110 protein-coding genes, 1 riboswitch and 1 other annotated feature are annotated in these 115,343 nt (G+C 29.2%); of the genes, 8 read left to right on the top strand and 102 right to left on the bottom strand.

Annotation, left to right across the window (positions count from 1 at the left end; genetic code table 11):
* Positions 1-672 precede the first annotated feature (672 nt).
* Together LLF98_RS03995 and pta are read right to left on the bottom strand one after the other, a co-directional pair.
* On the bottom strand, positions 673-1,878 hold the full coding sequence (locus LLF98_RS03995) for an acetate kinase (RefSeq protein WP_291701080.1): 1,206 nt from the start codon (positions 1,876-1,878) through the stop codon (positions 673-675).
* Positions 1,879-1,963: 85 nt separating this feature from the next.
* On the bottom strand, positions 1,964-2,965 hold the full coding sequence (pta, locus tag LLF98_RS03990) for a phosphate acetyltransferase (RefSeq protein ID WP_291701079.1): 1,002 nt from the start codon (positions 2,963-2,965) through the stop codon (positions 1,964-1,966).
* A 610-nt stretch (positions 2,966-3,575) separates the two neighbouring features.
* Between pta and LLF98_RS03985 the strand changes: the two genes are divergently transcribed.
* Both LLF98_RS03985 and ylbJ read left to right on the top strand, forming a co-directional pair.
* Positions 3,576-4,781, top strand: a complete 1,206-nt coding sequence (locus LLF98_RS03985; RefSeq protein WP_291701075.1) for a nucleotidyltransferase — start codon at positions 3,576-3,578, stop codon at positions 4,779-4,781.
* Between the two features lie 203 nt (positions 4,782-4,984).
* A complete protein-coding gene (ylbJ, locus tag LLF98_RS03980; protein WP_291701073.1) occupies positions 4,985-6,166 on the top strand; it encodes a sporulation integral membrane protein YlbJ in 1,182 nt (393 codons plus the stop codon).
* Here the strand turns inward: ylbJ and LLF98_RS03975 are convergent.
* From LLF98_RS03975 to LLF98_RS03950, 6 genes are all read right to left on the bottom strand, one after another.
* Complete coding sequence (locus LLF98_RS03975; RefSeq protein WP_291701072.1) at positions 6,146-6,688, bottom strand: ATPase; 543 nt, start codon at positions 6,686-6,688, stop codon at positions 6,146-6,148. The genes ylbJ and LLF98_RS03975 overlap by 21 nt on opposite strands.
* Positions 6,689-6,699: 11 nt before the next feature.
* Positions 6,700-7,179, bottom strand: coding sequence for a pantetheine-phosphate adenylyltransferase (coaD, locus tag LLF98_RS03970; protein WP_291701070.1), 480 nt, complete (start codon positions 7,177-7,179; stop codon positions 6,700-6,702).
* Positions 7,180-7,182: 3 nt separating this feature from the next.
* A complete protein-coding gene (gene rsmD, locus LLF98_RS03965; RefSeq protein WP_291701068.1) occupies positions 7,183-7,740 on the bottom strand; it encodes a 16S rRNA (guanine(966)-N(2))-methyltransferase RsmD in 558 nt (185 codons plus the stop codon).
* Positions 7,741-7,804: 64 nt separating this feature from the next.
* A complete protein-coding gene (gene recG, locus LLF98_RS03960; RefSeq protein WP_291701067.1) occupies positions 7,805-9,838 on the bottom strand; it encodes an ATP-dependent DNA helicase RecG in 2,034 nt (677 codons plus the stop codon).
* A gap of 61 nt (positions 9,839-9,899) precedes the next feature.
* The gene (locus LLF98_RS03955; protein WP_291701065.1) at positions 9,900-11,570 is read right to left on the bottom strand and encodes a DAK2 domain-containing protein; all 1,671 of its coding nucleotides are present in this window, start codon (positions 11,568-11,570) and stop codon (positions 9,900-9,902) included.
* A 13-nt stretch (positions 11,571-11,583) separates the two neighbouring features.
* Positions 11,584-11,934 (bottom strand): Asp23/Gls24 family envelope stress response protein, encoded by a 351-nt coding sequence (locus tag LLF98_RS03950; protein WP_291701063.1) that lies wholly within the window; start codon positions 11,932-11,934, stop codon positions 11,584-11,586.
* A 418-nt stretch (positions 11,935-12,352) separates the two neighbouring features.
* On the opposite strand from LLF98_RS03950, the gene rpmB reads away from it, so the two are divergent.
* Complete coding sequence (gene rpmB / locus LLF98_RS03945; protein WP_002579588.1) at positions 12,353-12,544, top strand: 50S ribosomal protein L28; 192 nt, start codon at positions 12,353-12,355, stop codon at positions 12,542-12,544.
* 104 nt (positions 12,545-12,648) lie between these two features.
* Here rpmB and spoVM read toward each other — a convergent pair whose 3' ends face one another.
* The 74 genes from spoVM to LLF98_RS03580 all read right to left on the bottom strand — a co-directional run bounded on the left by spoVM (position 12,649) and on the right by LLF98_RS03580 (position 85,741).
* Positions 12,649-12,720, bottom strand: coding sequence for a stage V sporulation protein SpoVM (gene spoVM, locus LLF98_RS15395; protein WP_158519915.1), 72 nt, complete (start codon positions 12,718-12,720; stop codon positions 12,649-12,651).
* Positions 12,721-13,072: 352 nt separating this feature from the next.
* Positions 13,073-13,708 carry a thiamine diphosphokinase gene (locus tag LLF98_RS03940; protein WP_291701024.1) on the bottom strand — a complete coding sequence of 212 codons (636 nt, stop codon included), beginning with the start codon at positions 13,706-13,708 and terminating at the stop codon, positions 13,073-13,075.
* Between the two features lie 4 nt (positions 13,709-13,712).
* Entirely contained in the window at positions 13,713-14,357 is a 645-nt protein-coding gene (rpe, locus tag LLF98_RS03935; protein ID WP_291701022.1) for a ribulose-phosphate 3-epimerase, read from the bottom strand.
* Positions 14,351-15,223, bottom strand: a complete 873-nt coding sequence (gene rsgA, locus LLF98_RS03930; RefSeq protein WP_291701020.1) for a ribosome small subunit-dependent GTPase A — start codon at positions 15,221-15,223, stop codon at positions 14,351-14,353. Before rsgA ends, rpe begins: the two co-directional genes overlap by 7 nt.
* Before the next feature lie 277 nt (positions 15,224-15,500).
* Entirely contained in the window at positions 15,501-17,405 is a 1,905-nt protein-coding gene (gene pknB, locus LLF98_RS03925; RefSeq protein ID WP_366512069.1) for a Stk1 family PASTA domain-containing Ser/Thr kinase, read from the bottom strand.
* A gap of 1 nt (position 17,406) precedes the next feature.
* Positions 17,407-18,126: a Stp1/IreP family PP2C-type Ser/Thr phosphatase gene (locus tag LLF98_RS03920; RefSeq protein WP_291701018.1), complete on the bottom strand. Its 720-nt coding sequence runs from the start codon at positions 18,124-18,126 to the stop codon at positions 17,407-17,409.
* Positions 18,120-19,172: a 23S rRNA (adenine(2503)-C(2))-methyltransferase RlmN gene (gene rlmN / locus LLF98_RS03915; RefSeq protein ID WP_291701016.1), complete on the bottom strand. Its 1,053-nt coding sequence runs from the start codon at positions 19,170-19,172 to the stop codon at positions 18,120-18,122. The genes LLF98_RS03920 and rlmN overlap by 7 nt, the downstream gene beginning before the upstream one ends.
* A 14-nt stretch (positions 19,173-19,186) precedes the next feature.
* A complete protein-coding gene (gene rsmB / locus LLF98_RS03910; RefSeq protein ID WP_291701014.1) occupies positions 19,187-20,503 on the bottom strand; it encodes a 16S rRNA (cytosine(967)-C(5))-methyltransferase RsmB in 1,317 nt (438 codons plus the stop codon).
* Positions 20,504-20,517: 14 nt separating this feature from the next.
* Positions 20,518-21,207 (bottom strand): zinc metallopeptidase, encoded by a 690-nt coding sequence (locus LLF98_RS03905; RefSeq protein WP_291701012.1) that lies wholly within the window; start codon positions 21,205-21,207, stop codon positions 20,518-20,520.
* A gap of 15 nt (positions 21,208-21,222) precedes the next feature.
* Positions 21,223-22,149, bottom strand: a complete 927-nt coding sequence (fmt, locus tag LLF98_RS03900; RefSeq protein WP_291701010.1) for a methionyl-tRNA formyltransferase — start codon at positions 22,147-22,149, stop codon at positions 21,223-21,225.
* 23 nt (positions 22,150-22,172) lie between these two features.
* On the bottom strand, positions 22,173-22,613 hold the full coding sequence (gene def, locus LLF98_RS03895; RefSeq protein ID WP_291701008.1) for a peptide deformylase: 441 nt from the start codon (positions 22,611-22,613) through the stop codon (positions 22,173-22,175).
* A 13-nt stretch (positions 22,614-22,626) separates the two neighbouring features.
* Positions 22,627-24,822, bottom strand: a complete 2,196-nt coding sequence (priA, locus tag LLF98_RS03890; RefSeq protein WP_291701006.1) for a primosomal protein N' — start codon at positions 24,820-24,822, stop codon at positions 22,627-22,629.
* 84 nt (positions 24,823-24,906) lie between these two features.
* The gene (coaBC, locus tag LLF98_RS03885; protein WP_291701004.1) at positions 24,907-26,091 is read right to left on the bottom strand and encodes a bifunctional phosphopantothenoylcysteine decarboxylase/phosphopantothenate--cysteine ligase CoaBC; all 1,185 of its coding nucleotides are present in this window, start codon (positions 26,089-26,091) and stop codon (positions 24,907-24,909) included.
* Position 26,092: 1 nt separating this feature from the next.
* A complete protein-coding gene (rpoZ, locus tag LLF98_RS03880; protein WP_291701002.1) occupies positions 26,093-26,311 on the bottom strand; it encodes a DNA-directed RNA polymerase subunit omega in 219 nt (72 codons plus the stop codon).
* On the bottom strand, positions 26,292-26,930 hold the full coding sequence (gene gmk / locus LLF98_RS03875; RefSeq protein ID WP_291701000.1) for a guanylate kinase: 639 nt from the start codon (positions 26,928-26,930) through the stop codon (positions 26,292-26,294). The genes rpoZ and gmk overlap by 20 nt, the downstream gene beginning before the upstream one ends.
* Positions 26,930-27,202 carry an extracellular matrix/biofilm regulator RemA gene (remA, locus tag LLF98_RS03870; RefSeq protein WP_158518170.1) on the bottom strand — a complete coding sequence of 91 codons (273 nt, stop codon included), beginning with the start codon at positions 27,200-27,202 and terminating at the stop codon, positions 26,930-26,932. Before remA ends, gmk begins: the two co-directional genes overlap by 1 nt.
* Before the next feature lie 14 nt (positions 27,203-27,216).
* On the bottom strand, positions 27,217-28,098 hold the full coding sequence (locus LLF98_RS03865) for a YicC/YloC family endoribonuclease (RefSeq protein ID WP_291700994.1): 882 nt from the start codon (positions 28,096-28,098) through the stop codon (positions 27,217-27,219).
* Positions 28,099-28,489: 391 nt separating this feature from the next.
* Complete coding sequence (locus LLF98_RS03860) at positions 28,490-28,915, bottom strand: PBECR2 nuclease fold domain-containing protein (RefSeq protein WP_291700992.1); 426 nt, start codon at positions 28,913-28,915, stop codon at positions 28,490-28,492.
* Between the two features lie 216 nt (positions 28,916-29,131).
* Positions 29,132-30,610, bottom strand: coding sequence for a stage IV sporulation protein A (gene spoIVA / locus LLF98_RS03855; RefSeq protein ID WP_291700990.1), 1,479 nt, complete (start codon positions 30,608-30,610; stop codon positions 29,132-29,134).
* A gap of 335 nt (positions 30,611-30,945) precedes the next feature.
* Positions 30,946-31,938 carry an NAD(P)H-dependent glycerol-3-phosphate dehydrogenase gene (locus LLF98_RS03850; protein WP_291700988.1) on the bottom strand — a complete coding sequence of 331 codons (993 nt, stop codon included), beginning with the start codon at positions 31,936-31,938 and terminating at the stop codon, positions 30,946-30,948.
* A 2-nt stretch (positions 31,939-31,940) separates the two neighbouring features.
* Positions 31,941-33,257 (bottom strand): ribosome biogenesis GTPase Der, encoded by a 1,317-nt coding sequence (der, locus tag LLF98_RS03845; RefSeq protein ID WP_291700986.1) that lies wholly within the window; start codon positions 33,255-33,257, stop codon positions 31,941-31,943.
* A 13-nt stretch (positions 33,258-33,270) separates the two neighbouring features.
* Positions 33,271-34,596, bottom strand: a complete 1,326-nt coding sequence (locus LLF98_RS03840; RefSeq protein ID WP_291700984.1) for a DUF512 domain-containing protein — start codon at positions 34,594-34,596, stop codon at positions 33,271-33,273.
* A 247-nt stretch (positions 34,597-34,843) separates the two neighbouring features.
* Positions 34,844-35,506 carry a phosphate signaling complex protein PhoU gene (gene phoU / locus LLF98_RS03835; RefSeq protein WP_291700983.1) on the bottom strand — a complete coding sequence of 221 codons (663 nt, stop codon included), beginning with the start codon at positions 35,504-35,506 and terminating at the stop codon, positions 34,844-34,846.
* Positions 35,507-35,701: 195 nt separating this feature from the next.
* Complete coding sequence (gene phoU / locus LLF98_RS03830) at positions 35,702-36,364, bottom strand: phosphate signaling complex protein PhoU (protein ID WP_291700981.1); 663 nt, start codon at positions 36,362-36,364, stop codon at positions 35,702-35,704.
* Positions 36,365-36,382: 18 nt separating this feature from the next.
* On the bottom strand, positions 36,383-37,132 hold the full coding sequence (pstB, locus tag LLF98_RS03825; protein WP_291701228.1) for a phosphate ABC transporter ATP-binding protein PstB: 750 nt from the start codon (positions 37,130-37,132) through the stop codon (positions 36,383-36,385).
* Positions 37,133-37,141: 9 nt separating this feature from the next.
* Entirely contained in the window at positions 37,142-38,026 is an 885-nt protein-coding gene (pstA, locus tag LLF98_RS03820; RefSeq protein ID WP_291700979.1) for a phosphate ABC transporter permease PstA, read from the bottom strand.
* Complete coding sequence (gene pstC, locus LLF98_RS03815; RefSeq protein ID WP_291700977.1) at positions 38,026-38,919, bottom strand: phosphate ABC transporter permease subunit PstC; 894 nt, start codon at positions 38,917-38,919, stop codon at positions 38,026-38,028. Before pstC ends, pstA begins: the two co-directional genes overlap by 1 nt.
* A gap of 22 nt (positions 38,920-38,941) precedes the next feature.
* The gene (locus LLF98_RS03810) at positions 38,942-39,850 is read right to left on the bottom strand and encodes a phosphate ABC transporter substrate-binding protein (protein WP_291700975.1); all 909 of its coding nucleotides are present in this window, start codon (positions 39,848-39,850) and stop codon (positions 38,942-38,944) included.
* A gap of 193 nt (positions 39,851-40,043) precedes the next feature.
* Entirely contained in the window at positions 40,044-41,753 is a 1,710-nt protein-coding gene (locus tag LLF98_RS03805; RefSeq protein WP_291700973.1) for a sensor histidine kinase, read from the bottom strand.
* 2 nt (positions 41,754-41,755) lie between these two features.
* Positions 41,756-42,457 carry a response regulator transcription factor gene (locus LLF98_RS03800; protein ID WP_291700971.1) on the bottom strand — a complete coding sequence of 234 codons (702 nt, stop codon included), beginning with the start codon at positions 42,455-42,457 and terminating at the stop codon, positions 41,756-41,758.
* 14 nt (positions 42,458-42,471) lie between these two features.
* Entirely contained in the window at positions 42,472-43,212 is a 741-nt protein-coding gene (pgeF, locus tag LLF98_RS03795; protein ID WP_291700968.1) for a peptidoglycan editing factor PgeF, read from the bottom strand.
* Positions 43,213-43,551: 339 nt separating this feature from the next.
* Entirely contained in the window at positions 43,552-44,001 is a 450-nt protein-coding gene (gene nrdR / locus LLF98_RS03790) for a transcriptional regulator NrdR (RefSeq protein WP_291700966.1), read from the bottom strand.
* Positions 44,002-44,072: 71 nt separating this feature from the next.
* The gene (locus tag LLF98_RS03785) at positions 44,073-44,336 is read right to left on the bottom strand and encodes a YlmC/YmxH family sporulation protein (protein ID WP_291700964.1); all 264 of its coding nucleotides are present in this window, start codon (positions 44,334-44,336) and stop codon (positions 44,073-44,075) included.
* Between the two features lie 40 nt (positions 44,337-44,376).
* Entirely contained in the window at positions 44,377-45,150 is a 774-nt protein-coding gene (sigG, locus tag LLF98_RS03780; protein WP_291700963.1) for an RNA polymerase sporulation sigma factor SigG, read from the bottom strand.
* Positions 45,151-45,232: 82 nt separating this feature from the next.
* A complete protein-coding gene (gene sigE / locus LLF98_RS03775; RefSeq protein WP_291700961.1) occupies positions 45,233-45,940 on the bottom strand; it encodes an RNA polymerase sporulation sigma factor SigE in 708 nt (235 codons plus the stop codon).
* Entirely contained in the window at positions 45,915-46,757 is an 843-nt protein-coding gene (locus tag LLF98_RS03770) for a sigma-E processing peptidase SpoIIGA (protein WP_291700959.1), read from the bottom strand. Before LLF98_RS03770 ends, sigE begins: the two co-directional genes overlap by 26 nt.
* Before the next feature lie 322 nt (positions 46,758-47,079).
* A complete protein-coding gene (gene ftsZ, locus LLF98_RS03765) occupies positions 47,080-48,216 on the bottom strand; it encodes a cell division protein FtsZ (protein WP_291700958.1) in 1,137 nt (378 codons plus the stop codon).
* Between the two features lie 14 nt (positions 48,217-48,230).
* Positions 48,231-49,487 carry a cell division FtsA domain-containing protein gene (locus LLF98_RS03760; protein ID WP_291700956.1) on the bottom strand — a complete coding sequence of 419 codons (1,257 nt, stop codon included), beginning with the start codon at positions 49,485-49,487 and terminating at the stop codon, positions 48,231-48,233.
* Positions 49,488-49,588: 101 nt separating this feature from the next.
* Complete coding sequence (locus LLF98_RS03755; protein WP_291700954.1) at positions 49,589-50,620, bottom strand: PilT/PilU family type 4a pilus ATPase; 1,032 nt, start codon at positions 50,618-50,620, stop codon at positions 49,589-49,591.
* A gap of 256 nt (positions 50,621-50,876) precedes the next feature.
* Complete coding sequence (sigK, locus tag LLF98_RS03750; protein ID WP_291700952.1) at positions 50,877-51,575, bottom strand: RNA polymerase sporulation sigma factor SigK; 699 nt, start codon at positions 51,573-51,575, stop codon at positions 50,877-50,879.
* Between the two features lie 196 nt (positions 51,576-51,771).
* Complete coding sequence (locus LLF98_RS03745; RefSeq protein ID WP_291700950.1) at positions 51,772-53,391, bottom strand: penicillin-binding transpeptidase domain-containing protein; 1,620 nt, start codon at positions 53,389-53,391, stop codon at positions 51,772-51,774.
* Positions 53,392-53,510: 119 nt separating this feature from the next.
* Entirely contained in the window at positions 53,511-54,731 is a 1,221-nt protein-coding gene (locus LLF98_RS03740) for a U32 family peptidase (protein WP_291700948.1), read from the bottom strand.
* A 7-nt stretch (positions 54,732-54,738) separates the two neighbouring features.
* Positions 54,739-55,383 (bottom strand): O-methyltransferase, encoded by a 645-nt coding sequence (locus LLF98_RS03735; RefSeq protein ID WP_291700947.1) that lies wholly within the window; start codon positions 55,381-55,383, stop codon positions 54,739-54,741.
* 97 nt (positions 55,384-55,480) lie between these two features.
* Positions 55,481-56,506: an endolytic transglycosylase MltG gene (gene mltG, locus LLF98_RS03730; protein ID WP_291700945.1), complete on the bottom strand. Its 1,026-nt coding sequence runs from the start codon at positions 56,504-56,506 to the stop codon at positions 55,481-55,483.
* 94 nt (positions 56,507-56,600) lie between these two features.
* Positions 56,601-58,427 (bottom strand): translational GTPase TypA, encoded by a 1,827-nt coding sequence (typA, locus tag LLF98_RS03725; protein WP_291700943.1) that lies wholly within the window; start codon positions 58,425-58,427, stop codon positions 56,601-56,603.
* 377 nt (positions 58,428-58,804) lie between these two features.
* Positions 58,805-60,472 carry a ribonuclease J gene (locus LLF98_RS03720; protein ID WP_291700941.1) on the bottom strand — a complete coding sequence of 556 codons (1,668 nt, stop codon included), beginning with the start codon at positions 60,470-60,472 and terminating at the stop codon, positions 58,805-58,807.
* 63 nt (positions 60,473-60,535) lie between these two features.
* Complete coding sequence (locus LLF98_RS03715) at positions 60,536-61,000, bottom strand: Fur family transcriptional regulator (RefSeq protein ID WP_291700939.1); 465 nt, start codon at positions 60,998-61,000, stop codon at positions 60,536-60,538.
* Positions 61,001-61,094: 94 nt separating this feature from the next.
* A complete protein-coding gene (locus LLF98_RS03710) occupies positions 61,095-61,373 on the bottom strand; it encodes a DUF1292 domain-containing protein (protein ID WP_291700937.1) in 279 nt (92 codons plus the stop codon).
* A gap of 119 nt (positions 61,374-61,492) precedes the next feature.
* The gene (ruvX, locus tag LLF98_RS03705) at positions 61,493-61,906 is read right to left on the bottom strand and encodes a Holliday junction resolvase RuvX (protein WP_291700934.1); all 414 of its coding nucleotides are present in this window, start codon (positions 61,904-61,906) and stop codon (positions 61,493-61,495) included.
* A 48-nt stretch (positions 61,907-61,954) separates the two neighbouring features.
* Entirely contained in the window at positions 61,955-62,212 is a 258-nt protein-coding gene (locus LLF98_RS03700) for an IreB family regulatory phosphoprotein (protein ID WP_291700932.1), read from the bottom strand.
* A 137-nt stretch (positions 62,213-62,349) separates the two neighbouring features.
* Positions 62,350-64,989, bottom strand: coding sequence for an alanine--tRNA ligase (gene alaS / locus LLF98_RS03695; protein ID WP_291700929.1), 2,640 nt, complete (start codon positions 64,987-64,989; stop codon positions 62,350-62,352).
* A gap of 98 nt (positions 64,990-65,087) precedes the next feature.
* Positions 65,088-65,264, bottom strand: a binding site (T-box leader).
* 165 nt (positions 65,265-65,429) lie between these two features.
* Positions 65,430-66,458 (bottom strand): AI-2E family transporter, encoded by a 1,029-nt coding sequence (locus LLF98_RS03690; RefSeq protein WP_291700927.1) that lies wholly within the window; start codon positions 66,456-66,458, stop codon positions 65,430-65,432.
* The gene (locus LLF98_RS03685; protein ID WP_291700926.1) at positions 66,439-66,939 is read right to left on the bottom strand and encodes a PRC-barrel domain-containing protein; all 501 of its coding nucleotides are present in this window, start codon (positions 66,937-66,939) and stop codon (positions 66,439-66,441) included. The genes LLF98_RS03690 and LLF98_RS03685 overlap by 20 nt, the downstream gene beginning before the upstream one ends.
* A gap of 278 nt (positions 66,940-67,217) precedes the next feature.
* On the bottom strand, positions 67,218-68,294 hold the full coding sequence (mnmA, locus tag LLF98_RS03680; protein ID WP_291700925.1) for a tRNA 2-thiouridine(34) synthase MnmA: 1,077 nt from the start codon (positions 68,292-68,294) through the stop codon (positions 67,218-67,220).
* An 8-nt stretch (positions 68,295-68,302) separates the two neighbouring features.
* Complete coding sequence (gene nifU / locus LLF98_RS03675; RefSeq protein WP_291700924.1) at positions 68,303-68,740, bottom strand: Fe-S cluster assembly scaffold protein NifU; 438 nt, start codon at positions 68,738-68,740, stop codon at positions 68,303-68,305.
* Between the two features lies 1 nt (position 68,741).
* Entirely contained in the window at positions 68,742-69,923 is a 1,182-nt protein-coding gene (gene nifS, locus LLF98_RS03670; RefSeq protein ID WP_291700923.1) for a cysteine desulfurase NifS, read from the bottom strand.
* 2 nt (positions 69,924-69,925) lie between these two features.
* Positions 69,926-70,378, bottom strand: coding sequence for an Rrf2 family transcriptional regulator (locus LLF98_RS03665; protein WP_291700922.1), 453 nt, complete (start codon positions 70,376-70,378; stop codon positions 69,926-69,928).
* A 129-nt stretch (positions 70,379-70,507) separates the two neighbouring features.
* Positions 70,508-71,752 (bottom strand): replication-associated recombination protein A, encoded by a 1,245-nt coding sequence (locus tag LLF98_RS03660; RefSeq protein ID WP_291700919.1) that lies wholly within the window; start codon positions 71,750-71,752, stop codon positions 70,508-70,510.
* 358 nt (positions 71,753-72,110) lie between these two features.
* Positions 72,111-72,905, bottom strand: a complete 795-nt coding sequence (locus LLF98_RS03655; protein ID WP_291700917.1) for an ATP-binding cassette domain-containing protein — start codon at positions 72,903-72,905, stop codon at positions 72,111-72,113.
* A complete protein-coding gene (locus tag LLF98_RS03650) occupies positions 72,871-73,773 on the bottom strand; it encodes an ABC transporter permease (protein ID WP_291700915.1) in 903 nt (300 codons plus the stop codon). The genes LLF98_RS03655 and LLF98_RS03650 overlap by 35 nt, the downstream gene beginning before the upstream one ends.
* Entirely contained in the window at positions 73,773-74,789 is a 1,017-nt protein-coding gene (locus LLF98_RS03645) for an ABC transporter substrate-binding protein (protein ID WP_291700913.1), read from the bottom strand. Before LLF98_RS03645 ends, LLF98_RS03650 begins: the two co-directional genes overlap by 1 nt.
* A gap of 229 nt (positions 74,790-75,018) precedes the next feature.
* Entirely contained in the window at positions 75,019-75,432 is a 414-nt protein-coding gene (locus LLF98_RS03640) for a HutP family protein (protein WP_291700911.1), read from the bottom strand.
* A gap of 228 nt (positions 75,433-75,660) precedes the next feature.
* Positions 75,661-76,479: an acetyl-CoA carboxylase carboxyltransferase subunit alpha gene (locus LLF98_RS03635; RefSeq protein WP_291700909.1), complete on the bottom strand. Its 819-nt coding sequence runs from the start codon at positions 76,477-76,479 to the stop codon at positions 75,661-75,663.
* Positions 76,472-77,347 (bottom strand): acetyl-CoA carboxylase, carboxyltransferase subunit beta, encoded by an 876-nt coding sequence (accD, locus tag LLF98_RS03630; protein WP_291700907.1) that lies wholly within the window; start codon positions 77,345-77,347, stop codon positions 76,472-76,474. The genes LLF98_RS03635 and accD overlap by 8 nt, the downstream gene beginning before the upstream one ends.
* Complete coding sequence (locus LLF98_RS03625) at positions 77,340-78,692, bottom strand: acetyl-CoA carboxylase biotin carboxylase subunit (protein WP_291701225.1); 1,353 nt, start codon at positions 78,690-78,692, stop codon at positions 77,340-77,342. Before LLF98_RS03625 ends, accD begins: the two co-directional genes overlap by 8 nt.
* A gap of 9 nt (positions 78,693-78,701) precedes the next feature.
* A complete protein-coding gene (gene fabZ / locus LLF98_RS03620) occupies positions 78,702-79,130 on the bottom strand; it encodes a 3-hydroxyacyl-ACP dehydratase FabZ (protein WP_291700905.1) in 429 nt (142 codons plus the stop codon).
* A gap of 3 nt (positions 79,131-79,133) precedes the next feature.
* The gene (accB, locus tag LLF98_RS03615; protein WP_291700903.1) at positions 79,134-79,661 is read right to left on the bottom strand and encodes an acetyl-CoA carboxylase biotin carboxyl carrier protein; all 528 of its coding nucleotides are present in this window, start codon (positions 79,659-79,661) and stop codon (positions 79,134-79,136) included.
* A gap of 107 nt (positions 79,662-79,768) precedes the next feature.
* Entirely contained in the window at positions 79,769-81,004 is a 1,236-nt protein-coding gene (gene fabF / locus LLF98_RS03610; protein ID WP_291700901.1) for a beta-ketoacyl-ACP synthase II, read from the bottom strand.
* An 18-nt stretch (positions 81,005-81,022) separates the two neighbouring features.
* Positions 81,023-81,763 carry a 3-oxoacyl-[acyl-carrier-protein] reductase gene (gene fabG / locus LLF98_RS03605; RefSeq protein ID WP_291700899.1) on the bottom strand — a complete coding sequence of 247 codons (741 nt, stop codon included), beginning with the start codon at positions 81,761-81,763 and terminating at the stop codon, positions 81,023-81,025.
* Between the two features lie 15 nt (positions 81,764-81,778).
* Positions 81,779-82,711 (bottom strand): ACP S-malonyltransferase, encoded by a 933-nt coding sequence (gene fabD, locus LLF98_RS03600; RefSeq protein ID WP_291700897.1) that lies wholly within the window; start codon positions 82,709-82,711, stop codon positions 81,779-81,781.
* Positions 82,704-83,645: an enoyl-[acyl-carrier-protein] reductase FabK gene (fabK, locus tag LLF98_RS03595; protein WP_291700895.1), complete on the bottom strand. Its 942-nt coding sequence runs from the start codon at positions 83,643-83,645 to the stop codon at positions 82,704-82,706. Before fabK ends, fabD begins: the two co-directional genes overlap by 8 nt.
* 219 nt (positions 83,646-83,864) lie before the next feature.
* Positions 83,865-84,083, bottom strand: a complete 219-nt coding sequence (locus LLF98_RS03590; protein WP_291700893.1) for an acyl carrier protein — start codon at positions 84,081-84,083, stop codon at positions 83,865-83,867.
* Positions 84,084-84,299: 216 nt separating this feature from the next.
* Positions 84,300-85,277, bottom strand: a complete 978-nt coding sequence (locus tag LLF98_RS03585; protein ID WP_291700891.1) for a beta-ketoacyl-ACP synthase III — start codon at positions 85,275-85,277, stop codon at positions 84,300-84,302.
* An 11-nt stretch (positions 85,278-85,288) separates the two neighbouring features.
* Positions 85,289-85,741 (bottom strand): MarR family transcriptional regulator, encoded by a 453-nt coding sequence (locus LLF98_RS03580; RefSeq protein ID WP_291700889.1) that lies wholly within the window; start codon positions 85,739-85,741, stop codon positions 85,289-85,291.
* Between the two features lie 1,252 nt (positions 85,742-86,993).
* Between LLF98_RS03580 and LLF98_RS03575 the strand changes: the two genes are divergently transcribed.
* On the top strand, positions 86,994-87,602 hold the full coding sequence (locus LLF98_RS03575; protein ID WP_291700887.1) for a hypothetical protein: 609 nt from the start codon (positions 86,994-86,996) through the stop codon (positions 87,600-87,602).
* Positions 87,603-87,871: 269 nt separating this feature from the next.
* Positions 87,872-87,954, bottom strand: a riboswitch (cyclic di-GMP riboswitch).
* Between the two features lie 84 nt (positions 87,955-88,038).
* On the opposite strand, the gene purD is transcribed toward LLF98_RS03575, so the two are convergent.
* The 15 genes from purD to LLF98_RS03500 all read right to left on the bottom strand — a co-directional run bounded on the left by purD (position 88,039) and on the right by LLF98_RS03500 (position 105,466).
* A complete protein-coding gene (gene purD, locus LLF98_RS03570) occupies positions 88,039-89,289 on the bottom strand; it encodes a phosphoribosylamine--glycine ligase (RefSeq protein ID WP_291700885.1) in 1,251 nt (416 codons plus the stop codon).
* A 159-nt stretch (positions 89,290-89,448) separates the two neighbouring features.
* Complete coding sequence (purH, locus tag LLF98_RS03565) at positions 89,449-90,957, bottom strand: bifunctional phosphoribosylaminoimidazolecarboxamide formyltransferase/IMP cyclohydrolase (RefSeq protein ID WP_291700882.1); 1,509 nt, start codon at positions 90,955-90,957, stop codon at positions 89,449-89,451.
* A gap of 13 nt (positions 90,958-90,970) precedes the next feature.
* Entirely contained in the window at positions 90,971-91,582 is a 612-nt protein-coding gene (purN, locus tag LLF98_RS03560) for a phosphoribosylglycinamide formyltransferase (RefSeq protein ID WP_291700880.1), read from the bottom strand.
* Positions 91,570-92,571, bottom strand: coding sequence for a phosphoribosylformylglycinamidine cyclo-ligase (gene purM, locus LLF98_RS03555; RefSeq protein ID WP_291700879.1), 1,002 nt, complete (start codon positions 92,569-92,571; stop codon positions 91,570-91,572). The genes purN and purM overlap by 13 nt, the downstream gene beginning before the upstream one ends.
* Before the next feature lie 37 nt (positions 92,572-92,608).
* Positions 92,609-94,024 carry an amidophosphoribosyltransferase gene (gene purF / locus LLF98_RS03550; protein ID WP_291700876.1) on the bottom strand — a complete coding sequence of 472 codons (1,416 nt, stop codon included), beginning with the start codon at positions 94,022-94,024 and terminating at the stop codon, positions 92,609-92,611.
* A 255-nt stretch (positions 94,025-94,279) separates the two neighbouring features.
* Positions 94,280-94,987, bottom strand: coding sequence for a phosphoribosylaminoimidazolesuccinocarboxamide synthase (gene purC / locus LLF98_RS03545; RefSeq protein WP_291700875.1), 708 nt, complete (start codon positions 94,985-94,987; stop codon positions 94,280-94,282).
* The gene (purE, locus tag LLF98_RS03540; protein ID WP_291700873.1) at positions 94,987-95,466 is read right to left on the bottom strand and encodes a 5-(carboxyamino)imidazole ribonucleotide mutase; all 480 of its coding nucleotides are present in this window, start codon (positions 95,464-95,466) and stop codon (positions 94,987-94,989) included. Before purE ends, purC begins: the two co-directional genes overlap by 1 nt.
* Positions 95,467-95,629: 163 nt before the next feature.
* On the bottom strand, positions 95,630-99,376 hold the full coding sequence (locus LLF98_RS03535; RefSeq protein ID WP_291700871.1) for a phosphoribosylformylglycinamidine synthase: 3,747 nt from the start codon (positions 99,374-99,376) through the stop codon (positions 95,630-95,632).
* A gap of 610 nt (positions 99,377-99,986) precedes the next feature.
* A complete protein-coding gene (locus LLF98_RS03530) occupies positions 99,987-100,142 on the bottom strand; it encodes a zinc-ribbon domain-containing protein (RefSeq protein WP_291700869.1) in 156 nt (51 codons plus the stop codon).
* A gap of 263 nt (positions 100,143-100,405) precedes the next feature.
* Positions 100,406-101,089, bottom strand: a complete 684-nt coding sequence (locus LLF98_RS03525) for an amino acid ABC transporter ATP-binding protein (RefSeq protein WP_291700867.1) — start codon at positions 101,087-101,089, stop codon at positions 100,406-100,408.
* Between the two features lie 56 nt (positions 101,090-101,145).
* Entirely contained in the window at positions 101,146-101,787 is a 642-nt protein-coding gene (locus LLF98_RS03520; protein ID WP_291700866.1) for an amino acid ABC transporter permease, read from the bottom strand.
* A gap of 91 nt (positions 101,788-101,878) precedes the next feature.
* Positions 101,879-102,715 (bottom strand): amino acid ABC transporter substrate-binding protein, encoded by an 837-nt coding sequence (locus tag LLF98_RS03515; RefSeq protein ID WP_291700864.1) that lies wholly within the window; start codon positions 102,713-102,715, stop codon positions 101,879-101,881.
* 243 nt (positions 102,716-102,958) lie between these two features.
* Entirely contained in the window at positions 102,959-103,765 is an 807-nt protein-coding gene (locus LLF98_RS03510) for an EcsC family protein (RefSeq protein WP_291700862.1), read from the bottom strand.
* A 325-nt stretch (positions 103,766-104,090) separates the two neighbouring features.
* Entirely contained in the window at positions 104,091-105,032 is a 942-nt protein-coding gene (locus tag LLF98_RS03505; RefSeq protein ID WP_291700860.1) for an SPFH domain-containing protein, read from the bottom strand.
* Between the two features lie 11 nt (positions 105,033-105,043).
* The gene (locus LLF98_RS03500; protein ID WP_291700858.1) at positions 105,044-105,466 is read right to left on the bottom strand and encodes an NfeD family protein; all 423 of its coding nucleotides are present in this window, start codon (positions 105,464-105,466) and stop codon (positions 105,044-105,046) included.
* A gap of 415 nt (positions 105,467-105,881) precedes the next feature.
* Here LLF98_RS03500 and LLF98_RS03495 point away from each other — a divergent pair, with 415 nt between their 5' ends.
* The 3 genes from LLF98_RS03495 (at position 105,882) to LLF98_RS03485 (ending at position 109,798) form a co-directional block, all read left to right on the top strand.
* A complete protein-coding gene (locus LLF98_RS03495) occupies positions 105,882-107,780 on the top strand; it encodes an NAD(+) synthase (protein ID WP_291700857.1) in 1,899 nt (632 codons plus the stop codon).
* 255 nt (positions 107,781-108,035) lie between these two features.
* Positions 108,036-109,064 carry a branched-chain amino acid aminotransferase gene (locus LLF98_RS03490; RefSeq protein WP_291700855.1) on the top strand — a complete coding sequence of 343 codons (1,029 nt, stop codon included), beginning with the start codon at positions 108,036-108,038 and terminating at the stop codon, positions 109,062-109,064.
* A gap of 299 nt (positions 109,065-109,363) precedes the next feature.
* Positions 109,364-109,798 (top strand): hypothetical protein, encoded by a 435-nt coding sequence (locus LLF98_RS03485; protein WP_291700853.1) that lies wholly within the window; start codon positions 109,364-109,366, stop codon positions 109,796-109,798.
* Between the two features lie 74 nt (positions 109,799-109,872).
* Here LLF98_RS03485 and LLF98_RS03480 read toward each other — a convergent pair whose 3' ends face one another.
* Positions 109,873-111,579, bottom strand: a complete 1,707-nt coding sequence (locus tag LLF98_RS03480) for an ABC transporter ATP-binding protein (protein WP_291700851.1) — start codon at positions 111,577-111,579, stop codon at positions 109,873-109,875.
* Positions 111,580-111,854: 275 nt separating this feature from the next.
* Here LLF98_RS03480 and LLF98_RS03475 point away from each other — a divergent pair, with 275 nt between their 5' ends.
* A complete protein-coding gene (locus LLF98_RS03475; protein ID WP_291700849.1) occupies positions 111,855-112,106 on the top strand; it encodes a hypothetical protein in 252 nt (83 codons plus the stop codon).
* A gap of 196 nt (positions 112,107-112,302) precedes the next feature.
* Here LLF98_RS03475 and LLF98_RS03470 read toward each other — a convergent pair whose 3' ends face one another.
* Genes LLF98_RS03470 through LLF98_RS03455 form a run of 4 tightly spaced genes read right to left on the bottom strand, consistent with a single transcriptional unit; the run spans position 112,303 to position 115,138 of the window.
* A complete protein-coding gene (locus LLF98_RS03470) occupies positions 112,303-112,971 on the bottom strand; it encodes an ABC transporter ATP-binding protein (RefSeq protein WP_291700847.1) in 669 nt (222 codons plus the stop codon).
* On the bottom strand, positions 112,968-113,723 hold the full coding sequence (locus LLF98_RS03465) for an ABC transporter permease subunit (protein ID WP_291700845.1): 756 nt from the start codon (positions 113,721-113,723) through the stop codon (positions 112,968-112,970). Before LLF98_RS03465 ends, LLF98_RS03470 begins: the two co-directional genes overlap by 4 nt.
* Positions 113,698-114,699: an ABC transporter substrate-binding protein gene (locus tag LLF98_RS03460; RefSeq protein WP_291700843.1), complete on the bottom strand. Its 1,002-nt coding sequence runs from the start codon at positions 114,697-114,699 to the stop codon at positions 113,698-113,700. The genes LLF98_RS03465 and LLF98_RS03460 overlap by 26 nt, the downstream gene beginning before the upstream one ends.
* A gap of 19 nt (positions 114,700-114,718) precedes the next feature.
* Positions 114,719-115,138 carry a YaaR family protein gene (locus LLF98_RS03455; protein ID WP_291700841.1) on the bottom strand — a complete coding sequence of 140 codons (420 nt, stop codon included), beginning with the start codon at positions 115,136-115,138 and terminating at the stop codon, positions 114,719-114,721.
* Positions 115,139-115,343: the final 205 nt, after the last annotated feature.

The following is a 115,343-nucleotide window of genomic DNA, read 5'->3' as shown; positions in this document are numbered from 1 at the left end:
CTTATTTAAAATTATACAATAGTCTCCCCTTTTCACTCCTTAGCGCATATATTTACAAAACAAACACAATTAATTATATAAATTGAGTACTAAAAAGTCAAGATATTTATTACAAATTACTTTTTAGTTCTGATTCATTTATGATAATGTCTTAGTATATTACATTGGATTATGTATGTAACCAGCTTGGAATTGAGATTAAAACCAGCAGTATAGCTCAAGCTAAAGGGCGTGTCGAGAGGATGTTCCAGACTCTCCAATCACGGCTTCCTATCGAAATGAAACTAGCTGGTGTTAGCACAATTACTGAAGCAAATGAATTCTTAAACAACTACTTAATTTAATGGGGTGTTGCAAAATGATTTTTCAAATCATTTTGAGCAACATCCTCTTTTTATGTATTTTTGAATAAACAGAGTAAAAATCTATGATAAAAATGAGTACATTTTGAGATAAATATTTGTATTATTGTTATAATTCTTTTGTATTAATTTGTTATTTAACATGAATAAATTATACAACAAAGAGCGGATTTTTAGGAGTCTGCTCTTAACTTTTTTGTAAAAAAGTGAGCTGTGTAAAATAGAAATTATATTTCTATTTTGCAACAGCCCCTTATGTTTAAACTATTTTAGGACATTTTCAAAAATGGTTGATAGGTATTTAGTATAATTACTTTTTAACTAGTTCTAAAGTTTCCTTAGCAATCATTAATTCTTCATTTGTAGGAATTACAACTACTTTTACTTTTGAAGTTTCTTTAGAAATTTCCATACCATCACCAACATTATTACTTTCATTCTTTTCTAAGTCTACTTCTATTCCTAAAAATTCCATGTTAGTCAAAGCTTTTCCTCTTATTTTTGAATCATGCTCTCCAACTCCTGCAGTAAGTACAATTGCATCTACACCACCCATTGCAGCAACATAAGCACCAATTTGCTTTTTAATTTGATATCCTAATATATCCATAGCAAGTAATGCTCTAGAATTATTATCATTTTCTACAGCACTTTCGATATCTCTTAAGTCTGTTCCTATTCCTGATACTCCTAAAAGCCCTGACTTCTTATTTAAGATGTCGTTTACTTCATCTATAGAATATTCTTTTTCCTTTATCAAATAAGTTACTATAGCTGGATCTATGCTTCCAGATCTTGATCCCATTACAATACCATCTAATGGAGTGAATCCCATTGTAGTATCTACAGATTTTCCTCCGTCTACAGCTGTAATACTTACCCCATTACCTACATGACAAGTGATAATTTTTAAATCAGCAATTTCTTTATTCATCCTTTTTGCCATTTCTCCGGCTACATACTTATGAGATGTTCCGTGGAATCCATATCTTCTTATATGATCTTCCTTATATAATTCGTATGGAAGTGGATACATAAATGCTTTTTCTGGCATAGTTTGATGGAATGCAGTATCAAATACAGCTACCATTGGAGTTTTTGGCATAAGAGCTTTGCACGCATTTATTCCAATTAAATTTGGTGGATTATGAAGTGGTGCTAATTTTGTAAATTCATCAAGATTTTTTATTACTTCTTCATTAAGTATTACTGAAGTTGCATACTTTTCTCCACCATGAACAACTCTATGTCCAACAGCAGATATTTCATCCATTGATTTTATTACGCCATAATTTTCATCTACTAAACTTCTTAATACAAGTTCAATTGCATCTTTATGATCTTCAAGTGGCGTTTCAACCACATATTTATCTTTTCCTTCAACTTTTTGAGTTAATATTGAACCATTAATTCCTATTCTTTCAACAAGTCCTTGAACTAAAGCTTCTTCATTACTCATATCAATAAGTTGATATTTTAATGAAGAGCTACCACAATTTATAACTAATACTTTCATAAATTCTTCTCCTTATAACATTCTCTATTTTTTTAATTTAGATTGTTTCCTTAAAATTTCTTAGATTATTTTTCTAATCCATATGTTACTTATTAGTTTGTGCTTGAACTGCTGTTAATGCAACAACATTTACGATATCATCTGAGCTACATCCTCTTGATAAATCATTGATTGGTTTTGCAAAACCTTGACAAATTGGTCCAATCGCCTCTGCATTAGCAAATCTTTGAACTAGTTTATATCCTATATTTCCAGATTGTAAATCTGGGAATACTAAAACATTAGCTTTTCCAGCAACTTTACTATTTGGTGCTTTTTGATCTGCTACTTTTTTAACTATAGCTGCATCTAATTGAAGCTCACCGTCAATATCTAAATCCGGTCTCATTTCTTGAGCCTTTCTTGTTGCATTTCTAACCTTATCAACTAATTCATTATCTGCACTTCCCATAGTAGAGAATGATAACATTGCAACTTTAGGATCCATATCGCATAAGTTTTTAGCTGTTTCCGCTGTTGCTATTGCAATCGCTGCTAATTCATCTTGATTAGGGTTAGGATTAACTGCACAGTCAGAGAATATAAGTGTTCCTTTATCACCGTAAGTTGATCCTGGAACTTGCATTATGAAGAAACTTGAAACAACCGATACCCCTGGTGCTGTCTTTATTATTTGTAATCCCGGTCTTAATAAATCTCCTGTAGTATGAATAGCTCCTGATACCATTCCATCTGCGTCATCTAATTTTACCATCATTGTAGCAAAATATAGAGAATCTCTTACTATCTTATCTGCTTTTTCCATTGTTACGCCTTTTGTCTTTCTAAGTTCATAAAAAGCTGCAATGTATTTGTTTAAGTTTTCTGATTCATCTGGATCTATCAATTGAATTCCTGACAAATCTATATCTAGTTCCTTTGCCTTGTTATTTATTTCTTCCTTTTTACCAATTAAAATTGGATATGCTAATCCCAATTTGTGTATTTTTTCTGCCGCTGCTATATTTCTTTCTTCATTGCCTTCTGGAAGAACAATTTTCTTTTTATCAGATTGCGCGGCAGTCCATATTTTTTTCATAAGGTCCATATTTATTAATCTCCTCTCTATATTCTATTTCTAATACTAATATACTCCTTTAGTAGTGCTTTTTTCAACACAAATTCGCTATAAAATAGAAGTCTTTAGATTTGAAATAATCTAAATTGTTTGACAATAACACTGTAAAAGACTAATATAGCAAAAGTATTTTTTTTAACAATTAAATTTTCTATAAAATTACTTTATAATTCATTATTAAATTTCCTTAAATATCTTAACTTTAGTACTCTATACATAAGTAATTATTATATTTTAATCTATATTTTAAGTTCTAAATTAGTAAAAACATAAAATAAAAATTTGAATATCATTATATTCTCCTACTTTTTTTATTTATAATAGAATTAACATAAAATTCACATTTCAACAATATTCTGATTATTATTTAAATTACCATTTAGTATAGCAAAATCATAAAAGTATATTATTTAACAATGATTTTTTTATATTTTTTAATATCATAATAGACAAAATATATCATATATTCCATTGTTAATAATTGATACTGTCAGACTTAATATATGTTATACTATCATTATCTTTATTATTAAATAGCCATATATATAAATATAATTTAACTCAATTTTTTTAAGAGGAGATGATTAAAATAATTACAGGAATAATTACTGAATATAATCCATTTCACAAAGGTCATGAATATCATCTTCACAAAGCAAAATCTGATACAAATGCAGATGGTATAGTTTGTGTAATGAGTGGTAATTTCATGCAAAGAGGAATACCTTCAATTATAGATAAATGGAAAAGAGCTGAAATGGCTATTAGAAATGGAGTTGATTTGGTTTTAGAATTACCTCTAGTTTATTCAATATCTTCGGCTGAACATTTTGCCTTCGGTAGTGTTTCTCTTCTCAATTCTTTAGGTATAGTAGATTATTTATATTTCGGAAGTGAAGAAGGAAGTATAGATACATTGGAGGACATAGCAACAACTTTAGTTACTGAGCCTTATGAATATAAAAATCTTTTGAAAAACAATTTAAAATTAGGTTTACCTTTTCATTTAAGCCGAGCAAATGCTCTTAATAATTATTTAAATTCAAGTGATGTTTTAAATGTATTATCTAGTTCTAATAACATTTTAGGTATTGAATATATAAAAGCTTTAATAGAATTAAACAGTTCAATAACACCTAAAACATTAAAACGAGAAGGTGCATCTTATAATGATAATAATTTAAGTTCTTCTTTTTCTTCAGCCACGTCTATAAGAAAACATCTTAGAGAAAATTCATTAAGTGAATTAATTGACATCCTTCCAAAAGCTAGTTATGATATTTTATGTGATTTATCATCTTCAGATTATCCTTTTATTTTTGAAGATGATATGTTTAAATATATTAAATATAAATTATTTACAAACGAAAATTCTCTTTTAAACTTACCTGATATTTCAGAAGGCTTAGAAAATAAAATATTAAAGGAAGTTCTAAATGCTAATTCCTTAAATGAGTTAATACTTAATTCTAAAAGTAAAAGATACACTTATACTAGGATTAATAGAATCCTTACACAAAGCTTTTTAAATCTTGAAGACTTTCACTTGTTTAATTTATCTAAATCACCTGCACCTTACGCAAGAGTTCTGGGCTTTAATTCTATTGGACGCAATATACTAAAGAATATAAAATCAAAAGGAAATATTAATATAATAACAAAAATCAAAAAAAACAATTTAGATGATCATATGAAAATTGACATTTTAGGCACAAAGGCATATTCTCTTTTAAATTCAAAAATAAGTCCCATAGAAGATTATTTAAAAGGTCCCATTATTATGTAGTAATATTTTACACAACCACAGGAATATATATAATTAGATATCTGAAAGAAGGCATATGAAAGAAAATAATAAATCGATGATGCGATGTCTATTTTTAGTCAGACTCAGCGAGTGTATACGAGTCAAACTTCCTCATGACTCAAAATAGACTAGCATACCGACTTATTATTTTCTAGAATACGCCTAAAGATTGGAGTGATTTCATGATATATATTATTATCTTGTGGGTTTTAATTATGAGCTTAATTATTATTTTAATTAAGCAACTTAATATAAAAAAAAATATTATTATTTGCATATTTATTTCTATATTAATAATTCTTTTTATATTAAATATAAACCAATGCATTTCTGCAGCTATTGATGGATGCAAATTATGGTATAAATCTATATTACCAACAACCTTTCCCTTTATAGTTATCTGTAACTTACTAATATACTATGATGGGATAAGCCTTTATTCTAAGTTTCTTGGTCCTTTAATTTGCAAACCCCTAGGACTTTCTAAGAATTGCTCCTTCCCTATTGTAGCTAGTATTCTTTGTGGTTATCCATTAGGTGCAAAGTATTGTGTTGATTTATACTCTATGGAGTATATAAAAAAAGATGAGTATGAGAGACTTTTGAATATAGCTTCTAATGTTGGTCCGCTATTTTTAATTGGTTCTGTTGCTGGCACTTTACTTGGAAATGTCTCTTTAGGATATATTTTGCTTGTTGGAAATTACTTATCAAGTATCTTAATAGGACTTATAACAAAAAAAAAGCGAAACCCAATGAAATTAAGTTCTCTATCTTGTCCAAAATATGAAATGATAAATTTTGGTTCCGCAATAAAAAATGCAATTCAAAATGCAATAAATACCACATTATCTATTGGCGGATTTATCATAATTTTTTCTGTTGTAATATCTCTTATTAAAAATAATGTTTATTTTTATATTATATTTAAACAGTTAGAGACTTTTTTAAGCTTACCTGTTGGAACCTTATATTGTTTGTTTTTAGGAAGCATAGAAATGACAAATGGTTGTAGCATTATATCTACACTTTCTATTTCACTATCTCTAAAATTAAGTATAATAAGCTTCTTATGCTCATTTTCAGGTCTAGCTGTAATTGCTCAAGTCAGTTCTTTTGTAAGTGAGACTAAAATTCGTTATAGTAAATATATATTTTTTAAGATAATCCAAGGAATCTTTAGTTTTATTATAACTTATATATTATTAAAAGTATTACCTACAAGCATATATACATCTAAACTTAGAATAAATTCTTTTGTAAGTGTATATACATATTTTTATCCAATATTAGTCTTAATTTTATTAACACTCTTATTAATTATACTTAATAAGGCTTGTAAATTATTTTTTCATGCTACGTAATTCTTTAACATTATCTCTTATAACATTACATGCAGCAGCTAAACTTGTATCAATATCCTTAGCAACTGATTCAAAGCTATCTTGGAGACCTTTTATTAACTTTATCTTTTGATCTTCTATTTCTTTATCCAATTGAGTTAATATTTCATCAGAATAGTCTCTAGACCCTAGTCTTATAGCCTTAGCATCTCGTTGTGCTGAGGCTATAATTTCTTGAGCCCTCACCTTTGCTTCTTTTACAATATCATGATTTTCAACATTTTGCCTCATCATAGTCATTGTTTCTTTTCTAACAGAGTCATATTCCTTCTTAGCTTCATTTAATATACGCTCTCTTTCACTCATAACCCATTCAGCTTTTTTAAATTGATCTGGCATATAATTAATTATTTGATCAATAACTTCATTAATTTCTCTTTTATCAATCATAACCTTACCACTCATAGGTACCTTTGATGAGTTTTCCACCAAATCTTGTAAATACTCTAATAACTCTATAATATTCACATCTATTTTTTCCATAAAAACACTCCTTAGATATTTATTCTAGATATTATATCTGAGACAATTTCAGTCGGAACAAGTGCTTCAATATTCCCTCCAAATTTCGCCACTTGTTTAACATGAGAAGAACTTATATGTAGGTTTTTAGAAGATGACATCATACATACAGTTTCAATATTTGAATCTAATTCATTATTCATAAACGCCATTTGAGACTCATATTCAAAATCCGAATTTGTTCTTAATCCCTTTAAAATTATATTAGTATTACATTCTTTTAGGAAATTTACTACAAGTCCATTAAAACTTCTAACTTCAACATTTTCTATATTCCTTGTCACTTTTTTTATTAATTCAACTCTTTTATCAATTTCAAAAAGAGACTTTTTATCCACATTAACTAATACTGATACTATGATTTTATCAAACACCTTTGATCCTCGCTTTATAATATCAAGATGTCCGTTAGTTATAGGATCAAAGCTTCCTGGATATACTGCAATTTTCATTAATTATTTCTCCTCATACTTATAATAGCATACTGTTGTATTTCCATATTTCTTACTCTTATTTAATTTAATATCTTTATAGCCATCATAAACTTCTTCAATAGTATCTATTTTAGTAACTATTATTCCATCTTCCTTTAACAAATCATGTTCCTTAACAATTTTCATAGCTTCTGGAATCATTTCTTTACAATAAGGTGGATCAATAAATATTATATCAAATTTTTTTCCCTTACTTGCTAATTGTCTAAGTCCTGCATAAGCATCAGTATTTATAGGAAAACAAAAATCTTCAAATCTAAGTTTTTCTACATTTTGCTTTAATAATGGGAATGTCACTGAGCTCTTATCAAATAAATAAACCTCACTTGCTCCTCGGCTTGCAGATTCTAATCCTAAACTTCCTGTTCCCGAAAAAACATCCACAACCACTGCATCTTGTATATATGACTGAATTGAGCTAAACATAGCTTCCTTAACCCTATCTAATGTAGGTCTAGTTTCCATTGTTGCTGGAGGTATTAATTTATGTCCTCTTGCTTTTCCTGCTATTATTCTCAAAACATTATTCCTCCTTAAGTCTATATATTTAATATATTAACACATACATACATAGTATTTCAATTTAATTAAAACAAATATATTTACTGCTTTTTTCTAAATTCTTGCTAATCTCATTTATTATTTCTTTATTTAACTCGAATTCATTTTGCAGCATATTATTTGCTTCTAGTTTAGCACATCTTAAAATTTTTATATCATCATAAAGATTTGCAAGTATAAAACCTTCATCTCCACTTTGTTTTCTACCAAACATTTCTCCTGCACCTCTAAGCTTCAAATCTTTTTCTGATATTAAAAATCCATCACTACATTCTGTCATTATTTGCATCCTCTTTTTAGTTGTATTGCTTTTAGCCTTTGCTATTAATATGCAATAAGAAGAATAATCTCCTCTTCCAACTCTCCCTCTTAATTGATGAAGCTGAGAAAGACCAAATCTTTCTGCATTTTCAACAATCATAACTGAAGCATTAGGAACATTAACTCCAACTTCAATTACAGTAGTTGAAATTAAAACATTAAATTCATTATTTTTAAATCTTTTAATTATGTCATCTTTTTCTGTTCCCTTCATTTTTCCGTGAAGAATTTCAACCTTTAAGTCTTTAAAAATTCCATTTGTAAGTCTGTTATACACAGTTTCAACTGAATTTAATTCTTCCTTTTCATCTTTTTCAATAAGAGGACAAACAATATATACTTGCCTTCCTTTTTCTATTTCATCGTAAGCTAAATCATAACCTATGCCTCTTTGAGCATCTACGTAAAATCTAGTATCTATTTTCTTTCTACCTGGTGGCAACTCATCAATTATAGATACGTCTAGATCCGAATAAAGATATAAAGCTAAAGTTCGGGGAATTGGTGTAGCTGTCATAACCAAGCAATCTGCTCTTTTTCCTTTATTTATGAGCTTACTTCTCTGCTCCACTCCAAATCTGTGTTGTTCATCAGTTACTATTAATCCTAATTTTCTGAATTCCACATCATCTTGGAAAAGTGCGTGAGTTCCTATTACCAAAATAGGTTCTGAAGCTTTAATTCTCTCTTTAATTCTTTGCTTTTCCTTTAAAGTAGTTGATCCTGTTAATAATTCCATTTCTATATTAAAATCCTTAAAAACTTTTTTTGATTCTTCAAAATGTTGACTTGCAAGAATTTCTGTTGGAGCCATAAAAGCACATTTATAGCCATTTTTAATAACATTAAAAATAGCTATTAGGGCAACTATGGTCTTCCCACTTCCAACATCCCCTTGAATTAATCTATTCATAGAAGAATTTGACTTTTGGTCTCTTAAAATTTCACGTACAACTCTAGTTTGAGCACCCGTAAGCGGAAATGGTAGCTTTTCTTTAAAATCACTAAGTTCATCTACCCATTCGTAAAATATCCCATTTGCATTTTTTTTAATTTTATACTTTAGAAGCAATAATTTTAATGAGTATGTGAATAATTCTTGAAACTTAAGTCTTATTGTAGCTTTTTCTAACATGTCTTTATTTTCCGGGAAATGTATGTTTCTTATAGCGTCATTTAAAGAAATTAAAGAATATTTATCTATTATATTCTTAGATAAATTTTCTTTAACTTCCATATGTGATAAAATCTCATTAATCAATTTTTCGAATAGTTTATTACTTATATCTGCTTTTAAAGGATATTGGGGTAGAATTTCACTTGATAGTGCTTCCTCACAAGTAACTATAGGGTTAATTACTTTTAAAGTATTACCTATTCTTTTAAACTTCCCCATCAAATTATATATTTTTCCTAGCGCAAAAGAACTTTTTATATATCTTTGATTAAACCACTTTGCAGACACTTTATGTCCATTATAATTAAAATCTATTGTTGTCAATAGTTTACCAGTTTTAGTCTTAACATCACTTCTAAATCGTATAACTTCACATTTTAAAATTTGTTTGTCTTCCTCTGTAATATTTTCAAATTTTGCATTACTATCTACAAATTCATAATTTCTTGGGAAATATAACAAAATGTCTAATATATTAAAAATTCCACATCTATTTAATTTTTCAGTAGCTTTTGGACCTACTCCTTTTAAAACAGAAATATTACTATATATATCCAAATGTTTGCCTCCTTTCAACAATAATAAAAGCACCTGTTATTTAGGCGCTTCTATTATTGTTCTATTCTACCGACATTAAAAAATAATAAAGAGGTTGATTTCCCTTATAGAATTGAATATCTAATTCCCCATATTTATCTTGTAACTCAAGTTCAAATGTATTAGCTTCCTCATTAGTTACCTCTTCACCATAATATACAGTAACAAGTTCACAATCATCATCTATCATATGATCTAGAACTTTGCTTGCAACAATTTTCTTATCTTCGCCTACTTCTTTTATTTTACCTTCTACTAGTCCTAGCATATTACCTTCTTTAATATCAATTCCGTCAATTTCAGTATCACGAACTGCATAAGTTACCGAACCAGTTTTAACTTCTTGAATTGTATTAGTTAAGTTATTAAAATTATCCTCAACCTCAGAATCAAAATTAAACATAGTAGCACATGCTATACCTTGAGGAATAGTTGTTGTAGGTACCACACGTATATCTTTATCTGATATTTCTGTTGCTTGATTAGCTGCCATAATTATATTTTTATTATTAGGCATAATAAAAATATGTTCAGCATTTATCTTGTTAACAGCATCTAAAATATCTTGAGTAGATGGATTCATGGTTTGACCACCTTCAATAACATAATCCATCCCTAAGTCTTTAAATATATTTGAAATTCCATCTCCCATGGCTACTGTTATAAATCCATATTTTTTCTTTTCATCTTCTAGGATCTCATCTTCAATTTTAGAACTGTTTTCTTCTTGCATCTTATCAACATTTAATTCTTTATCCTTAGCATTAATTAAAAGTTCTCTATGCTCTTCTCTCATATTATCAATTTTAATTTTTGATAATTCTCCTATAGCTACTGCCTTAGATAATACTAATCCAGGATCATTCGTATGTATGTGAACTTTAATTACATCATCATATCCAACAACAACCATTGAATCCCCAAGAGATTCTATTTCATTTTGAAACCCTTTTGCAAATTTAGCATCTCCAAGAATTATAAATTCAGTACAATAACCAAACTTAATATCTATTTCTTCAATCGACTTAGCTAAAGTATTCCCAGGTGTGCCTATAGTTATATCTTTTATTTCCGCTTTAATTTCATCCTTTAATGCTTCAAGCATGCCTTTAAGTATAATGTAAAGTCCCATCCCACCAGAATCAACTACTTTAGCTTTCTTAAGTGCTGGTAGTAACTCTGGAGTCCTATCTAACATATCTTTTGCTTTAATTGTTACATCCTCCATAAAGCTTACTATATCTTTTGCCTCAGATGTTATTGCTGCTTCTGATGCAGCTCTAATTACAGAAAGTATAGTTCCTTCTGTTGGTCTCATAACTGCCTTATAGGCTGATTTTGACCCTTCAAAAAAGCTGATTGCAAATTCAGTAACATCTACTTCATTTTTTCCTTCTAACCCTTTAGAAATCCCTCTAAGTATTTGAGATAATATAACTCCCGAGTTACCCCTGGCACCCATTAATGCACCTTTTGCTAACTTTTTAGATATCTCGCCTATAGAATCAGTATCTATATTTTCTATTTCTTTAATTGCTGCTTTAAATGTCATGGACATATTAGTTCCAGTATCTCCATCCGGAACTGGAAACACATTTAATGCATTAACAAAATCACTTTGTTCTAATAGTCTATTACTAGCATTAACAATCATGTTATAAAAATCACGACCATTGATTTTTGTATATTTCATTTAGTTTAACCTCCTAAACTCTTACCGCTTGCACATTTACTGTTATAGATGAAACCTTAAGTCCTGTGTAATTTTCAACACTATAACGAACCTTTTGAATTATATTATTAGATATAACCGATATCTTTGTTCCATATTCCACCATAACAAATAATTCTATTTGTAATTTATTTTCATTTGTTAATTGTAATTTTACACCTTTGCTTAAATTTTCTATGCCCATTAGTTCCCAAAGTCCTTCGCTAGCATTTTTAGAAACCATACCAACTACTCCATAGCATTCCATTGTGGACAACCCAACAATTTTAGCTAAAACTTCCCCAGAATAATTTATATTACCATTTTCATTTGAAAATCCAATCATTCATATTCCTCCTAAAATCTTATATACTATTTTATATTTTATATTAGAACAATATATTATTCAAGTATTCAAATAATATACATGGGATAACATGACAAAGAAACAAATTTTCTCCACTTTAATAATACTAATGGTATTTTATTCTATATAATAGATTTTGATTGAGTAAATATTGTCTAAAACTATAAATCTTAACTTAGTTTTATTGTATAAATATAAATTATTCAATGATTAAATATTTATGTTTAGCAATATTATTGTATATGTGATAAATATTATTTTAAGCTAGGTTATCCTGTAATATATATTAAATTATAATATAATAACAATTTATCTTGCCTATTATATTTTCCTATGGTATAATTTAGTCTGTCCTATTGAAGATGATTATCTATGCAATATAAGGAGGTGTTTTCTAATGGCAAGAAGATGCGAAATTTGTGATAAGGGTGTTGTAGCAGGTGTACAATACAGCCATTCACATCGTCAATCAAAGAGAACTTGGGCTCCTAACATAAAGAAAGTAAAAGCTTTAGTTAACGGAACACCAAAAACTGTTCATGTATGTACAAGATGCCTTAGATCTGGAAAGGTTCAAAGAGCAATATAAGTTCATAATAAAAAATGCAATTGTTATCCCAATTGCATTTTTTGTTTTTTAGAGTTATTTAGGCATATGGAAAAATAAATAATAAAACATGCCTTATGTATACTCTAGTTTTTTTTTCTAAAAAATCTTATTATATTTGATAAAAATTTCGGTAATTTGAACGCTATTATTTTCATAGCTATCCCTCCTAAATATTAATAATACAAAACACCCATCTTGAAATTAATTTGATCTTATTATATTAATATTCAGTTACTATTAAAAATGTTCCAAATTTTATCCATCAAAGAAAATAACTTTCAAAGACTAAACGTATATTAGGCATATTCAAAAAAAAATAATAGGTCAGTGTACTCGTGTTTCACCTTACGTCTTCCCTACCCCAAACGTGGTGCCCCTTTTAAAGATAGGTTCAACTAAATTCAGCTGGAATATAAAAAATTTAACCTAAAAAGTTTCATCTTATGTCATACTCCTGTCTGGTCAAAATACATCGCATCTTTGACTTGTTATTTTCTTTGATATACCTTAATCAATTGAGTGGAGAATTAATAATTCTCCTTCTTCATAACTAATCTCTATTGGAGTATCAATAAACTCATTACATATAGCTCTTGGATCTAATAAACTCATATCGCAAGTCTCTAAATTGTATTTAGCGCCTCTAATCTTAAAACCCTTAACTTTATCACATAGTGCATGAAAAGATATATTTTCACCATATTCTCCAAACAACTTCATTTTCTTTTCGCCTAGATAAAGACTATTATTATCATCAATTATTTCTAAAGTTGCTCCTTTTTTCTTGGTAGTTAAAAGAAGCCCTATATTTCCCAACGTATGATCCACCCTAGATCCAATTGCTCCAAATAGATATATTTTCTTTGCGCCTCTTTTAATAGCTTCTATTATTGCAATTTCGGTATCTGTATAATCCTTTTCTGGTGGAAACTCTAAAACTTCTTTTATTTGTAATTTCATATTATCTAAAACTTCTTTTTTCACAGAATCAAAATCTCCGAGTAGCAAGTCTGGAACAATACCATAATTATAAAGACATTCACTTCCCCTATCAGCAGCTATTATAACATCTACTTTTTCAAGATAACGCCTTAATAATCTTTCTGATGGTGCTTTACCTCCACTTACAATCGCCACATTCAAAGTATTACCCCCTCAAAGCTTTTATATTATCACTGATTTCTCCCCCATTAAATACAGCGGAACCTGCAACAATTACATTAGCACCAGCTTCTATAATTTCTTTCACATTAGTTTTATCTACGCCTCCATCAACTTCTATTAATAGTGATGGATTAACCTTATCGCTAAATTCTTTTATTTCTCTAATTTTATCTAAACAATATGGTATAAACTTTTGTCCTCCGAAACCTGGATTTACACTCATTATTAAAACCATATCTAAACTTGGTATCAAATCTTTCAACACACTTGTTGGAGTCCCTGGATTTAAAGAAATTGCTGCTTTTTTACCTTTTGACTTAATATAGTTAATTGTTCTATCTATATGTTTATCTGCTTCATAATGAACAGTAATTATATCAGCTCCTGCTTCTATAAAATCATCTATGTAATTTGATGGATTAGCTATCATTAAATGTACATCAAATATCTTATCTGTTCTATTTCTTATTGACTTTATAACTGGTAACCCTAAAGATATATTAGGTACAAAAGAACCATCCATTACATCTATATGGATGAAATCTGCTCCCCCTCTATCTATTCTTTCTATATCTTCTCCTAATTTTGAAAAATCTGCTGATAATATTGATGGTGCAATCTTTACCATTTGTTTTTTTCCTCCTCCATTATTTCTTCTAATGTTTTTATATAAAAGTTATATCTGTATTTATTAACTTCCCCCTTCTCTAGAGCTTCTTTTAAAACACAACTTGGTTCTTTATAATGTAAACATCCTCTATATTTACACTTATCATTATACTCACTAAATTCAGGAAAACAATATTTAAGAGAATCTTTGTCCATTAAATCTTTTATTTCCAATGTAGAGAATCCTGGTGTATCAACAATGTATCCATCCGAAACTTCTATAAGTTCACTATGCCTTGTAGTATGCTTACCTCTTCCAATCTTTTCACTAACCTTTCCAGTCTCCATATGTTCTTTATTAGAAAGTTTATTAATTAATGTAGATTTTCCCGCTCCAGATGGACCACAGAAAACTGTTATATTTCCTTGAATCTTTTCTTCTAATCTCTCTATTCCAAGTCCTTTTTTAGCATTTATATAAAGAACTTCATATCCTATATCATTTATTTTCTTTTTTATTTCATCTCTTTCCTCCTCTGACACTAAGTCTATTTTATTTAAACAAACTATAACCTCAATATTATTATACTCGCACAGAATTAAGAATTTGTTTAATAAATCAAAGTTTATTTCCGGATTCTTAACTGCAAAAACAATAAATGCTAGAGAAACATTTGCAACAGTTGGTCTAATTAATTTCGATTTCCGCTTATGTATTTCTTCAATAACGCCTTTTCCATTCTCTATTTTAATAGTAACATTATCCCCTACCATGGGTGTTATATCTTTATGTCTAAATTTACCTCTAGCTTTACATTCTATTAATCCTTCTTCTGTCTTAATATAATAGAAGCCTCCTATGCCTTTTATTATCTTTCCATTCATATTTTCCCTCCATAATTTCACAAATTTAACAAAACTAACTTTACAAACTTCGATTCACTTAATAACGCACTATGAACTAAGCATCCCCTCTACCTGACTCAAACATCTTTGACTTATTATATTTAGTCTTTCACAATTCTATATAGTTATAAAAATAAATATATTATAAAAGGAGAGGATTTTTACAAACCTCTCCTCATATTTTTTCTTATTAAGACATCTTCAAAAATAACGATTCTGATTTGATGTTTTATTTTGTGAAGTACTTCTTTAATCGTTAGTTATTAGTTGTAGTATCCCAAGGACCTGTAGGTGTACTTGGGGTTGTTCCTGTACTTGGAGTTTTCCCTGTACTTGGAGTTGTTCCTGTACTTGGAGTTGTTCCTGTGCTTGGAGTTGTTCCTGTACTTGGCGTCGTTCCATCTGTCTTAGTATTTCCAGGATTAGTTGTTACAGGCGGTTGTTGCTTTGCAACATATTTTCCAACTACTATTGTAACTGTAGTTCCTTGTTGTACTTTAGTTCCTCCTTCGTAATTTTGGCTTAATACCGTACCATTCTTACTCTCATCTTCAGTGTTCTCTGACCCAACAGATACACTTAAACCAGCATCACTTAATTTACTCTTAGCTGATTCTGCATCTAATCCTACTGTACTTGGTACTGTTGTACGTATAACTTTAGGTCCTTTGCTTACAACAACTGTTATTTCATCACTTGCCGATATGTCTGTGTCCTTTATAGGATTTTGACTCATTATTTGACCCTTAGGTACACTATCACTAAATTCTTCACTATTGCTACTAATCTTAAGACCTAAAGATTTCAAAATAGTTTTTGCATCATCTATATCATAATCCTTCAAGTCAGGCATTTTACACTTTACTGCTCCTGAACTTACACTAACTCTAACTTCACTCTTTTCCTTAACCATACTCCCAGCTTCTACGTTCATTTCAAGAATTGTCCCTTCTGGCTGATCACTAGTTTCTGTTTTAGCATTTACCAACACTAAATTTAAGCTTTCAAGTTGTTTTTTTGCATCGTCTACAGTTTTTCCAACTATATTAGGCACTTGAACTTCTTTATTAGTAGTAACTGAACTAGCTAGCTTAAAAGCTCCAGCTCCTAAAACTACTAATAATAATACTAAAGCCACACCTACTGCAATTTTTACTATTTTACTTTTATTCATTCCACCTATTCTTTCATCATCATCATCTTCATAATAGTCATCATCTTCATCACAATAGTCATCATTTTTTTTATTGTTAGTCTCTTCTTTCTTTATGATTTGCTCAGTTACAGCTGACATTATTATGGTATGATCATTATCTTCTTCAGCTTTATCTATACGTGCATTTGGATCATCCTTAATTTTTTGAAGATCTGAAATCAATTCTTTAGCACTTTGATATCTTTTAATAGGTTCCTTTTCCATAGCCTTTAAAATCAATTGGTTTAGGCTATCAGGAACTTTTGAATTAAGATTTTTAGGAGGCACAACCTCTTCTTGAAGATGCTTCAATGCTATAGTCACAGCAGTATCAGCTTGAAAAGGAAGAGTTCCTGTAACCATTTCGTATAAGACAACTCCTAATGAATATATATCCGTTCTACAATCAATAAAACTTCCCTTCGCTTGTTCTGGAGAAAGGTAATGAGCTGATCCCATTATTGTACTAGTATTTGTAATAGTTTCAGAAGTTGCCGATTTTGCTATTCCAAAATCAGTTACTTTCATAATCCCATCTTCTGTTACTAAAATATTCTGTGGTTTAACATCTCTATGAATTATATTGTTTCTATGAGCACAATCTAAAGCTCTAGCAATTTGAATAGCAATGGATATAGCTGTCTCGTAATTCATCTTTCCAACTTGTTTTATTATATCCTTTAAAGTTTTACCTTTAACATATTCCATTACGATGTAACTTATATCATCTTGAGTGCCCACATCAAGTATATTTACTATATTGTTGTCAGATAAAGTTGCAATAGCAGTTGCTTCTCCTTTAAATTTCTCAACAATGTCAGCATTATTACAAAATTCTTTTTTAAGAATTTTAACTGCAACAAATCTATTTAGTTTATTACATCTTGCTTTAAATACTTCTGACATTCCACCTTCACCTATTTTGTCTAACAACTCGTATCTGTTTCCAAGTACAATCCCGTCCATACTACATCTCTCCTCCAAACAACAATACTGTTATATTATCTCTGCCACCTTTTTCTTTTGCTAAATTTACTAATTTGTTAGCACTCTTTATATAATCTTTTTCTTCGGTGACAACTTGTAGAATCTCTTCCTTAGTTAACTCATTTGTCAGTCCATCTGAACATAATATATATAAGTCATATTCATTATTATCTAATTGGAATACATCTACATTCACAATGCTACTAGTACCTAAAGCTCTTGTAATAATATTCTTCTTTGGATGATTTTCTGCTTCTTTTTCGCTTATACTTCCACTGTCAACAAGCTCTTGTACTAAAGAATGATCTTTAGTAATTTTTCTAATTTCATTATGTTTTATTGCAAAACAACAACTATCACCTACATTGGCAACATGTATAAAATTTTCAGTAATAAAACAAGCTGTAACTGTAGTTCCCATTCCACTTAAATTTTCATTACTATTAGAAAAATTAAATATATCCCTATTCACTTTTTTAATAGCTTCATCAATTAAATCTTCTACTCTGCAAAAAGAAAATTTTTCATTTACATAGCTAACAATCCTATCTGCAGCCATTTGACTTGCAACTTCTCCTGCATTATGTCCACCCATTCCGTCTGCTACTACGTATATTTTAAATTCTTCTTTCTCTAAATAAGAAGCAAAATCTTCATTTAATGTCCGCTTTAATCCCACATCACTAACTAAGCCTACCATTTCATTCTCCCCTCTATTTCTTGGGTTTCCATGTAACTTCTTCTAAGTTGTCCACATGCTGCATTAATGTCACTTCCCATTTCACGTCTTGTAGTAACTTCTATCCCATAGGTTTTTAATATTTCAGAAAAATCGTCTATTGACTTCTTTGAAGATCTTTTATAAGTGTTTTCTTTTATTTCATTTACAGGTATTAAATTTACATGGCAAAGCATTCCTCTTAATAGCTTACCTAAAGATTTTGCATCTTCCTTGCCATCATTTATTTCTTTTACTAATGCATATTCAAATGTAATTCTTCTGTTAGTTTTATTAATATAATATCTGCAAGCTTCTAATATTTCTTCAATACTATATTTATTTGCTATAGGCATAATCTCTTTTCTTTTTTCATCACTAAATGCATGTAGTGAAATCGCAAGCGTTATGCTAAATTCTTTATCAGCCAATTCATATATCTTTGGCACAATGCCACAAGTAGATAATGTTATATGCCTTTGACCAATATTTAATCCATACTCTGCTGAAACTACTTCTAAAAACTTTACAACATTATCATAATTATCTAATGGTTCTCCACTTCCCATTAGTACTATATTAGATATTCTTTCACTAATATAGTTTTGTACTACCAGAACCTGTGACAAAATTTCTCCAGTTGTTAAATTTCTAACGCGTCCTTCAAGAGTAGACGCGCAAAATTTACATCCCATTCTACAACCAATTTGAGTTGATATGCATATTGAATTCCCATGTTTATATCTCATAAGTACAGATTCTATTAAATTTCCATCTTCAAATCCTAATAAGAACTTTTCTGTTCCATCCATATCAGATTTATAAACTTCTACTATCTTTGGTAAATTAATCGTAAAATTTTCTTTTAGATTAGATATTAATAATTTAGGCATATTCTTCATATTATCAAATTCATTAATACCTTTATAAATCCATGATAATATTTGTTTACCCCTAAATGCACTTTCACCATTTTCCTTCATCCATACTTTAAGTTCTTCTAAAGTATAATCTAGTAAATTGTTCATTTATTCACCTACTATTATCTTTTTTCTAGTTTAGCCACAAAAAATCCATCCATACTTTCATTTGGCATAATAGTTAAAGAACCATTCCTATTATATACTAAGTTATCTTGCTTACCTATAAAGATTTTTTTCACACTACAATCTTTATGTTTATTAACAAACCACTCAATATTTTCTTCATTTTCTTCTTTGTTTAATGTACAAGTTGAATATATCATTATTCCACCATCATTTAAATACATCCATGCATTTTCCATTATATCTCTTTGAACTGATATAACTGCTCTCAAATCATTTCTTGTCTTATTCCATTTTATTTCTGGTTTTTTTCTTATGATTCCAATTCCTGAACATGGAACGTCTAATAAAATTCTATCACTACATGCAATTAAGTCTGGATTTAATTTAGTTGCGTCATTTGTATTAACTTCAACATTAGTTAATCCTAATCTTTCACAGTTTTCTTTTATTAATCTAAGCTTAGACTCATGAAGATCAAAAGCTAACACTTTTCCAGTGTTTTGAAGTATTTCAGCTATATGAGTAGTTTTTCCACCTGGTGCACTACATAAGTCTATAACTGTCATTCCTTCTTCTAATTCTAATAGAGGTGCTATAATCATTGCACTTTCATCTTGAACTGTAATCTTTCCTTCACTAAAAAGTGGATTATTTTCTATAGATTTGCCACCTTTAATTGAAATTGCCTCTGGGCAGACAGCACCTTCTTCAATTTCATATTCAAGGGCTTCTAGTTCTTCAAAAACTTCATCATAATCTGCTTTAATTTCATTTACTCTAACACTAACTTGTGGTATGTTATTTAATCCTGACATTATTTTCTTTGATAAATTTTCTCCATATTGCTTTATTAAAAGTCTTATCATCCAAGGTTCAAATGAAAATTTATATGCATATTCATCAATTTTATTACCTGGGACTTCAATATCATCCGGATTTTTAGTAAAGTTTCTAAGTATTCCATTTACTAATTTTGAATCACCCTCTGATATTTCTTTTGCTTCTTCTACTGCTTCATTACAAGCAGCATAGCTTGGTATTTTATCTAAGAAATTCATTTGATAAATTGCTATTCTTAAGATATTTAAAGTATCTTTATTCATTAATTTAATATCTTTTACAAAGTTAGAAATTATAATATCTAATGTTTTTTTTCTTCTTAACACACCATATACAATTTCAGTTAATAATGCCTTATCCTTATCATTTAATTCTACTTCATTTAGTTCTTTTGAAAGTATTATATTAGAATACGCTCCTTCATTTAAAACTCTATCTAATATCTTTACTGCTATTTTTCTACAATTCATACGCTACCTCTTTTTCAATCGTCTCTATTGCTTAAGGCAATGAGTCTTATTAGTTGTGATACTGCCATTAATGTTGCAGCTACATAAGTCATTGCTGCTGCATCTAAAACTTTTTGTGCATTTTTTGTTTCATCACCATATAGTATTCCTTTTGATTTTAATATATTCAAAGCTCTAGTAGATGCATTGAATTCAACTGGTAATGTTATTAACTGAAAGATTACAACCCCAGAAAACAAAAATATTCCGAGCGTAGTTAATCCTTTAATCCCTAATAGGAACCCTACAAAGAATAACACCCAAGATATACTTGAACCTAAATTTACAACTGGAACTATAGAATTTCTTATTACTAATGGCTTATATTTTTCTTTATGTTGAATTGCATGCCCAACTTCATGAGCTGCTATTCCAGCTGAAGATATAGTTCCACCTGAATATACATCTGGTGATAATCTTAGTACTCTACTTAAAGGATCATAATGATCACCAAGTTTAGTATTTACAACTTCTATTCTAACATCAAAAAGTCCTGCTTCATCTAACATCATTCTTGCAATTTGCTGACCAGAATATCCATTCATAGTTCTAACTTCACTATATTTGCTATAAGTACTATTAATTTTGCTTTGTGCCCAAAATGAAATAATTATAGCTGGCATTAATATTATCATTGTCGAGTCAAAATACGGATAAAAATGCATTAAAACATCCCTCCATTATCCTAAAACTATACTTTTCTCTATTTCATGTCCATTTATATACTGTTCTATTGTTAATGGCTTACCATTTGGAAACTGCACTTTTTTTATAATAAGTACACTTTCTTTACATGCAACTTTTACGCCATTTTTACTTACATCTAAAATTGTTCCGGGCTCCATTGAAGTTTTTTCTTCTAAAGCTTCAGTTTCGTATATTTTCATTCTTTCACCCTGATAATTAGTATAAGCTATTGGCCATGGATTTAATCCTCTTACTATATTATGAATTTCCTTAGAACTTCTATTCCAATTTATATTGGCAAGGCCTTTATCTAACATTTTCGCATAAAAAGTTTCGTCTTCTTGCTTCTGTAAAACTATATTTTCGTAAACAATACCTTCTATACTTTTTATTAAAAGTTCTGCTCCTCTTACCATTAATATATCATGTAATTCTCCAGTTGTCATATTATTAGTAATTTCAACTTCATCTTTAAGAATCATGTCTCCTGTATCTAAACCCATATCCATAAGCATTGTAGTATTCCCTGTAACTTTTTCACCATTTATTATTGCCCAATTTAATGGTGCTGCGCCTCTATACATTGGTAATAAAGATGCATGAAGGTTTATACATCCATACTTAGGTATATCTAGTACTTCTTTAGTTAAAATTTGTCCAAAAGCTACTACTATAATAAAGTCAGGTTTTAATTCTTTTAAGGTTTCAATTAAATTTATATCATCTTTAAGCTTTGTAGGCTGATATATTGGAAGTCCATGTTTTAATGCTTCTTCTTTAACTGCTGAATATGCCATCTTTTTACCTCTGCCTTTTGGTTTATCTGGTTGAGTTAATACGGCAGTAACATTATATTCTTCAATTAATCTTTTTAAAGAAGGAACTGCAAAATCAGGAGTACCCATAAATACTATATTCATTCTGTTTTTCCTCCTGTCATTATTTATTTTTTTACTCGGTCAATAAATAAAGTCCCATTTAAATGATCATACTCATGTAAAATAGCTCGTGCAAGTAGTTCTTCTGCTTCTATTTCAAATTGTTCTCCTTTTTCATTTAAAGCTCTTGCTCTAACATAATTAGGTCTCATGACTTCTTTTGTTTCTCCTGGTAGACTTAGGCATCCTTCTTCATCTATTTGTGATCCACTTGTTTCTATTATTTCAGGATTTATAAATACTAGTGGACCTTCTCCAATATCTATTACAAATAATCTCTTTAATATTCCAACTTGTGGTGCTGCAAGACCAACACCTTCAGCCTCATACATTGTTTCCTTCATATCTTCAATTAAAGTTAATAGCCTGTTATCTATTTCGTCAACTTCTCTACATTTCCTTCTTAATATGTCGTCTCCAAATTCTCTTATATTTCTTAATGCCATGTTTCTCATCCCCCTAATTCATATTATTAGGATTAATATCTATACTAATCCTTATTTCATTATATACACTCTTATTTAATAGATAAAGTGTATCTTTCACTTTTTCGCTAAAATCATCATCGAAATTTCCTTTTATGATAATTTGCCATCTATAATTTTCCTTCAATTTAGTAATAATGCAAGGGACTGGCCCAAGCATAATTAAATCTTCTACTATTAATTTTTTCAAATTAAACTCTAAAGTATACATAAATTTTTTTAGTTTTTCTTCAAATTTTGAAGACCCGTTGATTAATAATATTTTACCAAAAGGAGGATTTCCCATCAACCTTCTGATATTTATTTCTTCTTTAAATAGACCTTCATAATCTTCTTCTTTAGCGTATTTTAAGCTATAATGGTCTGGTGTATAACTTTGAACAATTACAGCACCTTCCTCCTCACCTCTACCAGCTCTTCCTGCAACTTGAGTTATTATTTGATATGTTCTTTCAGAAGCTCTGTAGTCGGGCAAATTCAAGGACATATCTGCAGCCAAAACCCCTACTAAAGTAACATTTTTAAAATCTAATCCTTTGGATACCATTTGAGTTCCTATTAAAATATCTGCTTCTCCATTTTTAAAAGAATTATAAATAGACTCATGAGAATTTTTATGTCTAGTAGTATCTACATCCATTCTCAATACTTTTGCTTTTGGAAAATATTTTTTTACTTCTAATTCAACTCGCTCTGTTCCTGCACCAAAAAATTTCACATATTTACTATTACATTTAGGACAAACTTTACTAACTTTTTCTGCTCTTCCACAATAGTGGCATATTAAATATCCATTCTTGTGATACGTCATAGAAACATCACATTCTGGACACTTAAATACATGTCCGCAACTTCTACATGATATAAATGTAGAATAACCTCTTCTGTTAAGAAATAAAATTACTTGTTTTTTATTTTTTAAAGTTATCTCAATTTCCTTAAAGAGCTTTTTACTGAATAAAGAAAGATTTTTGTTCTTTAATTCTTCGCGCATATCTATTATCTTCATTTGAGGCATTTTATTCCCATTAATTCTTTTATGCATTTCTATCAATTTATATTCACCTTTAAGAGATTTATAATAACTTTCAATGCTTGGAGTTGCTGAACCTAAAACTAATTTACAATTTTTAAGTTCACATAAAAATTCACTTACTTCCCTAGTATGATATTTAGGATTATGTTCTGATTTATATGTATTTTCATGCTCCTCATCAATTATTATAAGCCCAAGATTTTGTAGTGGTAGAAATAATGCACTCCTTGCCCCTATGACTAATTTAGCTTTTCCCATCTTTATTCTATACCATTCATCAAATCTTTCACCATCACTTAGTCTACTATGAAATAATGCTACATCTTCTCCAAATCTGCCTTTGAACCTCTCAATCATTTGAGGCGTCAATGAAATTTCCGGTACCAAAACAATTGCACTTTTACCTTGATTTAAAACATCTTGAACCAATCTCATGTATACTTCTGTTTTTCCCGAACCTGTAACACCCTTTATAAGATATTTTAACTTTGTTCCATTTAAAATTGTATTTAAACAATGCTTTTGTTCTTCATTTAACAACTTATTATTATCATTTTCATATTTACGAATATTATATCTAAAAACTACTTGTTCTTCTACTTTTAAGATATCCTTTTCTATAAGTTTGTTTAATGAATACAAAGAAAACTGTTCATTATTGGTAACTTCTGCTTTAGTATACATGCCATTATTATTAACTATAAAATTATATAAATTTATGTAATTTTCTTTTTTGATTTCATCTACATTTATTTCTTTATTTATTGATATTACTTTTTTCTTTTTATTCTTCGAACCTTTCATAATACCAACTGGAATCATGAGACGAACAGCATCAATAAATTTACAAAGATACTTTTTTCTCAAAAACTGAATCATTTTAATATCGTCTTCAGTTAATATAGGCTCATCATCGCATAAATTTACAATTTCTTTCACTTTATATTTAAAATTTATTGAATTCTCTTGCAATATTGAATATACAAATCCCTCTACCGGTTTATTTCTTTGCCTAAAAGGAACTTTAACTCTAAATCCTATGTCTATCTTTTCTATAAGTTCATAAGGTACTTTATATGTAAATGGCTTATCTATCTCCACGGCATCATTATTTAGAATTATTTCAACATACATAATATTTACATCTACCACCTTACGCCCAAATTAATTATTTGCACCATAAAAACTTCCTAATATTAATAAAGAAGCGCAAAAATTCTAACGCTTCTCAAGTATAATATCAAATAAGTTACTTGCAATTTTTTCTTTGCTCATCTTATCCAGATGTATTTCTCCATCTTTTTTAGATAAGATTATTACTTTATTATCTTCTGAGGCAAATCCAGTATCATTTGCAGTTATATCATTTGCTATAATATAATCTAAATTCTTTCTTTGAAGTTTAGACATAGCATTTTCTTTTAAATTTTGGCTTTCAGCAGCAAAACCTACTAGAATTTGCTTTTCTTTTTTCTTTCCAAGTTCCATCAAAATATCATTATCTCTAATAAATTCTAATTTTAGTGCTTCATCGCCTTTTTTTATCTTTTGATCACTATAATATTTAGGCTTGTAATCAGCGACAGCTGCTGATTTAATTACAATATCAGCATTATCAAATATCTTTATAACTTCATTTTTCATTTCTTCATTGGTTGAAACTTTAATAACATTAATATTCTTAGGAACATCTATAGATGTAGGTCCAGATATTAACGTTACATTCGCTCCCCTATTTCTTGCTTCTTTAGCTATTGCATATCCCATTTTACCTGTTGATCTATTTGTAATAAATCGAACTGGATCTATAGGTGCTATAGTTGGTCCTGCTGTTACTAAAACATTCTTATTTAACAAATCTTTTTTTTCATAAAGCTCCATTAAAACTCTGTCTACTATAACTTCTGGGCTTTCAAGTTTTCCTTTGCCACTTGTTCCACAAGCAAGTCTTCCTTCAGACGGCTCTATAAACTCATATCCAAAAGATTTAAGCTTTTCAATATTATCTTGAACTATAGGATTTTCATACATATTTGTATTCATAGCAGGTGCAAAAATAACTTTAGCTTTTGTTGCCATTATTGTAGTTGAAAGCATATCATCAGCTATTCCATTTGCAACCTTTCCTATTATATTAGCAGTAGCAGGTGCTACTAAAAACACATCTGCTTTTTCTGCTAAACTTATATGTTGAATTTCCCAAGCTTTTGGTTCTGTAAACATATCACATGTAACCATATTTTGACTTAACGATTGAAAAGAAAGTGGTGTTACAAATTTAGTAGCTGACTCTGTCATAATTACATTAACATTAATGCCTTTTTTTATAAGTAAACTTACAATTTCTAAAGCTTTATATGCTGAAATTCCTCCACTTACTCCTATCACTACATTTTTTTTCATTTTATTTAATACCTTCTTCTATAATTTCATATTCAACTGCATTTTTATCTACTTCATTAATTGCAATTGTTAAAGGTTTGTTTGAATTTATTGAAATTTTAGGAGTAGCTCCCTCAATTATTTGTCTAGCTCTCTTTGATGTTAAAATTACCAAAGAATATCTATCATGTATCTTTTCCAATAAATCTACCACTGATGGACTAATCATAGAGTTGTTCATTTATCATTTCCTCCTTTAAATCTAATATACTATCTTTTATTCTATCTACTCTGCATTTTTCAGCAGATATTATAGCTTCTAATTTTTCAACTGCTATCTCTACTTTATCATTTACTACTGCATAATTATATTTAGAAAGAAATTTAATTTCCTTATATGCAGAATTAAATCTTTTCATTAAAGATTCTTGAGTCTCACTTCCCCTATTTATAATTCTTTGCTTTAATTCTTTCATAGATGGTGGAAGTACAAATATAAAAACTCCCTCATCTGTATTTTCTTTAACTTTCAAGGCACCTTGTATATCTATTTCTAAAATAACATCCCTTCCACTTTCTAATATCTCTTCAACATTAGACTTCGGTGTTCCGTAATAATTATCATATACTTCTGCATATTCTAGAAAATCATTAGTTTCTATTTTTTTTTTAAATTTTTCTTTAGACATAAAATAGTAATTAACGCCTTCCACTTCTCCTTGTCTTGGATTTCGCGTAGTTGCAGATACAGATAAAGCTACATCTTTGTTTCTATCCAAAAAGCTTTTACATATAGTACCTTTTCCTGCACCTGATGGTCCTGATATAACTATTAATAACCCTCTTCCTTCAACTGCCATTACTCGTCAACCTCATCAACTACTATATCATCTTTCGTTGCTAATCTATGAGCCACAGTTTCAGGTTGAACTGCTGATAATATAATATGATCACTGTCTGTTATTATAACTGCTCTAGTTCGCCTTCCATAAGTGGCATCTATTAACATTCCTCTATCTCGTGCTTCTTGAATAATTCTTTTAATAGGTGCTGATTCTGGGCTCACAATTGCAACTAATCTATTTGCAGAAACTATATTCCCAAATCCTATGTTTATTAACTTTATTCCCATTTTTGTCCTCCCAATTATTCAATATTTTGAACTTGTTCTCTTATTTTTTCAATTGTATTCTTAACTTCTATTACCTTGTTAGTCATATGAATATCTGTTGATTTAGATGCTATAGTATTAGCTTCTCTATTCATTTCTTGAATTATAAAGTCCAATTTTCTGCCAATTGGTTCATCTATGTATAAAGTACTCTTTATTTGACTTAAATGACTTCTAAGCCTAGTTATTTCTTCATCTACAGCTGCCTTATCAGAAAGAATTGCTACTTCAAGAGCTATTCGACTTTCATCTATATTTACTCCATACAGTAACTCACTTAATCTATCTTCAAGCTTTTTTTTGTAATTTTTAGGAATATTATCTGCTACTTTTTCAATTTCTTCAACATAGGTCTCTATTATTTGAATTTTTGATAAAATATCTTCTTTTAATTTTTCGCCTTCTCTACTTCTCATTTCTTCCATGAGATTAAGAGCTGATTCAATTAATGGAGAAATTTCATTAAAAATATTATCCAAGTTTTCTTCTGGTTCTTGTAACGTAATCACATCTGGAAACCTTCCTATTTGGGTAGTAGAAACATCATCTATAATACTTAATTCCTTTTGAATTTGTTTTAAACAATCATAATAATCCTTAGCTAACGCCATATTTAAATTTGCTTTCCCAGCATTATTCCCATAATTCTTATAATTAATAAAAACATCAACTTTACCTCTATTTAATTTTTTACTAATTATACTTCTTATTTTCTCTTCTAAGGCAAGCATCATTCTTGGCATTCTAATGTTTATATCTAAATATCTATGATTTACACTTTTCATTTCTATTGAAAAGTACGAATCCGTGCCTTCTTCACTTTGAGCTCTTCCAAAGCTAGTCATACTTTTTATCAAATTTACACCTCCTTCTAAATAATCATATTAATTCAATAACCCAATCATAAATTAATTTACTCTTCTCTGTCAACATTTTGTTCACACATTGTTAACAACTATATTTATTTTATATTTTAATTATTAAAGGGTTTTCTACGTTTTTTAATACACAACACACCATTACTAACGTGTATATTATTATTCCTTAATTTGATTTTTGTGAAAAATACTAAAATGAGCATAAAAAGTTAAAAAAATTGCTTCACAGCTATTTATAAAATCATTGTGAAGCAATCCCATTAGTATAAATTATTTTTTGGCAGGTCGGCGTATCCTGCATCTCTGATTACTATACTTAGCGCGTGAGGAGCCCTTTCTCACCTCAAAAAATAAGTTCATTAAAAATATATCATAATATATTTTCTTTTAATTCAGTATCTTCAATTTTTATTAATCTTCCCCTATATATTCTTGCATTCATTTTTGACAACGTTATAGGATACATCGTTGCTACATATATATATTGCTCTTCCGAATCAATTTCTAAGCCCAAAAGTAAAATAATATTATCGATCTTTTTTATTAGTTCAAGAGACTCATCATTCCCTCTTCTATAATATAATCCAACATATTCAGGTTCTTTTATTATTTTTTCTATTATATCTATCATATTGTCTTTCATTTTTTTGGTGAGTTGTCTACCATGTCTTTTTTTTATATGGTTTATAACACCTGGAGAGGCATAAACAATTCTAGGTAAATCAAGCTCTAAGAGCTCACTTATAGAGATTTTTATTTTACCAACTTTCTTATAAGCTTTATACTCTCTTTTCATAATACCCCTCATTTATATCCTTTTTTTATTATATCCCAATACTATGTATTTCTCCACTTATTAAATAAAAAAATAATACCTAAAAAAGTGTTGATTATACTATATTTTATATAATATAAAGAAATATGTAGTGATATCCATTATATTTCCATTTATTTAACTATATTATAAAATCAACACTTTATTAAAATATAAAAATTTTTCAGATTTGTCTTTTTAAAGGATTATACAAATCAACCCACCATTACCTTCATTAATGATTTTTTGTAGAGTCTTTTGAATCTTAATTTGAACATCCTCTGGCATCTTATACAGTTTATTTTGTAAGCCTTCCTTTACTAACACTTCTAAAGATTTTCCAAACATATTACTTTGCCAAAGAAGGGCTGGATCTATTTCAAATTGTTGAAGGAGTCCTTTTACAAGTTCTTCTGATTCCTTTTCAGATCCCATTATAGGACTTATTTCTGTTTTTATATCACATTTTATAAAATGTAAGCTTGGAGCACTTGCTTTTAATTTCACTCCATATTTATTCCCTTGTTTAACTATTTCAGGTTCCTCAAACTTCATTTCTGCAAGTTGCGGTGCAACTAACCCATATCCAGTTCCCTTTACATCTTCCAAGGCATCTTTGACTTTATCATATTCATATTTAGCGTGAGTTAAATCTTTTATTATTCCAAGTAAGTCACTTTCTGAATTGACTTCTAAGTCACATATTTCACTAAGAACTTTATAGAAAATTCCATCCTTTGGTTTCATAAGTACTTTTGCCATTCCATTTCCCAAGTCTACCTCTTTTATTGTAGCTTTCCCCATAAAATCTTCTTCTTCAAAATTGTTCAAACAGTACTTAATATCTCTTACTTTAGAGACATCTTGACTCATACTCATAATTATGTTGAAAAAGTCTTTTTTTAGCCAATGGTTACACTCTAATTTTTCTAACCATTCAGGCATATCAATGTTAATTTCTTTTATAGGGAACTCTTTAAGTACATGTTTAAACAAATCTTCAATATCTTGTTCTTCCATATTGTAAACATCCATTACTTGTACTGTTACATTATATTTATCTTCTAATTCTTTCTTTAATACTTTAGTTTCTTGAGAATTAGGTTTACTTGTATTAAGAACAACAATAAATGGTTTATTTAAGGACTGCAGTTCATATATTACCCTTTCCTCTGCATCTATATAATCATTTCTATCTATTCCTGTTATACTACCATCTGTTGTGACTACAAGTCCTATTGTAGAATGATCATTTATTACCTTTCTTGTTCCGATTTCAGCAGCATCTTCAAATGGTATTTCATAATCAAACCATGGTGTATGAACCATTTTACTTTCCTCTCCATCTAAATAACCTAAAGCCCCCTTTACAATATACCCTACGCAATCAACCATCCTTATTTTAAATTTAATCTCGTCACCTAAATTTATTTCAACCGCCTCATTAGGTACAAACTTAGGTTCTGTTGTATGAATATTTTTTCCTGATCCACTTTGTGGCAATTCATCTTTTGCTCTTTCCTTTTTATGGGCATTATCAATTTTAGGTATCACCATAAGATCCATGAACTTTTTTATAAATGTAGATTTTCCTGTTCTAACTGGTCCTACAACTCCCACATATATGTCCCCTTGGGTTCTATCTGCTATATCTTTGTATATGTTAAAATTATCCACTTACTTCCCTCCTATATTCTTTTTACCAATATATATATATTCATACTAATTTTAAAATATACAAATTATATTAAATTAAAAAATCCTAAAATAATTATAACCACTTTAATATATGATTAAAATTATTTTAGAATTCTATATAAGGCATAATCAAAAAAATAACAAGTCAATATGCTAGTCTATTTCGTGTCATACTTCATCAGCATGTTCACCTAATAGCCCGCTATGAGGTAAACATACTTACTCGTCTGACGCGAAATATACATCACATTTTGGACTTGTTATTTTCTTTCATATGCCTAAATTAAATTTATTCTTTTTTTGTATATCTAGCTTTAAAATGTTTCACTTTTCTTATCTCTATTCATAAGCTCATCAATAATAACTTTAGCATCCTTGCCTTCAAATAAACTTTTATAAATACCATCTGTTATAGGCATAGATATACCAATCTTTTCTTTTAATTGGTAAAAAGCTCTACATGCTTTTACTCCCTCAACAACCATACCTATTTCTTTTAAAGCTTCTTCAACCGGCATTCCTTTGCCAATTAAAAAGCCAGCTCTTCTATTTCTAGAATGCATAGATGTACAAGTAACTATTAAATCACCCATACCAGTTAATCCATAAAAAGTTTCAGCTTTTCCACCAAGTGCTATTCCAACTCTAGTGATTTCTTTCATCCCTCTTGTAAGAAGAGCTGCCTTTGTATTATCTCCATATCCAAGACCGTCTATAACCCCTGCTGCTAATGCAATTATATTTTTTACTGCACCGCCAATTTCAACTCCTATGATATCATCATTAGTATAAATTCTAAAATACGAAGTCATAAACAAATCTTGAACATCCTCTGCATATTTCATATCTTTAGAGGTGCTTACAATTGTAGTTGGAAGCCTCATACTAACCTCTTCTGCATGGCTTGGTCCTGATAAAATAACTACTGGATTATCTAATTCTTCTTCAATTACAACTGATAATCTTTTATCACTATCTTCTTCAATTCCTTTAGCAATTGAGATTATTGGTATATCCTTAGATATTTTTCCTTTGAGCGTCTTGCACATACTTCTAATAACATGGGAAGGTACTGATAATACTACATAATCCGAACCTTCAATTGCTTCTTCAATATTATTAAATGCAGTTACGGTGCTTGGAATTTTTAAGTCTTTCATATACTTTTCATTTGTTCTTTTAATATTTATTTCATTAACAACATTTTCATCCCTGTTGTATATATTAACAATATTATTTTTTTCTGCAAGTAAAACAGCTAAGGCACTTCCAAAGCTTCCCCCGCCTAGAAAAGTAATTTTACTCATAATTATTCCTTTCTTTGTCTATATTCTATTTGTATACCAGTTCCTTTAAAATCAAAACTATTTCTTAGCTGATTTTCTAAATATCTTTCATATGAGAAATGTCTAGCACTTTCATCATTTACAAAGAACACAAACTTTGGTGGCTTAGTTGCAACTTGAGTTACATAATAAATTTTCATTCTCTTAAGCGAAACGGTAGGTGGTTCTTTCATAAGAACTGCCTTACTTATAACATCATTTAATATTCCTGTTGAAATTCTCTTATTGTAATTATCATAACAATATTTTGCCATTTTAAGTACCTTATTAGTTCTTTGTCCTGTTAATGCAGAAATAAATAAATATTCTGCATAACTTAAGAATTTTAAGTTTCCTTGTAATTCCTTCTTAAACTTATCTAAAGTCTTACCGTCTTTTTCAACCAAATCCCATTTGTTAACAATAACCATAATAGCTTTGCTCATCTCATGAGCATATCCTATTATCTTTTCGTCTTGTTCCGTAACTCCTTCTGTTGCATCAATCATAAGTATACAAACATCGGCTCTTTCAATAGCAGCATAAGTTCTTATAACACTATATCTTTCAATCTCTTCTTTCACCTTACTTTTTCTTCTAATTCCGGCAGTATCAACTAAGATAAATTTACCTTCTTCAGTTTCTAAATAACTATCTATTGCATCTCTTGTAGTTCCTGGAATATCTGAAACTATTGTTCTTTCTTCACCAAGCAATTTATTAATTAAAGAAGATTTTCCTACATTAGGTTTACCAATCATAGCAATTCTAATATATTCATCCTCATCTGTTTCATAAATTGATTTGTCAAAACCTTCAACTACTTTATCAAGCATATCCCCAAGACCTAATCCTTGCCCTGCTGATATCGTTATAGGATCACCTATTCCTAAGCTATAAAATTCATATGCATTATTTTCATCTTTTAAATTGTCAACTTTATTGACCACTAAAACTACTGGCTTTTTGCTCTTTCTAAGCATAGTTGCAACTTCATTATCTGCAGCAGTTAATCCTTCTTTTCCGTCAACTATAAATATTATTACATCTGCCGTTTCAATTGCAATATTCGCTTGTCTTCTCATTTGTTTTACTATGATATCGTTATTTTCTGGTTCAATACCTCCTGTATCTATCATAGTAAAGTTATAATTTAGCCATTCAGCTTCTGCATACACCCTGTCTCTTGTAACTCCTGGTGTATCTTGTACTATTGAAATTCTTTTTCCTGCCAATTTATTAAACAATGTTGATTTTCCAACATTTGGTCTTCCAACTATAGCAACTATTGGTTTAGCCATTTTTATTTTCCTCCTATTTGTATTCATTTAGTTTTTGAATTAAATCTTCTCCTGTGTAATCTACTACTATAACCTTCACATTTAAAGCTGATTCAATATCTTTTATTTTCATATTATCTAACATAATTTGTTCAGTAGAATCTGTTAATTCATATCCTTTTCTAAACATATTATTTGATAATATTAAATACTTACTATTTATTATGCCCTTCATTTGATCTATTATATCAATTCCTGTCAAAAGCCCAGCTATAGTAATTGTTTCTCCAAAATAATTATTTTTTATCTTGTAAACATCAAGTTGTATATTAGAGTTTCTCTCTTTAATTTTAGAACTAGCTTCTAGTAATTCATTATATGCGAGTTCTCCTGTAACAATAGAAAAACTGCCTTGCATCTTTAAGTCCAAATCGTCTAACGTGCTATCTATGGAATGCCTAAAACATCTAACCATACCTATACCATCTTCTATTTGATGATAATCATCATAAAACTCTTGATTTGGAATTTGTTTATCTGCAACTAAATAGAATTCATCAGATAATCTAACAAATGGTTTACCTATTTCTTTCATATATACATCTTGAAGTTTTTTAACTCTTTCAAGTTCTTCTATAGACTGTTCCTTTGTATATGCATTAACTTGTTTTAGACCTTGCCTAAATTTAGTTATCCCTATTGGTACTACTGCCACATCTGAAACCTGTGGATATAATGTATATAAATCTGCAATTGTTCTTTCAAGTTCATCTGCATTATTTATTCCTGGAACTGAAACTATTTGTGCATTCATTGTAATTCCCGAATCTGCTAATCTTTTCATTCGCTCAAAAACATTGCCAGCAAATCTGTTATTAAGCATTTGAACTCTAAGTTCTGGATTTGTTGTATGAACAGATACATTTATAGGACTTATGTGATATTGTATTATCCTGTCAATATCTTCATCCTTCATATTAGTTAATGTAACAAAATTACCTTGTAAAAAAGATAATCTTGAATCATCATCTTTAAAATATAATGATTCTCTCATTCCATTTGGAAGCTGATCTATAAAACAAAATATACATTTATTACTACATGATTTTGCTTTATCCATTATACCGCCACCAAATTCTATACCTAAATCCTCACCATATTCTTTTTCAATTTCAATTTCCCATATCTCTCCATCGGTTTTCTCTACTTCTAAAATGATTTCTTCATCTGCTGATAAAAATTTATAATCTATAATATCATTTATTTTATTATCATTAATAGATAGTAAAACATCATTTACTTCAATCCCAACTTCTTCTGCAATTCCATTTGAGATCACTTTTGTTATAATATTTTTCATGTCTTCACTCCCAATTATAACATACTTATCCTTGTTATATTACATTAATCCCTTAGCTAAGTCAATAAGACATATCAGGCAAAGCTTTTCATAAAAAAATAAATATTATAAGTAGAATTGCCTCTAACATAACATTCACCATCTTAAAAAAGCCATGTATACAAATTTTAGATTTGTACACATGACTTTCTAATATATAAAATGAAAAAGTAATTATTAGAATATAATAATTAAACTTATTTGTTGTTTATTCATTTAAATCTACATAATCTCCACTTTTAGAATATATAGTCCACTCACAAATATTTGTTACATGATCGCCTATTCTTTCTAAGTATTTTATTACAAATAAAAGTCTAATTCCTTTTTCAGTTAAACTCTCATCCAATTTTATATCGTTAATAAATATGGTAAATAGAGATTTATAAAATGAATCTATCTCATCATCCTTCTCACAAACCCTATATGCTATTTCATCATCATCATTAATATATGAATCGATAGCCACACCTATCATATCTCTTACTTTTTTTTCCATTTCCCATAAGGTTTCCGAACTTTTTTTGAATGAATTTATATTTGCACCCATTTTTTTTGTTATTTTACATATATCCACTGCATGATCTGCCATTCGTTCTAAATCTGTTACTATCTTAGTGGCTGCCATTATTCTTCTTAAATCCGTTGCCAAAGGTTGTTCTGATGCAATATACTTAATACATTGCTCTTCTATTACCTTTTGCAATTCATCTACTTTATCATCATTTAGAATAATCTTATTTGCTAATTCCACGTCATAATTCTTTAAGCTAAGCATACTTTCATATATTTGTTTTTCTACTAAGCTAGCCATAGTTGCTAGTTGTCTATGTATATTCTTTACCTTAATATCCTGTGATCCTCTTGTCATTGCATAGTTTCCCCCTTCTAGCGAAATCTACTATTTACCTGTATAATTGAAGTATATTGTTTATATTACATTGATGTAATCGTTATGTCAACAAAAGCATGACTATATTTTTTCCAATGTAAGTAATATTAAAGAAAATAAAAAATGCTCTTAATTAAAAGAACATTTTATTATTATTATATCTATATTTACTTATTATTCATTTAAATCTATATAAACTCCAGTCTTAGAGAAAATAGTCCACTCACATATATTAGTTACATGATCTCCTATTCTTTCTAAATATTTTATTACAAATAATAACTGTGCTCCTTCATGAATTAAATTTTCATCTACTTTAATTGCTTCAATTAAATTGCTAAATAAAGACTTATAAAATGTATCTATTTCATCATCTCTCTCACAAATTTTATATGCCATAGCCTCATCTTCATTAATATATGAATCTATAGCTAATTTAATCATAGTTCTTACTTTTTCTTCCATTTCCCATAGTTCATCTGAATTTCCTTTAAATGATTTTACATTTCTACCTATTCGCTTTGTAATTTTGCATATATCTACTGCATGATCTGCCATTCTTTCCAAATCTGTCACTATCTTCGAAGCAGTAAATACTCTTCTTAAATCTGTTGCAAGAGGCTGTTCTGTTGCAATAAATTTAATACATTCATCTTCTATTTTTTTTTGCATGTTATCTACTTTATCATCATCTTTAATAACTTGCTCAGCTTTTTTTAAATCGTAGTTTTTTAAGCTAAGCATACTCTCATATATTTGTTTTTCTACTAAGCTTGACATATTTAACAATTCTTTGTTTATAATTTTTACTCTTGCATCTTGAGATCCTCTTGTCACAATAATCAATCCTCCTTTTTAACCAAATCTGCCTGTAATATAGTCCTCTGTTCTTTTATCTTTTGGATTATAAAATATATCTTCTGTTTTTCCATATTCAATAACTTCACCATTTAAGAAAAATGCAGTTTTATCAGCTATTCTTCCCGCTTGTTGCATATTATGAGTAACTATTATAACTGTGTACTGTTTTTTTAATTCATCCATAAGTTCTTCCATTTTGCCTGTTGATATAGGATCTAAGGCTGATGTTGGTTCATCCATTAAGATTACTTCTGGTGAAACTGCAATAGTTCTAGCTATACATAATCTTTGTTGTTGGCCACCTGACATACCAAGAGCACTTGTTTTTAATCTATCTTTAGTTTCATCCCAAAGTGCTGCTTCTTTTAAACTCTTTTCTACAATTTCATCTAATATTTTCTTATTTTTTGTTCCATGTATTCTAGGTCCATATGCGATATTATCATAAATAGACATTGGAAATGGATTCGGTCTTTGAAACACCATACCTATTCTTTTTCTTAAATATATCTCATCACAGACTTTATATATATCCTTATCTTCAAATAAAACTTGCCCTGTTATTCTTACACTTTCAATTAAATCATTCATTCTATTTAAAGTTCTTAAATAAGTTGATTTTCCACAACCTGAAGGTCCAATAAGTGCTGTAACTTCATTTTTATTAATAGACATATTTATATTTTTAAGAGCTTGATTATCACCATAATATAAACATAAATCTTTAGTTTCTATAATATTCACATCCATCTCCTACTTCCCACTATAAGCTTTCATCAATCTATTTCCAAGTAATCTAGCACCAATGTTAAATATAAGAACTGCAATTATAAGTACTGCCGCTGTTCCATTTGCTATTTGAGCTGCATCAGGTACTATTCCTTCCGAGTTTAATTTCCATATGTGTACAGCTAATGTTTCTGCTGGTCTGAAAAGTGAAAATGCTGAACTATTTCCTGACAAGCTTATTGAATCAAAATTCAAATTTTTCGAACTTAATCCTGCAGTATACAAAAATGCTGCTGCCTCTCCAAAAATTCTTCCAGCTGCCAATATTACCCCTGTTAATATTTCACCCATAGCTGTTGGAACTGTAAGCCTTGCTAAAGTCTGCCATTTGGTTGCTCCAAGACCTAATGATGCTTCTTTTACTCTTTTACTTGCTGCTACTATAGCATTTTCAGAAATTCTAGTCATAGATGGTATATTTAATATACTTACTGATAATGCTCCTGCAAGTATTGAATATCCCCATCCAGCCATATTAACAAAAACTAATAATCCAAACATACCTATAACAATAGATGGTAGAGAAGACATTGTTTCGAGAGACATTCTTATAAATCTAAGAATTGGTCCTTCCTTTGCATATTCAGCTAAATAAATACCTGCTCCAACTCCAATGGGAATTGTTATTATGAGTGAAATAATTAACATATAAAAGGAATTAAATAATTGAGGCCCAATTCCGCCTCCAACTCCTGTTAGTTTTGGTTTTCCAAATAAAAATGAAGGTTTTAACATACTTCCGCCTTTATATAATATGTATGAAATAAATGCAGCAAGTAAAAATACTATAAACATACTTATTATATAAAATATAATTGTTGCAATTTTATCAACTTTTTTCGCATCCATTATATTGCACTCCTTTTTTCAATCATTCTAACTATTACTATAAATATAAAAGAGATTACAAGTAAAATTAATGCTAACGTCCATAATGCATCATTCCATGCTGTTCCACCAACAGTATTAGCCATGTCCATAGTTATGATACTTGTTAATGTTGCCATTGAAGAAAATATTCCATCTGGTATTTTAACAGTATTACCAATAACCATTTGAACTGCTAATGCTTCTCCAAAAGCTCTTGCTATACCAAGTACAACTCCTGTAAGTATACCTGTTTTTGCCCCTGGAACTATTACTCTAGATATTGTCTGCCATCTTGTAGCGCCCAGTCCATAAGAAGCTTCAATATGATCTTTAGGTATTGTTTTTATAGCATCTATAGATAAGGTTGCTATAGTTGGTAATATCATTAATGAAAGAACTAATACTCCTGCAATTAAAGAGAATCCCATTCCTCCAAAATTATTTTTAATAAGTGGTACTAATACAGAAATACCAACCCATCCATAAACAACAGAAGGTATTCCAACTAGTACTTCTAATGATGGTTTAATTATCTTCTTTCCAAATTTACTAGATATAACATTTACAAATATTGCTAACGCAACTGCAATAGGTGCACTTAAAATCACTGCACCTATTGATACTAAAGTTGAACCTAGGATGAAAGCAAGAGCTCCAAAGGAAGGCTCTCCTCCTTTATTAGGCTTCCAATTATTCATGAATAAAAATTCTGAAGGACTATATCCATCTGCTGTAAAAATTCTTATTCCTTTTGAAGCTATGAATACTATGATTGCTATTGTTATAACTATTATTAACATTCCACATAGTGCTGCAAAACCTTGACCTAAATATTCATTTTTAAGCCTTTCTTTAAAACTTCTTTTTTCCATCTTCACTCATTCCTTAATTGAATTATTTTACTTTCATTTCAGCTCCTGAAATAAATCCCAAACTTTCCATGTTTTCTTTATTATCACTACTTGTTACAAAGTCAATAAAACTCTTAGCAAGTCCTGTTGCTTCACCCTTAGTATACATATGACCCCATGACCAAAATTTATAAGAACCATCTGTTATATTTGCTTTATCTGAAGATACACCATCAATTTTAACTAATTTCAAAGCATCTTGAGCTTCTTTAGTTTGCATGTATGCAAGACCTAAGTAACTAATTGCACCATCATTTGATCTCATTGCACTTAATACTGCACCATTTGAATCTTGAGTTACTCCTAAAGAATCATTTTCTAAAGATTTATCATTGCCAAGTATTGTCTTTTCGAAAGTTGCTCTTGTTCCTGAACCTGCTGTTCTATGAATTAACAATATTTCTTTGTTTGGTCCTCCAACATCTTTCCAGTTAGTAACTTTTCCAGCGAATATACTTTTAATTTGATCTGAGGATAAATCATCTATTCCAAGTGATTTACTTACTACAATTCCAAATCCTTGAGCTACTACTTTATGATCAACTAATTCTGCTGCCTTTGCTTTATCTAATTTTTCATCTGCAAAAACATCTGAGTTTCCAATATCCACTGTTCCATCTAACACTTGAGTAAGTCCTGTACCTGATCCACCAGCTTGAGCTCCAATTTCGGCCTTAGGATTTTTTTCTTTAAACTTTTCATTTGTTTTTTCCATTAGTGGTAATAATGCTGAAGAACCACTAACTGTTATAGATCCAGTCACTTCATTTGACCCTGCTTTATTATCGGCCTTACTATCATTTGTAGCTGAATTTCCACAACCTGCAATTCCAATCCCTAACATTCCTATAACTAAAGTACTTACCATTAATTTCAATGCTCTTTTTTTCATTATTATATCCCTCCAAATAAATTATATATTATTTAACACTTTCTTATTACACACTCTATAATATACCCTTTTAGTTAACCTATTATTAGAGAGCTGTTAAATTATATTAGATATGTGTTAAATAAATTTAACATTGTTTTTAGAATGGCTTCCACTTCTTTCTATATAAAATGGCTCGTATGAGTAAAATACATTAAATATACGGTATTCTGACTTTAAAGATTGTTCCTTCGCCAAGTTCACTTTTAACATTAATTTCTCCGTTAAATATTTTAACAATATGCTTTACAATAGCTAATCCAAGACCAGTCCCACCTTTTTTCCTTGACTTATCTACTCTGTAAAATCGTTCAAAGATTCTCGATATATCTTCTCTAGGTATTCCTATTCCATTATCTTGTACTATCAAGCAATAATATCCATCTTCGTTATAACTCAACACTTCTACTTGTCCTGAAGTATCTTTTGAATATTTTATTGCATTTTCAATTAAATTTAAACCTAATTGATAAAATTTATCTCTATCTCCTAGAATACGTTCATTATTATTATTTTTAAATTCTAATTTAACATTTCTATTAACTGCACTTTTTCTCATAATGTTAAGAACTTCTTCAATTACTGAACTTGGTTCAAACTCATCCACATCAGCAATTAAATTACTTTCAATATTTGACAACACTAATATATCATTTATAAGTCTTGTTAATCGTTCAGCTTCCTTATCTATAATATCTAAAAATTTCTCTCTTGTCTCATCATCTTTAACAAATTTCAATGTTTCAGCAAATCCTTTTATAGATGTTAAAGGAGTTTTTAATTCATGAGATACATTAGCAACAAACTGACTTCTCATAAGTTCAACTCTATTTATATCTGTAATATCTTGAAATATTATAACTTTACCTATACTATCTATTCCATCAATCATTTCTGATTTTTTAATTTTAAAATCTCTCTCCATGGGGTGAAGTATTTTTATTTCTTTATCATCATCATCATCTTCTTGTTGCAAGAATTTATTTATATCATAATCATTCACATAATCTAACAAACATTGCCCCACAATATTTTTCCTTATTCCAAGTAATGATTCTGCACATGGGTTAATTGAAATTACATTATTATGATTATCAACAGCTACAACACCATTTTCCATACTTTTCAATATTAATTCTATTTTTGTTTGCTTTTCTATAACTTCACGAATTTTTATTTGTAATTGTCCTGCCATATTATTAAAACTATTCGCTAATGTCCCAAGTTCATCATTAGTTTTAACATTAGCTCTTATTTTATAATCTCCATGAGTCATTTTTAATGTTACACTTTCTAACTCTTTTACTGGTTCAACAATTTTTCTAACCAACCTTAAAGATAAGAATATAGATAATGTGATAACTAAAACTAATATTAATAAACAATACTTAATATTTTCTTTTTGTAATATAGTTATTATATTTATAGAAACAGCACTTCTAATTACAAAATTATCATCTAACCTAGTTGCATAGTAAATTAAGTTAGCTTTAATTGTATCACTATACCTCGTGGAATATCCTTCCCCATTATCTAATGCTTCTTTAACTTCTATTCTCTCCTTATGATTTTCACTGCTTTTTTGCTCATTATCATATAATACAACTCCGTTATTATCTATAAGTGTAAATCGCACATTCATATCATTTATTTTTATATTATTTAGCCTTTTCAAATCCTCATAATCATTTTGACTAATGTCTTTAACATTATAAAGTTCGGAAATTAAATAATTAACATTTCTAAGCTCCTCTTTGGTATTCTTCACTTGTTCCAAATTTATTAATACCATAAAAGAAAATGCTACAATTATGATTGCAAATAAGACTGTTATAATAACAGACGTTAATATCTTATTTTTCATTGTTATTCTGTTGGGTTAAATCTATAACCCACTCCTCTTATAGTTTCAATAAATTGTGGATTTTTATCATCTTCTTCTATCTTCTTTCTAAGATATCTTATATGAACATCTACAGTTCTTGTTTCACCTATATATTCATAACTCCAAATTTTGTCCAATAAAGTTTCTCTCTTAAGAATTTTTCCTTTATTTTTTATTAATATTTGTAAAAGTTCAAATTCTTTTAATGTTAAATCTACTTTTGCTCCATTAACATATACATCATGGCGCTCAAAGTCTACTTTAAGGCTTTGCGAATCATAAACATCTTCTTCCGACTCATTAAATGTATTTGTTCTTCTTAAAACAGCTTTTACTCTTGCAAGTAATTCCCGAACTGAAAATGGTTTTGTTATATAGTCATCAGCTCCAAGTTCTAATCCAAGTATTTTATCTAATTCTTCACCTTTTGCAGTTAGCATTATTATCGATGCTTTTTTCATTTCATTATCTCTTTTTATTTCCTTGCAAATATCTAATCCATCGATACCTGGTAACATTAAATCAAGTAACAATAAACTTGGTTTCTCTGCTTTTGCTATTTTTACTGCATCTATACCATTATTAGCGATAAAAACATCATATCCAGCATTCAGTAAATTAAATTTTAATAGTTCAATTATATGTTCCTCATCATCAACTATTAATACTTTTTCTTTAGCCATAGTCTTTTTCCTCCTCAACGTAACATAATAAAAGAAAACATTCTACCATAAGAACCTTGTGACTTCCTATATGAATGTAATTTAGTATCATGACTACAATACGTACATAAATTTAAACTATTTATATTATAATCTTGTACTCCAGCTCTTTTTAAATCATCTATTATACATGCTTCTAAATTAAGATTATTTTTATAAAATAATTCTTCTTCACTTATTGTCTTTTTTTTCTCTATAAAATTCACTTTTAGCTCTTCTGAAACCTCATAACAGCATTGCCTAATATGTGGACCAATATATGCTTTGATATCTATTTCATTTGTATTAAATTCACGCTTCATTTTTTCAATAGTTTTTAATGTAATTGATTCAAAAGTTCCTTTCCACCCACTATGGATTGCAGCTATTACCTCATTCTTTTCATCGATTAAGATAATTGGTACACAATCGGCAGTAAAAACCCCAATAATAACATTCTTTTCATTTGTTATTATTGCATCTCCATCTTCGTTCTTAATACTTTTATCATCACATATATATTTCAATATTTTATCACTATGAATTTGTTTAAGATATATAATATCTTTTACATTAAATTCTTTTTTTAATGAATTTAGCTCTTTTATTCCTTTTTCTGTATTTCTGTTAAAACTTCTATCTCTTTCTGCATTTGTAAATACAATTTGAAATTTCTCACCATCTATTATTACAAAATCATCTTTTTTCTTTAATAATTTAAAATCTAATTTATTCAATCTAATCCTCCATGAAATTTCTAAAATTAAAAAATTTTTATAACCTTCTGAGCATAAATTCTTCTTACGTTATTGTTCATAAAATTATTTATCTCTAAATATATCTTATTATTTAATATTAACATTCTATTGACTATTTATCATCTTTATTAACTAAAGTTTAACTTATATATAACATTTCAATGCACAGTTTATGCCCTTTAGGGTATCCTGTAAGCATTTTATATTTGGTTTCTTAAACTTTCTCTTTAAGCTTTCTCCTTCATTGCGAATTGAATTTGTATAATTATAAGAAAAAGGATATTGAAATTTATTTTTTCAATATCCTTAAACATGTGATTATGTTATAAGATTTTTTATTTCTTCTAGAAAAGTATTTATGTCCTTAAACTGTCTATAAACTGATGCGAATCTTACATATGATATTTCATCCAAATCTTTCAATCTAGCCATAACCATTTCTCCTATATCCTTTGATGGAACTTCTGTAAGCATACTATTAGAAATTGTTTTTTCTACATCATATGCCATATCTTCAATTTGTTTTCTAGATATAGGCCTTTTTTGGCACGCTATAATTAGACCATTAATTATTTTTTCTTTATTAAAATTTTCTCTAGTCAAATCCTTTTTTATTACTAAAATAGGAAAATCCTCTATCTTTTCATACGTAGTATAGCGTTTAGTACATTTTAAGCATTCTCTTCTTCTTCTAATTGTTGTGTTATCATCTGTTGATCTAGAATCTACAACCTTGCTTTCTTCAAAACTGCAAAATGGACATTTCATACTTTCATTCACCTCTTTGCCTTCGTGTATCAAAATCTTATAATTATTATACATATATTTTCAAAATATGGCTATACATTGTTTACATCTATTTCATCTTTTGTGTTTACTAATATAACATCTTTCCCAATTTTAATTATATCTTTCCAGAGAATTTCTTTTCCATCTTCTTTTCCAAACCATGATTTTATTTCTCCAGGCAATATTAACGAAATTATTTTATTTTCATTACAGTCTATTTTGAAATCTCTTATAAACCCTATTTTAGCTCCTGTTAATATATCTATTACTTCCATATTTCTCATAGCATTAAGTGAATGTAGCTCAAGTTCCATAATTATCCCCCATAATTATAATATTATTAATATCTTATTTTTATACATGTTTTCTCATATGCTTTAAAGCTGTTTTTTCTAATCTTGAAACTTGCGCTTGTGAAATTCCAATTTCATCTGCAACTTCCATTTGAGTTCTTCCATTAAAAAATCTTAAATTTAATATTAATTTTTCTCTACTTGTAAGCTTCTTCATTGCTTCTTTAATGGAGATTTTTTCAAGCCAATGTTCATCGGTATTTTTAGCGTCACTTATTTGATCCATTACATATATGGCATCTCCTCCATCATGATAAATTGGTTCAAATAGTGATACCGGATCTTGTATTGCATCTAGAGCAAATACCACTTCTTCTCTCGGCAATTCAAGTTCCTTTGCAATTTGTGATATAGTAGGCTCTTTATTATTATCTTTTATAAACTTCTCTCTCATAATCAAAGCTTTGTAAGCAATATCTCTTAGAGATCTGCTAACTCTAATAGAATTATTATCTCTTAAATATCTTCTAATTTCTCCAATTATCATTGGCACTGCATAGGTTGAAAATTTAACATTTTGAGCTAAATCAAAATTATCTATAGACTTCATCAGTCCTATACAACCAACTTGAAATAAATCATCAATGTTTTCTCCTCTATTGTTAAACCTTTTAATAACACTAAGTACTAATCTTAAATTTCCCTTTATAAAAGTTTCTCTTGCACTTTTATCTCCTGCCTTCATCTGTAGAAAAAGTTGCTTTTTTTCTTTCTCTTTAAGTATAGGGAGTTTTGAAGTATTAACGCCACATATTTCTACTTTGTTAATTATCACAAGTATCAACCCCTTCGAAAGTAATAATCCATTGCATTAAACATTATCTCCGATAGGCAATACTTTTATACTTGAAGACAAGCTAAATCATTCTACTTATTTCTTTTTTCAATCTTTTAATTATTTTTTTTTCTAATCTAGATATATACGATTGAGAGATTCCAAGCATATCAGCTACTTCTTTTTGTGTCTTTTCTCTTGTTCCATTTAATCCAAATCTAAGACGTACTATTTCTTTTTCTCTATCATTTAAGCTTTTCAATGCCATAACTAATAATTGTTTATCAACTTCATCTTCAATCAAATTATATACTGTATCGTTTTCAGTTCCTAATATATCTGATAATAGCAGTTCATTTCCATCCCAATCAATATTTAGTGGTTCATAAAATGAAATTTCAGCTTTTATCTTGCTATTTCTTCTTAAATACATTAGAATTTCGTTTTCTATACATCTTGATGCGTAAGTTGCAAGCTTTATCTTTTTTTCTGGATTAAAAGTATTTACAGCTTTTATTAATCCAATAGTTCCAACAGATATTAAATCCTCTACATATACACCTGTATTTTCAAATTTTCTAGCTATATAAACAACTAATCTCAAATTTCTTTCAATTAATGTACTTCTAATTTTTTCATCTCCGTAATTTAATTTGTTTACTAACTCTTCTTCTTCATCCTTTGATAAGGGTGGTGGCAAAGCATCATTTCCACCAACATAATATAATTTTTTTCTAAACATCTTAAACTTGCATATTAATTTGTTAAATAGCAACATTAGTTTTTCCATATATATCCCCCTTATATACTATTCCCCTTGATAATAGAGCATTGAACTCATGTTCATTACTTAACTTTTCTTTACAAGGGCATATTATTGCATCAATTTTCTCATATAAGCAATCCTTTTTTGTTACTTTTATATCATTAACTCTTATACCTTTAAGCTTACCATCATGCCCAATTGAGCTATAAAGTATATGATATATGTTCTTACCATCAAAATTTATATCATTTATTAAATTTTCTTCAATTAAAATACATGGAAGATTATTAATTGGCTCTCTCAACTCATTTCCTGTATCTAAAAAACTTTGAAAACTATATTGTCTATTTTCTACTTCAAATTCAATTTTAAAACTAAAATTATTAGTAAATAATTTATCTTTAATGTATTCTATAAATCTACTATAAATTAAATATATAATCATTATTCCTAACATAATATATTTAACTGAATATTTTTCTATTTTATATGTGTTTCCTAGTAAACATAAATTTTGTTTTAATGAAAATAAAAAGCATACTCCACTTAAAGTAAATGTCATCATTAAAAATGTAACTAATAATTTAATCATATTGAAAATGCTTGTCTTTCCATACACTAATCTAATCATGATGCAAGCTACTGCTAATTCACAAGGCAAGCAAGCCAATATATTTAACTTAGGAATTAGTAGAACTATAGTATAAATTCCTCCTATTAAACTAGAGCATATTAATGAACTTATCTTACATTTATGCTTTATGCATTTCATGGTTAATGTTAATAAAAAGAAATTTACTATACAATTTTCTAAAATTATAATGTCAGCATAAACTTCCATCTTAACTCCTCCATTCTGTGTTGATTTTATTATATACTTGTTTATTTTAAAAATTTGTCGCAATGACATTAAATACTTTTGTTTTTTTAATTTAACTTTTTACATATATATACACGATATTTTTTTGTTTACTTTTTTATATTGAAAACTAACTTAATATATAAAAATAAACTCATTTATCTTATATAAATTTGCTATAAATAAGTATAACAAAATCTAACTTTTCAATTTATAATATAAGTACCTTAAAATAAACGAAAAAATAAGAAGTCAATATGCCATGCATATTGACTTCTTATTTTTTGAAATATACCTATTATAATTAATATCTCTTTTGTCTTCTTAAAAAAACAGGTATATCTAAATCATCTGCTTCATAATTATTAGAACTTATTTCTGATTCTTTCACATCTACAGCAACTTCTGGTTCTTGCTTTGCTACTTCTTGTACCTGTACTTGAGGTTTCTTTGGTTCTTCTAATATAGTATTTGCTATTCTACTATTTTCACTTTCAAATCCAGTTGCTATAACAGTAATTCTTATTTCTTCACTAAGATTTTCATCTATTACAGCTCCAACAATTATATTTGCATCTGGATCAACAGCTTCACGTACAACATCAGCTGCATCGTATACTTCCAATGCTCCAAGATCCGCTCCACCAGTAAAGTTTATAATAACATCAGTAGCTCCATCTATTGATGTTTCTAAAAGTGGAGATGATATTGCTTGTCTAACAGCATCTTGTGTTCTAGTATCACCTTTACCAAATCCAACACCCATATGCGCTAATCCCTTATCAAGCATTACTGCTTTTATATCAGCAAAGTCAGCATTAATTACACCCGTTATTGTAATTAAGTCTGAAATCGCTTGTACACCTTGTCTTAGCACTTCATCCGCTAATTTAAAAGAATCTAACAGTGTTGTTTTCTTATCAGCCATACTAAGTAATCTTTCATTTGGAATTATAACTAATGTATCAACTTTTTCTTTTAAATTGGCAATTCCAATTTCTGCATGCCTCATTCTTCTTTTTCCTTCAAAAGGAAATGGCTTTGTAACTACCCCTACAGTCAATATCTCCATAGATTTAGCTATTTCTGCAACGATTGGAGCAGCACCAGTTCCTGTTCCGCCACCCATTCCAGCTGTAATAAACACCATATTAGCTCCCTTTACTGAAGCTGTGATTTCTTCTCTGCTTTCTTCTGCTGCTTTCTTTCCTATTTCAGGATTTGCACCAGCGCCTAATCCTTTAGTTAATTTTTCTCCAATTTGAATCTTTTGATTTGCATTAGAAAGCAATAATGCTTGCTTATCAGTATTTATTGCAATAAATTCAACATTTTTCAATCCCTCAACTATCATTCTATTTACAGCGTTACTTCCACCGCCACCGCAACCAATTACTTTTATATTGGTTAATTCTTGCATATCTGTCTCAAAATCTAACAAAACAATTCCTCCCCTTAAAAAAGCTTATCAAAAAAACCTTTAACTTTTTTTAATATATGATTTTTATCTTCATTCTTGTGTAAATTTCCTATTTCCTCTATTTTCTTATTTTCATTACTTTTATTAGTTAGAACTACGTTCCTATCCTCTAATAAATTTAATCTATCATATACTTCTTTAGCTATCGCTAATGAAGTTATATTTTCTGAATTCTTTATTCCTAAATCAATTCTTTTTATGACCTTGGTTCGCACCTTGAAAATTTTATGAACAATTTCATTTATATCTTCAAAATAGCTAACTCCATCCCCATATAGAATTATACTACAAATTCTATCATAATGACCAGTATTTTTTAATTTGATATTAATATGATTTAATATTTCTTCAATCCTAGCATTTGCAACTTGATAAAATAATTTCCTAGATACTTTTGTAGTTCCTACCTCAATTTCATCTGGAATAGAATTATCGTTATAGAATGCCTTGCAATTACTTGAATAAATCTTTTTTATATTATCTGCTTCTATAAAAGAAAATCTTCCACAAATAGCTAAATCATTAGTAATATTATTACCACCTATTTGTAAACAATCTATACTTTGAGGAATACCATTACTAAATAAAACTATATCAACAATTCCAGCACCAATATCTGCTAATGCTACATTGCCTATGGAATTTTTTTCATTTAAAAATATTTGTTTTCCTGATAATATGTTTAGCTTTACAAATTCAATATTATATTTAGTTTCTTTAAAAATCTCATAATATTTTTCAATTTCTTTTGTTTTTGCTATTACTAATGTGAGATTTAATTCAAGTTTTCTTCCTTTCCAGTTGAGTATATCTTCATGTATTACCTTACCATCCAATATATAAAAATTTATTAACACATCTACTATAGACTCATCACTACTTATAGTAATAGTATTTTGTCCATTTTTTAGTGCTTTTTTTATATCTTGACTTGTAACCTTTCCCTCTTTTAGAACAGTCTGAATTGTTGTTTCTGTAATTCTAACGTTACTTGAAGAAATGCCAATGGTTAAATATTTAACATCTTTCTTTATCTTTTCTTCTAATTCCGTTAATAAATTAATTACAGCTTTCTTGCACTTATTAATATCTGTTAACATTCCTTTTTCTATGCCTATTGATTTGCAGGATTTAACACATAATATTTCTAGTTCTTCTTTTCCTTTAACTGCTATAGTTGCAGATAACTTCCCACTTCCAAAATCTACAGATGTAATTATCTCTTGTTGCATAAAATCAAGCCTTCCCTTACAGAAAAAAATCTATTTGCACTATGAATTCAACATATCTATTGAAATTCCTCTTTTATTTAAACAAATTAATTTAATTTAATTTATTTATTATTTGATATCCATATTTCATATTGTTGTCTTGATATAATATTATTATTCACTAATCTTTTTAAATCCATGTCAATAGTTTGCATTCCAAACTTAGAGCCCATTTGAATAAAACTATTAATTTGTTCATAATTTCCTTCTCTGATAAGATTTTTTATACTTGATGTACATACCATTATTTCCATTGCAGCTGTTCTACCTTTTCCTGAGGCATTTGGCAATAACACCTGTGAAACAACGCCCCTAAGTAATGAAGACAATTGAATTTTAACTTCATTTTGATGACCAGACTCAAATGAATTTATAATCCTATATATACTATTTGCTGCTCCCATATTATGCAGAGTAGAAAAAACCAAATGTCCTGTTTGTGCTGCTCTTAAAGCTATTTCTATTGTTTCAGGATCTCTCATTTCTCCAAGAAGTATAACATCTGGATCTTGCCTAAGAGCAGCTCTTAGTCCCATTGCATAACTTTTTGTATCTTGTCCAACTTCTCTTTGATTTATCATACACTTATTAGCATCATATACATATTCTATTGGTTCTTCTAAAGTTATTATATGTTTTTCTTTAGTCATATTTATTTCATTAACCATCGCAGCAAGGGTGGTACTTTTACCAGAGCCTGTAGGTCCTGTAACTAAAACCAATCCATCATTTAATTCAGTAAAAGCCTTTAAAGCAGGTGCAGTTGTTAAGTCCTTAAGCCTTGGTATAGATTCTTTAATAACCCTAAGACAGATAGCATAACTTTCTCTACATTTAAATGCATTAACTCTAAATTTACATATTCCATGTCTATTATACTTAAAGTCTATTTCCCCATTTTCTAAGAATTCTTCGTATTTATCTGGCACTAAATCCTTGATATATTCGTCAACTACTTCATAAGGTATAACATCGCCATATGCCGTTATAAGTTTTCCATCAATTCTTACCATTGGAGCTAATCCTGAGGTTATATGAATATCAGATACATGCCGTATATCAATATCATCTAATAATCTATCTATTTTTGCCATAATCTCCTCTCTCCTAATCACTTTATAATTTTCTCTATATATACATATGAACAACAGTCCTTAATTCTCTTTTTTAAGTTAATTGTTCTTATATGTGCTTAAAATGTTCTTGGTTGCGCTTCGCGCTTTTTCATCGGTGCGTACTTTTTTATAGGTGAATTATTTTTTTGTAAAAATAAGGGTACTATATAAAAATAGCACCCTTATTCTAAGTATGTCAATATTCCTCTATATAAATAAAAAAATATTCATAATTTTAATTTTTTGTAAATAACTCTTTTTTCAATTTTTTCAAAGCTTTCTTTTCAATTCTTGACACATAGGAACGTGAAATCCCTAAAATTATAGCTATTTCTCTTTGTGTTTTGCACTTTCCATCTATTAATCCATACCTCATAATTAAAATGGAACTTTCTCTTTTAGTTAATGACTCAACCAATTTTTTATATAAAGCTCTAATTTGTAAATTACTTTCAACTTTTTCTAAAACACAATCTTTTTCACTACTTAATATATCCATAAGGCAAAATTCATTTCCTTCTTTATCAACTCCAATTGGATCTTGAAGATAAATTTCACTTTTTTGTTTTTTATTATTTCTAAACAACATTAAAATTTCATTTTCAATACACCTTGAAGCATAAGTAGCAAGTCTAGTTCCTTTACTAGAATCAAAAGAATCAATAGCCTTTATTAATCCAACAGTACCAATAGAAATTAATTCATCCACATCCTTATTAGGAAATGAGTACTTTTTTACTATATGAGCTACTAATCTTAGGTTTCTTTCAATCAAAATGCTTTTTGCAGTTTTATCGCCCTCTTTAAACTTCTTTAAATACATTTGTTCTTCTGCTTCATCTAAGGGTAACGGAAAAGTATTGCTGTTTGTTACATATCCTGTTAAAAAAAATGAATTACATATTAAGTCTATAAAGCTATTTAATATAAACACCTTTTTCCTCCATAGCAGTGCTTGATATTATAATATGTTTAAGTTTTAGAAAAGTTGCGTGTACATTTTTATTTTTTTATTAGTTCTATTATAATATTTTGCTTTTCTATTTATAACTTTAGGCACATGAAATAAAACAACAGACCAATATTTTTGTATATTGCGTCTGTTGTTTTATTTCATGTGCATTGATTTTTTACTCTCTCATATTTAATTTTTTAACTATATCTTTAAATATTGGTGCTGCTGTATCTCCTCCACCTAGATCTTCATTATTAGTACCCTTAAGCGACTGTATCTCTGGTGTAAATACCACCATTGTATAATTTTTTTCTCCGATACTGAAATATCCAGCAAACCATCCATGTGTCTGTCCCTCAGTTCCTGTTGCAGAACCAGTTTTACCACCTATATCTAAATCACCTATATAGGCCTTTATTCCTGTACCTTTTATAACAACCTGTCTCATAGAATTTTTTATCAATTTAGCAGTTGTTTCACTATATACTCTTTTTTTATCAGTTTCGAATTCTTTTACTACATTATCACCTTTATCTAAAATATCTTCGACTATATATGGTTTTTCATACACTCCATTATTGACTACAGTATTTATAGCACCTAACATCTGCACTGGAGTTACATTCATACATTGTCCTATAGATATATTATTTATTCCTGCATCCTCACTTGGCTTTACACCTATTGCTTCATTTGTATTTCCACTTTGTAAATTTAATACTCTACTATATAATCCTTGTTCTTGTGAATACTCCATTAATTTTTTATATCCCACCATAGAACCTATTTGTGCAAATATATCATTACAAGATTTTTCAAATGCTTGTTCAACTGATAATTTTCCATATGCTACTTTATCTATTTTCCCTGTCCCAACAAATGTATCGTTAGTATTTATTAAACCCATATCTAAAGCTGCACCAAGTGTTATTACTTTGTAAATTGAACCTGGTTCATACCCTATTTGTTGAATTCCTAAATTTATATTAGCTGCACTTTCATCTTTTTGTACCATGGCTCTTATTTTTCCAGTATCGGATTCCATTATGCTTATACCTATATTATTTAAATTGGAGTATTCCTCTTTATTTAAAATTTCTCTAACTTTATCTTCAATTTCTTTATCTATTGTTAATTTCAAATTTTTATTGTTATCACTTATATTTACCGATTGTTTTGCATAAACTGCCCTATTATCTAAGTAAAATTCGCTTTTAGGGTTTTTATTATCTTTTAAATAATTATAAAGTTGGCCTTCAAGAGATCCTGCTTCATGCTCTTCATCTAATATTTTTGATAACATATTACTAATGCTCCATGCTTTTTTAGTATCTGTGTCATCTGTAATATAAGTATATATTCCTTTTATATTTTTAAGATTATTTATTTTATTATAGGTATCTTCTGAAATATTATAATATACTTTTCCACTTTTCTTCATTATTTCCGTATAATTAAACTCAGGATTTTCAGACTTCATTATAAAATTCAAAGCCATTAAGTCTTCTAGTGTTTCTTCATAATTATTTAAACTGAATGGTTTAGTATCTATTACAAGTACATATTTTTTATCATACTTCATTAAATCTTTTCCATTAGTATCTAAAATCATATAATTCATATTACTAATATTTTCTTCTTGATGATTTTGATAAGAACTTTGAACTTTTTCAGATGGATATATTTGTAGTATAAATAAATGTGCTGTTAAACTCATCATTATTGTTATTAACATAGCTAAAATTTGTACTAGTCTTCTGTTTCTATTAAATTTCTCAGTAAAAATATAAAACACCTCCTTTCAGCTTAAATTCTAGCCTTAAGGATAGTGTTTTATTCAAATTTTTTTTAATTTAAATAATTCTATTATTTTCTAATTTCTTTACACAACATCTATAGATTAACATATCTATTTTATTCTTTATTTTTAATTAACAAATCCTTTGGAATTAATGGTATGTCAACTCTCACTTTATACATCATTTGTGCCCTAGGTGCTGAATCTATTGGGATTCCATTTTCCTCAGTCATATCATGAAGAGTAATTTCAAAATTATCTCCTTCTGGTCTCAAAACCTCTACTATATCGCCATTTAACACTTTATTTTTTTGCTCAATAGTTGCTATTTTGGTTTCTTCATCATATTCTCTTACAATTCCAACTATATCAGCACTTCTTATATATCCAGAATCTTCATATACTTGCTTGTTAGTTTCCCCATAATAAAAACCTGTATGATATTGTCTATGACTTACATTATTTAAATTTTCCATCCATTTGGGATCAAATTTATAATTATCAGGATCTTTCAAATATGCATCTACAGCTTGCCTATATGATTTTACAACAGCTGCTACATAATACAAACTTTTCATTCTTCCTTCTATTTTAAGTGAATATACGCCAGCCTTAATAACATCATCTATATGTTCAATCATACATAAATCTTTTGAATTCATTATATATGTTCCATTTTCATCTTCAACTACAGGATAATACTCTCCCGGTCTTTTTTCTTCAACCAAACTATATTTATATCTACATGGTTGAGCACAAGCACCTCTATTAGCATCTCTTCCTACCATATAATTAGATAGTAAACATCTTCCTGAATAGCTTATACACATTGAACCATGAACAAAAGCTTCTATTTCACATTCTTCCGGCAAATTATCTCTCATCTGTTTTATTTCATTTAAGTTAAGTTCTCTAGCCATTACTATTCTCTTAACGCCTTGATCATACCAAAACTTAGCAGATTTCCAATTAACATTATTAGCTTGAGTACTTAAATGAATTTCTAATTCTGGTACAACCTCTCTAGCTGTAGCTATTATTGCTGGATCTGATGCTATTATCGCATCAACACCTATTGTATGTAAATCTCTTAAGTAATCTTCAACTCCAGTTAAATCTGCATTATGAGGAAAAACATTCATTGTCACATAAACTTTTCTGTTTTTACCATGTGCATATTCTACACCTTCTTTTAATTGTTCATTTGTAAAGTTATCAGCAAATGCTCTTAAATTAAGCTTGCTTCCTCCAAGGTATACTGCATCAGCTCCAAAATCTATTGCTATTTTAAGTTTATCTAAATTTCCTGCTGGTGCTAAAATTTCTGGTCTTATCATTTTAAATTTACCTCCTCTTAGTAACTGCAATTCCATCTCCCATAGGTATTACCGATGTTATTAATTCTTTATCTTGAGTAACTAATTCCAAATAAGTTCTCATTCTTTTTACTATTGTTATTTTTCTTCTCTTAACTAATTCTTGTGATGCAACCATTCCTCTAAATAAAACATTATCCGCTACTATTACACCATCTTTATTAAGCAATCTTAAACAATGAGGCAAAAAATGATTGTAATGTCCTTTGCCTGCATCCATAAAAATCAAATCAAAAGGTTCATTTAACTTTTCTAAAATTTCCAAGCAATCACCTTGTTCAATCTTAATTTTATGGCTTAAATTAAACCTTTCTAAATTAGAAATAGCTAATTTCACCATTTTTTCATCACGCTCTATTGTTGTAATTTCTGGTTCTGTTCCTGACGCTTGGTACATTAGTATTGCTGAAAAGCCTACTGCTGTTCCAAGCTCTAATATTCTTTTAGGTTTTTTCATACTAGTCATAAATTCAAGAAACACTCCTGTTTCCTTTTGAACAATAGGTACATTATTTTCTCGTGCAAAAGCTTCTATTTCTTTTAAAGTACCTTCCCTATCAGTAATTAAGCTTCTAATATATTCTTCCATATAGTCATATGTAATCTCACTCATGAATTTCCTCCATACATCTAGTTTATCAGTTAAAATAATAATTCAACCATAAAAAATTGTTATTAATAGTTACTTGCATTAGAAGAAAAATAACGCATTAATACCCTAATTCTTTTTTCTTCTTTAAAAAATCATCATAATTATTAGTAAAATAATGAGAACTATCTTCTTGCAAAATATAATATAAATAATCAGTTTTTGATGGACTTAATGCAGCTTTAATACAATCAATTCCCGGATTCGCTATAGGTCCTATTGGCAATCCTTTATACTTATAAACATTATATAGTGAATCTATTTCTAAATGCTTATTTAGTACTACATCTACATGATATCCTAAAGCATAAATTACGGCAGCATCTACTTGAAGCTTCATATCCTTTTCTAATCTATTATAAATAACTGATGAAATTAATGGCCTATCCTTTTCAACTCTTGCTTCTTTTTCTATTAGAGAAGCTATATTTATTATCTTTTCCACATCTTCATCTTTTATATCAACTTTGGTTTCCTCTTTTACTTGCTTTAATATACTTTCAAATCTATTTAACATAATTTTAATTATATAATTTGCATCAGAACCTTTTTCTATCAAATATGTATCTGGATATAAAAATCCTTCTAGATTATATCTTTTTTTATCATTAGCTTTAACAAAACTAGGCAATTCATAATTTTTAACTGCTTTTAAGAATTCATCTTTAGAACAAAGACCCTTTTCTTCTACAGTTTTTGCAACATCTTCTATTGAGTATCCTTCCGGAATTGTTAATTTCACTAAATCTTTATCGTCAGCAGTGTTTTCAAGAGAGTTGATTAAATTCGCTAGTGTTGTGTTAGTATCTATTTCATATATTCCTTCTCTTAAGCTTACATCTGTTTTATCTATAGCCAATTTTACTTTAAGCAAGAGTTTATTAGATAACTTATTTTCTTTATCTAACTTATTTAATATATCATAAAAACCTTCACCTTGTTTCACTTCAATAATAATTGTATTCTCATTAGATTTCAGTGGTTTTTCTATAACCTCTTTATAAGAAATCACAAAAATTAACCCTATAATAAATATAAAGAATGTAGATAATAATATTAATTTTCTAAAGGGTTTATATTTATTCATAAACTTTCTCCTAGATATAATTAAAAGTAAATAATCTAATACAGACTATTTACTTTTAATTATATTTATTTTATTTAAAGTATTTTTAGTAAAATTATTTTTTACTTCTGCTACTTGTTCTTCTTCTTTCAGCACTATCTAAAATTCTTTTTCTCATTCTTATAGTTTTTGGTGTAACTTCTACTAATTCATCACCATTTATGAATTCTAAACATTGTTCAAGAGACATTTCAAGTGGTGGAGTTAATTTCAATGCATCATCAGCACCTGATGATCTTGTATTAGTAAGTTTCTTCATTTTACATACATTAATTTCAAGATCGTCTGCTCTTGCAGAAACACCAACAACCATACCACCATATACTGGAACACCAGCACCGATGAATAATTGTCCTCTTTCTTGAGCACTGTATAATCCATATGCTATTGAATCTCCAGTTTCAAATGAAACTATTGATCCTCTACTTCTTCCTGGAATTTCACCTTTATATTTTTCATATGAATGGAATACGTGATTCATAATTCCATTACCCTTTGTATCAGTCATTAATTCACTTCTAAATCCAATAAGACCTCTAGCTGGAACTGTGAATTCTAGTCTTGTGTATCCATTTACTGCTGATGTCATATTAACCATTTCAGCTTTTCTAGGCCCTAGCTTTTCCATAACTGGTCCCATAAATTCTTCTGGAACATCAATTGTTAAGTACTCAATTGGTTCTTCCTTATGTCCATTTTCTTCTCTAAATATAACATTTGCTTTTGAAACTTGGAATTCATATCCTTCTCTTCTCATTGTTTCAATAAGAACTGAAAGATGAAGTTCTCCTCTTCCTGCAACTTCAAAACAATCTGGAGTAAGTTCATTTACTCTTAAACTTACATTTGTTTCAAGTTCTTTCATTAATCTATCTCTTAAATGTCTTGATGTTACAAAATCACCTTCTTGACCTGCAAATGGTGAATCATTAACCATGAAGTTCATGTTTAATGTTGGTTCATCTATTTCTAAGAATGGTAATGCTTCTGGCATTGACGAATCTGCTATAGTATCACCTATATTAGCATCAAGAACACCACTTACTGCAACTATATCTCCCATTGAAGCTTCTTCTGCGTCTTCTCTTTTTAATCCCTTGTATGTAAATATGCTAGTTATTTTGTAATTAGCGTTTGATCCATCATTCTTTAATAAAGTAACTGTTTGATTTCTCTTTACTGTACCTCTATGTATTTTACCAATTGCAATTTTCCCAACAAATGCATTTGTATCTAATGTACTTACCAACATTTGAAGTGGTTCATCTATATATCCTTCTGGTGGTGCAACATGTTTTAATATTGTTTCAAATATAGGATTCATATCATTATTTTCATCATCTACATTATATTTCGCAAAACCTTCTCTAGCTGATGCATAAATAATTTGGAAATCTAATTGTTTATCATTAGCTCCAAGTTCTACAAATAAGTCAAATACTTCATCAATAACGTCTGTTGGTCTAGCATTTGGTTTATCTATTTGGTTAATTATAACTATTGGTCTTAATCCTAATTCTAATGATTTCTTCAGAACGAATTTTGTTTGTGGCATTGGTCCTTCATAAGAGTCAACAACAAGCAAAACTGAATCAACCATCTTAAGTACACGTTCAACTTCTCCACCAAAATCAGCATGTCCTGGTGTATCTACTATGTTTATTTTTATATCATTATAAATTACTGCAGTATTTTTTGAAAGAATTGTAATTCCTCTTTCTTTTTCTAAGTCATTAGAATCCATTACTCTTTCTTCTACTTTTTCATTAGCTCTAAATGTATGACTTTGTCTTAACAAAGCATCTACTAAAGTTGTCTTACCGTGGTCAACATGGGCTATGATAGCAATATTTCTTATGTCTTCTCTTTTAATTAATTCCATTTTTATTCCTCCAAACAGTATTTAAACTGCGAATTTTTCTTTTTATTAGTTTGTAACTAGTTATGTATATAAATAAGCAAAAATTTAAGTATATATTGTAAATAATTTCTTATAAATTTTCATATTTAGAAAATTGCATTTTTTACAAATAAACTTAACTACAACTACTCATATATATGTATGTAAACCTATAACTGTTTTTTTCCAAAAGAAAATTGGATACTTAAAGCATCCAATTTCCTACACGCTAATTCATATTTTACTCTTTTCATAAAAAAAAGTCAATCCTATTTCAAATTAATTTAATATTCAACAATTGATAAATTTTTAAAAAATAATTAGTTATTATATATTCAACTATTTATTTTAGGAATATTCTAAAATTCCATAATTATTGGTAATATCATAGGTTTTCTCTTAGTCTTCTCATAAAGGAATTCTCTAAGTTCATCCCTCATTTTAGACTTTAATGTTGTCCAATCATTGATTTTTCTTTCTTCACAATCGCGCAGTACTGACTTTACAATCTCTCTAGCTTCATCCATAAGTCCCTCTGATTCTCTTACATATACAAATCCTCTTGAGATTATATCTGGTCCAGATACAACTCTACCTGTTTGTCTTTCCATCGTAACTACAATTGTTAAAATACCATCTTGTGAAAGATGTTTTCTGTCTCTTAATACTATATTTCCAACATCTCCAACTCCAAGACCATCAACAAAGACTTGACCCGAAACAACAGTACCACTTTTTTTAATATAATTTCTTGCAACTTCTATTACATTACCATTCTCAGGTATTAATAAATTCTTGTCTGATAGTCCAAGTTCCATTGCTAGTTCTCCATGCTTCTTCAAATGTCTATATTCACCATGGACTGGAATGAAGAATCTTGGTTTAATTAATGAGTGCATTAACTTTAGTTCTTCTTCACAAGCGTGACCTGACACATGAATCTTTTCTAAAGAATCATATATTACCTCAGCACCCTTTTTAAATAATTGATTTACAACCTTTGAAACCAATTTTTCATTTCCTGGTATTGGTGTCGCTGAAATAATAACCGTATCTCCCGGTACCACATTAATTTTTCTATGTTCTGAATTTGCCATTCTTGCAAGTGCAGACATCGGCTCTCCTTGGCTACCTGTTGTTATTATTACAACTTTTTCATTAGGATATTTTGAAATTTGATCGACCGGGATAAGTACGTCTTCTCCAATTGTAAGATATCCCAGTTCTATTGCCACTTGGACAATATTCTCCATACTTCTTCCTGACACAGCTACTTTTTTTTCATAAGCCTCTGCTGCTGTAATAATTTGTTGAATTCTATGAACATTTGATGCAAATGTAGCAACTATTATTCTACCTTTTGCTTTATTAAATAGTCGCAAGAAAGTTTCCCCAACAACTCGTTCTGTCATAGTATATCCTGGCCTTTCAACATTTGTTGAATCAGCCATCATTACCAAAACACCTTTTCTACCTAATTCAGCTAATCTTCCGAAATCCATCATTTCTCCATCAATTGGTGTATAATCAATCTTAAAGTCACCTGTATGAAGCACTACACCAAGTGGTGTATGAATCGCAATTGCAACTGAATCTGCAATCGAATGATTCATCTTTATGAATTCTACTGAAATGCTTTCTAATTTAATTATGTCTTTTGGTTTTACTCTTATTAGTTCTGTTGAAGCTAACAGACCGTGTTCTTTTAGTTTCGTTTCAACTATGCCAAGAGTAAGCTTAGTACCATAAACTGGAACATTTAACTGTCTTAATACATATGGCAATGCTCCTATATGGTCTTCATGTCCGTGAGTTAAAAATATTCCTTTGATTTTTTCTGGATTTTTAATTAGATATGAAATATCAGGTATTACAATATCTATTCCGAACATATCATCATCTGGGAATTTTAATCCACAATCTATTATTATAATATCTTCCTTATATTCAATAGCGGTTATATTTTTCCCAATTTCGTTTATGCCACCAAGAGGAATTATTTTTATCTTCGCTCTTTCATTTTTCATATTTCCCCTCCTTTTCCTATATTATTTATAAACAAAGGTTCTTTCTAAATATTAAAAGTCCTTTTATTCATCATTATGTTTTTTTTGACATTCATTACATATTCCATAAAATTTCACACTATGATCTAAAATTTTAAACTTATATTGTTTCTCAATGCCACCTTCAAGCTCTTCTAATAAATCATCTTGAACTTCCGAAACTTTATGACAATTATTACAAATAAGATGATGATGTCTATGTGCTTCATCGGAATGTACAATTTCATATCTACTACATCCATCATTTAAATCTAATCTTGATATAACTCCTAGCTCTTCCAGTAAAAGAATGGTTCTATAAACTGTTGCTAATCCAATTTCCGGGCAGCTTATTTTTACCTTATCATATATTTCTTCTGCTGTTAAATGTTTACCCTCATTGTCAATAATTGTATCAACAATAGATCTTCTTTGCGGTGTTAATTTATAACCCTTCTTTTTCAAATCTTCTTTTAAGGCATTCATATCAATTAAATTTGATACATCCATACATAATACCTCACTTTTCACATTAAATTTAGATTAAAATAAATTAATTTTTATTTCAGCCTCCAAATCGACCAATACTCACTGCATTTAGATACTACTCTTGAACTAAACCGTCTTCATTCATAAGCGTATCATAAGTTTCTAATACCATTTCAAATTCATCATCATCATCTTCAAGTGCTATAAATATCTCGCTACCATCTTCATCTTTAAAAATTTTAAAAGCATATGCATCATCACTTTCTTCAAATGCTGGTGCTGCAATTATATATTGTCCTTTTAATTTTTCTATTTCAAAGTATATAATAACCTCAAACTTAACTTCATTTCCATCTTGATCAGGTATATATACAAATTTTGCATCTTTATCCATAAATGTATCCCTTCTAAATCTTATTTTTTTATTATTAATAAAAGTATATTTAAATTTTACTTTTTTCTATAAATATACCTTTTAAAATTCTATTTTTTATTTTTTAATAATTAACTATTCTATCTTGATATCATATCTAAATATCCTTGAAGAATATACGTTGAAGCCACTTTATCTACTATTTTTTTTCTTTTACTTCTTGATAAATCTGCTTCAAGCATTGCTTTATGGGCTGCAACAGTAGTTAAACGTTCATCCCAAAATTTTATTTCAACTTTAAGCTCTTCTTCTATTAACTTACCAAAAGACATTGTAATCTCTCCAGATGTTCCTATTGTTCCGTTCATATTCTTTGGAAGTCCAATTATTATGACTTTCACATCATATTCATCACAAAACTTTTTTATTTCTTGTATGTCTTGTTCCTTTTTAGTTCTTCTTATTGTGGTCAAACCTTGAGCTGTGAACCCTAATGGATCACTTACCGCAACTCCTATAGTCTTTTGACCTACATCTAATCCTAATATTCTCAAATCAGCACTCCTTAAAAATTAAGAGTGCCCGTTATAAACGGGCACTCTCTACTTTATCTCTAAATAAGACTTTATTACTTCTTCTAGTATGTCATCTCTTTCGAGTTTTCTTACTAAAGCTCTTGCTCCGTTGTAATTAGTGATGTAAGTAGGGTCTCCTGAAATCAAATATCCAACTAACTGATTTATAGGATTGTATCCTTTTTCTTGTAATGAATTATAAACTTCTGTTAATATTGTCTTTGTAAGAGCTTCTTTATTCTTACTTAAATCAAATTGCATTGTATGTTCAATATTATTATTCATATCATCGTTGCGTAAAGCAACACACCCCCTTAATCAGTATATAAAAACACCATATCTATATTTATTATTAACTTAATATTTTAAATTTATTCACTAATCAATACTTAGATTATAACCTATATTTTATAAAAAGTATACTACTTTGCTAAAGTTTCCACTATTTTATAAGACTCTTTAATTGCTTCTTGTATTTTTTCTGGTAATTTTCCACCTGCTTGAGCCATGTCTGGTCTTCCACCACCACCGCCACCAAGAATAGCAGATACTTCTTTTATTAATTTTCCACAATGAGCTCCATTGGCTATTGCATCTTTGGTTGCCATAGCACATATAATAACTTTTCCAGCATTTTCGCTCATAAGTAATACTATGCTATTTTCAACCTTATCTCTTACTTTTTCACAAACCTCTCTTAAAGCATCACTATCAACATCTTTTAATTCATATGATATTACATTAATATCTTTAACATTCTTTGTACATGCTACTATATCATCTATTCCCATTGATGCAAATTTAGACTTTAAAGATACTATTTCTTTATCTTTTTCCTTTAATTCTTTAACTTGTTGATCAAGCTTAATTAAAAGTTCTTTTTCTGAACATTTAAGTTTATTTGAAATTTCTTTTAATAACTCTTTCTTTTCATTGACTAATTTATAAGCTTCTTTTCCAATGACAGCTTCTATTCTTCTCGTTCCTGCTGCAATACCACTTTCAGACACGATTTTAAATAATCCTATCTTACCAGTATTATCTATGTGCGTTCCACCACATAATTCTTTAGAATATTCTCCGGCAGATACTACTCTAACTTTATCAGAATATTTATCATCAAATATACAAATAGCGCCACTATTTTTTGCATCTTGAAGATCCATAACTTCTGTAACAACTGGTGTTACGCTAGTTATTGCTTCATTAACTAAATCCTCAACTTTTGTTATTTCTTCTTCTGTTAATCCTTCAAAGTGAGAGAAGTCAAATCTAAATTTATCGTTACTTACAAGCGATCCTGCTTGATGAACATGTGACCCAAGAACTTTAACCAATGCTTTATCTAAAAGATGGGTTGCAGTATGATTTTTCTTAATATTTTCACGTCTAGCCTTATCTACTTCTAAAGTAACCTTGTCTCCTGCTTTAACTTCTCCAGATAAAACTTCTACAAAGTGAATTATCTTTCCACCAATATTTTTTTTAGTATCAACAACTTTAGCTCTAAAGCTATCATTGAATATAAAACCAGTATCTCCTATTTGTCCACCCATTTCTGCATAAAATGGAGTGATATCTGTAACTATAATTCCATTACTTCCTTCTGTTATAGAATCTGCAAATTCTTCGCCTTCAATTAAAGCTTTAACTTCACCAATTAATGTATCATTTTCATATCCATCAAAAACAGTTTCAATATCTGATGATATTGCATCTGAAGTTTTAACATCCGCTCCCATATAGTTAGAAGTCTTTCTTGCATTTCTAGCCCTTTCTCTTTGAATCTTCATTTCTTCATGAAAAGCATCCTCATCTAAAGATAATCCTTCATCTTCTAATATTTCCTTAGTAAGTTCCATTGGAAATCCAAAAGTATCATATAATTTAAATCCATCAGCACCTTTAAGAATTTTTTCATTATTTTCTTTTAATTCGCTTATGAATTCATTTAATATTTCCATTCCTGAATCCAAAGTTTCTCTAAATTTATCTTCTTCTATTTTAATTACTTTTTTAATATATTCTTTTTGCGCTTCTAATTCTGGATATGCATCCTTTGAATCTCTAATAACAATATCACATAAATTACAAAGGAAAGCATCTTTAACTCCTAAAGTTTTTCCATGTCTTGCTGCTCTTCTAAGAAGTCTTCTTAAAACATAGCCTCTTCCTTCATTTGATGGCATTACATCATCCGAAATCATAAAAGTTATAGATCTTATATGGTCAGTTATAATTCTTAAAGAAACATCTGACTTACTATCATCACCATATTTAACATTCGCAAGTTTAGAAACTTCGCTTAATATATTTTCTAATGTATCTATTTCAAATACACTATTCTTGCTTTGCATTATAACTGCAAGTCTTTCAAGACCCATACCAGTATCTATATTAGTACTTGTAAGTTTTTCATAGTTACCTTTTCCATCTCCATCAAATTGAGTGAATACAAGGTTCCAAAATTCTATTATTTTGTCTGCATCTGAAAGTTCAACAAACTCTTCTGAATTAGTTGGCACTTCATCAGTTCTACTAAAATGAATTTCTGTACAAGGACCACAAGGACCAGCACCATGTTCCCAGAAGTTATCTTCTTTTCCTAATCTGAATATATGGCTCTTATCTACATCTGTAAGTGTAGTCCAGAATTCATATGCTTCATCATCATCTAAATATATTGTTACATATAGCTTATCTTTTGGAAGTTCTAAAACTTCAGTTATGAATTCCCAAGCCCATGGAATTACTTCTTTCTTAAAGTAATCACCAAAAGAGAAATTTCCAAGCATTTCAAAGAAAGTACAATGTCTGCTTGTTATTCCTACATTTTCAATATCCCCTGTTCTAATGCACTTTTGGCAAGTTGTAATTCTTCTTTTGGGTGGTTCTTGTAATCCTGTAAAATAAGGTTTTAGTGGAGCCATTCCAGCATTTATTAATAATAAACTCTTATCGTTCTTTGGAACTAAAGGAAAACTCTCCAATTTTAAATGTTCTTTACCTTCAAAAAATTTCAAATACGCTTCTCTCAAATCATTTGTTTTTGTAACTTTCATAAACTATTCCTCCATATATTATTATCAATTTAAAATTATTTTAGTTGATTATGCATTAGTTATATTTACTAATAAAAAAAGCTTTCTCCCTTAATAAACAAAGGGACGAAAGCTGAAATTCCGTGGTACCACCCTAATTATGCATAAATCTTATACATCACTTAGTAATTTATAGCTCCTAGGTAGCTTCAAAATATCTAAATAAAAAGTTTTCACTAACCACTTCTTCTCTGAATATCTATAATAAATCTACTCATCCTATTCATCGCTTAATATTTTCTTATTTCATCAAAATTATATTTCATATAGATAATTATGTCAATATACAACTAAATACTATTTTTTCTTAATGTATAAAATATTAAAAAATAACTACTGCATATGAAAGAAAATAAAATTTCAAAGATGTGAAGAAGTATTAACTCGTTTTTTGATTGTACCTAAAATAAATAATAATTTATATCATCATATAAAACTTTTATTATAACAGCTATAGGAACCACCAGTATCATGCCTATAAACCCGCCAAAATTATCTCCTGTAATTAATAAAATTATTATTACAAAAGGATGCATATCTGTACTATCGCCTGTCATTTTGGGAGCTAAAATATCTCCTTCTAATTGTTGAATCACAAACATTCCAATAATCACCCAAAGTGCTTTTATAGGTGAATCTAAAAGTGCAACTATAACTGCTGGTATTGCACCAAATATTGGCCCAAAATAAGGTATTATGTTTAATATTGCATTTAAAATAGAAATCCATAAAGGAAATTTAACCTTTAATATTAGTAACAAAACAAAAGTTAAAGCTCCTATTACCCCCGAAAGTAATAACTGACTTGTTATGTATCTTGTTAATACCCTATCTATATCCTTTATAATTTTTTTAGTTATTGCTCTTTTTTCTGTGGGCAATAATAATAGACTTTTTGTGTATATCTTATTTCCGTCGCAGAGAAAATAGTAAATCATAATTGGTATAATTGCAAAAGAAATAATATTATCACTAAATTTAATCAAATTATCTACAGCACTTTCTGAAAAGTTTATCCAAATTGTATTTCCTTTTTCTAAAATTTCATTATATATTACATTAATTGCTAAAATGTTATTTAAATTATATTTAAGAGCTACTTCTTCTAAAAAATTATTTATTTTTTCAAATACATTACTAATATTAGCTATTTCGTTAAATAAAGCAGGAACTATAACTATTATACATGTAGTAACAATTCCTATTATTATTGATATAACTAGTACAGAAGCTGTTCTCTTGCTAACCTTAAGTTTTGCTTCAAATGTATCTCTAATAGGACTTAAAGTATATGCTAAAATAAAAGACATAATAATAATATTCATTATTGTATTTATTGAATGGTTAAAAAAGTAAGCTAATATTAAAGCTACAACAAATAATAAAATCAATATAGATAATATTAATTTTTTATGCTTTCTTAGTTGCATTATACTGCTCCATATTATGTGGCATTGATTTAAATGAAATGCCTTCACTTCCTGTATATAATATATACTTTTCTCCAAGTATACATCTATTTAAAAGAATGATTTGCTTACCTTTTATCATTTTATCTATTAGCCCCGAACTTATTACTATAGCTTTTATTGAATAATCTTGTATATCTATTATCATATCTTCCAAAACACCTTTTATATTACTTAACGTATCAATAATCTCCATATATTTAATTTCTTTAAAGGTTAATCCTTCTCCTTTTCTTATGGAATTTATTATAACATCCTCACCTATATCTATAACATCTTGCATACATACATAATTGTTTTTAGAAAACAAGATACTATTAGATACTTTAAACCCTACAACCTTTCCTAAATAGAAATCTATATATAAATCTTCTATAACTCCAATCTTTTTACCTTTAATATTATAAACATTTTTGAAGTAGAAATCCCTAGTCTTAAACATTTTTTCCTCCATTGCATCAATATAGGCCATTTTACTATCCATATCTTAACCACTATAAAGAAAATTTATTCAGAACTTGCCTATCTACAAAAATAATTTAAAATTATTTTTATGCAGTCTGTTTATTTAAAATAGAATATTAGGAATAAATTCCATAGATTACAGATTGATTACTGCTAGATGTGCAAGTTTATTTAGATGAAAAAAATTAAGCAAAAACATTAAAGAATAAACTTTTATGTTTTTGCTTAATTTTTAATATGCTAATATATGTAAAATTAAAGTACTGTTTCGATTATTCCGCCACCAACTACTACTTCATCATCATAAAATACAACTGATTGGCCTTTAGTTATAGCTCTTTGTTTTTCTTTAAAAGAAACTTTAACTCTACCATTTGGAAGTGGAGTCAAAATTGCATCTGCTGGTTTTGCAGAATATCTAATTTTAGCTTGCACTTGTATTTCTTTTTCTAACTTATCAAAAGAAATGAAATTCGTATCTGTTGCAATTAGATCTGTTTTAAATATATCATCTTCAGCACCTAGTACAACTTCATTAGTTTTTGCATTTATACCTATTACGAAAACTGGTCTTCCAAGAGAAAGTCCAAGCCCTTTTCTTTGCCCTATAGTATAATATACAATTCCTTTATGTTTTCCAAGTATATTACCACTTTTATCAACAAAATTACCTGTCTTAACCCTATCTGGCCTTACTTCTAAAATATATCTCCCATGATTATTATCTGGAATAAAGCAAATTTCTTCGCTATCTTTTTTGTTATGAACAGCTAAACCAATTTCTTTTGCTATTTCTCTTATTTTTGTTTTTTCATATTCTCCACAAGGCATTAATGTGTGTTCTAATTGATCTTGCGTAAAATTATATAATGCATATGTTTGATCCTTGCTATCATCGTCAGATCTAATTAAAAGATATCTATCATCACGTTTTTCAATTTTAGCATAATGACCTGTAGCTACATAATCTGCACCAATTCCTCTAGCTCTTCTTAAAAGTTCATCAAACTTCAAATGCTTATTACATTCAATACAAGGATTAGGTGTTTTTCCATCTATATATTCTTGAACAAAAGGATCTATGACCTTTTCTTTAAAATAATCTCTAAAATTTAAAACATAAAAAGGTATTTCAAGTTTATCACATACTCTTCTTGCATCGTCAACAGCAGAAAGGGAGCAACAGCCCCCTTCCTTTTCTTCAAATTCATCATCTTGTTGCCAAATTTGCATTGTAGCACCAATGACTTCATATCCCTGCTGTTTTAACAAATATGCAGCAACAGAACTATCTACACCACCACTCATACCTATTAAAACTTTTTTCTTCATAATTTCACCTATTCTTCTCCATGTACAGCAGCATGTAAATCTTCATCACTATGCTCTTCCATTGGTATTACTTCTAATCCATTATTAGCTCTATAATCATTTATAGCCTTATGAATTGCTTCTTCCGCAAGTACTGAACAATGCATTTTCACTGGTGGAAGTCCATCTAATGCCTCAGCAACTGCTTTATTAGTTAATCCCCAAGCTTCATCTATAGTTTTCCCTTTAATTAATTCAGTTGCCATTGATGAAGATGCTATAGCTGATCCACATCCAAAAGTCTTAAATTTTACATCTTTTATTATATTATCTTCTACCTTTAAGTAGATTTTCATTATATCTCCACACTTAGCATTTCCAACTTCACCTACACCATTTGCATCATTTATTTCCCCAACATTTCTTGGATTTTGAAAATGATCCATTACTTTTTCTGTATATATCATATTATTTTTCCCCTTTCTTTAAAAAGTCATCCCATAATGGTGACATATTTCTTAATCTTTCAATAATTGGTGGTACAACTTCAAGAACATAATCAACATCTTCTTCAGTTGATCCTTCACCCATTGATAGTCTTAATGATCCATGAGCTATTTCATGAGGAAGCCCAATTGCAAGTAATACATGTGATGGATCTAAAGATCCTGATGTACAAGCACTACCACTTGATGCGCAAACCCCTTTAAAATCTAATGATAAAAGAATTGATTCACCTTCAATAAATCTAAAACATACATTAACATTTCCAGGTAATCTTTTATCACCTTTAGGTCCATTTAATCTAGTATATGGAATTTTTAAAAGTCCATCCATTAATTTATCTCTAAGTAGCGTTAATTTTTTCATATGTTCTTCTAAATTATCAGTTGCAAGCTCAAGTGCTTTACCAAGACCTACAATTGATGCAATATTTTCTGTTCCAGCTCTTCTATTCTTTTCTTGGCCTCCACCATGAATTAAGTTATCAATCTTAATTCCCTTCTTTATATATAGCACTCCAATACCTTTGGGTCCATAAATCTTATGACCTGCTAATGATAACATGTCTATATTCATTTCATTAACATCTACAGGCACATTTCCAACTGCTTGAACTGCATCTGTATGGAAGAAAATTTTCTTTTCTCTACAAATTTCTCCAATTTCTTTTATTGGTTGAATTGTTCCTATTTCATTGTTAGCAAACATAATGCTTACTAAAATTGTTTTATCAGTAATGGCATTTTTTAAATCCTCTAATCTAATAAAACCTTCTTCATCAACATCTAAATATGTAACATCAAAACCATTTTTTTCTAAATATGCACAAGTATGAAGAACTGCATGATGTTCAACTTTAGTTGTTATTATATGATTTCCTTTATTTCCATGGGCTGATGCAATCCCTTTTATTGCCCAGTTATCGGCTTCTGATCCACCCCCTGTAAAATATACTTCATCTGGTAAGCAGTTTAATGATTTTGCTACTTGCTCTCTAGCTTTATCTATAGCCATTTTTGTTACTCTTGATATTCCATAAAATGAAGATGGATTTCCAAATTTTTCAGTAAAGTAAGGAAGCATTTCTTCTAGGACTTCTGGCTTAACGTAAGTTGTAGCTGAATAGTCCATATATACATTTTTCATATTTATTCACTCCTATCGGCAATTCTGATACCACTTTTTTTATTTTTACTAGCTTCATAATCATCAATTATATCTTGTAATGTAATTGAATTCATGACACTATCTATGCTATTTTTAATTTTTTCCCATACTGCTTTAGTTGCACAACAATCTGAAGTATCACATTCAATGCCATCAATACAATCTGCTATTTCAATAGGACCTTCTAAAATAGTCATTATATCTCCTACAGTTATTTCATTTGGCGGTTTGCATAAAACATATCCACCCTGTGCTCCTCTTATACTTCTTATAATATTAGCACGTCTAAGCGGGCTAAATAGTTGTTCTAAATAATATTCTGAAAGATTTTCTCTTTTTGATATAGTTTTTATTGAAATTGGGGCCCCACCATAATTAGTTGCTAAATCAACCATAGCTCTAACTCCATATCTTCCTTTAGTTGAAAGTTTCATTATGTCTTCACCCCTTTTCATTTTCTTTATAATTTAATATATCTTTTATAAATTTTCTAGTATTATAAAAAATATATTAAATTTATTTATATCTTATCAAAATGCTCGGCTTTTGTCAAACTATAATTACTATTTTTTTATTTCTGTCCAATATTTCCTTAAACTTTCTTCATACTTATTATTTTGTTCATTATAATAAACCTTTCCACGTAATTCATCAGGTAAATAGTTTTGCTTTATATAGTTATTAGGGTACTTATGAGGATATTTATATCCACATATGCCAAGGCTTGATGCTCCTGAGTAATGTGCATCCTTTAAATGCATTGGAACATCTCCAAAATTAATATTTTCTAAATCATTCATTGCAGAATCAATAGCTAAACATGCACTATTAGATTTAGGAAGTGTTGCTAAGTATATAATTATCTCAGAAAGAATTATTCTCGCTTCTGGAAGTCCAACCTTTAAAGCAAGTTCTATTCCTGAATTAACAACAGATAATGCGTTTGGAAAAGCAAGACCTATATCTTCAGCTGCGATAACAGATATCCTTCTTATTATAGCAGTCAAATTCCCGCCCTTAATCAATCTAGCTAAATAATGAATTGCTGCATTTGGGTCACTTCCTCTTATGCTCTTTTGAAGTGCACTTAACAAATTATAAAATTCATCACCACTAGAATCAACTCTCATATTAGATTGCCCTAAACTCTCTATATATTCACATGAAATTACTCTAGCCTTCTTAACTTGAGAATTTATAGCTAATTCCAAGATATTATAAGCTTTTCTATAGTCACCTTGGGATATTTCTGCTATATAATCTAATGCTTCATTTGAATACTCTATTTCTATACCTTCAGATATCAGCTTTTGTATAGAATTTTTAAGCCCAATTATTATCTCTGCAATTGTTAGCGGCTTAAAAGAAAATATATTACATCTACTAATTATAGCTTTATGTATAACAAAATATGGATTTTCAGTAGTACTGGCAATTAAAGTTATTCTTCCATCTTCTATAAATTCTAATAATGCTTGTTGCTGCTTTTTATTAAAGTGTTGAAGTTCATCAATGTATAATACTACTCCATTGTAGTTTAATAAATTATCCATATTATTAGTTATGTCCTGAATATCTTTTACAGATGCAACTGTTGCATTTAATTTATAAAACTTTTTATCTACATAATTAGCCATTATGTTAGCTAAAGTCGTCTTTCCTGTTCCTGGTGGTCCATAAAATATGCAATTAAATATATTTTTACCTGCTATTAAATTATATAATGGTTTTCCTTTGCCTAATATATGCTGCTGTCCTACAAAATCTTCTAATTTACTAGGTCTCATTAAATCTGCTAATGGTCTCACATTTCCACCTCTTTTTTACCATTATTCTTTAATTTATATTATAAACTTCATTCCATATAAAATAACCTTTGCTCCAATAATCTCTTTACTTACAAATTTAGATTGCAATAAATAATATTATAGCAGATATAATATTTCCTGTCCCTGTAACTATTATAGGTGCATTTTTATTATTTTATCTATTTTCTTTGAAGTGTCTACCATATAATGTTTATTGAGAATACAAGTCCCGGTTACATTAAATCTTTTCAACATGAAATTATCACCATCCTATACTATTATTTTATCATATCTTAATATGATTTAAACGCAAAAAATTAAGCAGCAAGATTCCAAAGTTTCTTACTGCTCAATTTTTTTACCCAAATAAAGTTCTATCACTTAATCCATCTGTGACATTGGCTTTTTCAAAAAGTCCAAGAAGTTTATTAGTATCTAATTTTTCTTTTTCCTCACCCTTAACATCAACTAAAATTTTTCCTCTATGCATCATAAAAAGTCTATTACCATTTTCAAGGGCATGTTTAAGGTTATGTGTAACCATAAGTGTTGTTATTCCACTATCTTTAACAATGCTTCTAGTTATGTCCATTATTTTTTCTGAAGTCTTAGGATCTAAGGCTGCAGTATGTTCATCTAGTAATAACAATTTAGGTTTTGACATTACTGCCATAAGTAATGTTAATGCTTGTCTCTGTCCTCCAGATAAAAGTAATACCTTATTATAAAGCTTATCTTCTAAACCTAAATCAAGTTCGCTTACCATTTCTTTATAGTAATCTATTCTCTTTTTATTTATTCCAAATCCAAGATCAAATGTTTTGCCTTTATTATCTGCAAGTGCAATATTCTCTAAGATAGTCATATTAGGTGCAACCCCTTTAGACGGATCTTGAAATACTCTTCCAATAAATTTTGATCTAGCATATTCTGGTTTATTAATTACTTCATTTCCATCTAATAATATAGATCCTGAATCTGCTTCTATTGTTCCTGATATCATATTTAATAATGTTGATTTACCTGCTCCATTTGAACCAATAATACTTATAAAATCACCTTGAGTAACATCTAAAGATAATCTATCAAAAACTCTATTTTCATTTATAGTATTAGGATTAAATACCTTGGACAGTTGTTTGACTTTTAACATCTTCAGTACCACCTCCCATAATAGGTTTTTTCTTTTTAGATTTGAAAAATCCACTATTAGAGCATAATGCTATAACTACAATTATTGCGGTCATTAACTTTAAGTCATTAGCATTTAAACCTACTTTTAATACAATTGCTATTGCAGCTTTATAAATAATTGCACCTAGTATTGATAGAGTAGTTACTTTAACAAAAGATAATCTTTCAAATAAAGATGTACCAATGATTACTGCTGCAAGACCCATTACTACTGTACCTGTACCCATGCCAACATCACTAAATCCTTGATATTGTGCTGTTAATGCACCAGCTAATGCAACTAATGCATTACTTATCATAAGACCTAATACTTTAACTAAGTCTTTATTTACTCCAAGGGATGAAACTACTTGTTCATTATCTCCTACTGCCCTAAGTAAAAATCCTGATTTTGTTTTTAAGTATAGATCTAATAATATTTTTATTATAATAACCATTATTAAAATCACTAGTATAGCTGGCATAGTTGATTTAAATAGGTTAGGTGTATTAAATAATGGCACATTTGCTTTTCCCATTATTCTTAAGTTTATAGAATATAAACCTATCATTACTAATATTCCAGCCATTAAATTTGTTATTTTAAGTTTAACGTGTAAAAATGCTGTTATACCTCCAGCTAGTGCTCCACCTAAAGTTGCTACTAATATTGCAATCCATGGATTAACTTCCTTAACTAGAAGAGCTGCAGAAATTGCAGCCCCTAGTGGGAATGTAGAATCTACTGATAAATCAGGAAAATCTAAAATTTTGTATGTTATATATACTCCAATTGAAACTAAAGAGAATAGTAGTCCTTGTTCTAAAATATTAATTAAAACCCCCACTACTCAATGCCTCCAGTTACCTTTTTAGCATTAGCTTCTATATCTGATGGAATTGTTATATTTAACTTCTTCGCAACATCTGTGTTTATAGTAAATGACATTTCACTTAATGTAGTTATTTCAACTTCTGAAGGTTTCTTTCCATCTAATACTTCTGCAGCTTTTGCTCCTGCTTCTTTTCCTAATTTATAATAATCTATACCTATTGATGCAAGACCACCTTTAGTTACTACAGCTTCTTCTGCACCTATTATAGGAATATTTTTTTCTAAACAAAGCTTACCTACTAATGCATCTCCTGAAGCTACTGTATTATCTGTTGGTGTATATAATACATCTATTTGACCTAATGCACTTGCTAAATTTTGATTTATTTCATTTACATTAGTAACTCCAACTTCTTTTACTGCTAACCCTTGTTTTTCTGCTGCAGCCTTAAGTTCATCAACTTGAATTACTGAATTTGTTTCTGAAGTATTGTAAATTACACCTACAGTTTTAGCATTTGGAATTAATTTTTTTAATAACTCTATTTGCTTATCTACTGGAACTTTATCTGATGTACCAGTAACATTAGTGCCTGAACTCTTCCATTCTTTTGCAATTTCTGCTTTTACTGGATCTGTTACTGCAGTAAATATTATTGGTATATCTTTAGTAGAATTATATGCTGCTTGAGCTGCTGGTGTTGCAATTGCAAAAATTAAATCTTTTTTTGCATCTGTAAATTGTTTACAAATAGTTTGTGCATTTGCTTGTTCACCTTGAGCATTTTGTTGTTCAATTTTGATATTTTTTCCTTCTTCATATCCTTTTTCTTTTAATCCATCAACAAAACCTTTGTTTGATGCATCTAAAGCGTCATGTTGTACTAATTGTACAATTCCAATATTCTTTACTTCTGATGAAGTAGTAGTTCCCTTATTAGAATCTGTTGCACCTTTTCCGCATCCTGCAAGGATTCCTCCTACTAGAACTGTACATAATAGCATGGCTAACTTTTTTTTCCCTACCATAATCCTATCCTCCTATTATTTTCATCATTATCAATTTCCTACTATACTTCTTTATTTTACCTCTAATCTAATTACTACTATTATAAATATATCCCTATATTTATAATGATTGCTTAAATAAATTGATAATAATTTATAAATCTTTTACGTTATAATATCATAATTCAAAATAGTTGTAAAGCTTACACACCCTTACTTTTAGCATTTTTAATATAAAAATTATAATGAGTTATATTGGTAATGATCTATGACCTATTCCTATGACTACTTCATCTAAATGTAATAGTCCAATATTTAGAAATATACACACTGATATATGCTCTCCACCTCTTGCTATCCCTATTTTACCGCCTACATTTTGCCCATTAGCTCTATTTGAAATTTGAATTATCGCATCTCTAGCGGCTCCTATAACAGCGCCTTCATGTAAGTGCTCTTCTCTAATTAATTGATTTCTTTTTGCTGCCACTAATGCACTTTCTAATATTTTAGTTATGGAAGAATTAATATTACCACCTATATTTACCGCTGTAACCTTTATTCCTTGTTCATTATAAAATCTTTTCAATTCATCTTCTTCATTTCTATTACATATAGCCATCTTAGTTGCAATTTTAGCAACTTTTGTACTATTACTTTCCATAATAAATCCCCCTCTTTTTTCAATTTAATAACATCTTATTTCTACTTGTCCTTATTGTCAATATCACAATATTTCAAAACCTTGGCAATTGACTCTTTGATTTCTTTAAATTTACAATTATAGTACAATTTCCTATACATAAATAAAAACTGTATCAAAATAATTTTCAATCATTTTGATACAGCCATTATATTAACTACTAATTCATTTTATTAGTTAAAAATTCTATTAATAAAAGTTACCCATTTGTCTAAATTTATTATATCTTTCATCAACTAGAGTAGCTAAATCTTTTCCCTTTAATTCTACTAAAGAATCCAAGATAATTTTCTTCATCCCCTCAGCTACTTTAGCTGGATTTTTATGAGCTCCGCCTCTAGGTTCTTTTATTATATCATCAATTATGCTAAAATCTTTTAAGTTTTTAGCAGTAATTTTCATAATTGCTGCTGCTTCTTTGACTCTACTAGCATCTTTCCATAAGATTGAAGCAAATCCTTCTGGTGAAAGAACTGCGTATACAGAATGTTCTAGCATAAAAATTTTATCTGCAACTGTTAAAGCTAAAGCTCCTCCACTTCCACCTTCACCTGTAACAATAGAAATTATTGGCGTTTTTAATCTACTTATTTCAAAAAGATTATTTGCTATAGCTTGCCCTTGACCTCTTTCTTCTGCTCCCATACCTGGAAATGCTCCTGGCGTATCTACAAAACAAATCACTGGTCTTTTAAATTTCTCTGCTTGCTTCATAAGTCTTAATGCTTTTCTATATCCTTCTGGATTTGGCATCCCAAAATTTCTTTTTATATTTTCATTGGTATTTGAACCTTTAGTTATTGCTACCACTGTAACATTTATATCATTAATTGATGCAATTCCTCCAATTACAGATTTATCATCACCAAAGTATCTATCACCATGAAATTCTATATAATCTTTAAATATAGTTTCTATATAATAATTTGCATTTGGTCTGTCTTTATGTCTTGCAATTTCAACGTGTTCCCATGGTGTTGTATTTATTTTTATAAAATCTTTATCCATAATTCCTCACCCCATGTAAAATAAGAATTTTATATATACATGTTCTCATGTTCTTTCTGTCAACAATAGCATCGACAAAACCCTTTTGTAATAAAAATTCTGCTTTTTGAAAATTATCTGGAAGTGTTTCGTTGATTGTACCTTCAATTACTCTTCTTCCTGCAAATCCAATTAATGCATTGGGTTCACTTAAAATAATATCACCTTCCATGGCAAAGCTTGCTGTTACACCTCCAGTAGTTGGATCTGTTAATACAGAAATATATAAAAGACCAGCTTCATCATGTCTTGCAATAGCTGCGCTAACCTTTGCCATTTGCATAAGTGAAAAAATTCCTTCTTGCATTCTAGCACCACCTGATGCTGTAAAAATTATAACTGGTAATTTATTTTCTGTAGCATATTCTACAAGCCTTGTAATCTTCTCTCCAACTACAGTTCCCATACTTCCCATCATAAAGAAACTATCCATAATTGCACAAGCAATATCTATTCCATTTAATTGTCCAATACCAGTAACAACTGCTTCCGTACTGTCTGTTTTTGATTTGCCACTTTTCAGTTTCTCTTCATAGCCTTCAAAATCCAGTGGATTTGTAGTTTTTAACTCTTTCCATAATTCTTTAAAAGTATGTTTATCAAAGAATATTCTTGCTCTTTCTTTTGCATTTATTCTAAAATGATACCCACAGGATGTACAAACATACTTAGCATGTTCTAAATCTTCAACGTAAATCATTTCGTTACACTTATTACATTTAGTCCACATTCCTGATGGAATATTAGGCTTTTCTTCAGTAACACTCTTTTTTATTACTGAAGGTTTAACAGTTGCATATTGCCTTTTTGTAAATAAGTCCTTAAGCATCCTTCTTCACCATCTTTTCTGATAAAAATGAAGTGTCATAATCTCCTTCTAAGAATTCCTTAGTTTCAAGTATAGATAGTTCAAAATTAATGTTAGTCTTTACTCCGCCTACTGCAAATTCTGATAATGCTCTATTCATTTTTACAATAGCTTCATTTCTATCATATCCGAAAGTAATTACCTTAGCTATCATAGAATCATAGCAATGTGGTATTTTATATCCACAAAATATTGCTGAATCTATTCTAACACCCAAACCACCTGGAACACAAAGTTCTTCAATAGTTCCTGGACATGGCCTAAAATCATGTTCCGGATCTTCTGCATTAACTCTACATTCTATAGCATGGCCTTTAATCTCTATATCATCTTGAGTAAATCTAAGTTTTTCTCCTGATGCTATTCTTAATTGTTCTTTTACCAAGTCTATACCTGTAACCATCTCAGTAATTGGATGTTCTACTTGTATTCTTGTATTCATCTCCATAAAATAGTAATTATTATCTTTATCAAATAAAAATTCTATAGTTCCTGCATTTTTATAATCTACAGCAAGAGCTGCCATCTTTGCAGCTTCACCCATTTTAGCACGTAACTCTTCATTTAATACGTTAGATGGAGCTTCTTCCAAAACCTTTTGGTTTTTTCTTTGCATTGAACATTCTCTTTCACCTAAATGTATTACATGCCCATATTCATCAGCTAATATTTGAAATTCAATATGTTTTGGTTTTTGAACAAATTTTTCTAAATATAATGTATCATCTCCAAAGCAAGCTTTTGCTTCTGCTTTAGCTGTTTTAAATCCCATTAAGAATTCTTCATCATTATTAGCAATTCTTATTCCTTTTCCACCACCACCTGCTGCAGCTTTTATCATTACAGGATATCCGATCTCTTTTCCTAGTTCTAATGCATGTGCTTCATCTCTTATTTTCCCTTCATATCCTGGTACTACTGGAACTCCACAAGACTTCATGATTTCTCTAGCCTTAGCCTTGTTTCCTATCCATTCAATGGTTTCATAATCAGGTCCTATAAACTTTATATTACATTGCCTGCACATTTTTGCAAATTTGGGATTCTCAGATAAAAAACCAAACCCTGGATGTATAGCATCTGCACCAGTTAAAACACATGCACTTAAAATATTAGTTATATTTAAATAGCTATCCTTAGGCATTGCAGGTCCAATACATACAGCTTCATCTGCTAACTGGGTATGAAGTGCTTCTTTATCTATTTCTGAATAAACAGCAACTGTACTTATCCCCATTTCCCTACATGCTCTAATTATTCTTACTGCAATTTCTCCTCTATTGGCAATTAGTACTTTCTTGAACATCATTATCACCTATCCTATAGCAAAAAGTATTTCTGCTTCACAAACTGTTTTTCCATCAACTGAGGCTATTCCTTTTCCAATTCCTATAGGCCCTTTTATTTTTATAATTTCACAATATAAGTCCAATCTATCACCTGGTACAACCTTATTTTTAAATCTAACTTTATTCGTTCCTGCAAATAATGGGGTTTTTCCTTTAAACTTTTCCATTGAAAGAATAGCAACTGCTCCTGTTTGAGCTAATGCTTCTATTTGTAGTACTCCTGGCATAATTGGTTCTTCAGGATAATGTCCTTGAAAAAACTCTTCATTAGCAGAAACATTTTTATATGCTCTTACAAATTGTTTATCCTCTATCTCCATTTCAATAACTCTATCAACTAATAAAAATGGATATCTATGAGGTAAAATTTCTTTTATTTCTTTTATATTAAGCAAATCCTATTCCCCCTTAACCTTAAATAATGGCTGACCATATTCTACCATATCTCCGTCATTAACTAAACGTTCAACAATTATTCCACTATAATCACTTTCTATTTCATTCATAAGCTTCATAGCTTCAATTATACAAATAATTTTCCCCTTAGAAATTGTACCTCCAACTTCTGCAAAAGCTGGACTTTCTGGTGATGGTGAAGAATAAAATGTTCCTACCATAGGAGAAATTATGACGTCTATATTCTTATCTTCTAAAACTATCTCTTTTTCATTACTAACTATTTCTTCATTTTTTACCACATAATCTTCTGATTTTTCTATTGAATTAATTGAATTCAATTTGGTACCAGAACCAACTAAATTATTTACAGTGCTAGCATTACTTAAATTGCTCAAATTATTATCAGCTAGTCCTCTATTTAATGATTTATCCATTTTTATATAATCATTGCCACTTGAAAGTTCAAAAAAAGCTAAACTTGAAGAATCAACTAATTTAATTAATTCTTTAATCTTTTCAAATTCCATAAATATATCCTCCTTTAAATTAATGAATGATTAATGATGAATAATTATGGATGAAATTACTTCGTAATTTCTTTTAAATTTCATCATTCATCATTCATCATAAAATGTTATTTCCATTTCTTTAAAAGTAATGTTGCATTATGCCCACCAAAACCTAATGAATTAGTAAGTGCATATTCTAATTGTTGCTTTCTTCCAACATTAGGTACATAATCTAAATCTAATTCTTCATCTTTTGTTTCATATCCAATTGTTGGTGGAATGAACCCTTCTTGAAGAGCTTTTGCACATATTATTGCTTCAATTGCTCCTGCTGCTCCTAATAGATGACCCGTCATAGATTTTGTTGAAGATATCGGAATCTTATATGCGTTTTCTCCAAATGCACTCTTAATTGCTGCTGTTTCAAATTGATCATTCAATGGTGTTGAAGTTCCATGAGCATTTATATAAGAAACTTCTTCTAACTTAATTCCAGCTTCAGCTATAGCATCTTTCATAGCCTTTGCAGCACCACTACCATCTGGAGCTGGCGATGTAATATGATATGCATCACAAGTTGAACCATAACCAACGATTTCAGCTATAATATTTGCACCTCTTGCCTCTGCATGTTCTAAAGATTCAAGAACTACAAGCCCTGCACCTTCACCCATTACAAATCCGCTTCTATCCTTGTCAAAAGGAATAGATGCTCTCGCAGGATTGTTATCTGAATTTAATGCCTTCATGCTACCAAATCCTGAAACTCCAAGTCTAGTTATAGGCGCTTCTGCACCTCCTGCAAGCATCACATCTGCATAGCCATGCTTTATAGTTCTAAATGCATCTCCAATATTATTAGTTCCTGTAGCACAAGCAGTTACTGCTGATGTACAAGGTCCTTTTAATCCATATTTAATTGCTACATTTCCTGCCCCTAAATTTATAATTGTCATAGGAACAAAAAATGGAGATACTCTCTTTGATTTTCCAGTAGCAATTTTAGTACATTCAGTTTCGATAGTTTCAAAACCACCTATTCCTGATCCTAACATTACCCCGAATCTATCTAAATCTTCTTTTTCTAAATCTATTCCTGAATCTTTTATTGCTTCATCTGCAGCAACTAATCCAAATTGAGCAAATCTATCTAATCTTTTAGCTTCTTTTTTACCAATTAAAGTATCAGGATCGAAATCTTTAACTTCTGCTGCAATTTTTACATCTATTAAATCTTGATCTATTAAAGTAATAAAATCTATTCCTAATTTTCCTTCTTTTGCATTATTCCAAAATGTAGTAACATCATTTCCTATAGGAGTTAAAGCCCCCATTCCTGTAATTACAACTCTTCTTTCCATAACTTAACTCTTCCTCCATTACATTAACATTCCACCATCAACTTGGATAACTTGACCTGTAACATAATTTGAACCTTCACTTGCAAGGAACGCTACAACATTTGCTACATCTTCTGGATTTCCAAATCTCTTAAGTGGTATATTTTTCTTTGCTTCTTCCTTAACTTTATCATTTAATTCATGTGTCATATCTGTTTCAATAAATCCCGGTGCTACTGCATTTACAGTAATCCCTCTAGAACCAAGTTCTTTAGCAAGTGACTTTGTCATTCCAATTACACCAGCCTTCGATGCTGCATAATTAACTTGCCCTGCATTTCCTGTAAGTCCAACAACTGATGAAATATTTATTATTTTTCCACATTTTTGTTTAACCATAATTGGAGTAATAGATTTTAAGCAATTAAATACGCCTTTTAGATTTACATCAATAACACTATCAAAATCTTCTTCTTTCATTCTAAGTATTAATGTATCTTTTGTAATTCCAGCATTATTTACCATGATGTCAATATTGCCGAATTTTTCTTTAGCTGCACCTATAAGATTTTCTACTTCTTCTAATTTAGAAATATCTCCTTTTACACTTATAACTTGAACACCCATTTCTTTTATTTCATTTTCAACGTCTATTGCTTCATTTTCACTACTTCTATAATTTAAAACTATATTAGCTCCAAGAGACGCTAACTTTAAAGCAATTGCTTTTCCAAGCCCTCTTGATGCACCTGTAATAATAGCACATTTTCCTTTTAGCATATAAATAATTACCTCCTAAATTGCATCAATTGTAGTTTTTAAAGAAGCCATATCTTCAACATTTAAAAGCTTCACATTTTTATTTATTTTCTTAACAAATCCTCTAAGTGCTTTTCCTGGTCCAACTTCAATAAATGTATCTACACCACTTTCAATCATATGGTTTATAGTTTTCTCAAAAAGCACAGAGGTTCTTATATGTCTTTTAAGTAAATCTCTAACATCATCTTCACGTTCATAAGGAAGACCCTTAACGTTGGAATATACTACTTTATTAAGTTCTTTAATATTTACAGTTTTTATAGTATTAAAGAATTCTTCACTTGCTGGTTCAAGAAGCGAACTATGAAACGGTCCACTAACCTTTAGAGGCATTCCAAGGCCTCCAAGTTCTTTTGCAATCTTTACAGCTTCATCTATTGCTTTATTTTCACCAGAAATAACTACTTGACCTGGACAGTTGAAATTAGCACCTTCTGCTATTCCAAATTCACTTGCTCTATCTAACAATTCTTTTACTTTTTCATCATTTAACTTTAGTATAGCAGCCATTTTTCCTAAGCCTTCTGGTAGAGCACTACCCATTATTCTTCCTCTTTCTTTTATAAGTAATAATCCTTCTTCTAAAGAAAGTGCTCCTCCATATATTAAGGCAGCATATTCACCTAGGCTAAGTCCTGCTGCATAATCTGCTTCAATATTATTTATTTCTAAAGCTTTTAATGCAATAAGTGATGCAACAAGAATTGTCGGTTGTGCATTTTCTGTTGCTGTAAGAAGTTCATCTGGGCCTTCAAACATCATTTTCTTTATAGGCATATTCAAGATTTCTTCACTACGCTCTAAAATTTCCATACATTCTGGTATATTTTCGCAAAGTTCTTTTGCCATCTCAATTGTTTGAACTCCCTGACCTGGAAAAAGAAATGCAGTTTTATTACTATTCATACTTTCCTCCAAATTTCTCGAATAATTCTTTTGCTTCATCAAATAATTCTTCAATCATTTCTTTGCATGTTTGCTCCTTATTAATAAGCCCTGCAATTTGGCCTGACATAAGCGATCCATTATCAACATCACCATCTACAACAGCCTTTTTCAACGCGCCCACACCAAGTTTTTCTAACTCTTCAGCAGATGCCCCTTCTTTTTCTAACTTAAGATAAGTTCTTGCAAGTTTATTTCTAAGAACTCTAACTGGATGACCTGTTGGTCTACCTGTCACTTCTGTATCTATATCATTAGCTTTTAATACTTTGTCTTTATAATTTTGATGTATAGTACATTCTTTAGCTACTAGGAATCTTGTTCCAACTTGAATTCCTTCAGCACCTAACATAAATGATGCTGCTACTCCTCTACCATCACCAATTCCACCTGCTGCTATAACTGGCACTTCAACCGCATCTACTACTTGAGGAACTAATGCCATTGTTGTTAATTGACCTACATGGCCACCTGATTCAGTTCCTTCTGCTATAATTGCATCAGCACCTGCTTTTACCATTCTTTTAGCTAGAGCAACTGAAGCTACAACTGGTATAACCTTTATTCCGTGTGACTTCCATTTCTCCATATATTTACCAGGACTACCTGCACCTGTTGTAATAACAGATACACCTTCTTCACATACTAATTCTGCTATTTCCTCTGCATTTTCTGCCATTAGCATTATATTTACACCAAATGGTTTATTTGTTAACTTTTTAGTTTCTTGTATTTGTTCTCTTACCCATTCTGTTGGTGCTGCACCTGTTATTATTCCAAGTCCACCAGCTTCACTTACCGCTGAAGCTAAAGAAGCATCTGCAATTCTTGCCATAGCTCCTTGAAATATAGGATATTTTATTTCTAATAGTTCACATACTCTATTTTTTTCCACAACAAATTCCTCCTACCATTATCAAATTATAAAATATTACTCATACTACGTTTAATAAAATAATGGAAAAATTTTTTTATTTTTTATTGTATTTAAATCTATTCTAGGTAAAATAACCTACCATAAAATTAATTTTACTATATCTAACATGTAATTATCAATTACATTACTAAAAATTAAAAATAAGTCATATTTCCAAAATATATTCTTTGTTTATTTCTATTTATTCTTTTCTGCATAATCTACTGCGTCTTTTATAGTTTTTAAACCTTCAACATCTTCTATTTGTATATCATATTTCTCTTCAATTTCAATTATTATTTGAAATAAATCTAAAGAATCAGCACCTAAATCTTCAAATGTTGTTTCTAATTTTACTTCTTCCTTTTCAATTCCTAATTGTTCACATATAACTTCTCTAATTTCCTCAAATAACATAATTTTATACCTCCATAAATATCTATTTTTTATTTTAATTAACAATTGATAATTTACAATTAATAACAATCTTCATAGGAGTTCAAAAGTTATGTATAATTTTAAAATCCTGCAGAAAACTTTTTTAATTGCATATTCCCAACTGAACATTTTACACTTATTAAAAGTTAATCTCAGCTAATTTAAAAAATCAACTTAATATTGAAATAGTCCCCATTACCATTCTACTAATGTAGCTGCATAAGTTAATCCCCCACCAAATGCAACCAATATAAATTTATCTCCTTTGTTAATCAAGTTTTTTTCATACATCTCATTTAAAGCTATTGGCACCGATGCACCTGATGTATTGCCCACTCTATCTAGATTTAAGTAGAATTTTTCTTCTTCTAATTCTAGTTTTTGAGCTGCTGATTTTATAATTCTATAATTAGCTTGATGTGGTACTATATATTTAATTTCATCTAATGAAACATCAGTATCTTTTAATACTTCATTAACAGCATCTACTATTGCTGGTACTGCAAATCTAAGTATTTCTCTACCATTCATTCTTATTAATTTATCTGCTATCATTTTTTCTTTAGAAAAAGGAGTATCAAAATCAGTTCCACCTATAGTTAATGCTTCTCCCTTTTTCCCATCTGATCTTAAATATGATTTAATAATTCCTTTTGTTTCGTCTTGTTCGTGCTTAAGCACAACTGCACCAGCACCATCACCAAAAAGAATGCAAGTGCCTCTATCAGTCCAATCTGTTACCTTTGAAAGAACTTCTGCTCCAATTACTAAAGCATTTTTATAATTCATAGATTTCATCATTGCATTTGCAACTTCTAATGCATATACAAATCCTGAACATGCAACACTTATGTCAAAACAAGCTGCATTATCTGCATCTAAATTACTTTGCACTAAACATGCAACTGATGGTATAAAAGCATCAGGACTAATCGTAGCAACTATTATTAAATCCAAATCTTTTGAATCAATTCCTGCTCTTTCAAGAGCCAATTTAGCCGCCTTAGTAGCTATTTCAGATGTATTTTCACCTTCTGAAATTCTTCTTTCACTAATCCCTGTCCTTTGAACTATCCATTCATCATTGGTTTCAACGAATTCGCCTATTTTATTGTTTGTAACTACTAATGGTGGTAAATATGCACCAATTCCACAAATTTTAACATTACTCATAGTATTCTCCTTTATTGTTCTAATTTATATTTTTCTTTTAAAAAATCGTTTATCTTATTTAAAGAGGAAATCAAAATTTCTTCCTCTTTCAACCTTAATCCTTCTATTGCATTATTTATCATTTCTCCATGAAATTTTTGATGAAGTCTAAAGGCTAATTTACCTCTTTTAGTTAACTTAACTAAGACAACTCTTCTATCTGTCTCTATTTTTTTTCTTACTACATATCCCTTTATTATTAATTTATTTATAGCAGTTGTTAAAGTACTTACAGTAATTTTTAATTTCTGAGCTACTTCTGACATTGTTCTTTCACTGTATATTCCAATAGCCTCTATTGTATGCACTTCTGTTATTGATAGATCTGAAAGCACACCATTTTTTAAACTTTGTTCCTCAATTTGTAAAACACTATTAAATAACTGCACCAAAAGCTCGTTAATCACTATTGTTGATTTATTCATTCATCTGCCCTCTCCACTTTGGCCTCTAAAAAAATACTTTTCTAAATATGGAATATATATTTTGAATCTAATAAAAATGTACTTTCACTCATATAAATATTAGGTATAAACTCACTAATTAAATATTCTACAAAATAGCTCGCATACTCTAGTTTTTTATCTTTTGAATATACCTTATCTTTTAATTAAACAAAAATGTAAGATGATTATTTAATTCTAAATACGCATGTCATAAAAAGTTTTAATATCAAATAGTTTGATAATCAAAATATACTATACTAAAAATCCATTGTCAAATATTTCTCATTTTTTTCCATCTATATGTGCGTAAAATTTTTGTAGGCAAAAATGAGGGAAGCTATTCCATATATATTGAAGAATATCTTCCCAAACATATAAATCCTTAATACAATATAATTAAGAAACAAATACATTGAAAGAAGGAATTTATATAGTTAATAATATAGAATCATAGTAACTTAACATTCAATAGTATTGAGAAAAAAATTTCGGATTTTCTTTATGAAATAGGTTGTGATATTTTACGAAAGGCTTTTGAAATAATAAATAATGATTTACTTATATAATAGAGATAAAACAATTTATAGATACAAAGACAAAAGGAAGCGCACAATAAATACTTGTTTTGATAGTGTAACTTATAATCGCAACTATGTATATAGAAAAAAATGGTCCAAATAAATTTAAGATGCAATGGCTAAATTACTCTGTTTAGAACATAGTAATCGGGATTTATTGCAAGAAGTTGAATAAATATCAAAAAGAAAGATTAATAATAATTTAAAATATGACGTTAAATATGAACTTGATAATGAATTAAAGAAAGCTAAAAAAGATATAAATGAAGCTGTAAGGGGGAATTTTATATGAAAAGAGTAGTAAATTTTCTAATAAAGAATCACACATAAGAGTTTTCGATAATAAATTGACACAACTTTTCAGAGCTTTACGTGGATTATTATAGAGCTAAATGAATAAAATTAAAAAAATTATTTTGAATGACTTAGGAATATTTTGTACCAAAATTCAAATTCCACGTATTGGAACAAAAGTAAAAGTTCTCCTCTGCATTTATTTTACGGTAATCTAAATATAATGCACTTTTATTTTTAAATTGCATATGATATAATTAATTAAGATAATTTATAGAATTAATGCTTAAGGTACTTGAAAGAAAATAAGGCTCCAAGATACGATTTGAATATGACTAAACATAGGAGGTGTACATATTATGACTAAAAAATTAATTTTAGTTTCAGTTTTAATGTTAAGTATTACACTGGTTTCTTGTACTACAAAACCTAATAATACTACAAAACTTAATGATGCTACTAACTCTAATACTACTACTGTAGATCAAAATAAGGACAGCAATAGCTCTTCTACAACAGAAAATAATACATCTAAAGAAGATGCAAAGGTAAATAAGATAAAACTTTCTATCTATACTATAGATGAAAATTCTTTAGAACCTAACGAATCAAGTTCTATTGAAGTAAATGAAAGTTTAAGTTTAGAAGATAAATTGAAAGAATTATCAAAAGCAGTATCAGAAAAGAAATTTAATAAATTACCAATTGAGGTTAAATCTATAGATACAGTAAACGGAAAGAAAGTTGTTACTATAAACTTAACTGATTCTGGCACCAATAAATGGGTACCAAAATTCCAAGGTTCAACTGGCGGTGCAGTAACATCAAATACTTTAATTGAAAATTTCCTTCAATCTAATAATAAATCTAAAGGTGAATGGATTGATGGTGTAAAATTCTTATATAACAATAAAACAATAGAGTATGATCATGTCTCTGATTTATCTACTATTAAATATAGAAATTAGAACAATATAAATGTTAAATAAACCAAGCTTTAATCTAATAAAGTTTGGTTTATTTTTTCTACTTTGTTTTCCATTTATATTTTGTTTATAAAAACTCGCCTTTTCTATTATATCCTTCCTCATTAAAATCTGTGCCGTTTTGATTAATTCCAAGTTTATCAAATTCATACTCATCATATTTTCTTAACATATTAAAAATACTCATAAAATTCATACCCCAATTTCTATTTATAATTTATATTTTTATTTATCTACGACAAAAAACCGACCTATAAGAAGGTCGGTTGCAGTACTAACTCATCGAACATAAAGTGCCCAAGTAAATATTCGAATCACAATTTCCTTTTTTTAGAAATAATTATATTTATTAGTTACTATACTATTAATTGAAATTAAAATCAATGGATTACTTAATATATAATGTTAAAACTTTATATTATTTATGTGTTCCTATATCAGTTCTATAATATGCACCTTCAAAAGTAACATATTTAATATTTTCATAAGCATCATTTCGAGCTTCTTCTAAAGTTTTTCCAAGACCAATAACTGATAATACTCTGCCACCATTTGTCTTTAAGACTCCATCTTCTGCCTTAGCCCCTGCTAGGAATACCTTATCCTTTACTTTTTCATCAATTTTTATTTCATATCCTTTAACAAAGTCTCCAGGATATCCTTTTGATGCTAAAACAACGTTTATGCAAACGCCTCTATTCCATTTTATGGTAGTTTTGTATAACTCTTCTCTTAGAGCAGCTTCAATAACTTCGACTAAATCACTTTCCATTAAGCAAAGAACTGATTGTGTTTCTGGGTCTCCCATTCTGACATTGTATTCTAAAAGATAAGTTCCTTTTTTAGTAATCATAATACCAAAGAAAATAATTCCTTTATAATCAAAACATTCTTCGCGAATTCCAATTAGAGTCTTAGCCATTATATTATCTTCAAAATCTTTCATTACATCTTCAGTAACATAAGGATTTGGTGCTAATACTCCCATTCCACCTGTATTTGGGCCTTTCCCCCCATCAAATATTTGTTTATGGTCTTTCCCTGATATAAATGGAATGATTGTCTTTCCATCTGTAATAGAAAGAATTGAAGCTTCTACACCTTCAAGGAATTCTTCTATTACTATTTTTTCACCTGCTCCATTAAAGATATCATCTATCATATAAGATTTTACTGCATCTATCGCTTCTTCTTTAGTTTCGCAAATAGCAACACCTTTTCCTGCTGCGAGTCCATCTGCTTTGACTACTGTTGGATATGAACAAGACTCTAAATATTTAAGTGCTTCATTCACATCTGTAAATGTCTCATATTCGGCAGTCTTAACTCCATACTTTTTCATGAATTCTTTAGAAAAACTTTTACTGCCTTCAAGCTGTGCAGCACTTTCAGCTGGCCCAAATATCTTTAAGCCTTCTTGTTTGAATTTATTTACAATACCTTTTGTTAACGGATCTTCTGGACCAACTATTGTAAGATCAATAATTTCTTTTTGTGCAAATTTAACTAATTCATCAATATCAGTTATGTTTATATTTTCGCATTTATTTTCAATTGCAGTTCCACCATTACCAGGTGCAACGAATATCTTTTCTACCTTTTCACTCTTTGCAAGTTTCCAAGCTAAAGCATGTTCTCTACCACCCGAACCAATTAAAAGAAGTTTCATATAATATACCTCCAAAACAATTATCAATTTTTAATGCCCAATTTTCAAATTTCAATTATCAATTATCAATTATGTACTTATTGTATTTATAAAACACATTTCGAAGTTCTTCAAGAACTCATTCATTGAAAATTGACCACTGAACATTGATTATTAACATTAGTGTTTAAAATGTCTATATCCTGTAAACACCATTGCAATTCCATGTTCATTACAAGCATCTATTGATTCTTGGTCTCTCATAGATCCACCTGGTTGGATTATAGCTTTAATACCAGCTTTTGCAGCTTGATCTACTACGTCCCTAAATGGAAAGAAAGCATCAGAAGCTAAGATTGTAGCCCCTTTTCCCCTTTTTAGAGCATCTTCTGTTGGCCAAATTCTATTAACTTGACCTCCACCAATTCCAAGAGCTATTCCATTATGAGCAACAACTATAGCATTAGATTTAACATATTTAACTACCTTCATACCAAATAATAAATCTCTCATTTCTTCATCAGTTGGTTTAACTTCAGTTACAACTTTTATTTCTTCAATTAATTTGCTATCTTCTTCTTGAACTAATATTGCTCCGTCAACTGTAACCATATATTTATCAGATTTTGGAGTACTATTAAACTTAAGAACTCTTAAATTCTTTTTAGTTTTTAATACTTCTAAAGCATCTTCATCGTATTCTGGTGCTGCTATAACTTCTAAGAAAATCTTAACCATTTCTTCAGCAGTTTTCTTATCTACTTTTCTGTTAAAGGCAACAATTCCTCCGAAGATTGAAGTAGGGTCTACTTCATAAGCTTTCATATATGCTTCATAAGCATCTGTACCAACCGCAACTCCACATGGTGTATTATGTTTTAAAGCACAACATGCTGGTTCATCAAATTCATTAGCACATTTCCAAGCAATATCACAGTCTTTAAAATTATTGTAAGATAATTCTTTACCATTTAACATTTCAAATGTATTCATTGCACCATCAAACATTGTTGAAGAATAAACTGCTGCACTTTGATGTGAATTTTCACCATATCGAAGTCCTTGCATCTTCTTATATGAAACTGAAAGATATTCTGGATATTCTTCCTCATCATCAGCTAATAAGAAATTAGAAATAGCTCCATCATAAGCACTCATAAGATTAAATACCTTACCTGCCAATTTCTTTTTAGTCTTTAAAGTAGTTTCACCGTTTGCTTCAATTTCTTCCATAACAACTTTATAGTCATTTTTATCAGAAATTACTACAACATCTTGGAAATTCTTTGCAGCAGCTCTAAGCATTGTAGGACCACCGATATCTATAAATTCAACCTTTTCTTCAAATTCTAAGTCTTCTTTAACTTTTTCAAAGAATGGATAAAGATTTACTACTACATAATCTATAGTATGAATCTCTCTTCCCTTTAATGTATTCATATGTTCTTCATTATCTCTTATAGCAAGAATTCCTGCATGAACTAATGGATGAAGAGTCTTAACTCTTCCATCTAACATTTCAGGAAAGTTAGTAACTTCATTAATTTCAATTACATCCAAGCCATTTTCTTTTAAGTATTTATAAGTCCCCCCTGTTGATACAATTTCAATATCTTTAGATACTAAAAATTTAGCAAAATCTAAAACTCCATCTTTATCAAATACACTTATTAAAGCTCTCTTTTTCACGAAAAGGCCTCCTCTATTCTTCAATCTTAACTCTACCATCAATTACTTGTATTTTATTTTCACTAAGTAATTTTATTGCCTTAGGTAGTATTACATGTTCTTTTTCTAAAATTCTTTTTTGAAGTGCTTCTGCATCATCTTCAAAATAAACTGGTACCACTTCTTGAAGAAGTATTGATCCTCCATCAACTTCTGAATTTACAAAGTGTACTGTACACCCTGAAAATCTTACTCCACTTTTAATTACAGCTTCATGAACCTTTAATCCGTACATTCCAGGTCCACAAAAAGAAGGAATTAAAGACGGATGAATATTTATAATTTTATTATTAAATTCTTTTAATATTTCTCCATCTAAAATTGCTAAAAATCCTGCAAGAACTATTAAATCAACTTTCCCCTTTGTTAATTCTAAGATCTTGTTTGAAGATTCTTCTCCATACTCTTTTCTACTGACAACAAAAGCATCTATATTATGTTTTTTCGCTCTCTCCAAAGCATAAATATTATCGCGGCTTCCGATAACCATTTCTATTTTACCGTTAATATATTTATTTTCTACTGCGTCTATTACAGATTGAAGGTCTGTTCCTCCACCTGAAACTAAGACTGCTATTTTAAACAAATACCTTCACCTCCAGATGTTACATATCCTATTTCATAAGCTTTTTCTCCCATTTCTACTAAAGCTTTTATAATAGGTGCCACATCTGCCTCTTTAACAGCAAGAACAAATCCAATTCCCATATTGAAGGTATTGTACATATGATCTTTATCTACACCTTTTTCAATAATTCTTTCAAATATAGCTGGAAGTGGATACGAATCTTTGTTAATTACAGCTGTAAAGTCTCCACCATTAAACATTCTTGGAACATTTTCAATAAATCCTCCACCAGTAACATGAGCCATTCCTTTAATTTCATAGCTTTCTAATAATTTAAGTATCGGTTTTACATAAATCTTAGTTGGAGTAATTAAAGTCTTCCATACTTCTTCACCATTAAATTCTTCATTTAAATCAGGGAATACTTTTCTAATTAATGAATAACCATTAGAATGAACACCAGAAGAAGCAATACCTATTAATTTATCCCCCTCTTCAATCTTGCTACCGTTTATGATTTTATCTTTATCTGCAATACCTACTGCAAATCCTGCCATATCATATTCTCCATCAGAATAAAAACCTGGCATTTCTGCTGTTTCTCCCCCAATTAAAGCACAATCAGAATCTACACATCCATCTGATATACCTTTAACTAAATTCGATGCAACTTCTGCTTCAAGCTTTCCACAAGCTATGTAATCTAAGAAGAATAATGGTTTTGCTCCATGACATAAAATATCATTTACACACATAGCAACACAGTCAATTCCAACTGTATCATATTTCTTGTTTTTAAATGCAATTTCAAGTTTAGTTCCTACTCCATCAGTTCCTGAAACTAAAACTGGCTTTTCATATCCTGATGGTAATTCAACCATTCCTGCAAAACTACCAAGTCCATTTAAAACATACTCACTCATAGTTCTAGCTGCATATTCTTTTATTAATTTAACTGATTTGTATCCTTCTTCTATATTAACTCCGGCTTCTTTGTAAGTAATCATTTATTAATTCCTACCTTTCAAGATGATCTTTAGATATTTATAGTGGCTTTTCTACTGGTGCTGCAACTGGATAAACCCCATTAAAGCATCCCATGCAGAATCCTTCTTTTCCTTCGCAACTCTTATAAACGCCTTCTTCACTTAAGTAGCCTAAATAATCTGCTCCAATCATATCTCTGATTCCTTCCACAGTATTATTAGCAGCAACAAGCTCGCTTCTATAAGGAGTATCTATTCCAAAGTAACATGGATACTTAACACCTGGCGATGCAATTAAGAAGTTAACTTCTTTTACACCTGCATGTCTTAGAGATTCAACTAAATGTTTTGAAGTAGTACCTCTTACTATTGAATCATCAATAAGTATAACGCTCTTGCCTTCCAGGTTTACCTTTAATGGATTTAATTTCACAGCAACTGCTCTTTCTCTTATTTCTTGAGATGGTGATATGAAAGTTCTTCCAACATATCTATTTTTAATAAATCCAGTATCATAAGGTATTCCAGATGCCTTTGCATATCCTATAGCTGCTGGTATTCCTGAATCTGGTACAGCAATAACTAAGTCTGCCTTTATTGGATGTTCCTTAAATAATTGTTCTCCTGCTTTTATTCTTGTTGTATGAACTTCAAGTCCATCAATTCTTGAATCTGGTCTAGCAAAATATATATATTCGAAAGCACAAGTTTGACACTGAGTATTTTCAGAATATCTATATGAATGCACACCTTCTGCATCTATTATAACTATTTCTCCTGGTTCTATATCTCTTACAAGTTCAGCGCCTATTGCATCAAGTGCACAACTTTCTGAAGAAAGCACATAACCTTCATCAATTTTACCAAGACAAAGTGGTCTTATTCCATGAGGATCTCTAGCTCCAATTAATTTATCCTTTGACATAATAGTCAATGCAAATGATCCTCTAATAGCTGACATAGCATCAACTACTGCTTTTGCAAAGCCTTTTTTTGCACTTCTTGCTATAAGACAAGAAATTACTTCTGAATCTGTTGAAGTGTGAAAAATTTGTCCTCCATCTTCAAGTAATTCTTTTATTACATCAGCATTTACCAAAGTTCCGTTGTGAGCCATAGCTATTGGTCCCATTTTTGATGTAGCTAATATAGGCTGCGCATTTTCAATCCCTTTTCCCCCAGCAGTTGAATATCTCACATGGCCGATAGCTATATGTCCCTTTAACTTTTCTAAATCCTCTGATTTAAATGCTTCTGTAATTAATCCTAATCCTTTATGTATATCAATTTTTTCCCCATCTGCAACTGCTATTCCTGCACTTTCTTGTCCCCTATGTTGAAGGGCATAAAGTCCATAATAAGTCATAGATGCAACATCTATAGGATTATTTGCATAAACACCAAAAACTCCACACTCATCCTTAAATTTATCATTACTTGGATCCATTATTAATTCAAAATTTGGATTACTCATATACACAATCCTTTCATAATTAATTAAAACACTGCACAATATTCAATGCTCAATTGTCAATTATAAATGTTCAACTATGGATGAAAGCTCTAAAGCGAAAGTTAAAAGAGCCAAATCAAAGATTTTGATTCTCACTTTTCCTGTGGAATTTCTTTTAGTTCTTAATGCTCTTTTTCTAAAGTGCATATTTTTTCAAAATCCGCAGGATTTTATTCCTTAATTATACATTGATAATTGTGCATTGATAATTGTGCATTATTTTGAAATTCTCTTTAATATTTCAACATAAGCATCTTTAACATTGCCTAAATCTCTTCTAAATCTATCTTTGTCTAATTTTTCACCTGTAGTTGCATCCCAGAATCTACAAGTATCTGGTGAAATTTCATCAGCTAACACTACTGTTCCATCAGGTAATCTACCGAATTCAATCTTAAAGTCAATTAAGTTAATGTTTTGTTCTTTAAATACAGCTTTTAATACATCGTTAATTTTTGCTGTCATAGCATAGATTTCTTTTAATTCTTCAAAAGTAGTAGCTCCAATCCCAACTGCATGGTAATCATTTATTAGTGGATCTCCTAATGAATCGTCTTTGTATGATAATTCAAATACAGTAGTCTTAAGCTTAAATCCTTCCTCAAGACCTAATCTCTTAGCCATGCTTCCTGCAGCAACATTTCTTACGATTACTTCAAGTGGTACTATTTCAACCTTCTTACATAATTGTTCTCTATCATTTAATTTTTCTATGAAGTGAGTTCTAACTCCTTCTTTTTCTAATAATTCAAATATAAGTGAAGTTATAGCGTTGTTCATAACACCTTTATCTTCGATTTGACCTTTCTTTTCTCCATTAAATGCTGTTGCATCATCTTTGTAATATACAATTACTTCATCAGCCTTATCCGTTGCGTAAATCTTCTTTGCTTTTCCTTCATACATCATTTCTAATTTTTCCATTATAGTTCTACTCCTTCCGCATTTTCCTCAATAAACTTTTTCTTCATATCTATTCTAAATTGTTTTAATTTGTTTTTTAATTCTTCATTATTAACTGATAACATTTGAACAGCTAACATTCCTGCATTGTAACTGTTATTAATTCCAACAGTTGCAACTGGAATTGATTTTGGCATTTGTACTATAGAATACAATGCATCAACACCTTCAAGCGCAGCTTTAACAGGAACTCCTATTACAGGAAGTATTGTCTTTGATGCTATAACACCTGGTAAATGTGCTGCAAGACCAGCTCCAGCAATTATAACTTGACATCCTTGTGCTTGAATTTCTTCTAATGTTTCTTCTAATTTCTCTGGAACTCTATGAGCTGAAAGAACAAATGCCTTATATTCTATTCCAAATTCCTTTAAAGCATTTGCAGCTCCTCTCATAACTTCCGTATCTGATTTACTCCCAAAAAATATTGCTACTTGCATCTTATACTCCCCATTTTTTTATGATTTGCGCTCAAGCCACATTATTACTATAAATTGTTATATTATTAAGCCTTTTTATGTTTTTCTTTTTATATTCTTATATTCTAGTACTTCCATCAACAATGCATATAGAGTTTTTTCAAATTTGTTCCTTCATTGTGCATTATCTAAAATAATTTACTCCTGCTTTGAATATCTTTTGATCAAAGTCTCCTGGAATATTTCTATAAAGATCTGTTCCAATTCTTTCACTATGAGCCATCTTACCTAAAACTCTTCCATCTGGACTTGTTATACCTTCAATTCCATACATTGAACCATTTGGATTAAATGGCATATTTAAAGATACATTTCCGTCAAAGTCAACATATTGAGTTGCCACTTGCCCATTAGCAATTAATTCTTTGATTAAACTTTCTGGAGCAACAAATCTTCCTTCTCCATGTGAAATTGCAACTGAATGTCTATCTCCTAAGTTAACTTCACTAAACCAAGGTGATTTATTAGATACTACTTTTGTACTTATAATTGAAGACATATGTCTATCTATATTGTTATAAGTTAATGTTGCCATATCTTCTTTTATATCTACTATTTCTCCATATGGAACTAATCCTAACTTAATTAATGCTTGGAAGCCGTTACAAATACCAAGAGCTAATCCATCTCTATTCTTAAGTAATTCCATTACAGAATTGCTTATCTTTTCATTTCTAAGAGCATTAGCAATAAATTTACCTGAACCATCTGGTTCATCCCCTGCTGAGAATCCACCTGGAATCATAAGAATTTGAGCAGTACTTATTTCTTTTGCAAGTCTTTCAATTGATTCATTAAGTGCTTCTTTAGTAATATTTCTAAATACTACTTGAGTAACTTCTGCTCCTTCTATTTCAAAAGCTCTAGCGCAATCATATTCACAGTTATTTCCTGGGAATACTGGAATTACAACTTTTGGTTTAGCTACTTTAATCTTAGGAGAAAGTGTTGACTTTTTGTCATATAAAACAGTTTCTACTTTTCCTTCAACATCTTTAGTTTTTATTGCAAATACTGGACTTAATTTTTCTTCATAAGTCTTTTCTAAAGCTTCAACATTTAAATTTAAATCATATTCTTTAGAAATTATAGATGGTGAACTTATTGTCTTACCAACTTCTTTATATAAACAATCCTTAAATTCTTCTCCTATGTTAATACCATTTTTAACTTCTAGTATTATAGTTCCATAGTTAAATGCAAATAATTCATCTTTAGTTAAGTTTTCAATTTCTGCCCCAATTCTATTTCCTAGTGTCATTTTAGTAATAGCTTCTGAAACTCCACCATATTTAATAGCAGATGCTGAAATTACTTTTCCACTTTGGATTAATTGGTATAATGATTCTAAGTTTTTCTTAAGTTTATCTATATTTATAGTTCCATCTTCTAACTTTTCAGTTTGAAGTAAAACTAAGCTTGATCCTGCTTCTTTAAATTCTGGTGATATTATATTTTTAGCTTTTTCTACTCCAACTGCAAAAGATACTAATGTTGGAGGTACATCTAAATCTCCAAAGCTTCCTGACATTGAATCTTTACCACCAATTGCTGCAGTTTCAAATGCCATTTGAGCTTCATAAGCACCAAGTAATGCTGCAAATGGTTTACCCCATCTAGAGCTTTCTGAACCTAACTTTTCAAAATATTCTTGGAAAGTTAATCTAGCTTTTTTATAATCTCCACCCATAGCTGCAAGTTTTGATATACTTTCAATTACTGCATAATATGCCATGTGATATGGGCTCCAAGTACCAAGTTCAGGATTAAATCCAAATGTCATTAAAGTGGCATCTTTACTTTCTCCATCAATTACTGGAATTTTAGCTGCCATACCTTCTGCTGGAGTTTTTGCATATTTACCTCCAAATGGCATAAGCACAGTTCCATGACCAATAGTTGCATCAAATCTTTCTGCTAAGCCTTGCTTAGAAGATACATTTAATTTCTTTAAATTATTTATCCATTCTTCTTTAACATTAATATCTGCTACTAGATATGGATATTCATTAGGTGCTTTAACTGTAACATTTGTTCTTTGAGTAGCTCCATTTGTATCTAAGAAAGTTCTCTTTAAATCAACAATTTGTTTTCCTCTCCAGAACAATCTTAATTTATCTGTATCTGTAACATTTGCTACTAAATTAGCTTCTAAATTCTCTTCATTACAAAGTCTTATAAACTCTTCTGCATTTTCTTTTGTTACAACAACTGCCATTCTTTCTTGTGATTCAGAAACTGCAAGTTCTGTTCCATCTAATCCATCATATTTCTTAGGAACCTTATCTAAATCTATATCTAATCCTCTGCAAAGCTCTCCAATTGCAACTGAAACTCCACCTGCACCAAAATCATTACATCTCTTAATCATTTTTGCTACTGTTGCATTTCTAAATAATCTTTGAATTTTTCTTTCAGTAGGTGCATTCCCCTTTTGAACTTCTGCTCCACATTCATTTATTGAATCTACTGTATGTTCCTTAGATGAACCTGTAGCTCCACCTACACCATCTCTTCCTGTTCTTCCACCAAGTAAGATAATTACATCTCCAAGTGCTGGTTCTTCTCTAACAACATTTTCCTTTGGCGCTGCTGCTATAACTGCTCCAACTTCCATTCTCTTAGCCGCATAATTAGGATGATATAATTCTTCAACTTGACCTGTTGCAAGACCAATTTGATTTCCGTATGAACTATATCCATGAGCTGCACCTAAAACAATCTTTCTTTGAGGAAGCTTACCTTCTAAAGTATCTTCAACTGCTACTGTTGGATCTGCTGACCCTGTAACTCTCATTGCTTGATATACATAAGTTCTTCCTGAAAGCGGATCTCTTATAGCACCACCAAGGCAAGTTGCTGCTCCACCAAAAGGTTCAATTTCAGTTGGATGATTATGTGTTTCATTTTTAAACATTACTAAATAATCTTCCATGCCTTTATCAGTTTCAATTTTTACATTAATTGAACACGCATTTATTTCTTCAGAAATATCTAAATCTTCAAGCTTTCCTCTTTTTCTTAGCTCTTTCATAGCAATTACAGCCATATCCATAAGAGTTTTGCTTCTTTCTTTTTCTCCATATACGTATTCTCTTGATTTTATATATCCTTCATAACTTGCTTTTATAGGATTTGTATATTTGTTGTCTTCTATATGTACATTTTCTAATATTGTTGAGAATGTTGTGTGTCTACAGTGATCAGACCAATATGTATCTATAACTTTAATTTCAGTTATACTTGGATCTCTCTTTTCTTCTTTAAAATAATCTTGAATCATGACAAGATCATCAATACTCATAGCTAATCCTTGTTCGCTATGAAATTCTTTTAATTCATCTAATGATTTATTGGTAAATTCATCTAAGATTTGGACGTCTTTAGGTATGTTTGAAAGTGATGATAAATCTTTGCTATTTATATCTACTTCTCTTGAATCAACTGGATTAATATAGTAATTTTTAATTTTTTCAATATTATTTGGTGAAAGTTTTCCTTTTAATATAACTATTTTGGCACATTTAATTTCTGCCTTATCTTCTGCTGTTAAAAGAGCCAAACATTCAGAAGCTGAATCTGCTCTTTGGTCATATTGGCCAGGTAAAAATTCTACTCCAAAAGCTACTTCTCCTTCATTCATTGGTAATTCTGATTCGTAAACTACGTCTACTGTTGCTTCAGAAAAAATTGTATGTAACGCCTTTTTATAATATTCTTCTGATATATCTGCAATAACATATTTATTAACAAGTCTTACCTCATCTAAATCTGCTACTCCCAAGTTATCTCTAAAATCATTTAATAAACTTTGAGCTTCTACATTAAATCCTTTTTTCTTTTCAACGAATACGCTTCTAATATCTAACATCTTAATTCCTCCAAAATATTATGAGATTTAGCTTAATCACTACTTCTTTGCAATGGCGAATGTTTTTATACAACATTCTATTAACTTTCGTATCGATATTTTAAGATTATCATTTAGCACGTACAATGTCAACTTATATTGTGTTATTTTTTCATTAAATTTGCTTTTTTACGAATTATAGCAAGCTTTTTTCTTTTTATAATTCGTCTTTACAGTTTTCCCTAAAAATAAGACATCTATATAAGTAATTTTTCACTTATTATAGATATCTTAGTTTTCATTTATTAAAGAAATAATATACCTACTCCCAATATACTAATAAAAGTTCCTAGTATTTCTTTTTTAGTTATCGCTTCATGAAAAACAATTATAGAAAGTTATTTAGCCCTACCAAAATCTCTTCTTAATATTTATGAGGAAAAATATAAAACCTATGAACAGCCTGTACCTAGATTGCTTCAAAAAACTTTTGATTTATTGCCAGTTATTTTCATAGGTTTTGCAGGAATACAAATAGAACATATACCTGAGGAAATAGAAGTTTTAAGCAAATATTGGTTTTAATTGCAAAGAAAAAGGTCATAAGAATATCTTATGACCTTATAGTTTACTATCTGTTGTTTCTTTGTTGTTTTCTAGCTCTTCTACAATCTGGACATCTAACAGGTTCGTTATCAAATCCTTTTTCTTTATAGAATTCTTGTTCTCCAACTGTGAAAACGAACTCCTTTCCACAATCTTTGCATACTAAAGTCTTATCTTCCATTATAAAATCCTCCCCTTTTTTTCAAAGATATAACCTGATACTAGACCCAATCTCTAAAACAGAGGCGAATGTACAGTACTGATTAAATCTTGAATTATCTTACTTTCTAATAATACCACACTTTTCCTTATAATTCAACATAAATTATTACAATTTTGAAAAACCTACAATGGCTGACTGCCTAAATGTATAAGTATACATTCACGTCTCTTTTTAACACTTGATTTTTCTTTAACAACACAATTTAGGTGTATTTTATAGGGCTAATCTTCAAAAATTAACCCGTCCTGAAGTTTTCCAGCATTCATAGAAACTATTCTATCCGCTACTTTTTTGGCAAAATCCATATCATGAGTTATGATCATCATACTCATACCTTTTACGCTTAAACTCTTTATTAGATTTGCAACTTCTTCTGTAAGCCCTGGATCTAAAGCAGAAGTTGGTTCATCAAAACACATAATTTTAGGTTCTAACACTAACGCTCTGCCAATAGCAACTCTTTGCTTCTGTCCACCAGACAATTCAAAAGGATAATTATCTTTTTTTTCTAATAAATTTAAAAATCCAAGAGTTTCTTCTGCCTTTTTTATTGCCTCTTCCTTTTTCAAGCCTAAAACTTTTTGCGGAGCTTCTATTAAATTTTCTAAAACAGTCATGTGTGGAAATAAATTAAAGTTTTGAAATACTAATCCTATGTCTTTTCTTATTTCTTTAAGATTGTTTTTATCTACATACTTCCCATCCTTGCATAGAATCTTCCCATTCACTTCTATATCACCTTGATCACAGTGTTCTAATGCATTTACGCATCTAAGTAATGTAGTTTTCCCACCACCTGAGTGACCTACAACAACTAATATCTCTCCTTGTGCTATTTCAAGATTTACACCTTTTAAAACTTCTGCACTACCAAATTTCTTCTTTACATTATTAACTTTAAGCATACACTTTCCCCTCCACAATAGACACATAAAAGAAAATAACAGACCAAAAATGTGCCTTACTTATAATAGTCATATTTTTCTTCAATTTTCTTTAACACTTGGCTTAAAATTGCTATTACTATCAAATATACAACTCCAACTATTAAAAGTGGCATTAAAGAAACATCTCTATTAGCTGACATTTTACCTATCTTTAGCATTTCATCTAATCCTAATACGTAAACTAAAGAAGTATCTTTAACTAAAGTTGTTATTTCATTGGCAACTGGTGGAATAACGCTTTTAAATGCTTGTGGAAGTATAATTCTAAAAAATATATCTTTTGAACTTAAACCTAAAACTTGAGCCCCTTCAACTTGTCCATGATCAATAGCCATTATTCCTGCTCTAAATATTTCCCCAAAATAAGCACCATAATTTAAAGTAAATGCTAAAATTGCAGCTGGAAACCTGTCAAATGTAATGCCTACTATAGGCAATCCAAAGAAGATTACAATGATTTGCAATAACAAAGGAGTACCTCTCATTATAAGAACATATACTCCGCTTACTTGTTTTAGAATTAGAGATTTAGATGTGCTCATCACAGCAATTACTATTCCAAGGGGCACTGATAATATTAATGTTAATGAAAAAATCTCTAATGTCACTTTAAGCCCCTCTAATATTTGAGGCATTATCTCTAAAATATAACTCAAGGTTATTTCCTCCTCTTTTAGGTTTGCATTTTACAAAACTAAATTTTTAAAATTCAAATATATATTCTAATGTCAAGTAAATCTAAAGCTATTATTTAACAATTATATCTTCTTGAAACCAATTTTTAGATATTTCTCCAGCAGTTTTATCTGCTATTACTTCATCTAAAGCTTTATTAAAAGCTTCTACAAATTTAGCATCACCTTTTTTAATTCCTACACCGTACTGTTCTTTACCAAAGTTCTCATCTAAGATCTTATACTTTTCTTGTCCTCTTGCCTTCATATAATATCTAGTTAAAATCTCATCTACAACAATTGCATCTAATCTTTTTGCTTCTAAATCCATTAATGCGGCATTATTATCATCAAAAGTAACAAGCTTACCACCATCAAAGCTCTTTATTCTATCTCCATCAGCTTCTACAGCATCAACTGCAGTCGATCCAGTTTGAGCTCCAACTTTTTTCCCTGCTAAATCTGCTTTAGATTTTATATTAGAATCTGAAAGTGTTACTATAACTTGAGTATTATTTAAGTATGCTTTTGAAAATTCAACTTTTTCTTTTCTTTCATCAGTAATTGAATATCCGTTCCATATTAAATCTATATTTCCATTATTAAGTTCAGTTTCTTTCATACTCCAATCAATCGGTTGAAATTTTATTTTTTTATTTAGTTTTTTAGCAACCGCATTTGCTAAATCAATATCAAATCCAACTAATTTTCCGCTCTCATCTTTAAATCCCATTGGAACAAAAGTATCATCTAATCCTATTACTAATTCATCTTTATCTAATGTGCTTCCTGTAAACTTTGTTTCTGATGATTTATTTTGAGTAGTTTTTGCACATGCAACCAAGCTTGTTCCTAGTGTCGCTATAATAGCAACTATAGTTAATTTCTTCATTAAATTATTCATTTTCATAAATTATTTCCTCCTTAAATTTGCGCTTCTCTTTTTATCACTTTATCATAGTAAAGCGAAACAATCAAGTATTTTTTATTTCTAATTTTAAAAACCTGTAAAAAGGTTATTAGTAAAATACTCAAATCATATTTTGTATCATACATCAACTATAAATTCCATAGGCGGATAAATTACACTCTAACAGTTAGCATCCTTAATACTCTCGTATATATAAAACTCCACCTGAAACTAAGAATCACATTATAATTTCAATAGCAATCTCTTTTTATATTTTATACTTGCAATTTTACTTATATCTCTTATTAATATATAATTTGAAATTCCACCATATACCCCTATTATAGGGACCCCTTGTATAATTTTAGATAAAATTATATTTTCAGATAAATTTCTAGAAGTTACTTCTATCATCTTATTCATATCTACTTCATTATGAAAATTATTATCAATATTATATCCAATTCTATCTGCTTCATTAGAATATAGAATTCTTTCCGCTGTTTTATTTGCACTCGTACAAATTATATTTAAAACAAAAGCTTTCTCTTCTTCAGAATCATAATTAAATCCATAATTTAAACAGATTTCATATACAGTTTTTAAAATTATTCCTATAAAAACTGGTATATCAGGAAACCCTATTCCTAATACTCCAAGTCCTACTCCCTCTACTGTTGTTATACCTTTGTTTATAAATGCACCTTTTTTTGCCTTTTTATCAATTCTGTTTAAATTTTTATTATTTATTTGCTTAAATAAAATATATTCATTTATATCAGCTTCATTTTTTAATTTCTCTAAATTATAACTCTTTTCTATTATTACAGTTCCTTTTTTAAATACATAATAAAATCCCTTTTCAAAGGCTTTTTGAAATGTATCAATCATTTTAGCTGGAATCTTTTCTTCTAGTTTTTCTTTTATTGGTGATATCTTATTTTTTATATAAAGATTTTCCTTTTTATTTAAAAGCTTATCTTCTCTTTTCATTAGCTTATTTTTTTGACTAAGTATAACTCTTTTTTCTTTAAAATCTTTATCTCTCATATTCCTTTCTATTACCTCCATTATTTAACATGTTATTTTGATTAATATGTCTAAATGATTTACTATTAAGTGAGAATCGAAATTTAAAGTGAAAGTCCAAAAATGATGCTCTAAATCTTGTATTTTGTCAGCAGAACTTTCTCTGTGGGCATTTTATATTTGGATTCTTGAACTTCCCCAGAGAACGAACGTGAGTCGAGTTTCCTTTTATTATTGTATTCTATATAATATATTAATTACATAAAATCAATATTTTAAACATTCCTTTTTAGATATAAAAGTAAAGAGAGCAGATCTGCCTGCTCCCTCAAATTTTAATGTTTTATTATTTATTTCCTTTAAGCATTTCTCCAATTGCAGCTATACTTCCAAGAGATGATAATGTTTCATTTGGTAGTATAAGCTTATTAGCTGGGCTGTTAGCCATTTCTTTAAGGGCTTCAACTTGTTTTAAAGCTATAACAGTTTCATTTGTACCTGATTCGATAATAGCTTTATTTACTTTTCTAATAGCTTCTGCTTCTGCAATAGATATCTCTTCTATAGCCTTTGCTTTACCTTCTGCCTCTAATAATTGAGATTCTTTTAAACCTTCTGCTCTTCTTATATTAGCTTGTTTTTCTGCTTCTGCTGATAATATTTTAGCTTGCTTTTCTCCTTCAGCTTTTTCTATTTGAGATTGTCTTAACCCTTCTGCTTGAAGAATCATAGCTCTCTTCTCTCTTTCAGCCTTCATTTGTTTTTCCATTGCTTGTTGAATTTCAGTTGGAGGAACTACGTTCTTAATTTCTACTGAAAGTATTTTTATACCATATGCATCAGTAATTTCATCAATAATACTTAGAAGATCTTGATTTATAGCATCTCTTCCTGATAAAATTTCATCTAATGACATATTTCCTAATATATTTCTCATATTAGTTGTAGCTGAATATACTATACCTGATTTATAACTTTCTATGTTATAAACTGCATCTCTTGCATTCAACATTTTGTAGAAAATAACGTTATCTACTAAAATCTTAACATTATCTTTAGTAATAACTGATTGTGGTTCTACATCTAAAATTTGTTGTTTTGTTGAAAGTCTTTTTCTAACAAAATCTACAAATGGTATGATGAAGTGTAATCCTGGTTCTAATACCCTATCAAATTGCCCAAACCTTTCTACAACATATAAATAACCTGTGTTTACAACTTTGATTGATGATAGCACTACTGCTACTATTACTAGTAATAGTATACTAAAAATTATAATTAATGCCATTTTTTATCCCCCTATGCCTTTTTTATTTTTAATTTTGTTCCTTGAATACCTGTAATTGTAAATTGTTCACCTGCATGAATTACATCACCTTCATTTATAACTGTCCAATATTCACCATTAACCTTAACTTGAGCTTTGCTAATAATCTCTTTTTCACTCTCCATAACTTTACCAATATAAGTTTCCTCCATAAGTGGTGTATTTTTGTTCATATTCTTATATTTTTTCTTTAACCATGGATACCCAATTGATAATGATATAATGTTTATTATTGCAAAAATTATTATTTGAATCACAACTAGAACGCCTAAAGCTCCGCATATTGCAGCTACAATAGCTCCTATTGAAAACAACATAAAACAGAAATTACTAGTTAAAATATCTATTGCAACTGCACAAATTGCAATAATTAACCAAAATACTGCAGAACCCATCTAATCCCCCCTCTAATATTATTATACTAATTTTTTCTATTTTTAGTATATAACTTTGATTTTGAAAGTGCCACATTTCATAATTTTATTATACAGCATATCAAATTGTTTTTCAATGTATTTTTTACCACCTCATGAGTTATTCGATACTATTAACATTTCACTTTGATTTAACTTTTCTTTAGTTTATAATTATTATATAAGTTGCGATAATGAACTTATATTACAGTTAATGGCACAGAACTAACACTTAAGTATGCACTGTAAAATCTTTAACGCAACTTATATAGGATATATTTTACTTATTAAACAAAATATATTTGTGAAAATCTTTAATTATTATACGGTTATATATTCTAAAAATATAAAACCTATAAAAAAACTTACACAAAAACTTATTATTAGGAGTGATTACATGGATTTTATTAAAGTTGCCTCTGCGTGTCCTAAAACCAGGGTTGCTGATGTTGACTATAATGTTGAAAATATTCTACTATGCATAAATGATGCCACTGAAAAAGGAACTAAATTTCTAGTTTTTCCTGAACTTTGCATTACGTCTTATACTTGTGGTGATTTATTTTTACAAGAATATTTAATAAACAAATCTTTAGATGGCATTAATCAAATACAAAATGTTACTAAAAATAATGATATTTTAATTGCAGTTGGTGCCCCACTTCTTTCCGGTAGTACTTTATATAATTGCGCCTTTTTAATATTTAAAGGAAGTGTTTTAGGAATAGTCCCAAAATCATATCTTCCAAACTATAGTGAATTTTACGAAAAGAGATGGTTTAGTGAAGGAATTTCTATAGAAAATGAAAAAATAGATTTACCTTTTCAAAAAGATGTACCATTTGGTACAAATTTAATTTTTTCATCTGACATTGCAAATTTTGGTGTTGAAATTTGTGAAGACTTATGGGTCGCAATTCCACCTAGTTCTTATCTTTCTCTTATGGGTGCCCATATTATTGGAAACCTTTCTGCATCAAATGAGCTTGTAAGTAAGATGGATTATAGAAGAAGCCTTATCTCAAATCAAAGTGCTAGGACAATGTGTAGCTACATATATTCTTCTGCTGGAGTTCATGAATCTACTACTGATGTATTATTCAGTGGTCATCTACTAATAAGCGAAAATGGTTCATTATTAAAAGAAAATAACAGATTCCAAAGAGATAATGAAGTAATATATTCTATAGTTGATATCTTTAAACTTAAAGCTGAAAGAATGAAAAATCTTAGTTTTAGAGATTCATCTAAATTCATCAATAAAAAGCCTACTATAATTAACTTTAAATTTAGCGATACTTCCATTAAAGATTTTGATAGATTTGTAGATAAGCATCCATTTGTGCCTTCTTTTGAAAAGGAAAGAGAAATAAGATGTAAGGAAATATTCAATATACAATCAGCTAGCTTAGCTAAGAGATTAGAACATACTAAATCAGAAAAAGCAGTAATTGGAATTTCAGGAGGACTAGATTCAACGCTAGCATTACTTGTAATAGTTAAGACCTTTGAATTACTTAATTTAGATAAAAAAAATATTGTTACTATTACTATGCCTGGTTTTGGTACAACTGATAGAACGTATAACAACGCCATTGATTTATGCAGGGAATTAGGAACAGACCTTAGAGAAATAAATATAGTCAAAGCTTGCATCCAACATTTTGAAGATATTAGCCATAATAAAGATATTCATGATGTTACTTATGAAAATGTTCAAGCAAGAGAACGAACTCAATTATTAATGGATGTTGCAAATAAAGAAAGAGGACTTTTAATAGGCACTGGAGATTTATCAGAACTTGCTCTTGGTTGGTGTACATATAATGGTGACCATATGTCAATGTATTCTGTAAATCCTTCTATTCCTAAAACTCTTGTTAGGTATTTAGTAAAATATGTAGCTCAAAATGAATCTACAGATGTTGTATGCAATACACTTATGGACATATTAGATACACCTGTTAGTCCTGAGCTATTACCTAAAGACAAAAATGGGGAAATAGTTCAAAAGACAGAAGATATTGTAGGTCCTTATGAACTTCATGATTTCTTCTTATATCATTTTATAAAACATGGCTCTAGAAAAGAAAGAATATTTTTCTTAGCTAAACTTGCTTTTAAAGATGATTACTCAGACGAAGAAATACAAAAATGGTTAGATAAATTTATGTTTAGATTCTTTACACAACAATTTAAGAGAAGCACTCTTCCTGATGGACCTAAGGTCGGAAGTATTTCTTTAAGTCCTAGAGGTGATTTTAAAATGCCATCAGATGCTGAACCTTGGAAATAAACATATATATATTAGTTTTTAATAAACAATCAATATTTATTATTGATTGTTTATAGTTTATTATAGATTTTTGTTGATTTAATAGTAAATTTCCACTTTTTATGCTGAATTGTAGAATTTTTTTTCAAGTAGTGCTACAATAAGTGTTATTAAATAAACAATAGTAATGAGGCATATTCAAAAAAAAATAGCATACTAATTTGCTATTTTTTTGAATATAACTTAAACCTATATACAGATATGGAGGAATGGAAAATGGGGAAAAAAGCTGATATAGACTGGGGTAAATTAGGATTTGATTATATAAAAACAGATCTTCGTTATATTTCAGTTTGGAAAGATGGAAAATGGGATGATGGAAAACTTACTGAAGACAATATTCTTCATATAAGTGAAGCTTCAACTGTTGTTCACTATGGTCAAAGTTGTTTTGAAGGACTTAAGGCATATACAACAAAAGAAGGTAAAATTCAATTATTTAGACCTGATTTAAATGCTGCGCGTATGAATGAAAGTTGTGACAAGCTTCTTATGCCACACATTCCTGTAGAAAAATTTATTGATGCTGTTAAGCAAGTAGTAAAAGCAAATGAAAAGTATGTTCCACCTTACGGAAGTGGTGCAACTCTATATATTAGACCATTTTTAATGGGTGTTGGAGATAATATAGGTGTTAAACCTGCTCCAGAATATATTTTTGGTATATTCTGTATACCAGTTGGTCCTTACTTTAAAGATGGAGTGTCTCCTTGTAATTATATAGTTTCAGATCAATATGATAGAGCCGCTCCTCATGGTACTGGTGGTAATAAAGTTGGTGGTAATTATGCTGCGTCGCTACAAGCTCATGCTGAAGCTGCTAAAAAGGGATTTGCTGATTGCATTTACCTAGATCCAGCAACTCATACTAAAATTGAAGAAATAGGTGCTGCAAATTTCTTTGGAATAACTAAAAATGATGAGTTTGTTACTCCTACATCGCCATCTATTTTACCTAGTATAACAAAGCGTTCCCTTCTTTATATTGCAGAGCATTATTTAAATATGCCTGTTTATGAAAGAGAAGTATTTATTGATGAATTAGATCAATTTAAAGAAGCTGGTGCTTGTGGTACAGCTGCTGTAATTACTCCTGTTGGTGGAATTCAATACAAAGATAACTTACATGTATTTTACAGTGAGACTGAAGTAGGCCCTACAACTCAAAAATTATATGATTTACTTATAGGAATTCAGCTTGGTGATGTTGAAGCTCCTGAAGGTTGGATATACGAAGTAGAATAATATGAATTAATAAATAAAAAATAGGGTAGAATCATTTCTAACAAATGATTCTATCCTATTTATATTGCTTATATTAAATATAGTTCCGAAAAAATCAATATGCAATATATAGTTTATACCCAACTAAATAAAATTAAATTTTTAGTTTTTTATTATCATAATCCATTTTATTATTCATATATATAAATAATATTTATTTGATACTTTGTAAACTTTTGTTTAAAGTAAACGAATATATAAATAACATATTAGATTTAATATCTTAACCATCAGTTTGTGATTATTAAGGAGTGATAAGTATGTATGATAATAGAATAATTTCTGACAGTCAATATGTTGTAAATAGTGTAAATAGTTCTACTGTTGATAATAGAATAACAAAAAGACCTTATACTAATCCCCCTATTCCTCCTCGTAAAAAGCAAAATCCTTCTGATTCTTTTGATGATACTTTACACTGTACTACTTCACACATTTCATCAGATGATGATTCAAAAACCTTCTCTAATGAATTAGGGAATATGCAACGGTTAAAAAGTGAAGAAAACTCTAGATTAGTTCAAGCAAAATTTAATGAAAAGTTTTCCCATGATTCTACTAATTCTAATAAAAGTATTGCTGAAACTGAATTGCATAACAAATTAAGTCAAGCTATGGCGGTTGAAATAGATGCTTCTACTTTATTAAAAAAAATTGATCTACTTAATTCCTTAAGAAATAAATCTAATAATTAATATAAAGGTTGTCCAAAATCTAATTTAATTAGTATTTGGACAACCTCTTTCTATACTTTAATTAATCATCATTTTTATATTTGAGCTAATTTATGTAGTTTATTGTAATCCCCTTGCTTTTCCATTAATTCTTCATGACTTCCTTGTTCTATTATTCCTGTATTACTAAGAACAATAATTTCATCAGCATTTCTAATAGTTGATAATCTATGTGCTACTACTATAGTTGTTCTTCCTAAACATAATTTTTCTAATGATTCTTGAATTATACGTTCGGTTGCATTATCTAAAGCTGATGTTGCTTCATCTAATATCAGTATTGGCGGATTTTTAAGGAAAACTCTTGCAATAGAAATACGTTGCTTTTGCCCTCCTGATAATTTTACTCCTCTTTCACCAATATAAGTATCATAACCTTCTGGTAAGGTATTTATAAATTCATGTATATTAGCCATCCTAGCAGCTTGTAATAATTCCTCCTCAGTTGCATCTACTTTTCCATATAATATATTATCTCTTATGGTTCCTGTGAACAAAAATACCTCTTGTTGAACTATTCCAATATTTTCTCTAAGCGAATCTAATTTAACATCATAAATACTTTTATTGTCAATTAAAATATCCCCACTATCTACCTCATAAAATCTAGGAATAAGATTACAAAAAGTTGTCTTACCTCCACCAGATGCACCTACTAAAGCTAACATTTTTCCTTTATTTATTTTAACTGAAATATCCTTTAAAACATTTTTTTCTTCATAACTAAAATCAACATTTTTAAATTCTATTTCTCCCTTAACATTTTCAAGTTCAATTGCGTTTTCTTTATCCTTTTCTTTATCTTCTCCCATTATTTCCAAATATCTTTGGAAACCTGTTATCCCATTTTGAAATTGTTCCATAAAATCAATAAGTTTCTTTATTGGCGTAATAAATATTTTTATAAATAACATATAAGCAATAAAGTCCCCAATATTAATAATCCTAATAAATGTAAATATACCTCCACCAATTAACCCTACATAACTTAATATATCAATTCCTAGTCCAGCGCCAGAAGAATATTCGGCCATTACTTTATATGCTTTTTCTCTTGCTTTAATAAATTTTACATTGCCTTTTTCAAATTTTTTTTCTTCTGATTTATGACTTACAAATGCTTTTGATATCTTTATTCCTGAAATACTATTTTGTAGACTAGCATTTACTGCACCTGTTTCAACTTTAGTATCAAGAAAGGCTTTATTCATTTTCTTTCTCTCATATAATGTAAACCAAACTATAATAGGTATAAATGCAAAAATTAATAATGTAAGCAGAACATTTATAGTACACAGCATTATAAATGACCCTATAAGCATAACAATTGATATAAATAAATCTTCTGGCCCATGATGAGCAAGTTCTGAAATATCCATTAAGTCATTTATAATTCTAGACATTATATCTCCAGTTTTATTATTATCAAAAAAACTATTTGGCAATTTTTGAAGATGCTTAAATATATACCTCCTCATATCTCCTTGCATTCTCACGCCAACAACATGTCCCCAATACTGCATAAAGTATCCACATGCTGCTTTTAAAATAAAAATTATAAGCAATACAATACCAAATACTCCAATCATTCTAATATCCTTATTAGGAATTGACTCATTAACAAGATCTCTTGTCATCATTGGGTATACCAAATCACATAAAGATGCTATGAATGCAACAATTAAATCTAATGTAAACAGAACTTTGTATGGTTTATAAAACGAAATAAACTTTTTTATCATTTAAACTTCCCTTTCTTTATATATTATTTTTCACTTAAATTATCCTCCATCACCAATAAGCGAAAGAGGATAGTTAATATTTCTAGTAATTTTAGAAGCAGTAGATGTTTTTAATTCACTATTGCTATCTATAATATAAGTGAATCTATTTCTTTTATGGTGTATTATAATTTGTATCTTTCCTAATATAATTTTTATATGAATAAAACTTACATAGCTTGTGTATACTTTACTATAATACATAATTTCCAAAATGTAAGGTGGTGAACAATTTTATGAAAAAGTTATTTTATATTACTAATTTAAGTCTAGCAGTACTCTTACCATTATTCTCATTCAACATAATAATAAGTAAATCTGATCCTAATTATTTCTTTCCATTAATTTTTATTTGTTTAGGTTTTTGCGATACATTACTAGGTATAAATTTATTAAATGCAAATAAAAAAATCTTAAGTGTCTCAAGTTTTATACTTGCAAGTTTTTTGTTTATTTTAGTTGGAAGCAAAATATGTATATATAATTAGAAATATTATAGTTAATCTTTACTCTAAAATATAAACAAACCGCAATTAAGTACAACCTATAATTTTTATACTTTTACCAAACTTATGCTGCTATTATATATATTGCAAAAATAATTCTTCATTTTAAATTTAAGAAATGCTGTAAGAATTTCAACCATAATCGTGAATTATGCATTGTGAATTGCAACATATATATCTAAATTATTTTTAATATTTTATCTTTACAATTATTTAAATCCGTATTAAATATTCCTGCTATTTCAACTGGTTTATTGTTAAATACTATTATATTTCCCTGGAAATATATTGCTTCATCTAAATCATGCGTAACTAATATTACCATTCTTTTTTCTTTAGTTAGTAAATTTTTAAACTCATCTATTATAATATACTTCAATTTATAATCTAAAGATTTAAAGGGTTCATCCATCAGAATTACTTTTGATGGCTTTCCAAATGCCCTAGCTATATTTACTCTTTGTCTCATTCCACCACTTAATGCATTAGGATATTTATTCTTTATATTGTAAATTCCTACTAATTCTAAAAGTTCATTAATTTTTTTATCTATAACAAACTTATCATAATATTTCTTTAATGCAAGCTCTAAATTTTCTTTAACTGTAAGCCATTCTATTAATCTATCTTCTTGAAATATATAGCTTATCTCACTTAAGGAAACTCCCTGAATTTCTCCATTTTGTATTTCTGTTAGCCCTGCTATAATATTTAGAAGTGTGCTTTTCCCACAGCCAGATCTTCCTATTATGCAATTTACACTTTCATCACAAAATTCTATATTAAATTTTTTAAAAATCTCTTCATTTCCATAGAATTTATTTAAGTTTCTAATACTTATGTTCATTTATTCCACCTATATATTTTTTTCTTCAATAACTTATTTATTATTTCTAAAAATAGCGATATAAAAACAATAATTACAATCCATGCGAAAATTCCAGATACATTAAAATTTACTTTTTCCAATTGTATTTGAGATCCTATTCCAAATTTAGGTTGACCATATACTTCGCCTGTAATTACTACCTTAAAAGTTAGTGACAATGTTGATACAAAAATACTCATAAAATAAAATTTCATGACTGGCAAATAAATTTTTCTAATCTTATCTTTTAAGCTAACTTCATATATTTTTGTCATATCAATTATTTTTTTATCTATTTGCATAAGACCATTTCTTACACCTTCATAAAGTATTGGAAAAATTATAGCAAATCCAACTGCAAAGGGAGTTATATCTTTATCAAACCACACTAATAAAAGAACAACAAGAACCATAGTTGGAATTGTTTTAGCAAATGAATTTATAGGTTGCATTAAATATTGAAAAAAGGGGTATACCACACTTAGTACCCCTAAAATCATTGAAAAAACTAAAGCTAATATATAGCTAAGCATAGTCCTATAAAAACTGCTTAAAATAACTTTCCAAAAGTTTTGTTCCATAAAGATATTTTTAATAGCTTCAATTACTTGCTGTATTCGTGGTATATATATATCGTTGTTTGTTATTACTGCAAGCGCCTGCCATAACCCTATGAAAAATAAACATGATATCAAAGTATATAATTTACTTTTCCATGAATATTTCATCATTTGGTATACTTCCTCCTATTGTCTTTGGATCAAATGTATTTAATTTTTCAAAATAAGTATTATAGTCTTTATAAGAGTCCTTAATATCTACATATTTTATATTTGATTTCTCAAGAGATTTTATTATTATTGGTTTTTTAGCAGAAATTCCTATTTCTTCACAATAAGTTCCTAAAGTTTCCTTATCACTATATGCCCACTCAGTTCCTGCCTTAACTTGCTTTAAAAATTCTTTTACAAATTCCTTATGATTTTCACATAAATCCTTCTTAATTATAATTGTTGCTTGTGGATATCCATATTCTGAATTATTTATTTTTTTCCACTCTTCATTTAAATTTAATATAACTTTAAATTTTTCATTTTTGCTTTGAACCGTAGATAATGCTGGTTCTGGTATTACTGCATATTGTGTCTTTCCTGATAAAATTATTGGTGCAAGCTCATTTACTCCATCCACATAACTAAAATTAATATCTTTATCTACATCAATACCTTTATCTTTAAGTATTGTTTTTGCAATTATATCAGGTGTTAAACCCTTACCTATGTTATAAACTTCTTTTCCTTTTAAGTCCTCAAAGGTTGCATTTTCATTAGTTGAACCTATATAAAAAGACCCAAAGCCAACAGTTCCTGCTATCTTATATTCTTTATTTTTATTAAATACGGTAGCTGCTAAATTTGAAGGTACTATTGCTATATCGGGCTCGTTCTTCATAACACTTGTACCTAAACTTTCTGAATTTTTCTCTATTGTATAATTAATATTATATCCTGCTTTAACCTCTGGTTTTTCCTTTATAAGCTTAGCCACTGCTATAGCTGGAAGTCCATCTGGTGCTATAAAACTAATTTCTTTAATTTCTGTTGTATTCTTTGTAGTTTCACTTTGAGTTGATTTATTATTCCCACAGCCTACAAATGTTAACAATGATAATACTATAACTAAAAATAATGACAATTTCTTTTTCATTTTTTATTCTCCTTCTATACTATCTATATATATCTACAATCATTCCTTGTATTTCATCTATTGTTGATGCAATATTTATATTATCTTTTTCATCTGAAAGTAACGCTTTAGTTAATTCTTCAAGTTTACTATCTACAGTGTCAACAGTTATGAAATATTGAGTTTGCCAAAAACTTATGTCCTTTTTTGTTTCATACATAAATTTTAGTATCGACTCCAAATACTCTTTTATCATTTTTTTGTACATAACTACATCAACATAAGTCTTAGTCGTTATAAGCTTGCTGCCTCTTTTTTTTATATCATCTATCATCTTATTGAGTTGTTCTTCTGATTTTTTATGTCTTTCTTGACTAAAACTTTGAGAAAAATCTTTCTTTTCAGAAACAATTTTTCTTTCAGATGTTATACTCCCTCTTCTTACTCTGCCTATTTCCATACATACTCAATCCTTTCTTATCCTAAGGTACATAGGCGTTTGCGAAACGCCGAAACCCGCATAAATGCGGGATATTTTTTTAACAGAATAAAATAACTCCTCACTGATTTATGGTAAAATTGAATTGCCTAAAAACAAAACCACCATATACCTCAGAAAGGAGTTATATACATATGATAACATATAAACAACTTTCTTTGGCAGA

The sequence above is a fragment of the Clostridium sp. genome (assembly GCF_021372645.1).
Lineage (GTDB): Bacteria > Bacillota > Clostridia > Clostridiales > Clostridiaceae > Clostridium.
This window is presented reverse-complemented; position numbering and strand designations above follow the sequence as displayed.

Bases quoted from the DNA above. Each gene is read 5' to 3' on its own strand.
- LLF98_RS03995 (WP_291701080.1), bottom strand. From the start codon at position 1,878: ATGAAAGTATTAGTTATAAATTGTGGTAGCTCTTCATTAAAATATCAA.
- pta (WP_291701079.1), bottom strand. From the start codon at position 2,965: ATGGACCTTATGAAAAAAATATGGACTGCCGCGCAATCTGATAAAAAG.
- LLF98_RS03985 (WP_291701075.1), top strand. From the start codon at position 3,576: ATGATTAAAATAATTACAGGAATAATTACTGAATATAATCCATTTCAC.
- ylbJ (WP_291701073.1), top strand. From the start codon at position 4,985: ATGATATATATTATTATCTTGTGGGTTTTAATTATGAGCTTAATTATT.
- LLF98_RS03975 (WP_291701072.1), bottom strand. From the start codon at position 6,688: ATGGAAAAAATAGATGTGAATATTATAGAGTTATTAGAGTATTTACAA.
- coaD (WP_291701070.1), bottom strand. From the start codon at position 7,179: ATGAAAATTGCAGTATATCCAGGAAGCTTTGATCCTATAACTAACGGA.
- LLF98_RS03955 (WP_291701065.1), bottom strand. From the start codon at position 11,570: ATGAAATATACAAAAATCAATGGTCGTGATTTTTATAACATGATTGTT.
- LLF98_RS03950 (WP_291701063.1), bottom strand. From the start codon at position 11,934: ATGATTGGATTTTCAAATGAAAATGGTAATATAAATTATTCTGGGGAA.
- rpmB (WP_002579588.1), top strand. From the start codon at position 12,353: ATGGCAAGAAGATGCGAAATTTGTGATAAGGGTGTTGTAGCAGGTGTA.
- rpe (WP_291701022.1), bottom strand. From the start codon at position 14,357: ATGGTAAAGATTGCACCATCAATATTATCAGCAGATTTTTCAAAATTA.
- rsgA (WP_291701020.1), bottom strand. From the start codon at position 15,223: ATGAATGGAAAGATAATAAAAGGCATAGGAGGCTTCTATTATATTAAG.
- pknB (WP_366512069.1), bottom strand. From the start codon at position 17,405: ATGGACGGGATTGTACTTGGAAACAGATACGAGTTGTTAGACAAAATA.
- LLF98_RS03920 (WP_291701018.1), bottom strand. From the start codon at position 18,126: ATGGTAGGCTTAGTTAGTGATGTGGGATTAAAGCGGACATTAAATGAA.
- rlmN (WP_291701016.1), bottom strand. From the start codon at position 19,172: ATGAACAATTTACTAGATTATACTTTAGAAGAACTTAAAGTATGGATG.
- rsmB (WP_291701014.1), bottom strand. From the start codon at position 20,503: ATGAATTGTAGAAAAATAGCAGTAAAGATATTAGATAGAGTTTTAAAT.
- LLF98_RS03905 (WP_291701012.1), bottom strand. From the start codon at position 21,207: ATGCATTTTTATCCGTATTTTGACTCGACAATGATAATATTAATGCCA.
- fmt (WP_291701010.1), bottom strand. From the start codon at position 22,149: ATGAATATAGTATTTATGGGTACTCCTGATTTTGCAGTTCCTTCTTTA.
- def (WP_291701008.1), bottom strand. From the start codon at position 22,613: ATGGCATTAAGAAATATAAGAGAATTTGGAGACGACATATTAAGAAGG.
- priA (WP_291701006.1), bottom strand. From the start codon at position 24,822: ATGTATGTTGAAATAATTCTAAATAATGATGCCGTGGAGATAGATAAG.
- coaBC (WP_291701004.1), bottom strand. From the start codon at position 26,091: ATGAAAAAAAATGTAGTGATAGGAGTAAGTGGAGGAATTTCAGCATAT.
- rpoZ (WP_291701002.1), bottom strand. From the start codon at position 26,311: ATGAACAACTCTATGATTAGTCCATCAGTGGTAGATTTATTGGAAAAG.
- gmk (WP_291701000.1), bottom strand. From the start codon at position 26,930: ATGGCAGTTGAAGGAAGAGGGTTATTAATAGTTATATCAGGACCATCA.
- remA (WP_158518170.1), bottom strand. From the start codon at position 27,202: ATGGGAATAAAGTTAATAAACATAGGATTTGGGAATATAGTTTCTGCA.
- LLF98_RS03860 (WP_291700992.1), bottom strand. From the start codon at position 28,915: ATGAAAAGAGAGTATAAAGCTTATAAGAAAGTTGGTAAAATAAAAATC.
- LLF98_RS03850 (WP_291700988.1), bottom strand. From the start codon at position 31,938: ATGAGTAAAATTACTTTTCTAGGCGGGGGAAGCTTTGGAAGTGCCTTA.
- der (WP_291700986.1), bottom strand. From the start codon at position 33,257: ATGGCTAAACCAATAGTTGCTATAGTTGGAAGACCAAATGTTGGAAAA.
- LLF98_RS03840 (WP_291700984.1), bottom strand. From the start codon at position 34,596: ATGAAAAATATTATAACAAAAGTGATCTCAAATGGAATTGCAGAAGAA.
- phoU (WP_291700983.1), bottom strand. From the start codon at position 35,506: ATGACAAGAGGATCACAGGATATTAAGGTAAAGAATATACATAGACAA.
- pstA (WP_291700979.1), bottom strand. From the start codon at position 38,026: ATGGATGCGAAAAAAGTTGATAAAATTGCAACAATTATATTTTATATA.
- pstC (WP_291700977.1), bottom strand. From the start codon at position 38,919: ATGGAAAAAAGAAGTTTTAAAGAAAGGCTTAAAAATGAATATTTAGGT.
- LLF98_RS03810 (WP_291700975.1), bottom strand. From the start codon at position 39,850: ATGAAAAAAAGAGCATTGAAATTAATGGTAAGTACTTTAGTTATAGGA.
- LLF98_RS03805 (WP_291700973.1), bottom strand. From the start codon at position 41,753: ATGAAAAATAAGATATTAACGTCTGTTATTATAACAGTCTTATTTGCA.
- LLF98_RS03800 (WP_291700971.1), bottom strand. From the start codon at position 42,457: ATGGCTAAAGAAAAAGTATTAATAGTTGATGATGAGGAACATATAATT.
- nrdR (WP_291700966.1), bottom strand. From the start codon at position 44,001: ATGAAATGTCCATTTTGCAGTTTTGAAGAAAGCAAGGTTGTAGATTCT.
- LLF98_RS03785 (WP_291700964.1), bottom strand. From the start codon at position 44,336: ATGGAACTTGAGCTACATTCACTTAATGCTATGAGAAATATGGAAGTA.
- sigE (WP_291700961.1), bottom strand. From the start codon at position 45,940: ATGGAAAAACTAATGTTGCTATTTAACAAATTAATATGCAAGTTTAAG.
- LLF98_RS03770 (WP_291700959.1), bottom strand. From the start codon at position 46,757: ATGGAAGTTTATGCTGACATTATAATTTTAGAAAATTGTATAGTAAAT.
- LLF98_RS03760 (WP_291700956.1), bottom strand. From the start codon at position 49,487: ATGCAACAAGAGATAATTACATCTGTAGATTTTGGAAGTGGGAAGTTA.
- LLF98_RS03755 (WP_291700954.1), bottom strand. From the start codon at position 50,620: ATGGCAAAAATAGATAGATTATTAGATGATATTGATATACGGCATGTA.
- LLF98_RS03740 (WP_291700948.1), bottom strand. From the start codon at position 54,731: ATGATAAGACCAGAAATTTTAGCACCAGCAGGAAATTTAGATAAACTT.
- LLF98_RS03735 (WP_291700947.1), bottom strand. From the start codon at position 55,383: ATGAGTGAGATTACATATGACTATATGGAAGAATATATTAGAAGCTTA.
- mltG (WP_291700945.1), bottom strand. From the start codon at position 56,506: ATGAATAAATATAAACCCTTTAGAAAATTAATATTATTATCTACATTC.
- typA (WP_291700943.1), bottom strand. From the start codon at position 58,427: ATGGAATTAATTAAAAGAGAAGACATAAGAAATATTGCTATCATAGCC.
- LLF98_RS03720 (WP_291700941.1), bottom strand. From the start codon at position 60,472: ATGAAAAATGAAAGAGCGAAGATAAAAATAATTCCTCTTGGTGGCATA.
- LLF98_RS03715 (WP_291700939.1), bottom strand. From the start codon at position 61,000: ATGGATGTATCAAATTTAATTGATATGAATGCCTTAAAAGAAGATTTG.
- LLF98_RS03710 (WP_291700937.1), bottom strand. From the start codon at position 61,373: ATGGATAAAGATGCAAAATTTGTATATATACCTGATCAAGATGGAAAT.
- LLF98_RS03700 (WP_291700932.1), bottom strand. From the start codon at position 62,212: ATGAATAATAATATTGAACATACAATGCAATTTGATTTAAGTAAGAAT.
- alaS (WP_291700929.1), bottom strand. From the start codon at position 64,989: ATGAAAGTTACAAAAACAAATGATTTGAGAGAAGCGTATTTGAAATTT.
- LLF98_RS03690 (WP_291700927.1), bottom strand. From the start codon at position 66,458: ATGCAACTAAGAAAGCATAAAAAATTAATATTATCTATATTGATTTTA.
- LLF98_RS03685 (WP_291700926.1), bottom strand. From the start codon at position 66,939: ATGTTTAAGACTAGGGATTTCTACTTCAAAAATGTTTATAATATTAAA.
- mnmA (WP_291700925.1), bottom strand. From the start codon at position 68,294: ATGAAGAAAAAAGTTTTAATAGGTATGAGTGGTGGTGTAGATAGTTCT.
- nifU (WP_291700924.1), bottom strand. From the start codon at position 68,740: ATGATATATACAGAAAAAGTAATGGATCATTTTCAAAATCCAAGAAAT.
- nifS (WP_291700923.1), bottom strand. From the start codon at position 69,923: ATGAAAAATGTATATATGGACTATTCAGCTACAACTTACGTTAAGCCA.
- LLF98_RS03665 (WP_291700922.1), bottom strand. From the start codon at position 70,378: ATGAAACTTTCAACTAAAGGAAGATATGGAGTTAGAGCTATGGTTGAT.
- LLF98_RS03655 (WP_291700917.1), bottom strand. From the start codon at position 72,905: ATGTTAAAAGTCAAACAACTGTCCAAGGTATTTAATCCTAATACTATA.
- LLF98_RS03645 (WP_291700913.1), bottom strand. From the start codon at position 74,789: ATGGTAGGGAAAAAAAAGTTAGCCATGCTATTATGTACAGTTCTAGTA.
- LLF98_RS03640 (WP_291700911.1), bottom strand. From the start codon at position 75,432: ATGGAAAGTAATAGTACAAAAGTTGCTAAAATTGCAACTAAGATGGCT.
- LLF98_RS03635 (WP_291700909.1), bottom strand. From the start codon at position 76,479: ATGGATAAAGATTTTATAAAAATAAATACAACACCATGGGAACACGTT.
- accD (WP_291700907.1), bottom strand. From the start codon at position 77,347: ATGCTTAAGGACTTATTTACAAAAAGGCAATATGCAACTGTTAAACCT.
- LLF98_RS03625 (WP_291701225.1), bottom strand. From the start codon at position 78,692: ATGTTCAAGAAAGTACTAATTGCCAATAGAGGAGAAATTGCAGTAAGA.
- accB (WP_291700903.1), bottom strand. From the start codon at position 79,661: ATGGAATTTGAAAAGATTAAAGAATTAATTAAATTAGTTGATTCTTCA.
- fabF (WP_291700901.1), bottom strand. From the start codon at position 81,004: ATGGAAAGAAGAGTTGTAATTACAGGAATGGGGGCTTTAACTCCTATA.
- fabG (WP_291700899.1), bottom strand. From the start codon at position 81,763: ATGCTAAAAGGAAAATGTGCTATTATTACAGGTGCATCAAGAGGGCTT.
- fabD (WP_291700897.1), bottom strand. From the start codon at position 82,711: ATGAATAGTAATAAAACTGCATTTCTTTTTCCAGGTCAGGGAGTTCAA.
- LLF98_RS03590 (WP_291700893.1), bottom strand. From the start codon at position 84,083: ATGTTATTTGAGGAAATTAGAGAAGTTATATGTGAACAATTAGGAATT.
- LLF98_RS03585 (WP_291700891.1), bottom strand. From the start codon at position 85,277: ATGAGTAATGTTAAAATTTGTGGAATTGGTGCATATTTACCACCATTA.
- LLF98_RS03580 (WP_291700889.1), bottom strand. From the start codon at position 85,741: ATGAATAAATCAACAATAGTGATTAACGAGCTTTTGGTGCAGTTATTT.
- LLF98_RS03575 (WP_291700887.1), top strand. From the start codon at position 86,994: ATGACTAAAAAATTAATTTTAGTTTCAGTTTTAATGTTAAGTATTACA.
- purD (WP_291700885.1), bottom strand. From the start codon at position 89,289: ATGAAACTTCTTTTAATTGGTTCGGGTGGTAGAGAACATGCTTTAGCT.
- purM (WP_291700879.1), bottom strand. From the start codon at position 92,571: ATGATTACTTACAAAGAAGCCGGAGTTAATATAGAAGAAGGATACAAA.
- purF (WP_291700876.1), bottom strand. From the start codon at position 94,024: ATGAGTAATCCAAATTTTGAATTAATAATGGATCCAAGTAATGATAAA.
- purC (WP_291700875.1), bottom strand. From the start codon at position 94,987: ATGGAAAAATTAGAAATGATGTATGAAGGAAAAGCAAAGAAGATTTAC.
- purE (WP_291700873.1), bottom strand. From the start codon at position 95,466: ATGCAAGTAGCAATATTTTTTGGGAGTAAATCAGATACGGAAGTTATG.
- LLF98_RS03535 (WP_291700871.1), bottom strand. From the start codon at position 99,376: ATGTTAGATATTAGAAGCGTATTCGTTGAAAAGAAAAAAGGATTTAAT.
- LLF98_RS03530 (WP_291700869.1), bottom strand. From the start codon at position 100,142: ATGGAAGATAAGACTTTAGTATGCAAAGATTGTGGAAAGGAGTTCGTT.
- LLF98_RS03525 (WP_291700867.1), bottom strand. From the start codon at position 101,089: ATGCTTAAAGTTAATAATGTAAAGAAGAAATTTGGTAGTGCAGAAGTT.
- LLF98_RS03515 (WP_291700864.1), bottom strand. From the start codon at position 102,715: ATGAAAATGAATAATTTAATGAAGAAATTAACTATAGTTGCTATTATA.
- LLF98_RS03510 (WP_291700862.1), bottom strand. From the start codon at position 103,765: ATGAGAGATAAAGATTTTAAAGAAAAAAGAGTTATACTTAGTCAAAAA.
- LLF98_RS03505 (WP_291700860.1), bottom strand. From the start codon at position 105,032: ATGGCATTAATTATAATTTTTAGTATACTATTACTAGTAATAGTAGCA.
- LLF98_RS03500 (WP_291700858.1), bottom strand. From the start codon at position 105,466: ATGGGTTCTGCAGTATTTTGGTTAATTATTGCAATTTGTGCAGTTGCA.
- LLF98_RS03495 (WP_291700857.1), top strand. From the start codon at position 105,882: ATGGATTTTATTAAAGTTGCCTCTGCGTGTCCTAAAACCAGGGTTGCT.
- LLF98_RS03490 (WP_291700855.1), top strand. From the start codon at position 108,036: ATGGGGAAAAAAGCTGATATAGACTGGGGTAAATTAGGATTTGATTAT.
- LLF98_RS03485 (WP_291700853.1), top strand. From the start codon at position 109,364: ATGTATGATAATAGAATAATTTCTGACAGTCAATATGTTGTAAATAGT.
- LLF98_RS03480 (WP_291700851.1), bottom strand. From the start codon at position 111,579: ATGATAAAAAAGTTTATTTCGTTTTATAAACCATACAAAGTTCTGTTT.
- LLF98_RS03475 (WP_291700849.1), top strand. From the start codon at position 111,855: ATGAAAAAGTTATTTTATATTACTAATTTAAGTCTAGCAGTACTCTTA.
- LLF98_RS03470 (WP_291700847.1), bottom strand. From the start codon at position 112,971: ATGAACATAAGTATTAGAAACTTAAATAAATTCTATGGAAATGAAGAG.
- LLF98_RS03465 (WP_291700845.1), bottom strand. From the start codon at position 113,723: ATGATGAAATATTCATGGAAAAGTAAATTATATACTTTGATATCATGT.
- LLF98_RS03460 (WP_291700843.1), bottom strand. From the start codon at position 114,699: ATGAAAAAGAAATTGTCATTATTTTTAGTTATAGTATTATCATTGTTA.
- LLF98_RS03455 (WP_291700841.1), bottom strand. From the start codon at position 115,138: ATGGAAATAGGCAGAGTAAGAAGAGGGAGTATAACATCTGAAAGAAAA.